The organism is Cognatishimia maritima (assembly GCF_900129685.1).
Lineage (GTDB): Bacteria > Pseudomonadota > Alphaproteobacteria > Rhodobacterales > Rhodobacteraceae > Cognatishimia > Cognatishimia maritima.
In genome coordinates, this window is record NZ_FQWM01000001.1 from 777,059 (window position 1) to 886,790 (window position 109,732).

Here is a 109,732-nt window from a genome sequence, read left to right on the forward strand (position 1 = left end):
GCGGGCGTAGCTCAGGGGTAGAGCATAACCTTGCCAAGGTTAGGGTCGGGCGTTCGAATCGCCTCGCCCGCTCCAAAATGTCAGCAAGTTCCAATCAGTTAAATTTGCAGAGATTTATTTCTTACGCCGTTAATCTCGGACTTACTTTGTTCATGTTCGTATTTCGGCAACTATATAGACTTATAAGTAGTTATATCTTACTTCAGATATAACTCAGTAGAACTTGATAGACACATGGATCCAGTCAGAAACCCCTTTGCACCCGGCGCAGGCTCGCAGCCACCTGAACTTGCCGGGCGAGACGACATCATAAATGATGCAAAAATCGCACTCAAACGCACTTTGATCGGACGGCACGCTCGATCTCAAATGTTGCTAGGACTACGCGGCACCGGCAAAACGGTTCTACTAAATGCAATTGAAAACCAAGCCGAAGAAGAAGGCTATCTAGCCTCAGTCGTAGAAGCACCCGAAGACAAGCCACTTGCAGATCTGCTGTACCCGAGAATGCAACAAGTGCTTCGAAAGCTCTCCCTTGTCGAGAATGCAAAGTCGACAGCATATGAAGCCTTAAAAGCGCTCAGAAGCTTCGCGGGCGCATTCAAAGTGCAAATGGGCGATTTTTCGGTTTCTGTTGATCCTGAGCCTGGAGTGGCCGATAGCGGCAACCTTGAATACGATCTTACGGACATCTTCGTCGCTATTGGTCATGCAGCAAAAGCAGCAGGTAAGGGCTGGTGTCTTCTCATCGACGAAGTCCAGTACCTGAAAGAAGAAGAACTCGCAGCACTAATCGTTGCAATCCACAAAATTGGTCAAAAACAGCTCCCTGTTATATTCCTTGGTGCAGGATTGCCTCAATTAGCTGGGCTATCTGGCGATGCCAAATCATACGCAGAAAGGTTGTTCTCATACCCTAAGGTCGGCGCACTCGACAAAGATGCGGCATCAAAAGCAATCTTGGGACCAATAGAAGACGAAAACGAAGAAATCAGTGAAACTGCACTCGACCAAATTTTACAGATCACAGAAGGGTATCCATATTTCCTTCAAGAGTGGGGCTTTCAAGCTTGGAACACAGCCGATGAATCGCCGATCGCCGCAAGCGATATTGATCAAGCAACAGTGGCTGCTCTCAAAAGACTAGATGACGGCTTCTTTCAAGTTCGATTTGATCGATTAACACCGAAAGAACGCGAATATGTGATTGCCATGGCAGAGCTTGGCAAGGGGCCCTACCGATCATCTGAAGTTGCCGAGAAGCTTGGCGAGGCTCCAAACAAATTGGGTCCGAGAAGAGCTCAGATTATCGCCAAAGGAATGATCTACAGTCCTCAATATGGCGATATTGATTTCACAGTGCCGATGTTCGACGACTACCTCCGCCGTAATTGGGAGCTAACTGACGAATGAAACTTGCCAAGGCAAATTAGTCACCTTGCCCTTTGTCGTAACTCCGACCTCTTCCCCTACGTTCCCTGCCCGCCTATAACGGCGCGGCACAAGCACGAAGGAATGGCCCATGCGTACAGGCAGCGTCAGCCGCAAGACTACGGAAACAGAGATCACAGTTGAGATCAATCTCGACGGGACAGGAAGCTATGACAACCAAACTGGGGTTGGCTTCTTTGACCATATGCTGGATCAACTGTCGCGCCACTCGTTGATTGATTTCAAGATCCGCGCCAAGGGTGACTACCACATTGATGACCACCACACAGTCGAAGACACCGGCATTGCGCTGGGTCAGGCGCTGGTGCAGGCGCTTGGCGATAAGCGCGGCATCAACCGTTACGGCGAATGCCACCTGCCGATGGATGACGCACAAGTGCGCGCCGCGCTGGACCTGTCGGCGCGGCCGTTTCTGGTGTGGAACGTCGATATCCCAACGCAGAAAATTGGCACCTTCGATACTGAGTTGGTGCGTGAATTCTTTACGGCGTTCGCGACGCATGGCGGTATCACGATGCACATCGACCAGTTGCACGGCGTGAACAGCCACCACATTGTGGAAGCGGCCTTCAAGGCCGTGGCGCGGGCGCTGCGGACGGCGGTGGAAACCGACCCGCGTAAGGCAGAGGACATCCCCTCGACCAAGGGCGCTCTTTAGAACTGAGCAGCGAAAAACAAGAAGCCCGGTCTTTGGCCGGGCTTTTTTGTGAGTTCAGGCGGCAATCACTCTGGGTTTTCTGCGCAGGTATACCTCTGCCAGCAACAGATTTGGCACCCAAGCAAGCCACGCAATGGCCACGTAGGCGGTTTCAAAGCCAACGGTCAATTCGCCAAACGGTAGGTACAGGCGCAATGTCACGGCTGCGAGTGTGAGTGCCGCAGAGCGGATCATCCAGCGGCGGTGGGCCGCAATCTGCCGTTTGATCGCAAAGACCACCGCCAGAGCGGTTGTGGCAAGCCAAAGCACCGCCAAAAGAATGAAACCTGCCGCCGCGATTGGCCCCGCCTCGGTCGTCAGCCCCAAGGCAAAGCTGCCGCCCCCTGCCAGTAAAACACTCAGCGCATAAAGCCGCCCGCCCCATCGATGAAGTTTGGGACGCGCGGTGCGCAGCCGCTTGTTGAACTGGAGCGGCAGCAGGATCAAGGCGAGCGGCGCAAACCCGATGTGTAAGTAGAGGCTGACCGGGCGCGCAAGCGCATGGTGCAGCATAAAGGGCATCACCACGCTGATTTCCGCCACCAAAAACCTCAGCGAAACCACGGCGATCAACACGCTCAGTGTCCACAGCAGGATCAACGCCCAGGATGTATCTTTCTTTGACTTCAATTCGGTGCTCTGCATGAGATCTCTCCGCATAAACTTGACAGTGTAAAGTCTAACTTGACACTGTCTAATTAGACCATCTTGACACTGTCAAGTAAAACTTTAACCTAGCCCCATGACTGCAGAGACCAAAACCACCCATCACCACGGCAACCTGAAAGAAGCGCTTGTTAGGGCGGGTATTGATCTGTTGGAGGAAGACGGGCTTGACGGGCTTACGTTGCGCAAATGTGCCGCCCGAGCCGGAGTCTCCCATGCAGCGCCAGCGCACCACTTTGATGGTCTTTCAGGCCTTAAGGTTGCCATAGCGACCGAAGGATTTCGCATATTTTCCAATTATCTGGAGAGCGCAGCCAAGGGTATAGACGCCCCGATTGACAGGTTGCGGGCAGTCTGCCGCGGGTATTTGACGTTCGGCTTGACGCATCCCGGTCTTCTCTCCGTGATCTTCGGCAGTGGTCTGGCGGCGCAGAAGCCCGACAATCGAGAAGGCGACTATGCTTACAACATCCTGCGCAGTGTCTGTGCGCCCTTCATTCCCGAAGGTCAGAACCCGCAAATTATCGAAATTCAGGTCTGGTCACTGATCCACGGCTTTACACTGCTTTATTTGTCCGGCGAATTCGGATGCCCGCCGCCACCCATCGAGGACGGCCCGTTTGACCAGATCATTGCGCTGCTTGATCGCGTTGGAACACTCGGGGCGTGATCCTTCTCTCTTGACCCGAGCGGGATTTCGTTTCAGTTGAAGCGCAAGCGAAAGGACCGAGCATGCTGACAGCGATCATCGACTATGAAAGCGGTAATCTGCACTCTGCAGAGAAGGCGTTTCAACGTATGGCGGCCGAGGTCGACGCAGGCGATGTTGTCGTGACATCTGACGCAGATATTGTTGCCAAAGCGGATCGTCTGGTTCTGCCCGGCGACGGGGCCTTTCCCGCCTGCGCGGCAGAACTACGAGGGCACAAAGGCATCTATGACGCAATGGTCGAGGCGGTGGAACAAAAAGGCCGCCCCTTCCTTGGCATCTGCGTCGGGATGCAGTTGATGGCGACAACGGGCCGCGAATACGAAGACACCGCTGGCCTTAATTGGGTCGGTGGTGACGTTGTGAAGATCACGCCGCAGGACGCCCGTCTAAAGGTCCCACACATGGGCTGGAACGACCTTGTGATCGACCAGCCGCATGCGCTGCTTGACGGGGTAGAGAACGGCCAACACGTCTATTTCGTGCACAGCTATCATTTTCAGGTAAGCAACCCATCAGAGCGGATCGCTCATGTGGATTATGCCGGGGATATCACTGCGATCATTGGGCGTGACACCATGGTAGGCCTGCAGTTTCACCCCGAGAAAAGCCAGCACGTGGGGCTGCGTATGATCGGCAACTTTCTGAAATGGGCTCCCTAAGCGACCGCAATGCCAGCATTGCGCGTGGCGATGGGTGATTCATCAAAAGCTTTGCGATAGGCGCGCGTGAAAGCCTCTGGCGAGCCATAGGCATAGCGCCGCGCCACCGCATCGACCCGGTCGCCCTTTTCCAGATCCTGCCGCGCCAAGGTTAATCGCCATTGTCTCAGGTAGCTCATCGGGGTTTCTCCGACCTGTTCGGCAAACAACTCATTAAAGCGTGACAGTGAAAGCCCTGCCTCGGTGGCCAGGTCCTGATTGGTCCAGACGCGACCTGGATGATCATGCATGGCAACAATCGCGCGGCTAAGGCGCGGGTCGGCTAGGCCTGCAATCAGGCCCGGTTGCGCAGAGCCTCGATTGATCTGATCCCGCAGCAGCCGCACCAGCAACACGTCTCCGAGCCGGTCCAGAACCCAACGCCCACCGCAACGCGGCACTGTGTGTTCTTGTAAGATCACTTGAATAAGCGCTTGCGTTTCCGGGCTGTCGCTGAGGTCAAAATGCACTGTTTCCGGCAAGGCCCGTTGCAGCGGATTAAAGCCTCCTGCCCAATCAACGCGTGCATACCAAAGCTCACTACCGGTTGTCCGATGCATACCGCGCGCCTGCGGGTAAAAACAGACTTCCTTTGGCGCACCGGGGGAGCCGAGCACAATCAAATCCGCCTCTGCGGCTGGCACAGCACGCACTTGGCGGTGAAACCTGTTCATTAGGGTTGTGATGCGATCCATGGCTTCTATTCTGCCTCATTCGCAATGATGGATTTGAGGTGCCAAAGCATATGGGCCTCAGCTTTTTCGGCATTATTATCAGATTTTGAAGAATTATCTAACATTAATTTCGTACATATTGCCTGTGAAAGCAATTTTAACGGAGTTACCCCATGCTCACGCCTCGCCAAAAAACCCCTGATCTGAAGCTGCCATTGGTCGGCGGCGGCACCTTTGATTTAAGTGCTGAGAACAGCGAACGCGGCACCGTTGTGTGTTTCTATCGCGGTCTGCACTGCCCGATCTGCGCCAACTACCTGACCGAACTGGAGCGTCTGGCAGACGATTTCGCCGAGCGCGGCGTAACCATTGTCGCCGTCAGTTCCGATGGCGAAGAGCGCGCGGCGGGCATGGCAGAAAAGATCAAAGCCTCCAAACTGCGTTTCGCCTATGACTTGCCGCTGCAGGAAGCGCGCGACTGGGGCCTCTATATCTCCACTTCGCGCGGCAAAACCTCTATCGGCATCGAAGAACCCGCGCTCTTTAGCGAGCCGGGCCTCTTCATGGTCACACCAGAGCAGACGCTTTACTACGGCGCTGTGCAAACCATGCCGTTTGTGCGTCCGCATTTCAAAGAACTGGTCGCGGCGCTGGATTTTGCCATCGCCAACAGCTACCCGGCACGCGGCGAATACACCGGCGCGGTCTAAGCCCGCTAGACAGATATGATTGCGCGGGGCATATCAGGCCAAAACACCTGAGGTTGCCCCGTGCACGTCCGTCTTGAAAAATTCAACCACACGCGCAAGCAAAAGCGGTACTACGCGTTGCGTGTCAGCCAGACTTTGTTTGGCGATTGGTGTTTGATCCGAGAATGGGGCGTGATTGGCGGCGCGGCGCAGGTCCGGCGTGACTATCTGCCTGAAGGCACAATTGCTGAAGCCGAACTGGAAAGGTTGAAAGCCGCCAAGTTGAAAGGCGGTTACGCCGTGATCCCGGTGCAGATCAGCCTATTCCCTTAGCCTCACCTTCCAAATCCCGATTTCCCCCTGCCCTTGCCCATTCGCGGGCCGCAATCATTGCCATTTACGCGCGGTCATGCATAAGGGCGCAATAGGACCAAAGACCAAAGGAGCCGGCCCATGATCCTCTATCCTGCGATTGACTTGAAAGACGGGCAAGCCGTGCGCCTTTTGCACGGGGACATGGATAAAACCACAGTCTTTAATGACAATCCGGCCGCGCAAGCGTTGGAGTTTGTCAAAGCAGGCTGTGAATGGCTGCATCTTGTTGATCTGAACGGCGCTTTTGCAGGTGAGCCGGTGAATGCCGCGCCCGTCGAAGAAATTCTCAGGCAGACCAAAGTCCCAGCGCAACTCGGCGGTGGTATTCGCGATATGGCGACCATTGCGCGTTGGATCGACAAGGGACTGGCACGTGTGATCCTTGGCACCGTTGCAGTCGAAAACCCTGATCTCGTGCGCGAGGCGGCGAAAGAATTCCCCGGCAAGGTGGCCGTTGGCATCGATGCCCGGAACGGCAAAGTCGCGACCAAAGGCTGGGCCGAAGAAACCGATGTCATGGTGACGGACCTCGCGAAATCCTTTGAAGACGCTGGTGTTGCCGCGATCATCTATACCGACATTCTACGCGATGGCGCGATGAAAGGGCCAAACGTGCAGGCCACGGCTGATCTGGCCAATGCCGTGTCAATACCGGTCATTGCCTCAGGCGGCGTCTCATCGCTTGACGATCTGCACGCCCTGAAATCCTGCGGCGCCAACCTGAACGGCGCCATCTCCGGCCGCGCGCTCTATGATGGGGCCATTGATCTGGCCGAGGCGCTCAAGGTGCTGAAAAGCTGATATCACCTTTGCCCAAATACTCTGGGGTGAGGCGCAGCGCGCCGAGGGGCAAAGCCCCTTCCCCCATTTGCAAAAGAGCGTCATAAGGAACCCATGTTAAAAACCCGCCTGATCCCCTGTCTGGATGTCGCCGACGGCCGCGTGGTCAAAGGTGTGAACTTTGTGGGCCTGCGCGATGCGGGCGACCCGGTGGAAGCCGCGCGCGCCTATGACGCTGCGGGGGCCGATGAAATTTGCTTTCTAGACATCCACGCCACCCATGAAAACCGGGGCACAATGTTTGACATGGTGCGGCGAACGGCCGAACAGTGCTTTGTCCCGCTGACAGTTGGCGGCGGTGTGCGCACCAAAGAAGACGTGCGGGCGCTATTGTTGTCTGGTGCTGACAAGGTGAGTTTTAATTCCGCCGCTGTTGCGCGCCCCGACGTGATTGCCGAAAGCGCCGACCAATTTGGCAGCCAGTGTATTGTCTGCGCGATTGATGCGAAAACTGTGGGCCATGACGAAGACGGTGAGCCGAACAAATGGGGGATTTTCACCCATGGCGGGCGTAAGGCGGCCTTGGATAAAGATGGCAATCCGATTGATGCTGTTGAGTTCGCAAAACTGGTGGCCGCGAAAGGCGCGGGGGAAATCTTGCTGACCAGCATGGACCGGGACGGCACAAAATCAGGCTTCAACCTGCCCCTGACCAAAGCCATTTCTGATGCGGTGAATGTGCCTGTGATTGCTTCTGGCGGCGTTGGTACCCTTGACCACCTTGTCGAAGGCGTGACCAAAGGTGGTGCTTCTGCTGTCCTTGCGGCATCGATTTTTCACTTCGGCGAATTTACCGTGCAAGAAGCCAAAGAGCACATGATCGCCAATGGCATTCCAATGCGGCTGCAGTGAGGGCAAACAGATGAACACGCTAAACGACCTTGCCCAGACCATCGCAGAGCGCGCGAAGGCTGATCCCGATAGCAGCTGGACCGCAAAGCTTTTGGCGAAAGGCCCAGAGAAATGCGCCGAGAAATTCGGCGAAGAGGCTGTGGAAGCCATTATCGAGGCCATTAAGAATGACCGCGACGGGCTGATCAATGAAAGCGCGGATGTGCTGTTTCACCTGCTGGTGATGCTGCAATCCCGGGGCGTGTCCTTGGATGAGGTGCTGGCGGAGCTCGCGCGTCGTCAGGGCATCAGCGGCATCGCCGAAAAGGCCAGCCGCCCCAAGGCCTAGCGCATACGCGCCAAACGCGGAATTTCGATTTTCGGGCAGCGATTCATGATGACCGTCAGACCGGCTCCTTCAGCTTTGGCGGCGGCTTCGTGATCGACCACACCAAGCTGGGTCCAGATGGTCTGCAGCCCCGGCAAGTTGGTCAATGCGTCATCGACCACTTCCGCCAAGGCTTCCGAGCGTCGAAAGACATCGACCATATCAACTTGCTCATCAATATCGGCGAGTGAGGCGCGGATTGTTGTCCCGAATATCTCTTTCCCAGCGTGCCCCGGGTTCACCGGAATGACGTGATACCCCTGCTCATACAGGAACTGCGCCACATAGTGACTGGCGCGCGCCGGGTTCATGGAAAAGCCAACCACAGCGATGGTTTTTGTGCGGTCAAATATTTGGTTCAGCAAACGATCGATGTCTTGGGTCATGTGGCAACACTTGGGTGTTCTGTATGAAATGAAAAGGGCGACTCTACGTCTCAGGGCAACTTCTCGCAATGAAAGCGCAAGAACTGGGTCGTATTCGGGCGCGCTGGGTCGCAATTTGAGATTGAGCATCCCCAGGAGATCAAAAATGGATTTTCGATTCAAGGCGCTTCCCGCAAAGGCCTTCAAACATCTTTTCAAACTTACAGACCAAGAACTTGCGTCCCAAAATGCTAAGCGCTTGACGGTGACAGCCTGCCCTGGCGTGCCCTGTCGCGTCAGTATGAAGGATGCCGAAGTTGGAGAGACGGTCATTCTAATGAATTATGTGCATCTGAATGCAAGCAGTCCCTTTGATGCGAGTCACGCCATATATGTGCGCGAACTTGCTGAGGATTCTGAATTTGGAATCAATGAGGTCCCGGAATTGCTGGCCACTCGTATGATTTCTCTGCGTTTCTTCAATCGTGAGAATATGATGATTGCTGCTGATCTCGTTTCGGGCGAACGGCTTTCCATTCCTTTGTCCGAAGCGTTTGAAAATCCTGAAATTGCCTATGCACATGTGCACTATGCAAAACCCGGTTGCTTTGCGGCATCCGTTCATCGCGTTGAAAGCAATACGTAAAAAAGCGCCCGGTGAAAAGCCGGGCGCAGTGCGGAACGAGGGACAGTGAAGTGAAGGCAAGAGTTCCGGCCCTGCCTTCCTTAGGAGTACATATGGTGAAACTTTCACCTTTCCAGAGCATGTAAGATAATTGTGAACAAATATTGAACCGGCTTACGTTACGTGATCACGCCGTTAGCACGCTGGGCCAATTCTCATCACCGCGCGCGATGAACCCGTCGACGTCTTGCAACCACTTGCGTCGGATCGACTTATTGAAGTTCAAATAAAGTTTGCCGTCGTGGATGGTCCAGGCATCTGCGTCGGTTTTGGCGGTATAGCCATTGGCCACAGCATAGGCGCACCATCCGCCGTATTGCGGCGCAAAGCGGTCTGGGTCCGCAGCGAAGTCAGCAAGGTTTTCGGCGGTGGCGAAATGCCACTCTGCCCCTTTCCAACTGGTGGCAAAGGCTGGGTCACCTTTGATATCCGTTGCATCTTTGAAATAAGCCACCGGATCATAGCCTTTCAGAGCAATACCCTTGGGCGCATAAATTTCAGGCGTATCTGCCAAGGCGGGTGTTGCCATTGCGCCCGCAACAGGCGCTGCGGCGGCAGCAATCAGGAATGTACGACGAGACAGCATAGAAGGCTCCGTTTTGATCAACTGCTTCAAAGGATAATCAAAAAAAGCAGCGCCCAAAGGGGTGGTGACGGATTTGTGAGCCGCCGTCAGCGAATATTTCAATCAAAAATTTCGAAGATATCGTCCAGATCGTCGAAAATTTCTGACAGGAACCCCTTCTTTTTCTTCTTATACTTTTTCTTTGATTTCATCTGCTTGCGAAAGGAAACCGGCGTCTCGTAATGCTGTTTCTTTTCCGGGCGGCGCGATGTCAGGGGCATCTGCTTGATCTCATGCAATGGCGCGCCGCAAGAGCCGCAAGCCAGTTCATGTTGCACGTCGCCTTTTAATTTCAGCGCCGCTCGGGTGCCGCAATAGCAACAAGTCGCAATTTTTGGTCCCATTTCTGCCCTGCCCCGTTAGCTCCCGTTCCCAGCGATATTGACCTCTGTCGCGTGGGTTTCAAGGTTAAGAGACCTTAGGCCCTGGGTCGCGACGCATAAAGCGCCACAGCCGCGGCGTTGGACACGTTCAAACTACCGAACCCGCCTGCGAAATCGATCTTGACCAGCTGGTCCACGGTTTCTTTGGTTTTCTGGCGCAGTCCCGGCCCTTCGGCCCCAAGAACTAAGGCGATTGGGCGGTCAAATTTGCCTTCTAGCGCGGTTTCGATGGTGTCCTCGGCCTCGCCATCTAAGCCCAGAACAATGTAACCCATGCCCTGCAGTTCGACGATGGTATCCGCGAGGTTGCGCATACGCAGATAGGGTTGGCGTTCCAAAGCGCCAGAGGCGGTCTTGGCGAGCGCACCTGTTTCTGGGGCGGAATGGTGGCGCGTGCCAATCACAGCCTGTGCACCAAAAACTTCTGCTGACCGGAGAATTGCGCCGACGTTATGCGGGTCTGTCACACGATCCAGCAGCACCAAACGTGGAGGCCTGTCATCTGACCCAATCGCGCGATCCGTCAGGCTACCCCAGTTCAGAGGTTTCACCTCTAATGCTGCTCCTTGGTGAACGGATTGTTTGTCGATAGGTGGGTTAAATTTACGTGGATCAATAACTTCTGGCGTCATGCCAGACGCCGCAATTGCGTCGTCCAGCTTGTCCGAGGCGTTTTTTGTCACCATCAGCCGCAGCTTTTCCCGCGCCGGGTTCATCAACGCATCGCGCACGGCGTGCAGCCCAAACAGCCAGACCGTTTCAGCGGATGCAGCCTTTTTGGCCTGCTCTTTTTCAACGACCCACTTTGGCTTTTTTGGGGGCTTGCTCATGGTTTTGTGCCTTGCTGCTTAAGGAGCGGTAGCAATGCCGCGAACTTGCCTCATCTGCAAGAGATTTTCTTGTTGACGCCTCCCAATGAGGCCTGTAATCAGCCCCTCACGTTTAGCAGCGATGCCGAACAAGTGGGCGACAGGCCGCAAGGTGTGGCAGGGGACTGTAACTCCCTCGAGGCGACTCACGCCTGGTTCGATTCCAGGGTCGCCCACCATTTTCAGCATCAGGTTACAGCCGGTGCCTGTACGAAAAACGGCTCCTTCGGGGGCCGTTTTTGTTTTTCTTACTAAGACTTAGAAGATTGTAAACGCACAGCTTTTACCGTGTGACGCCAAGGCAATCCCTATTGAATCAACCCCTTTTCACGCGCCAGATCGGCGGCTTCTGCACGGTTTGCAACCTGCATCTTGCGGTACAAAGTCCGCACATGCAGCTTCACAGTCACCTCTGCCAGATCCAGATCACGGGCGATTTCTTTGTTGGATTTGCCTTCGGTCAACCCGCGCAACATCTGGCTTTCACGCTGGGTAAACCCATCCAGTTTCGGTTGTGCTAACATGGCATCTGACAGCAGCTCTGCAGGCACATATTTCTCACCAACGGCCATGAAATTTATGGCGTTGATCAAGGACGTCGCAGAGAGCGTTTTTGGGATAAAACCAGCAGCTCCGATGTTTAGCGCGCGTTTGATAACCGCGCGCGGTGCGCTCCCTGACATCAAGGCGACCGCCTGGCATTTTTCATGGTCTAGCGCTTTTTTTAAGCCTTTTAGCCCATCCATGCCCGGCATTTCATAGTCGAGCAGCACAAGGTCAAACCCCTTCCCACGCCCCATCAGGTGAAGCGCCTCATCAAGGTTTTCCGCGGTACCGATGTCAAACGCACCTTCCGCCGTCAGATAGGTGACCAACGTATCGCGCAATAAATCATGGTCGTCTGCAATCAATACTCGCATCTTTTGATGCCTCAATATTATCTCTCAATATGAGAGTGATCGCAGCGAACTATGGCCAAATTGGGTTATTCGAGGGAAACATAAGAGGCAAATGCAACCTAGGGTTACAAATAAGTCTGTTGTCTTTGAAAATGGCGATCCCTGAAGGACTCGAACCCTCAACCTGCTGATTAGAAGTCAGCTGCTCTATCCAGTTGAGCTAAGGGACCGCACGTGCGCCAAGGTTTCTAACAGGACGTTAGACTTGTCAACGCGAGATACTGTCGACGATGGGCCTAGTGAGTCCAAGGCCCTTTTCGATCGGTTGCAAAGTTTTCACCATAGCCGCCCGCACGAATGTTTGGCTTGCGTTTATGCGGAGACGTGACCGTTGCCTCGATCCCATGTTCTTTGGCGTAGGCCAGCGCAGCGTCTTTGGAAGGGAACTTCAGTTTGACCTGCGACTGCGTGTCATCGGAACCAGTCCACCCCATCAACGGATCAATGTCGCGCGCGCTGGCTTGAGGGAACTCAAGAATCCAGATCTTTGTCTTGGCTTGACCAGAGGTCATGGCGTTACGCGCCGGCTGGTAGATTCGTGCGACCATCGCAATTCTCCTTCGGACTTCCTGCTTTATCTGGGATTTGGGGCCTATCGGCAAGTGGCGAATTGGCCTCGAAGAAGGCCCCGGCGCGGAAACATTCAAAGTTGCAGCCTGCCTTGGAATGTCGTGGGCTAAAGCCTGAAGCAAAGATATCAATGGGCGCCTAACGCAGGCACCTAAGCGAAGTCAAAAACAGCAAAACCCCCGTCAATTGTGCGGGGGTTCGAAGGCATTTCTCTGCAAAGCAAGTCTTGGTTGCCGAACTTCCCACGGGGAGCGAGGGGTATGTGTGGGCGGTCCAGCAACCAAGCGCTGCTTGCAAAGGAACTATATCTTTGCCCTTCACCAATTAGCAACCATATTTGCAACTATCGTTCGCAATGCGGTGCGATTGTTTGCATTAATTTCAATGTAACTAATTTCATTTGCATAAAGATTTCAATATCTGTGGAACCTTCAAACCGTTCTAAAAACAAAGAGTTACCTTAGGTAAAGCGTGTTGTCTGACCAAACGGTCGGCACCACCTGACTGCGACATTCCGCCTCAGCCAAATTTCGCCACCCGTCCTGCCAAAATCTGACAGTTTTCTCTGCATACTTGTAGGTTTGTCAGCGCATCGACTTGCACTTGTGGAATTTCACCTCAAATACTGGGCGACGAAGGGAATCCAGATGAGTGCCGCGCAATCCGATCAAACGCTACCGATGATGCAAACTCTGCCCCACCGCCGTGAAAAGCTGGAGGGGGGCAAGCGCTTTGTGATGCACACAGAGTTTCAACCCGCAGGCGACCAACCCACGGCGATTGCTGAACTGGCCGGCGGCATCAAAGACGGGGAGCGGGATCAGGTCCTGCTTGGGGCGACGGGAACCGGCAAAACCTTTACGATGGCTAAGATCATCGAGGAGACACAGCGCCCGGCGATCATCCTTGCCCCCAACAAAACGCTTGCCGCGCAGCTTTACGGGGAATTCAAAGGCTTCTTTCCCGAGAACTCTGTCGAGTATTTCGTCTCTTTCTATGACTACTACCAACCCGAGGCCTATGTGCCGCGGTCCGACACCTACATCGAAAAAGAAAGCCAGATTAACGAACAGATCGACCGTATGCGCCACTCGGCCACGCGGGCGCTGTTGGAACGCGATGATGTGATTATTGTCGCATCGGTCAGCTGCATCTACGGTATTGGTTCGGTCGAGACTTATTCTGCCATGACGCAGGATCTGCACGTCGGTAAGGACTACGACCAGCGGCAGGTCATGGCTGATCTGGTCGCGCAACAATACCGGCGCAACGACCAAGCCTTTCAACGCGGGTCTTTCCGTGTACGCGGCGATAGCCTTGAGATCTTCCCGGCCCACTTAGAAGACCGCGCTTGGCGGCTCTCGTTCTTTGGCGAAGAACTTGAAAGCATTACGGAATTTGATCCGTTGACCGGGCAAAAGACCGATAATTTCGAAAAGATTCGTGTCTATGCGAACTCGCACTATGTGACGCCGAAACCGACGTTGAATCAGGCCATCGTCAGCATCAAGAAAGAGCTGAAGCAGCGGCTTGATCAACTGGTTGACGAAGGCAAATTGCTCGAAGCGCAGCGGTTGGAACAGCGCACCAATTTCGATCTAGAGATGCTGGAGGCGCAGGGGTTCTGCAACGGGATCGAGAACTACTCGCGCTATCTGACGGGCCGCGCACCGGGCGAGCCGCCCCCCACCCTGTTTGAGTTCATTCCAGACAGCGCGATTGTATTTGCGGATGAAAGCCACGTGTCGGTGCCGCAAATCGGCGGTATGTATCGCGGCGACCATCGGCGCAAGTTTACTCTAGCAGAACATGGCTTCCGCCTGCCATCTTGTATGGACAACCGGCCGCTAAAGTTCGAGGAATGGGACGCGATGCGGCCGCAATCAATCTTTGTGTCGGCCACACCTGCCGCCTGGGAATTGGAACAATCCGGCGGTGTCTTTACTGAACAGGTGATCCGCCCCACCGGTCTTTTGGACCCGGAGGTCGAAATTCGCCCGGTCGAAATGCAGGTCGACGATCTGCTGGACGAAGTGCGCAAAGTCTCGGCCAAAGGTTTCCGCACATTGGTTACAACGTTGACCAAACGCATGGCCGAAGACCTAACCGAATACATGCACGAACAGGGGATCAAAGTCCGCTACATGCACAGCGACATTGACACGCTGGAACGGATCGAAATCCTGCGTGACCTGCGGCTTGGGGCGTTTGACGTGTTGATCGGCATCAACCTGTTGCGCGAAGGTTTGGATATTCCTGAATGTGGGCTGGTCGCAATCTTGGATGCCGATAAAGAGGGCTTTCTGCGGTCCGAAACCTCGCTGGTGCAAACTATCGGGCGCGCCGCGCGGAACGCTGACGGCCGTGTCATTATGTATGCCGACAAAATGACAGGCAGCATGGAGCGCGCGCTGAAAGAGACCAATCGCCGACGCGAAAAGCAAATCGCCTACAACGTCGAACACGGCATCACCCCCGCGACGGTGAAGAAGAACGTCGAAGATGTGCTCGCCGGGCTTTACCAAGGCGACACGGATATGTCGCGGGTCACGGCCAATATCGATAAACCAATGCATGGCGCAAACCTTGAGGCGCACCTCAATGGCCTCAAAGAAGAAATGCGCAAAGCGGCAGAGAACCTGGAATTCGAAGAAGCGGCCCGCCTGCGCGATGAAATCAAACGGCTGGAGGCCGTGGATTTGGCAATTGCAGACGACCCGCTTGCCCGGCAGTCGGCCATTGACGCGGCGGCTGAATCCGCAGTGAAATCTAAGGGGCGTTCTACGGCTGGCAGGCCCGGTCAGCGCGGCGGCAACGTTCGGCGACGCAAATCACGCTAAGAAAACCGAGAAGATAACTGGGATCAAAGGATTTTCTGAGGTTGGGTGTTTGATCGCCCAAAGGCTTTTTGCCGCCTCAGAAGACATTTTCATGCAAAAGTCATGGCAAACTTGATCGATATATCCAACAAAATTAGTTTCACTAATATGAGATGAAAGCGAACTTACCCACAGACAATCAAATCCAAATTGTGAAATAGAAATAATCTGTGGATAGAAAGCAAACAGCCACCCTGAAGCTTCTTTTCCAAAGAAATCTGTATCAGCGCGGCCTGGGAGACCTGTCAAAACCGCCCATTCGGGCCAGCTTTCAAGGCAGGGTGATGACTTAGAACTATTCTGCGGCTAAGATGGTGGCCGATTTAAGGCAGGGCAGACATTCATTTGAAACTTGCGACACGTCTTATCATTGTAGCCCAACTGGCGGCATGGGTCGGCTACATGCTTGTGGTCTACCTCAATCCCGACGACCTTGCCTCTTTGCAATCGCTGGAAAGCTACGTCTTCATCTGTGTGGTTGGCGTGATCTTATGTTTTCTTCCAGCGCTGCGCCTGTCCGCGCGCTACGAAATGCAGCCTTTCGCCTTTTTGCTGGCGATCCTACCGATCTTCACGGTCGCATTTGTTTGGATATACCAACTGCAGTGATCATCGCGCGACATGCACCGCGCAGGTCACATGCCGCACAACCTGTGCCGCTGTGCTGCCAAGGTTAAATTCATGCGGGCCGGGCTTGTGCGATGACATCACCACGCAATCCACGTCCTTGTCTTTGACCCACAACAGAATGACCTTACCCGGATTGCCATAGACAATATCTGCAGACACATTCGGCAGGTCACGCGCCATGTCATTCAGAGATTTTGCGAGCGTAGCCTTCGCCTCATCCTGATAGCCTTCAGGGAAATATGAACGCGCGTATTTCGGCACCGGGGGCATCACGTGCAAAAGGGTGACACGGGCGTCTTCGCAAGCAAGCCGAGAGGCCGCTTTCAGAACTTTTTCAACCCCGTCCTCCTCTTCGAAGGACACAGGCACAAGGATATTTTTATACATTGCCCCTCACCTCTAGCGTTGACGATTTGGCCGAATGCCCCAGCAGATCAGAACGTTTCCTGCACGTCATACATCACCGGCTCAAAGGTCTTGCACAGGGCACTGAACGCGCGGGTGCGCTCGCGCATTTCTGGCGACCGTAGCATGGCAAGGAAATCTTCGCGTTTTTCCCATTGTGCGTAGTTGGCGATCCGTGTCTGCGCATCATTCACGTGCAGCCCTGCAGCAATGAAACCAGGCTGTTTGCTGATAAAGTCGCGGTAGGCCGCATTCAATTCGTCCATCAGGTCCTGACAGGTGCCCGGGGTGACCTCAAATGTGGTGATAACGGTCTGGCGATTCTCGCCTATTTTGATTGTTGGCATCATGCATCCTCCCTGACTTTCCCTCAGCCTAACCTTGCCACAAGCCGCGCGCCATATCTTTTTGGCCTCCTTCGCCGCGCGGTGGGTGCGATCATTAATCCTTTGTTCACCATTATTTACAACACTGGTCCCGCGAGGGGAGCCGATGCGGACCATTTGGATCATCATGTTTCTTTTGGTGCCGATGTCGGCCCTGCCAGGCCCCTGGTTGCGCCCGGATGGGGAAGGATTCATGTCGGTGGACAGCATCGGATCCGTTGGGCGCAATCAGGGTGACCTGTGGCTGTATAATGGCCTATTCTTGGAGTATGGCCTGTCGGATCGGACGACTATTGGCCTAACGGGCGGGATGGATCATCTGGGCGATGGCTCTGTCACGACCTATTTGCGCCGCGCGCTGCCCATCAATCGCGCGGGCTGGATCGCGAGCGGAGACCTTGGGATCGGCACAAGCTTTTCCCTTGATCAAACAACCAGCCAACCCTCTGAACCACATCTGCGTCTTGGGGTTTCCATTGGGCGTGGGGGGCTTTGGGGCAATCCGGGCACATGGTTTGCTTTGGACAGCTATGCGCTGTTTGAGAAACGCGACAAACCGATGGTAAAAGCCGAAGCCACCCTCGGACATCGCACAGACAGCAACTGGCTGTGGATGGTGCAGCTGATTGCCGAAATTCACCAGGACGACGACCCGATCACGACATTCGCGCCCTCTGTTGCCATCCCATTGAAACGAAAGTCTCATTTGCAAATAGGCGCCATGCTCTCGGACGAAGGCGAGGGACGGTTTGGATTGAAAGCCGCCCTGTGGCGCAGCTTTTAGATTTGGCAGACGAGGATGTGATCGCAAGGCCACTTTGTTTTTATGCGATTCTAGGGCATACTATTGTCAGCAGCGTCACGAACAAAAGTTCGGACACCATCAAGAGGCAAGACATGAGAAACCTTATCGCAAGCGCCCTTTTGGCGATGTTGATCCTACCGCTCGGTTCTGTCCAAACAGAAGCTGGGCCTATTTCCAATGCGTGCATCAAATCTGATCGTAAGGGCGCCAGCCGCAGCATGTGCAACTGTTTGCAAAGCGTCGCCAACGGAGAGTTGAACCGAACGGAACAGAAACTGGCGGCCAGCTTTTTCAAAGACCCCCACAAAGCGCAGGTCATTCGCCAATCCGACCGCCGCAGCCATGAACAGTTTTGGTTGCGCTACAAGGAATACGGCCAAACCGCCGCCGCTCTGTGTAATCAGCACAGCTGATCTGACGAAGAACACACTTTGACAGGCCGCAGATGCATTCTGGCGGCCCGTCTGATTTTGTTTGACCCGCAGCGCTTCTAGTTTCACAAAAGACAAATCTAACAGGAGTGCGCCCATGTTACCCAAAGGGGTGACCCTGCGGGGTTTGGAAGTGTTCGAAGCCCTCGCTGTCAGCGGATCGGTGGCCCAGGCCTCTGAAACGACGGGTCTTAGTCAGCCAGCGGTCAGTCAACAGATCCGCAACCTGGAATCCGCCCTAGGCACAACGCTTGTCGACCACGGCAAACGTCCGATGCAGCTGACACGCGCCGGCCGTTCATTTTTGAAACGCGCCCGCGCGGTGCTGTCGGAATTGCGGTTGGCACAATCTGAACTGACCGTGATGGACCTTTCACACATCAGCTCGATGTCGATGGGTATTATTGACGATTTCGACAACGACATGACGCCCCGTTTGGTCACCGCATTGGCAGAAAGCCTGACCAAATGCCGCTTCAAGATGATCACGGCGGGCAGCAACGACATCACCGCGATGATGCGCGCGCGGCGATTGCATATGGGGATCACGGCGACCTCTGGTGAAGTCGTTGATTATGCGATGGAATATCCGCTTATTCGCGATCCATTCATCCTTGTCACGCCTACGACAATTGCCCCGAAAGGCGCGGATGTCGAGCAGGTCATGCGTGATCTACCCTTCGTGAGATACGAACGCGAACAGTTGATCTCTCGCCAGATCGACGCTCACTTGGCCCGCCTGAAACTAACCTTTCCGGAACGGTTTGAAATCGGCAGCAACCTTGCTTTGATGGCATGCGTGTCACGTGGGATCGGCTGGGCGATCACGACACCTTTGGGCTATATGCGCGCCGTGCGGTTCCATGATCAGATCACGCCGCACCCCCTGCCCTTCCCGCATTTCGCGCGCCATATCTCACTGCTCGCCAGCCAGGATTTCGCGGAAAAAGTGCCCCATGACTTGGCGCAGTCTTTCCGCACCATGCTGCAGGACAATATCGTCGCGCCGTGTCTTAGCGCACAGCCATTCCTAGAGGGGGAGTTCAAACTGCTGCCCGAATAAGGCACTCAATCGTTTGCGAATGCGCCTCGCGTATGGCGTTTCCGAGCTCAGCAGATTTGAACCTTTGAAAAGTGCCTAGCTGATCGCAGCCTTCAAGCCTCGTGCGCAATCCTCGATCAAGTCCAGCGCGCCGTCGAAATCGCGGGTGTAATAGGGGTCAGGCACCTCTGACATGCCGCGCTCTGGGGCGTAGTCGGTAAAGCGCCGCACCGGGGTGTTGTTTCCAGACGGACGCAACGCCTCTATGTCTTCGATGTTTGATCCATCCATGCCGATGATTAGATCAAAGCGGTCAAAATCTGCAGCCGTGAACTGCCGCGCCCGAAGATCGCTGAAATCATAGCCACGCCGCTTCGCGGCCTCCTGCATAGGTCCGTAGGGTGGTTTGCCCACATGCCAGCCCGCCGTCCCCGCGCTGTCGGTGTCAACGTCTGACATTTCGCGAAACACGCCTTCAGCCGAAGGGCTGCGACAGATATTCCCCAGACAGACAAACAAGACCTTCATGGCGCGCCCTTCCTATTGCATGATGACCGGGATAGCCCGAGGCGGAACCGCATGGCAAGGAGGCCCCGTGACCAATATCGTGATCCTGACAGGAGCGGGTATTTCCGCGGAAAGCGGGCTTGGCACGTTTCGCGATGCACATGGGCTTTGGGCACAGCACCGGATCGAAGACGTCGCGACCCCCGAAGGCTTTGCGCGCAACCCGCAACTTGTGCACGACTTCTATAATGCGCGCCGAGATCAGGCTGCAAAGGCACAGCCAAATGCCGCGCATTACGCGCTAGCGCAGTTGGAGAAGGATCACGCCGGGCCCGTCCTGATCGTCACGCAAAACGTTGATTCTTTGCATGAAAAGGCGGGCAGCCAGAACGTGATCCATATGCATGGTGCCCTTGACCGCGCGCTTTGTGCGGCCTGTGATCACCGCTGGGTCGCACCCTTGGTGATGTCGCCGAACGACCCGTGCCCACGCTGTGCAAGCCCTGCAACGCGGCCAGACGTCGTGTGGTTCGGTGAAATCCCTTACCAGATGGAGCAGATCGCCGAAGCGCTCTCAACCGCAGATATCTTCGTGTCGATTGGCACGTCGGGTGAGGTCTATCCGGCAGCGAACTTCGTCGCTGAGGCGGACCATTTTGGGGCGCATACGGTTGAATTGAACCTAGAACCCTCCGCAGGAGCATCACGGTTTGCAGAATGCCGATTTGGACCTGCAAGCGACGTGGTGCCAGCTTGGGTCGCTGACACACTGAAAGGGTAAAGGCCGGGTCGCCCCGGCCTTCGGTAACTTAGTGGTGTTTGTGTGTCGCGCTGTGGTCTTCCGCGCGTTCCAGGTCAACTGGGATGGTCAGAGCGATTTCACCAGCATTTTCGAAGACCAGCACAACAGCGACCTCATCGCCATGTTCAAGCGGCCTTGTCAGCCCCATCATCATCACATGGTCGCCCCCTCGCGCCAGCATATGGGTGCCGCCCGCAGGGACTGCATAGCCTTCTTCGACATGCATCATCTTCATCACGCCGTCGCCCATGTCCTTATGGGTGTGTAGCTCTGTTTTTGCGGCAACGTCAGATGTCACGCCAATCAAGCGGTCATCCGTGTCGCCCATATTGTGGATTTCAAAGAAGGCAGCCCCTGCTTTGGCAGCTTTTGAGGCAACGCGCGCATAGGCGTCTTTGACCATGATTTGGCTTTCTGCAAAGGCAGGTGCGGTCAGGGAAAGGGTGGCCACAACGGCCAGAGCGATAGATTTGAAAGACATGGCTTTCTCCGGTGTTGGTGTTTGACTGAAAGGCTTGGGTCAAACAGCCAGCGGCGGCGCGCGTGCCTTGAGCTTCAAAAGCCTTTGGACAGCGACAGAGGTCGCCTCGGCGGTTTTTGGCATGGCAAACTGCGCCTGAGAGACCTCCAGCGGATCACTTTGGTCCGCGATCATGTCCAATGCCAGCAGCGTACACTCCGGGCAATGCTGCTGCGGGGCGGTCGGCTCTCCGTTGGCGTCAACCGCGATCAGAACAGTGGCTTGCCCTGCGCAAAGCTCCATCACACCCACGCTTTGTGGCATGCCTTTTGCCATCGCCGTGCCATAGCCCGTCAGGGTCAACAGCGCGATCAAAAGTGCAGAGATATGAAGCCTGAGCCGTGTCATCACGCGCCATATAGGCCGCATCACCCAGAAATGGAAGGCGACAAAACGCAACAGCCCCACCTGATATCAGGCGGGGCTTGCGTCACTGTCCAGTGAATGAAAGCGCTTGGCTTAGGCTGCTGCAGCCTGTGCTTTTGCGATTTCTTTTTTAACTTTCAGAGCGTTCGCAGACAGCTCTTCGTCCTTCGCTTTTGCGAGGAACGCGTCCAGACCACCACGGTGATCAACGGAACGCAGAGCAGATGCAGAGATACGCAGTTTGACGCCGCGACCCAGAGTTTCGGATTGCAGAGTCACGTCGTTCAGGTTCGGCAGGAAGCGACGCTTGGTTTTGTTGTTGGCGTGGCTGACATTATTGCCAGTCATCGGGCCTTTTCCGGTCAATTCGCAACGGCGCGACATGGGTTCATCCTCGTTTTACGGTCCACGGGGAATGTGACCCCGATAATGCAAAAAGGCGCCGCCGCGGGCAGCACCCAGAAATTCGTTGGGCGTCTTTAGGCCTGAAATGGAGCGGCGTCAAGTGATTCACAGCAATGAATCGCACGCTGCATTGAGGAAAGTTCAATTCCTTTAGATACCTGCCTTAAGGCTTACTTCGTGCGAATATCAAGCGCGTTCAGAACCTTATCGGCAGCGGCTGAGGGCGTGATTTCTTGCGCGGCGACCTGCGCAGCCAATTCTGCGATCTGCGCTTTCGCGTCCCCGGTCTGCAGTTGTGCAAGCACACCCTGTTTCACTTCTTCATGGAACCAGAATTGCGCCTGCGATTCACGACGGCCCTCCCAATGCCCATTTGCGCGCCGCCAGTCCGTCAGCTCACACATTTGCGCCCAGGCATCCGTAAGCCCCTGTTCTTCAAGCGCAGAGACTGTCATCGCCTTTGGGAAACCCTCTGGGTCTTGCGGGCGTTTGCGCAAAAGCCGCAAAGCGCCTAAATAGTCAGCGCAGGTCCGCATGGCGGTGGATTTCAGGTCACCATCTGCTTTGTTGACAAGGATCAGGTCTGCCATCTCCATGATGCCGCGTTTGACGCCCTGCAATTCGTCGCCCCCGGCAGGAGCAAGCAACAGCAAAAACAGGTCCGACATCTCGGCCACCACGGTTTCGCTTTGGCCGACGCCCACGGTTTCAATCAGAACCACGTCAAACCCCGCCGCTTCGCAAAGCGCCACAGCCTCGCGCGTGCGCCGAGCAACGCCGCCAAGATGCGTCTGGCTGGGGGATGGGCGGATAAACGCGTTTTTGTCGCGCGAAAGCCGCTCCATCCGCGTTTTGTCGCCCAAGATCGACCCACCGGACCGCGCAGAAGACGGATCAACGGCCAAGACCGCAACGCGTTTGCCTTGGGCCGTCAGGAAAATGCCAAAGCTTTCAATGAAGGTGGATTTGCCCACCCCAGGCGTGCCCGAAAGGCCAATCCGCAACGCCTGCCTTCCTGCCCCGCGCAGCGCCTCTAACAAGTCCGCTGCCTGCGCACGGTGATCAGCTCGCCCGCTTTCCACAAGCGTGATCGCCCGCGCCAGTGCCCGGCGGTCCTGTTTCAAAATCCTGTCGCGCAGCTCTGCGATGTCCATGCCACGGCCCTATTGCTAATGCTTCTGGGCTGCGTTCATGCCCCGCGCCCTGCCCGGTTGTCTACCCTCTTCCCGACGATTGGCCTATGCCTGTGCGACAATGACGCTGGGTTTACGATGGTGTCTGGGTTTCGCGTGAAGTCTTTGCATCTTTACCCGCCCTTGCGCATTCGGGATAAGGCAGTATGACCACGCTTCCCGTTCAGCTTCCCATCCAAGAGGCTCTGCCAGACCTGATCGCCGCCTTGCGGTCCAAGGGTCGCGCTGTTTTGCAAGCGCCGCCGGGGGCCGGGAAAACGACCGTTGTTCCATTAGCGATGCTGGAGGCGGGTTTGGTGACCGGCAAGATCATCATGCTGGAACCCAGACGACTGGCCGCACGCGCGGCGGCAGAACGCATGGCGGAAACCTTGGTCGAGCCAGTCGGTCAGACAGTCGGCTACCGCGTACGCGGGGATAGCAACACCTCGAAATCCACGCGGATCGAGGTGGTGACCGAGGGCATCCTGACCCGCATGATCCAGTCTGACCCAGAATTGAAAGGCGTTGGCGCGGTCATCTTTGATGAATTCCACGAACGGTCCCTGAATGCGGACTTAGGCCTAGCGCTGTGCCTTGAGATCACTGGCGCACTGCGCGATGACCTGATGCTTGTCGTGATGTCAGCGACGCTGGATGCAGAGCCGGTCGCCGCATTGATGGACAACGCCCCGCTTGTGACGTCCGAAGGGCGCAGTTTTCCTGTGGAGACGCGCTGGCTGGAAAAGCCGCTGCGCAAAGAAGATCGTTTAGAGGAGGCAACTGCCCGGTTGATCGAAACAGCGGTGGCAGAGAGCGAAGGGGGCGTTTTGGTCTTTTTGCCCGGCGAAGCAGAAATCCGGCGCACAGCACAACGATTGAAGCTGCCTGCCGAATGCCAGGTGCACACGCTCTTTGGGGCAATGGATTTCAAAGCACAGCGCGCCGCAATCCAACCAGCCACGCAGGGGCGCAAGGTTGTTCTGTCGACATCAATCGCTGAAACCTCGCTGACCATCCAAGACGTGCGTGTCGTGGTTGACGCAGGCCGCGCGCGGCGAGCGCGGTTTGATCCGGGATCTGGCATGTCGCGGCTTATCACCGAAAAGGTCACCAAGGCAGAGGCAACACAACGCCAAGGCCGCGCGGGCCGCGTGGCCAAAGGTGTTTGCTATCGACTTTGGACGAAAGGCGAAGAAGGCGGCCTGCTGCCCTTCCCGCCTGCGGAAATCGAAGCTGCTGATCTGGCGGGATTGGCGCTGGAATTGGCCGCTTGGGGCGCGACCACTGCTGACCTGCCTTTCCTGACCCAGCCACCTTCTGGAACATTCAGCGAAGCGCAGAACCTACTGCAGATGTTGGGCATACTGGATCAAGATATGCGCATCACCGAACACGGCCAAAGCGTCGCGCGCATGCCGCTGCACCCACGCCTGGCGCATATGCTGGCAATTGCGGGTCGCAAAGCCGCGCCTCTGGCCGCGCTTCTGGCGGCACGCGATCCGCTGGCGCGGTCAGCCCCCGTTGATCTTGCGTTGCGAGCCGAGTCGATTGCCGATCTCAAACGTTTCGAGCAAACGCGCCCCTATCAAGTCAATCGCGGTGCGCTACATACGATCCGAGAGGAAAGCAAACGGCTGGCGCGCCTTGCGCAGGGGCATGGTGATTATTCACTGGCTGAGATGGCAGCGCTGGCCTACCCCGACCGCATCGGGTTGCGCCGCAAAGGAGACGCCGCGCGGTATGTTTTGTCCGGCGGCAAAGGGGCCGTTCTGGATGAGGCCGATCCGATGGCGTCAGAACGCTTGATCGTCGCCACGGATTTGGATGGCAATCCGCGTGAAGCCCGCATCAGGCAGGCCATTGCGATCTCTGAACCCGAAATCCGCGCGCTTTTTGGGGGCCAAATCCAATGGCAAAAGACCTGCCACTGGTCCAAACGCGAAGGTCGCGTAGTTGCGCGCCAGCAAGAGATGTTTGGCGCGCTCGCACTGGACGACCGCCTATGGAAAGACGCCCCACAAGAGGACATCGCCAAGGCCATGCTGGATGGCGTTCGCGAAATGAGATTGTTGCCAAGTCCGGCAGCCAAACGCTTTCTCGCACGCGTTGCTTTGGTACGCGGCGCAGGGCACGATCTGCCCGACCTCAGCGAAGACACCTTGCTTGGCACGCTCGAAGAATGGCTCCTGCCCCATTTGGCTGGCGTGAAGACCGCAGATCAGTGGAAAAAGTTCGACATCCTTGAAGCCTTACGCGCCACGCTGGATTGGCCACAGATGCAACTTGTAGATCGAATTGCACCGGCGCATTTCACAACGCCGCTAAACCGCCAGATTCCGATTGATTATTCCGGCGAACACCCGGAAATCACCCTGCGCCTGCAAGAGATGTTTGGCCAGAAAACCCACCCTACGGTTGGCAACACACCATTAAAGGTCACTCTGCTATCGCCCGCCCAGCGCCCTGTGCAGACCACGATGGACATCCCCGGTTTTTGGGCGAGCAGCTACACCGATGTGCGCAAAGACATGCGTGGACGCTACCCCAAGCACCCCTGGCCCGAAGACCCGACAGAGGCAGATCCAACACTGCGCGTGAAGCGGCGCGGATAAGTTCGGCAGCCGTTTCTCTTTGGTCCCAACACCTTGGGTGTCCGGGGCTAAGCCCCGGCTTAAGTCACCTGGAAAAACGCCGTTACTTACCCAAACACCACCGCATCACAGCTTTTTGGGCGTGCAGGCGGTTTTCGGCCTCATCAAAGATCACCGAATTTGGCCCATCCATGACGGCATTGGTCGCCTCTTCGTCACGGTGCGCAGGCAAGCAGTGCATAAAGAGCGCGTCGGGTTTGGCATGGGCCATCAACTGCTCGTTCACCTGATAGGGGCGCAGTTGATTGTGGCGACGTTCGCGCGCCGATTGCGGGTCATGCATGGAAACCCAAGTGTCCGTCACAACCAGATCCGCACCTTCAACTGCGGCCAACGGGTCGCGCACGATCTCGACATTGCTGCCTTTGGAGCGCGCGAGATCAATGAACTCCTGTTCGGGATCAAGCTGCGGTGGGCCGGTAAAGATCAGATCAAAGCCAAATTGACCCGCCGCATGGGCGAAGCTGGCAAAAACATTATTACCGTCGCCTGACCAAACCACCTTTTTGCCTTTGATCGGACCACGATGTTCTTCGAACGTCAGGATATCCGCCATGATCTGACAGGGGTGGGTGCGGTCGGTCAGACCGTTGATGACCGGCACATCGGAATATTCCGCCAACTCCAGCAGCGTTTGTTCCTCAAATGTGCGGATCATAATCAGATCGACATAACGGCTTAGAACGCGCGCGGTGTCGGCAATGGTTTCGCCATGTCCCAGTTGCATTTCCTTGCCAGACAGCACCATGGTCTGCCCCCCCATTTGACGCACGCCCACGTCAAAAGACACGCGGGTCCGGGTCGAGGGTTTTTCAAAGATCAGCGCCACCATCTGGTCTTTCAGCGGCAGATCGGCATCCAATGTGCCCTTGGATTGGCCAGCACGCGCGTCTTTCATGGCTTTGGCGTTGTCGATAATCGCACGCAGATCCACCGGATCGGTTTTGTGAATATCCAGAAAATGGTTCATTGTGCTTGTCCTTCGAGGGAGTGTTCAACGGCAGTCGCAGCCGCATCGAGCCGCGTCAGGGCCTCGTTGATATCTTCGTCTGTGATGTTCAAAGCCGGGAGCAGGCGAATAACATTGTCCGCCGCCGGAATGGTGATCAGATCGGCATCATATGCAGCCTGCAACACGTTGCCTTGCGGTGCCTTGCATTTCAGCCCCAACATCAACCCAGTCCCGCGCACTGCTTCGAACACGTCAGGATGTGCAGCAACCAGGCCCTCAAGTTTCTGACGTAGCAATCCCGACTTGCGGTTCACCTCTGCCAAAAACGCCGGATCGGCAACGATATCCATCACCGCATTGCCCACGGAACAGGCCAATGGGTTACCGCCGTAGGTCGACCCGTGGGTGCCTGCCACCATACCGCTTGCCGCTTCTTCGGTTGCCAGAACTGCGCCCAGTGGAAAACCCCCGCCGATGCCCTTAGCGACCATCATGATATCGGGCGTGATCCCTGCCCATTCGTGGGCAAACAACTTGCCCGTCCGGCCCACACCACATTGGACCTCGTCCAAGATCAGCAGAACGCCCGCTTCATCACAAATCGCCCGCACCGCGCGCAGGTCGGCGTCTTCCATAGGGCGGATGCCGCCTTCGCCCTGCACAGGTTCCAAGATCACGGCAGCTGTGGTTTCGGTGATCGCCGCCTGCAGCGCATCAAGATCACCCCAAGGCACGTGTTTGAATCCGGGCAATAGAGGACCAAAGCCCTTGGTCATCTTTTCAGAGCCCGCCGCAGCAATGCCTGCAGAACTCCGCCCATGGAACGCACCCTCAAAACCGATGATATCGGTCTTTTCCGGCTGGCCTTTTTCGTACCAATATTTGCGCGCCATTTTCACGGCCAACTCGCAGCTTTCCGTGCCAGAGTTGGTGAAAAACACGGTGTCGGCAAAACTCGCATCCACCAGCTTATCGGCCAATGCCTGCTGTTGTGGGATCTGATACAGGTTAGAGACATGCCAGATCGCATTGGCCTGCGTGGTCAGCGCGTCGACCAAAGCCGGGTGCGCATGACCTAGGACGTTCACCGCGATTCCAGCGCCCATATCAAGAAAACGTCGGCCATCTGCCTCGGTAACCCAGCTGCCTTCGCCTTTGACGAAGTTAAGAGGTGCCCGATTATAAGTCGGCAGAACGGTGGTAATCATGGTCCGGTCCTTGTGGTTAAGCCCAGTTGGAAACAACGGCGTGCAATAGCCGGGCTATCGTGTCAATGAGAGAACTTTGGTTTGCTGCGCATTTGCGCATTTTTTGCAAAATCGATGGGATGATTTCGCAAGATGATGAGTCTCAGGCCTGCAGTCTTGCAGAAAGCTGAGGGTCAGCGTCGGAATCGTCGGATTCGGATATGGCTGGTTTGTGTCATCATAGGGCGCTCTATACGGAGGTTCTTGCGGTCTGAGAAGCTCTTTTTTCATGGAATGCGGCGCGCTGCGCAAAACCGCAGCCACTGCAGGATCGAGAATTCCATCAGATTGAACACCCCCAAACCGAATCTCTGCCTTGTAACTGGCTGTGGGGTGACTAAAATAGGCCCCTGACCGAGATTTATGGAAGCGGACCCTCGTCCAGCCGGGGCGCCGCTTCTTTTGTAAGGAAATAGGCATGTCCTGGACTGACGAGCGCGTAGAGATCCTGAAGAAAATGTGGGGCGAAGGCCAATCCGCAAGCCAGATCGCAAAGGAACTGGGTGGCGTGACCCGCAATGCGGTGATCGGGAAAGTGCACCGTCTGGGCCTTTCCAACCGTGCCGGGTCCGGCGGGGCGAAGGCAGACGCGAAACCTAAAGCAGAGGCCAAACCGAAGCCCGCGCCAAAGCCAAAGGCCGAGCCAAAGGCGAAGCCGATGCCCGAGATGAAGACCGAACCAGCCGTGCCCCCGCGCCCAGCAGGTGCGACCAATCGCAAGGCGATCATCCCAGCTGGCCAACCGCTGCCACCGCAGCCATCAGCGAATGAGATCAGCCCAGAGGCGCTGGCGAAGGTCAACGAAGTTGAGAAGAAAGCCAAGAAGCTGTCTTTGATGGAACTGACCGAACGCACTTGCAAATGGCCTGTCGGTGACCCGGCGACCGAACATTTCTGGTTCTGCGGCCTGCCGGTGCAATCCGGCAAACCTTATTGCGAGGCGCATGTGGGCGTAGCATTCCAGCCCATGTCGTCGCGGCGTGATCGTCGGCGGTAGGAGACACAAACAACTCAATCAAAAAGCCCGGCTTTTGCGCCGGGTTTTTCTTTACCCTCGGCATGCGCTAGACGTCGAACCGCGCTCTTAGGACCTCTGCGCGCTCAAAAAACGTCTCCCGCACTTTGGCGGCAAAGGGATTGGCTGTCTCTATCGCGTTCAATACTGTTGGTGGGTCGTCTTTCACCATTTCGACTGCCCGCGCGATCAGATCGAAACTGGCCGTGGTCATCCGCGTGGGCAGCGGCCCCATGTCACCCATGACCTTGGCAATCAGATGCGTCAGCCCCTGCACCATGGCAGCCTCTCGGTCGTGATCTTCGGGCAAACAGGTGATCACGTTCAGCTTCAGGCGGCGGCGCAGAAATATACCAATCTCGCGCCACGCCTCTCCGCGCACCGGACAGAGCGACAGCTTGTGTCCAGCAATGCCCTCTGCCGCGCTTTGCGGCCCAAACAAGGGATGCGTGCCCACGATCTGCACGTGATCCGGCAGGCATTCGACCATATCTGCAATCGGGGCGAGTTTCACAGAGCCGACATCCACCACCACTGCACCGGGCCGCAGAAACCCTGCAATGTCCTCGCAGATCGTGCGGATTTCAGCGACAGGTACGGCCAGAATGATGACGTCACATTGCGCGGCTTCCGCAAGGCTTACACCGCCGAGAACCGAGATATAGGGATCATGGATGCGCAGAGCCACATGCGGTGCCAGATGCGCCGCGATCAATTGGCCAAAGCCGCCAAATCCAAATAGTCCAACAGTTGTCTTTTCATCAGACATCGCTCGGTCCTTTGTCAGAGCCGCGAGCCGATGCGAAATGTCTTGGAAAGTTGTGTGATCCACCGGCCAGCGGCGGTCACGTCAAAAGCCCCGCCGTTATTTCGGCAGGGGATAATAGGTTACAAAGATGGTTGTCATCCGTGTCATGGCCCGTTTGGTGCCACCCATGGCGGCACCCGTCAAGCCTTAGTTTTTGCCCAGAAGCTTTAGCAGTTGCTTTGCGGCCTCTTCTTCGAGCTTCTTTTTGGCCGCATCTTCAAGGGATTGCCCTTCTTCTGCCTTAACGCCCAATTTGTCCGCCACCGTCTGCTTGGCCTTCTCGCGCAGTTCCTTACGCTCTTCTTTCAGGTTTTGGTTCGCCACGGCTTCAAGGTCTGGCCAAATCTTGGGACCGGCCCACGGCCCTTTGACGCGAACAGGAATGGCCAGGCCAGTGTCGGTTGCATTCTTGATCTGCGGCGTAAACGTGTAGTCAATGGTCTGGGCACCCAGGCCCACGGCCCCTGCCCCCTTGGCCTGCACCTTTGGCAGGTCCATCAGAAGGTCCTCGTTTTTCAACACGCCGTCAGCAATCGTCCATGTGGCAACCATATTGTCAAAAACAGTGGTGCCCCCGGTCGGTGTGCCCCGGAACAGTTTATCAAGATCAATGCCTGAAATCGTGCCAGTCCCGACACTGACCAAACCGTCGCCTTGAAGCGAGTTCATGATGGCATGCAACGACTGCCCCGCCGCCAAAAACCCGATCTGCGCGTCGGCTTTGCCGGTAAAGCGGTCAACCTCGGCAAAATCAGTCAACAGACCTTTCAATTCCATCCCTGAAACATTCAGCTTGCCCCCAACCGACAGCCCGCTGCGGTTGTTGGCCACGAATTGGCCTGTGATCTCTCCATCATAGCCGCTGAGTTGCTGCAAGGTCGCCACGGCGCGCGCATTGTCGACCTCGACAGACAAGCGAGATGCGCCAAAGGAAAGCGTCCCGGTTTCAATCGCATTGGCGCTGATGGCGATGGTGCCGTCAAAAAGACCCAGCGCGCTGACATCAATTGGCGCTTTGGACCATTCACTGCTCCCAGCGTCATCCGCCGCACCCGCGTCCGTGCCGGTGAGCGCCTCCAGATTGATTGTGCCCGCGCGCAAATTGGCTGTCACAACGGGTTTGCCGGACAGATCGACATCTGCATCCAGATCAACGGCATTGCCAAGAGCCGCGACCTTGGCGTTGCGCAGGCTGAACAACATCTCTTTGGTCAAGGTTATGTCGCCAGAAAACTCGGTCGCAGGGGTGCCTTGGGACGGGATGCCAAGTGCGGCAAGGAACCGGTCAGGTTTTGGCAAATCCAATGCAGCGAAGCCCTGCAGCTCTGGCACAATCGAGGCGCGGCCATCAAACGACACGCTGTTCCCGGCCGCTTCGATCTTGGCGATCACGCTGGTGACATCCCCGGCCATCAGCCCATCAAGATCACCGACCGACGCCACCAAAGAGACAGGATCGGACACAGGCGTTGCGGTCACGGTGATCTCCGCGCCTTCGCCGCCCCAATCAAGTGCGGCCGAAACCGCCGACAGCGCCAATCGTTCTTGGCCATTCTCACGGTAGCGGATCGAGGCATCGGTGACGGTCAGCTTCTCAAGAGTGAAACCCGCAACTGCGTCCGTGGCCGCATTGTCGCCGTCAGTTGCCTCTGCACTTTCACCTGGCGGGAAAAGGTCCCAGTTCGCGTGGTTTTCGCTGTCGGTTTCCAAAAGGATGGTCGGGCTGTCCAACTCGATATGTTTGATCTGGATGCCACCGCCCAGCAGGGCCATCATGTCCAAGCCGACCCGCGCGGATTGTGCTTGAAACATTGGGCCATTTTCCGACCAATCCGCATTGCCCAAAGCAACGGCGCCGGTATCAACACCAAGCGTCGGGAAAAAACTAAAAGTCACGTCGCCATCAAAGACCAAGTCACGCCCGGTCTGTGCTTTAACCTGATCCGCAGCAAGGTTTGCGATCTTTTCCCCGGGTAGGACAAAAATCAGACCAACCAGGGTCACAAAAAGAACGACAACAACCGACAACAAAACCTTGAGAAGACGCACGCTGATTTCCTTTCTTGCCCTACATTTCAAGACGTATGCGCTTCGGTTCTATGTCGCAAGACACAGTTTCTGGCGTCCCTTAAATGCAACGGGTTGATCACACCCGCAAAGACCCGCAATGTGCGCCCATGATTATCTTTATTCAGCGGCTCAAGCTGCGCATTCTCTGGAGTTGGCAAGGCTGGTCCGCCGCTTGGCGCGAGGAGTATTCGCTGCGCAGTTGGGTCTGGTCTTACTTGATCTCTGTCTTGTTGGCCTTTTGGTTGCCACTCAGCGTGGCGGAGCGCGCGCTCTTGTTGGCGCTTGGTCTGCTGGTGATTGCAGCAGAATTGTTCAACACAGCGATTGAACGCACCGTTGATCGGATTTCCAAAGAAATGCACCCGCTGTCCGGTGCCGCCAAAGACGCGGCCAGTGCTGCCGTGGCTGTCACCGCTATTGCAGCCGGGCTTGCTTGGGTGGTGATCTTGATCGGCTAAGCGCGCAGGAATGTGATTTGGGCGGCTGTCCAAACATAGATAGGCTGATGGCGCCAAACCGGAGCGCCACATGAAATGCCTACGCCAGATCGCGACCTTAGTAAGCCTTGGCTTTGCCGCCCCAGCAAGCGCTGAGAGCTGCCAAACGCTGGAGGACCTCCACGCGGGGCAAACCGCACGCGAACTGGCTGGGATTGTGCGCGATTGCGTCGCGCAAGAACGCAATGAAAACGCGATAGAAATGTTCTGGGCCTACTCCAACTTTAGCCTGTTTGACCAACAGCGCGTTTGGGACGAAAGCGCCCATGTCGCGGTTCAGGAACTGCATGTTTGGATATTTTCCGGCTATTCCTTTGACACGATCAACGCGTTGAAAGCGGTGATCGCCCGCCTCAGAGAACCAAACAGCGCCTTTCTGGCCGAGACCTGCAAGGCCGTCGCGAAAGCTGGTCCGCCAGATTACCGCCCGACCTATATGATCACACGTGGCCTGATGCCCCGAAAGTCCGACGACGACTGGCTGACCGAAGGATTTGATGCAGACGCCGCATGGCAAAAGGCGCTGGTAGAGATCAATGGCTGCCCAGAGGGGACACTCTAGTCACTAGGGCTCGGCTTTGCCGGGCAATCTATGACATCAGCGGATCAGCCGTCCCCACAGGTCATATTCCCCAGCTTCATCAACCTCAACCGTCACCAAGTCGCCGACAAACAGCCCTTCTGTGCCCTCGTCGATAAAGAGGTTGCCGTCGATTTCTGGCGCGTCAGCCTTGGTTCGACAGGTGGCAATACCGTCCTCGTCGATGTCATCCACGATGACCTGCTGCAGACTGCCAACTTTGGCGGCCAATTTAGCTTCGGAAATGGCCTGCGCCTTTTGCATGAAGCGGTCCCAACGATCCTGTTTGACCTCAGGGACAACATGATCCGGCAGATCATTTGACCGCGCGCCGTCGACGTTTTCGTACTGAAAGCATCCGACCCGGTCGAGTTGCGCTTCATCCATCCAATCCAACAGATGCTGGAATTCAGCCTCTGTTTCGCCGGGGTAGCCAACAATGAAGGTCGAGCGCAGGGTGATGTCGGGGCAAATCTCGCGCCAGCGGGCGATCTCATCCAGCGTCTTTGCCGTATGCGCCGGGCGCGCCATGCGTTTCAGCGTGTCGGGGTGGCTGTGCTGAAACGGAATATCCAAATAGGGCAGGATCAGCCCCTCAGCCATCAGCGGGATCAACTCTCGCACATGCGGATACGGATAAACGTAATGCAGCCGCACCCAAAGATCTCGCCCTGCCCCAAGCTGCCCCAATTCACGCGCGAGATCGGTGATATGGCTGCGCACTTCGCGATCTTTCCAAGGGTGGGTGGAATATTTGCGGTCCAGCCCATAGGCCGAGGTATCTTGGCTGATCACCAAGAGTTCCTTGACGCCCGCATCCACCAGCTTCTCGGCCTCACGCAGCACCGCATGCACCGGGCGGCTTGCGAGCCTGCCGCGCATATCCGGGATGATGCAGAATTTGCACTTGTGATTGCAGCCTTCGGAGATTTTCAAATAGCTGAAATGGCGTGGGGTCAGCTTCACGCCAGAGGACGGCAGCAAATCAACAAATGGGTTCGGCGACGGGGGGACGGCCCCATGCACGGCGTCCAACACCTGTTCGTACTGGTGCGGGCCTGTGACGGCGAGGATTTTGGGGTGATGTTCGCGAATATAGTCAGGCTCCGCGCCCAGACAGCCGGTCACGATCACCTTGCCGTTTTCCTTCAGCGCTTCGCCGATGGCGTCAAGGCTTTCCGCCTTGGCTGAATCCAGGAAACCGCAGGTGTTCACGATCACCGCGTCGGCACCTGTATACTCTGGTGAAATGCCATAGCCCTCTGCCCGCAGCCGCGTCAGGATGCGTTCGCTATCCACCAATGCCTTGGGGCAGCCCAAAGAGACCATGCCAATGGTTGGCTGGCCCTCGCGGAGCGGGTGGCTTGGATCGGAGCTGACCTGCGCGTTGGCAAGGTCCGGGCGGAGGTTTGGCGGATTGCTAGACATGCCCGGCGCTATAGCTTGTTGCGCGGGGTTTGGGAATTGCCGATTTCGCAGATCAGGTTTCGGGATAGGCCGCTGCGCATTGCGCCAATGCGGCACTATTGGCGCGCTCTTCCTGCGCAAGCCGCCGCTTGGCCGAGGCCAATTTGCGCGCTTCTTCTTCCAGATCGATGGCCACGGGCACGGTTTTGGTCTGATGTTCCGTTCTCAGGCACGACTGGACATTGCCGCCACCAGTGCAAAGACCATAGCGCAGGCGTGGCGTCACATCTTCGCGTAGGGCATAGCCGCGCGCGATATTGCCCTCGCTGATCGCAATTGCTTGTTTAAGTTGGGTAATATCCCGATCCACGCGCGCTTCACATTGTTCGCGCGGCGTCGCGCATGCGCCCAAAACAATCAGGGCAGCACCCCATACATATGCATGTCTCATGTCAGTCCTTCCACGACACAGAATGCATCCCCGCCGCAAGCTTAGCGGTTTTTGCCACCGCCTGCCAGTGCGTCGAACTTTCAGACCTTCGCAAACAGCGCTTGGTTCCGACAATACTCATAAGGTTGCTGCAGATCTTCTTCGCTTGGCAAACGCGCGGCGCAATCCTCGGCCTTCGTGCAGGCAGAACAGCGATAGACACCTGCCACCAGTTGATCAGCGGTGATGTCACCGTCGATCACGGCACCTTCCAGCCTTTTTCCCAGTTTTTCCGCCATCATATCAAAGAGATAGACATGTGACTTAAGGGGCGTTTGTGGTGACTTGTCGGTCTTTGGCTTGTTCATCGGCGCACTCCTTCTCCCGGAATGAGCATACGCCAGCACCGCAGAGCAGACCTTGATCTGTATCAAGCGCGGTTTTTGACACCCTCTGACCGCCCTCAGGCGGTCTCCAGATACGCATTCACGCAGTCTTGCACGCGACGAAAGCGATCTCCGCCCAATTTGGTGCCGCCATACCAGCGCGTCACGACGATCAAGTGATCCTGCACCTCGGCCCGTTCCAGCATCCTGACGATCACCATCCCCGCGCCGCTTTCACCGTCATCGCCTTTGATCGGGGTCCCGTCCGACAGGATCGCCGCCCAGGTGTTATGCGTCGCCTTGGCGAACTTCTTGTCTTTTTTCAACAATTTAAGCGCGGCATCAATATCTTCGCGGCTTTGCACCGGACAGCCGGTGACCGCGTATTTACTGCCGCGATCACTGACAACATTTAGGATTTGCCGCATCAAAGCTGCGCCGCTGTGCGCCGGACAGTGTCGATACGTTGCCCGTTTGGCGGGTGGCTTCCGAGGAAGCGATCACCGGGATCGGGAATGCGTTGGAAGAACGCTGCACCGCGGACTGGATCATACCCAGCGGCATGGGTGATGCGTGTGCCCAAAGCGTCGGCTTCCAATTCGTGATCCTTGGAATAAACCCGCGCGCCGACACTCCCCCCAACATCAAGGCCGACATCAACGGCTGTTTCTCCGCCGCCCAGCAAGACGGCCAGACCGCCGCCCACCAAGGCCCCAATGGTTGCGTTTTGCCGCGCCTCGGCAAGGTGGCCTTCGATATGGTGCGCGGCCTCGTGGCCCAGAACAAATGCCAGTTCGTGGTCGTTTTCAAAGTCCTTAAGGATTGCCGCTGTGAAGGTCAGAACCGGGCGACCGTTCGCATCCAGAGATTGGTAGGCATTGGATGGCTTGCGCGGATCACGGTCCAACGTGATCAGGAAATCACAGTTCACACCAGAACGCACACGTTGCCGGCAGGCCTGTTCGGCAATCGGCTCCATATTGGCAACCACCCGACTATAGCGCTGAACCGCAGGGTCATTTGCGCTTAGGGGTGTTGGCGCGCTTGTTGATGTTGGTGCGGTGCCCGTTGTTTCAATACAGCCAGCAACAGCCAGTAGAGCACCAAAGACAGCCAATTGTGTTTGCTTCATCGTGACCTCATTTTTACCGGTAGGGAATATATTTAGGGAGCCGCAGGCAAAACTGCCAGCGCGGTCTCTGGCAACAAACCGCGCAAGTCGGCTTTGCGCACAGCCGCACGACGTTCTGCGGTGGAGGGATGAGAGTTCAGGGCATGATTGCCGGGATCGGGAATGCGATCAAAGAACGCGACGGCGCGCAACGGGTCAAACCCCGCACGGCGCAGGATGATGGCACCCAGCGCATCCGCCTCAAGCTCGTATTCCTGTGCGAAGAGCCGCGCGCCCACAAAGGCCCCGACTTCTCTGGCTTCGCGTACGGTTGGCCCATCTGCCCCCTCGCGGCGGGCCGCCTCTCCGAGTGCGTTGGACGCCTGCACGGAATCCGCTTTCTGGCGCGCTAGATGATTTAGGATGTGATGCGCCGCCTCATGGGCAAGGATCAGTGCCAATTCGTCTTCATTCCGGGTTTCGGCCACAAGATCCGTGGTGATGACCACAAAGGGTCGCCCAAGCGCATCGATCGATTGAAAGGCATTTGCGGTGCCATCTTCGGCCTCGGCCACATAAAGTCGAATGCGGCAGTTTTTGACCACCGCGACTTCAAGGCAAGTGTTCTGCACAACGGGCGCAAGCCGGTTCACAACGTCGCCAAAGCCATCTGCTGGCGGTTCAAGTTCAGTCTGAGGCGACGGAACACCGCAGGCAGAAAGCCCTAAAAATAACAACAGGATACCTGCCCGAACACCAACCATCACCGCTCCTTCCGAAGCAGATTACTGTGATTGCAACATTCACTAAAGTGATAATCGCGGGCGCTTTGTCACATTCTCTGCAAAGCAGCGCGATCTGCGCGCAAAGGCGCGCTTTCTGGCTTGTTCTTTCCGCATCCTGCGCTAGGCTGAAACCATGTTCAGCATCGAGCACGAATTTGACTCCACCGTCGTAACGCTTGTCGATGAAGGCGCAGCCCATCTGCAAGAAGACATTTCCATTAACCTCTTTGAGGACTGCATCACGATAGAGCAGCTCGATCCGCGCACTGAAACGGTGCAAAAGATCACGCTATCGCTGTCGCAGGCCGAAGATTTGGCTGCCGCCTTGGACTTGCCAGAGGGTGTCTACCGGATCGACCGCGACGACAAATAGCTGGGCATTTGTCCTAGAAATCTCCGCTTACTGGTTGAAATTCCTGTGTGTTCAGCAGACATGGGGAACAACCGACAGGAGACCCCGATGCCCGACCGCAATGATGCCGCGCTGGAGTTTTTGCTCAGCCGCCGCTCTCGTCCCGCAAAGACGCTGACCACACCCATTCCGACACAGGCGGACCTCGCCCCTATCTTTGAGGCTGCTCTGCGCACGCCCGACCATGGCAAGTTGGAGCCTTGGCGATTGATCGTCCTGGGGCGTGAGGCTTTGAAGGGCTTGGGCACATTGGCAGGCGAACGCGCAGCAGCGCTAGGTTTGGATGAGGTCCAGACGGAGAAAGGGCGCAACCAGTTTGACACCGGCAATCTGGCGGTTGTTGTCGTTGAAAGCCCGGTCGACAGCCCTAAGGTGCCCGCGATCGAACAAACCTATTCGGCGGGCGCGGTGTGCCTGTCGCTTTTGAATGCGGCGCTTGCTGCCGGTTGGGGAGCCAACTGGCTGACGGGCTGGCCTGCGCATGATCGCGCATTTGTGGAAACGGGCCTTGGCCTAGCGTCCCATGAATCCGTTGTTGGCATCGTGCATATCGGCACAGAGAAATTCGCCCCGCCAGAACGACCACGCCCCAATGTCGAGGAGAAGGTCACATGGCGCTTGGCGTGATCTTCTCGTCCTTTATCAAGGCTGTGAACCAAATGCTGGACCTGCGGTTTCGCAAGGTCTTTTGGCGCGGGATTGGATTGACGCTGGGGCTGCTGTTTGTGGCCTATTTGCTGTTCGTTGGCCTTTTGAACTGGGTTGGCCTGCCAGAGCTTTTGGCAGATTGGTTCGGGGAAAGCGCATGGATTGGTGCCTCTATTGGCATCGGGTCGCTGATCATGATGATGATCGCGTCTGTCTTTCTGATGGTGCCCGTTGCCTCGGCCATCACGTCGATGTTTTTGGATCAGGTCGCTGACGCTGTCGAAGATCGTCATTACCCGACGCTTCCCGCCGCCAAGAATCCCGGCATATTGGAAGGCGTCATCGATACTTTCAGTTTTCTTGGCTTGATGATCATCGCCAACATATTGGCATTGCTGATTTATTTCGGACTTCCGCCACTTGCGCCCTTTGTGTTCTGGGGCTTAAACGGTTTCTTGCTCGGTCGCGAATATTTCACGCTTGTGGCCATGCGCCGCGTTGGACGTAAGGGCGCAAAGGCGCTGCGCCGCGAACATTTTCCTACGATTTGGGCGGCGGGCGTTCTGATGGCGATGCCGCTATCGATCCCGGTGATCAACCTGCTGGTGCCGATCCTAGGGGCCGCGACCTTTACGCATGTCTACCACCGGCTCACGGCGCGCAGCGTAGCATCGCAAAGGTTCGCGGATCACCTTTGATGATGGTTGGGTTATTCTGACCCGACCGGCGGCAAACGGTCCATCCAGTCGAAATCGCGCACTTCGATAATGCCTTGGCTGATGATCCAATAAAGGATCGCCCAGATCACCGCAGCAACACCCGTGGTGATCCACGCCTTTTTCTTGAGGTAGTGATGCTCTGGCGCGCCGGCCTGTGTGCCCGGTACGATTTTCCCGACGTCCCCCTGCGTTTGCAGGCGGATCGGAATGACCACCAGAAATGTCATAAACCAGCAAACGGCGTACAAAACGATCGCAGATGTGATGGACATGGGCGCTCCTAATCAATGACAGACTACCTAAATCGCCAAAGCCGCCCCGACAAGGGCGGCTTCTTTCAATTTAAGGCGAAGACCTGCGGCGAATTAGACCTGCTCTAGCTCAACCAGACAACCGTTGAAGTCCTTCGGATGCAGGAACAACACAGGCTTGCCATGCGCGCCGATTTTCGGCTCTCCGCTGCCCAGAACCCGTGCGCCCGTTGCTTTCAGATGGTCGCGCGCGGCAAGGATATCCTCGACTTCATAGCAGACGTGATGGATGCCGCCCGACGGGTTTTTATCCAGAAATCCTTGGATCGGGCTGTTTTCGCCCAGCGGATACAGCAATTCGATTTTGGTGTTGGGCAGTTCGATGAAAATCACGGTCACGCCGTGATCCGGTTCATCCTGTGGTGCGCCAACGTTTGCGCCCAGCGCGTTGCGGTATTGGTCTGCGGCGGCCTCCAGATCGGGCACGGCAATCGCAACATGGTTCAATTTGCCAATCATTGGCGTCTCCTCAGCGTTTTTAAGTGAGGCTGTTATGGGGGAGGTCACAGCGCCTGACAAGCGACAGGCGGTCGCGGGGTTAACGACATATTAGCTAACTTGCGAATAACGTAGCGTCGCCCCCGCCAAAGCCACCCCCCCCCCCGCGCAGGAGGAGCGCCGATGGACGAATTTTCAGGCCACCTGACAACCCCGACAGCCGATCGGCCCCTGATGGGCATGACGGTTCTGGTTGTCGAAGACAGCCGATATGCAAGCGATGCCCTGCGCTTGATGTGCCTGAAAAGCGGCGCGCGCATTCGACGCGCTGATTGCCTCGCCTCTGCCCACCGGCATTTGCGGGTCTATCGGCCTTCGGTTGCGATTATTGATCTGGGGCTGCCCGATGGCTCTGGCCTTGCGCTGATCCGGGAACTGAACGCAGCCTCACCACGCGTTGAGGCGCTGCTGGCCATGTCCGGCGACGCCCATCTTGGTCCTGCGGCCCGCGCGGCAGGGGCTGATCGGTTCTTGGCAAAACCCCTGATGTCACTCGCAGCGTTTCAGCAAGCGGTTTTAGGGGTTCTGCCGCGCGACAAGCAGCCTGACGTCTTACGAGCCCTGCCGGTCAGCAAGATTGTCCCCGACCATATCGCGTTTCTGGATGACCTCAGCCATGCCGCCGACTTGTTAATTGGCACGCCAGACCGGGCCACGCTGTCCTATGTCGCGCAGTTTCTGTCGGGAGTCGCCCGCAGTGCCGGAGACACAGCCCTGATCCGCTCCACAGATCACCTGCTAAGTGCGCTTTACAAAAACAAGGAGAGTGCACCCCATCTGGCGCTGTTGACCACCCTTCTGTCCGGACATTTGGACAAGCGGGAGGCTGTGTAGCAAGCACGAAAAAAGGGGCCGAAGCCCCCTTTTCCAAATCGTCGATTGCACTGAAATTAATCCTGCGGGATGACACGCAGGCCCAGTTCCATCAGCTGGTCACTGGTTGGGTCGCTTGGCGCGTTCATCATCAGGTCTTCGGCGCGCTGGTTCATCGGGAACATGACCACTTCGCGGATGTTCTGCTGATCTGCTAGCAGCATAACGATACGGTCCACACCTGCAGCACAGCCCGCGTGAGGTGGCGCGCCGTATTGGAAGGCATTCACAAGCGCACCAAAACGTTTGCGCACTTCGTCCTCGCCATATCCCGCGATTTCAAAGGCTTTGAACATGATCTCTGGCTTGTGGTTCCGCACCGCACCAGACACGAGTTCATAGCCATTGCAGGCCAGATCGTACTGAAAACCTTTGACCTCAAGCGGGTCACCCAACAGTGCGTCCATCCCACCTTGCGGCATCGAGAACGGGTTGTGTTCAAAGTCGATCTTGCCGGTTTCTTCGTCCTGTTCGTAGATCGGGAAGTCGACGATCCAAGCGAACGCAAAACGGTCTTTGTCGATCAGGCCAAGTTCTTCGCCAATCACATCACGCGCCTTGCCCGCAACCTTTTCAAAGGACTTCGGTTTGCCGCCAAGGAAGAAGGCCGCATCGCCAACGCCCAGACCAAGTTGTTGACGGATCGCTTCGGTGCGTTCTGGTCCAATGTTTTTGGCAAGTGGACCGGCAGCTTCAATGCCTTCGCCCTGATCGCGCCAGAAGATATACCCCATGCCCGGCAGACCTTCTTGCTGGGCGAACTTATTCATCCGGTCGCAGAACTTACGCGAACCACCCGTTGGCGCCGGGATCGCACGAATTTGGGTGCCTTCTTGTTCCAGCAGCTTCGCAAAGATCGCAAACCCAGACCCCGCGAAATGTTCAGAGACAACCTGCATCTCAATCGGGTTGCGCAGGTCTGGCTTGTCAGTGCCATATTTCAGCGCGGCATCTTTGTAGGAAATCTGCGGCCATTCGTTTGGCGCGTCCACTTTGCGGCCCCCGCCGAATTCTTCGAACACACCCGCCAGAACCGGTGCGATGGTGTCAAAGACGTCCTGCTGTTCGACAAAGCTCATTTCCATGTCGAGCTGGTAGAAGTCGGTCGGGGACCGGTCCGCACGCGGATCTTCGTCACGGAAGCACGGCGCGATTTGGAAATACTTGTCAAAGCCCGCAACCATCATCAGCTGTTTGAACTGCTGCGGGGCTTGTGGCAGGGCATAGAATTTGCCCGGATGCAGACGAGACGGCACGAGGAAGTCGCGCGCGCCTTCCGGCGAAGACGCGGTGATGATCGGCGTTTGGTACTCGCGGAAGTTCAGATCCCACATGCGTTTGCGCATGGACATCACAACGTCAGAGCGCAGCTTCATGTTTTCCTGCATCTGTTCGCGACGCAGGTCCAAGAAGCGGTACTTCAGACGGGTTTCTTCCGGGTATTCCTGATCGCCAAAAACCATCAGCGGCAGTTCTTCGGATGTGCCCAGAACCTCTAGATCACGAATGAAAACTTCGATTTCACCGGTCGGCAGGTTTTTGTTCACAAGGCTTTCGTCACGCGCCAGCACATTGCCGTCGATGCGGATACACCATTCGGAACGCACTTTTTCCAGCGCAGCAAACACCGGGCTGTCGCCATCTGCAATCACCTGGGTCACGCCGTAGTGGTCGCGCAGGTCGATGAACAGAACGCCGCCGTGATCTCGGACGCGGTGGACCCAGCCCGCAAGACGCACGGTCTCACCTACGTTGGATTTGGTCAGCGCGGCGCAGGTGTGGCTGCGGTATGCGTGCATGGAATCTGCCATTCGTCTAGGCCTTTCGTCGGGCATGTCTTAGGGCGCACTAAATGCGCGCAAAATCAGTCTGGAGTGATACACCGTTTGTAGGTCGGGAAGTCAAGCCGGAAGTCACCTTTGTGCCGCCCAGACCCCAGTCAGGACGCTGCCTTTTGAGCCAAATCAAGGCCCCCCATACTGCCTAGGCGGGAAAAACTTTACAAAGCCGCCGTGTTTCTTGCAGAATTTGGTCAGGGAGAGCCAGCATTTCCCGCTGGCGACAGCATGGGGGAAGGTATGTGGACGACCTTATTCCTAAGGATGATGCGCCAGCTGATCAAACGCGGCGCGCTTGAAATCACAATGCCTGACGGATCGGTTGAACGCTTTGGCAGCGGTGACCCGATCCGGATCAAAATGACCGATCCCAGCCTGCCCAGACGTATCGTCCTAAGCCCTGAACTGGCGGTGGGCGAAGGGTATATGGATGGCACGCTGACGATTGAAGATGATGACCTTTATGGGTTCTTAGCGCTTGGGATACGGAACTTTTCGCTGGGCCAAGGACACGGCGTGGAGCGCCACATCAGCCCGTGGTTACGCCGGTTTCAGCAGTTCAATCCGGTGGGGCGTGCCAAAGACAATGTCGCACATCACTATGACCTGTCGGGCAGGCTTTATGACCTCTTTCTGGATCAGGACAAACAATACAGCTGCGCCTATTTCACGGATCCCAACATGTCATTGGAAGCCGCGCAACTGGCCAAGAAACGGCATATCGCCAACAAGCTGTTGATCGAGCCGGATATGCAAGTGCTGGATATAGGCTGTGGTTGGGGCGGAATGGCGCTGACCTTGGCGCAAGAATATGGCGCGCGGGTCACGGGTGTGACCCTCTCAGAAGAACAGCACGCCGTGGCGGTCCAGCGCGTCAAAGACGCGGGGCTAGAAGACCGCATTGATATTCGACTGCAGGATTACCGCGAACTCGATAAGCGATTTGATCGCATAGTGTCTGTGGGCATGTTTGAACATGTGGGCGTGCCGCATTACCGAGAATATTTTGACCATGTCCGCAAGAAGCTGACGAAGAACGGGGTGGCGTTGATCCACACCATCGGCCGTGCCTCTCCGCCCAGCCGGACCAGCCCTTGGGTGAACAAATACATCTTTCCCGGCGGCTATGTCCCCGCCATGTCAGAGGCGCTACAAGCGATTGAAAAAGAGCGGCTATGGGTGACGGATGTTGAGGTTTGGCGTTTGCATTACGCAGAGACGCTGAAACACTGGCATGATCGTTTTATGGCCCACATCGAAGAGGCGCGCGATCTTTATGATGACCGCTTTTGCCGCATGTGGCGGTTTTACCTTGTCGCCAGCGAACTCACATTCCGCCTGCATCGCCAGTGTGTGTTTCAGTTCCAGCTGTCTCGCAAACAGGAAAGCGTGCCCTTGACGCGGGACTACCTTTATCACGAGGCAAGTCAACAGCACCGGGAGGCGGCGCAATAGAGCAATGTCAGACCAGCTTTGCCGGGATCAAGCCACGCAGCGAATTACCGACATGAAGCGCTGTCGCAGAACGCAGCATGTCTTGGGTGACAACCGCCTTAGTCACTTTGCCAGCTTGCAGCAAAGACTGACGTAAAACGCCCGGCAATAGCCCGCAGGAGATAGGCGGCGTGATGCAGCGACCATCGGGCAGTGTGACGAAGATATTTGTGATCGTGCCTTCGCAAATCTCATTGTTTTCGTTGAGGAAAATCAACTCATCAATGCCAGACGGGAGATTGGCGCGGGCGGCATCATAGGTCTGCCGTTGGGTGGTTTTGTGCCTCAGCCAGACATCACTGGACATGAGCTTTTGTTCCGCAATCGCCACGGTCCAAGATGCTGGATTTGGTGCCAAAGGGGCCGATGTAAACTCAAATCCCTCTGCGTCCGCCTCTGCGCCCAAAGTCAGACGACAGCGCAGCGGCACATCGCCCTGCGCTTTCAGGCACGCTTGCGCCGCCGCTGCGTCGAAGCCAAAGCCCAATTGGCGCGCAGAATCTGCCATGCGCGCAAGGTGCATATCCAAACGCGCATAGCCACCTTCCGGCGTCCAGCCAAAGGTTTCGATCAGTCGCGTTCCAACTGGAACGCCGCCGCGTATCGTGCTTTCCACAACGCTTCCTCATATTCAGATGGGCCGGTGCTGTCCCAGACAACGCCGCCGCCCACGTTCAAGGTTGCCTTGCCATCCTCGACCATAAGCGTGCGGATCGCCACATTGAAATCGCTGCGCCCGTCCGGGGCAGCCCAGCCGATGGTGCCGCAATAGATGTCGCGCGCCCATGGTTCGAGGTCATTCAGGATTTCCATCGCTCGCAACTTCGGCGCGCCGGTGATCGATCCGCAAGGGAATAGCGCCGCGAAAATCTCGGCCAGCGTTGCCTCGGGGCGCAGGCGCGCGCGCACGAGAGACACCATCTGATGCACCGTGGCGTAGCTTTCAACTTTGAACAATTCGGGCACATGCACCGAGCCAAGTTCGGCAACACGGCTGATGTCATTGCGCAAAAGGTCAACGATCATCAAGTTCTCGGCGCGGTTCTTTTCATCGGCTTGCAAAAAGGCGACCCGCTTGGCGTCCTCGTCTGGGTCCTGCGAGCGGGGCTGCGTGCCTTTCATGGGGCGGGTTTCAATGACGCCGGTGCTTGTGGTGCGGAAAAACAGTTCAGGCGAGCGGCTGAGGAGATCCGGCAACCCTTCCTGCAAGACCATCGCGCCCTGCCCCACGGGCTGCCGCGTAGACAAGGCAGCATAAAGCGCCTCTGAAGCGCCCTCATAATTTGTGTCCATCGGGAAGGTCAGGTTGGCCTGATAGATATCGCCCGCACCGATGTAGGCGTTCACCTGATCAAAGGCTTGCTGATACCGTGACTGATCCCAACGTGGGACGGGCTGGTCCAGCAGCGCGGAGCCATGCGCCAGCGCTTTAAGACCGGGTGCGCCATAAACCCCGAAACACAACAGCGGCAGGCGTCGTTCCTTGGGCATGCGTCCGTACAATCTGGGTTCAAGAACATAGCCAAGTTCGTAGGTCGCATAGCCCGCAAGCCACTTACCGTCCGCGCGTGCGGCATCCATCGCTGCGAAGGCCACATCGACCTGATCCGGCGTCTGGGCGACAATCATCGTTTCAGGCGCATCAAACCATGTGCCCGCCCCGAGAGGCCCCTGATCAAACCGAATCTGCACGCGCTTGCCTTTCCATCTTGATCCGCCTGATATAGCGTCCCTACAGCGCGCGCGCAGCCCAGAAATCGACAGGAATCACCACTCTGCCGCACAAAGCGGCAAGGCCAGTCGCGTGTGGCTTGTCTGCTTGGCGCAAAGCGATGCGGAATAATCCGCAAATGCACTTGCGCCTTGGCGTTTGATCCGTATAACCCACGACAATTTGCGCACACGGTGGTGCTGCCCACCCATACCCGCCACCAAACCCGAGGTCTGCCATGCCCAAAAGAACCGACATCTCCTCCATCATGATTATCGGCGCTGGTCCTATTGTGATCGGCCAAGCCTGTGAGTTTGACTACTCTGGCGCACAAGCCTGTAAGGCGCTGCGCGAAGAAGGCTACCGGGTTATCCTCGTGAACTCGAACCCGGCCACGATTATGACGGACCCGGGCCTTGCAGACGCAACCTATATTGAACCAATCACCCCAGAAGTTGTGGCTAAGATCATCGAGAAAGAACGCCCCGATGCGCTGCTGCCCACAATGGGCGGTCAAACGGGTCTGAACACATCGCTGGCACTGGAAGAAATGGGTGTGCTGGACAAGTTCGGCGTAGAGATGATCGGCGCAAAGCGTGATGCGATTGAAATGGCAGAAGATCGCAAACTGTTCCGCGAAGCGATGGATCGTTTGGGCATCGAAAACCCACGTGCCTCCATCGTGACAGCGCCGAAGAAAGAGAATGGCGAGGACGATCTGGACGAAGGCGTGCGCCTTGCGTTGGAAGAGTTGGAAGACATCGGCCTGCCCGCGATCATCCGCCCGGCCTTTACCATGGGCGGCACCGGTGGCGGTGTGGCCTATAACCGCGAAGACTACATGCACTTCTGCCGCACAGGCATGGATGCTTCTCCGGTTAACCAGATCCTGATCGATGAAAGCCTGCTGGGTTGGAAAGAATACGAAATGGAAGTGGTCCGCGACAAAGCGGATAACGCGATCATCGTCTGTTCGATCGAAAACGTTGACCCAATGGGTGTGCACACCGGCGACTCGATCACGGTGGCCCCTGCCCTGACGCTGACCGACAAAGAATATCAGATCATGCGGAACCATTCCGTGAATGTTCTGCGCGAAATCGGTGTTGAGACCGGCGGCTCTAACGTTCAGTGGGCCGTGAACCCGGTGGACGGCCGCATGGTGGTGATCGAGATGAACCCACGGGTGTCTCGTTCTTCTGCATTGGCCTCTAAGGCAACCGGTTTCCCAATCGCAAAGATCGCGGCGAAACTGGCGGTGGGCTACACGCTGGATGAATTGGACAACGACATCACCAAGGTGACGCCTGCGTCCTTTGAACCAACCATCGACTATGTCGTCACCAAGATCCCGAAATTCGCGTTTGAGAAATTCCCCGGCTCTGAACCCTATCTGACCACAGCGATGAAATCCGTGGGCGAGGCGATGTCAATCGGACGCACAATCCATGAGTCGATGCAAAAAGCCCTGTGCTCGATGGAGTCTGGTCTGACCGGATTTGACGAAATCGCAATTGAAGGCGCGCCAGAAAAGCCAGCCATCGTGCGCGCGTTGTCAAAACAGACGCCAGACCGTCTGCGGGTGATCGCGCAGGCTATGCGTCACGGTTTGACCAACGAAGAAATCCAAAACGTGACCATGTTTGACCCATGGTTCTTGGACCGCATTCGCGAAATCATCGATGCTGAAGCCGAGGTGCGCAAGAACGGTCTTCCGCTCGAGCCGAAGGGGCTGCGTCACCTGAAAATGCTTGGGTTCTCTGATGCACGTCTGGCCAAACTGACTGGCCGCGACGAAGACAACGTGCGCCGTGCGCGCCTGAACCTTGGCGTGAAAGCTGTGTTCAAACGCATTGACACCTGCGCAGCTGAGTTTGAGGCGCAGACGCCATATATGTACTCGACCTACGAAGAGCCGGTGTTTGACGAAGCCGAATGTGAGGCACGCCCATCAGACCGCAAAAAAGTGGTCATTCTGGGCGGTGGTCCAAACCGGATCGGCCAAGGGATTGAATTTGACTATTGCTGCTGTCACGCCTGCTATGCACTGACGGATGCCGGTTATGAAACCATCATGGTCAACTGTAACCCCGAAACGGTTTCAACCGACTACGACACGTCTGATCGCTTGTATTTTGAGCCGCTAACATTTGAGCACGTCATGGAAATCCTGCGCGTGGAACAGGAAAGCGGCACGTTGCATGGTGTGATTGTTCAATTTGGCGGGCAGACCCCGCTGAAACTTGCAAACGCGCTGGAAGAAGCCGGCATTCCGATTCTCGGCACGACGCCAGACGCGATTGACCTTGCCGAGGACCGTGAACGTTTCCAAGCGCTTGTGAACGAACTCGGATTGAAACAGCCGCACAACGGCATCGCGTCCACCGATGCGCAGGCGCTTGAAATCGCCGAAGAAATCGGCTTCCCGCTGGTGATCCGCCCGTCCTACGTTCTGGGCGGTCGCGCGATGGAAATCGTGCGGGATATGGCGCAGTTGGAGCGCTATATCTCTGAGGCGGTTGTCGTTTCTGGTGACAGCCCGGTTCTGCTGGACAGTTATCTGGATGGCGCAACCGAGCTGGACGTCGACGCGCTGTGTGATGGCGAAAACGTGCATATCGCGGGCATCATGCAGCACATCGAAGAAGCGGGCGTGCACTCTGGTGACTCTGCTTGCTCTTTGCCGCCCTACAGCCTGTCCAAGGACCTGATCGAAGAAATCAAGCGCCAAACCGTCGCTCTTGCAAAAGCGCTGCACGTCAAAGGTCTGATGAATGTTCAGTTCGCCACCAAAGACAACGAGGTTTATCTTATCGAGGTGAACCCGCGCGCATCTCGGACCGTGCCGTTTGTGGCGAAAGCCACCGACAGTGCGATTGCGTCCATCGCAGCGCGTCTGATGGCTGGAGAGCCTCTGTCGAACTTCCCGCTACGTGCCCCTTATCAGGAAGGCACAGACATCAGCCAGCCGCAACCAATCGCAGACCAGATGACCTTGGCCGACCCGAATATGCCTTGGTTCTCCGTCAAAGAGGCCGTGATGCCGTTCAACCGTTTCCCCGGTGTGGATACGATCCTTGGGCCAGAAATGCGCTCGACCGGCGAGGTGATGGGCTGGGATCGCGACTTTGCGACCGCCTTCCTGAAGGCACAGATGGGCGCGGGCATGAAGCTGCCAACGGAAGGCAAGGTCTTTATTTCGATCAAAGATGCGGACAAAACACCACTGATGCTCGAAGCAGCGACCCTCTTGATTGAAATGGGCTTTAGCCTTGTTGCCACAACCGGCACGTCGTCTTGGCTGTCAGAGCAAGGCGTCGCCTGTGAGCGGGTCAACAAAGTCTACGAAGGGCGCCCGAACATCGTCGATCTGTTGAAGAATGACGAGATTGCGCTGGTGATGAACACCACAGAAGGCGCGCAGGCGGTTGAAGACAGCCGCGATATCCGCGCCGTGGCTCTGAACGACCGCATCCCATATTTCACGACGGCTGCGGGATCGCATTCTGCTGCGCTTGCCATCCAAGCACTGCGTAAGGGCGACCTTGAGGTGCGCAGCCTGCAGGGTTTGACAGCCGCCTAAAGGTGGACGCCGAACAGCAGGAATAAAATTGGCACCGGCGCCACTGCAAGCGCCGTTGCCACACAAAACCAAACGGGCGAATACAGCCGGCTCATCCCCGCGAAAAGCGCAATCCCGCCGCCGCCGCCCAGCACCGCATTGCCCGGAATGTTAAATAAGACCGCGATGGCCAGATAGCGGTAGCGCAACAATAGCGGCAGGTAGCGCCCGGGTACGTTTTGGGTCAGGAAACTGCGCCGCTCTGCCCCGGTCATCTCCTCTGCCTGCCGCACAAAGAATGCCGCGCGTTTCAAATGCAGCGCTGTAAAAATCCGTGTCAGCAGCGAGAGCGGCACAAGATGCCCAACCGCAAAGGCCAACCAAAGCGCCGCCACCATGCAGAGGTAGACCAGCACTGCAATGCGCGCGCCGAAGACCATCATCAGGCCAAATCCGATCTCTGCGCCGGGTACAAATGGTATCGCAGAGGTCACAAGGAACAGCCCCGCGACAACCAATGTCATCCAACCAAATGGCCCGCTGTCCTCTCCTGGCACATGCAGCCACATCGGCGAGGCGTTCCCAATCAGGAACCCACCGCCCAGTAGCAGCGCATAAAGCGCGAGTGCTCCAATCCAACGTGTCGACATCGGATGAGCATAGCCACAAAACCCTTAGCGCAAATGATTATTTTCGCGCCCTAGGCGCGCAGCATTGCCAAAGCCACGCCACCCAACACCAAGGCCGTCGCGATTGCCAGTTGCAGCGTCACGACCTCAGAGAGCCACAGTGCCCCGCCCAGCGTTGCGATGACAGGCACGGTCAGCTGTGCAACAGCCGCGCGCGTCGATCCAAGGCGCGGAACAATCGCGTACCACAGCGAATAGCCAAGGCCAGAGGTCACAGCACCCGAGGCAATTGCCAGCCAAACGCCTGAAGCAGAGACCCCGCTCCACTCCACAGGCCAGACCAGCAGGCTTAGCGCGGCCACCGGCGCGGCCAGTATGAAGTTTATGGCTGTGGCCTGCGTGGGGTCTCCTGCGCGTTTGCCGACCAGCGAATAGACACCCCAACCCACGCCTGCCAATAGCATCGCCGCCATGGCAACGACCGGCGTTTTGGCATCCGGTTGCGGCCACAGCATCCAGCACAGCCCAAGGAATGCAATCGCCGTTCCCGCCCATCTGAGTGCCGGGATCGCATCCCTGTCGCGCAGGGCCGCCGCGAACATGGTGATCTGCACCATGCCAAACAACAACAGCGCCCCGACGCCCGACGGCAGTTCAAGATAAGCAAAGGAAAAGCCGAAAAGGTAGACCAGCAACGCGACCACGCCTACGGGTCTGCGCAGCACGGTGAAATCAAAGGACTGGCGCCGAACAAGCACAACGACCGCCAGCATGACCGCTCCAGCCAAAACCCGAACCACGGCAAAGGCAACCGCATCCATATCCCCGTCGACGATGGCCATCCGGTTCAGCACCGAATTGGCGGCGAAAGCGATCATTGTCAGGACTGTCAGCAGAAATAAATGCATCGATAGGCTTTCTTCTTGGTCCAAATACCTTCGCCGAAGGCATTACCACAGCGCAACGAAAAAAGGCCGCGCCAAAATGGCACGACCCTCAGTTCTCACGCGTTTGTGCGGCTGATTACATCATGCCGCCCATGCCGCCCATGCCGCCCATGTCAGGCATTGCAGGTGCGCCGCCGTCTTTCGCTGGCTTGTCAGCAATCATCGCTTCTGTTGTGATCAACAGACCTGCGATGGATGCCGCGTCTTCCAGCGCAGTACGCGCAACTTTTGCAGGGTCGATCACACCGAATGCGAACATGTCGCCATATTCTTCAGTCTGCGCGTTGAAACCAAACGCCAGGTCATCGCTCTCACGGACCTTGCCAGCAACAACTGCACCGTCGACACCAGCATTCTCTGCGATTTGGCGCAGAGGCGCTTCGATTGCCTTAGACACGATCTTGATGCCTGCGTCTTGGTCAGCATTTGCACCTTTCAGGGATGCAAGCGCTTTACCGGCCTGAACCAGCGCAACACCACCACCAACAATCACACCTTCTTGAACCGCAGCGCGGGTCGCGTTCAGTGCATCGTCAACGCGGTCTTTGCGTTCTTTCACTTCAACCTCGGTCATGCCGCCAACGCGGATCACAGCAACACCGCCTGCCAGTTTGGCAACGCGCTCTTGCAGCTTTTCACGGTCGTAGTCAGAGGTGGTTTCTTCGATCTGAGTGCGGATCTGAGCAACACGTGCTTCGATCTCTGCTTTGTTACCAGCACCGTCAACGATGGTTGTTTCGTCTTTGGTGATCTGGATTTTCTTCGCGGTGCCCAGCATGTCCATGGTCACGGACTCAAGTTTCATGCCCAGATCTTCAGAGATCACTTGGCCACCGGTCAGGATCGCGATGTCTTGCAGCATGGCTTTACGACGGTCGCCGAAGCCAGGTGCCTTAACAGCTGCGATTTTCAGACCGCCGCGCAGTTTATTCACAACCAGAGTTGCCAGCGCTTCGCCTTCAACATCTTCTGCGATGATCAGAAGCGGCTTTTGGGACTGGATCACTTGCTCAAGCAGTGGAACCATTGGCTGCAGGGAAGACAGTTTCTTTTCGTGCAGCAGAACCATGCAGTCTTCGAGTTCTGCAATCATCTTGTCTGGGTTGGTCACGAAGTATGGGGACAGGTAGCCGCGGTCAAACTGCATGCCTTCGACAACAACGGTTTCTGTTTCCAGACCTTTGTTTTCTTCAACGGTGATGACGCCTTCGTTGCCAACTTTTTGCATCGCGTCTGCGATCTGCTGACCGATTTCGGCTTCGCCGTTGGCAGAGATGGTACCAACCTGCGCCACTTCTGCAGAGTCTTTTACCGCACGTGCAGAGGCTTTGATGCCTTCAACAACTTTGGCTGTCGCCAGGTCGATGCCGCGCTTCAGGTCCATAGGGTTCAGACCAGCTGCAACCTGCTTCAGGCCTTCTTTGACGATGGCTTGTGCGAGAACGGTCGCGGTGGTGGTGCCGTCGCCCGCTTCGTCGTTGGTACGAGACGCAACTTCTTTCACCATCTGTGCGCCCATGTTTTCGAACTTGTCTTCCAGTTCGATCTCTTTGGCGACAGAGACACCGTCTTTGGTGATGCGTGGTGCGCCGAAGGATTTGTCCAGAACGACGTTACGGCCTTTTGGGCCCAGGGTCACTTTGACGGCGTCCGCCAGTACGTTCACACCGCGCAGCATTTTGTTGCGGGCATCGGTATCAAATTTGACTTCTTTTGCCATTTTGATAGCTCCTAATTTCTATGTTTCGGTGTTGTGTTCAGGGTCTGCGACTTAGGACAGGATGCCCATGATGTCGGACTCTTTCATGATCAGCAGCTCTTCACCCTCGAGGGTGATTTCAGTGCCGGACCATTTGCCGAACAGAACCTTGTCGCCAGCAGACACAGCTGGTGCGATCAACTCGCCGCTGTCTTTGCGTGCGCCTTCGCCGACTGCGATTACTTCGCCTTCAGCTGGTTTTTCTTTTGCGGAATCTGGAATAATCAGGCCGCCTGCTGTTTTCTCTTCGCTTTCAGTGCGACGAACCAACACGCGGTCATGCAGTGGTGTAAATGCCATGGTTAGGTTTCCCTACTTTAGTTTCTCCCTCACTCCGAGCGGAGCGATTAGCACTCCCAATCGGCGAGTGCTAACAGGCGAATAGCTAGGCATGTCAAAGCAGGGAGTCAACAAGCTTAGCAAAATTTTCTGATGGCTTTTTAGGCGCTTTAAGAAGCGACGGCGGCGGGTCGCTTAACAGACTGGATTTGCAAGAGATCAGGATAGCTCAGAACGCCCATGGCGGCGGTCCATTTGAACGAGACCAACTCCTTGTCTGAGGCAATCATCTGATCTTGCCGGGCAAGGTTGGCGATGTGGGCCTGAAACTCCCCCATTTCCTTAACAACCTGTCGCACGGTGTCGGGCAGCATTCGGCGACCCAAAGTTGTGAAAGCAAGATCTTCTTCATTCGCTCTATCGATTGTGTCTAAAACAAACTGCTGGCTGATCCGTTTTACATGGGGATGAAGCGCGCCGAAGGGCCGAAACTTAAACGGCTGCGTCACTTTCAGGCGGATTTGTCCTTCCGGCATCAACTCTGCGAGGCCCATCATTTCCAGCGAGCGGCCATAATGATCGATATCAAGAGGTGTCAGCCCATAGATCTTTGCAATTTCTGGCGCCGGGAAATCTTCACGCAACAGAATGAAGAAATGGAACAACGACGCATCTGCTGCTAGCGCCGCCTCAGTTTCGCGCGGCAAATAGGCAGCGGCGGCTTGCGTGCGCCGTGCACGTTGCAGCACTTCTTCAGGGGGCAACTCCAGCAGGTCACATAGCTCAAACAACCGGGACATCTTGCAATCACGCTGTGCAAACATGCGTTTCACGGAAACCTCTGAAAGGCCAAGCGCCTCTCCGACCATGGCATAGGTCATGCCCCGCGCTCGCAATGTGCGCTTCAAAATTTCAAATGCATCCGCAAGCAATCTGTTTTCCATACCAACACCTGCTATTTCGTATCACTAATTGATACCCAATTCGCTCAATATTGCAATATGGATCAAAAATACCTCCTTTCGAGTAAGAACAACACGAAAGGACATCCCCAATGAAACACTTCGCTATTGCATTCGCCCTGATGGCTTCCACTGCCAACGCATGGGAGATCACCGGGTTTGAACATCCTGAATCCATCGTCGCCGACGCTGCCAACGAGCAGCTTTATGTCTCTAACATTGTTGGTCATCCCGCTGAGGCAGATGGCGTGGGCTATATCAGTCTGGTTTCCTTTGATGGCAAAGTCATCGAACAAAAGTGGTCCACCGGCATGGATGCCCCGAAGGGCATGGCGCTCTTTGGCGATAGCCTTCTGGTCTCTGATCTCACCAAGTTTCATGTCATCGACAGGGCCAGCGGAGAAATCACCCAGACCGTCTCACCCGAGGGCGCGGCATTCCTGAACGACATCACAGCCTCCGGTGATCGCGCGTTTATCTCGGATATGTTTACCGGCGTGATCTACAGCTTTGATGGCAGCGAAGTATCACCGTTCTACTCTGCACCAGGCCTGCCCCACCCAAACGGACTGTGGACCGACGGCGTGACTTTGGTGATCGGCCATTGGGGACCGGGGATGCAGCAAGATTTTTCAACCGAAAAACCGGGCGATTTGATTGCGGTGAACATCGCGACCAAAGAAGCCACTACGATTGTCGCTGAGCTGGGCAATCTTGATGGCGTCGCCAAAACAGCAGAAGGTTTCATCGTAAACGACTGGATCAATGGTAAAATCTTCTCTGTCGTCGACGGTCAGGCCACCGAGGTTCTGCAAATGCCGCAGAGCACAGCAGACATCACGGTTTTGGGCAATACGATCTACATGCCGCATATGTTTGAAAACCGCATCAGCACGGCAACACTTGAAACTGTGTCTAACTAAGACTGGTTTCTGGCGAGTCCCTCGGGGCTCGCCGCATAGACACCACGCTCAACTTTGTTGAACCAGCCATAATGGTTGTCGCGCATAATTGCGGTGGCTGAAGGCGCGCCAGCGCCCTTGGCCACATCAGCGCCTCGGCTTGCACCATGCTCTATGACAAAGGACAAACACCGTTCTGCTTCCTGCTGATAGCCGGTGACGATTTTGCCGTTGGTGCCACCGAGGTTAGGGTCGCCTACCCTACGGCTGAACTCTTTCAGCAAGGCACCCTTGCGGGGCTTTGACTTACGCGGGCGAAACTCGGCCGGATCGGCATGCACGTGGACGGTTTGATCGACCAAATTGACCGAGATCACGCCTATGCCAAGCCGCTTGCACAGACCCACATTGGCTTTGAAAGACCGCCAGGCGGATTTGCCTTTCCAGCGCGGCACGGCGACATAAACCCAGTCGGACAAGCGCTGACGCGCGACTGCTTGCTGCAGCAGTGTCAGGGAAAAGCCGGTTTTTAACTCGACAATCACGGGGTCCTCATCCGCGCGGCAGGCCACAACATCCGCAGCCCCCACTTCGGCTTTGACCACAAACCCCTGCCCCTCAAGCCAGGCCTTCACCGGACCATATAACTCGGTTTCTTTCATGCTCTGCACCTTGCCCCAAAGCCCTGCCCGGCATCAAGGCCGGACAGGGCCACGTGTTACCGCCCGCCGGTGCGACCGGGGAAAAGCATCGGTTTCCCACGTCTCGCGCGTTGCGAGGATCGACCTTTCCAATTGTCGCTCGGTTGCGGTTTTTTGGGGGATGTCACAGCCGGCTTCTTGGGCACAATAAGACCGGCGCTGCGCTTACGCGCAGGTTTCTTGGATTTGGGCATAGACCCCTCCTGAATTTTATGGAAATGGGCTGCGCTTGGCACAGCAATGACGCGCCCGAAGGCACTAGCCAGACTTGTCCATTGTCAGGATGCTCCTCTGAAAAGGTGCGGCGTTCTCACGCCAGAAAATGCGAGCGGTTAAGCTACTTTGTCCATCGTCAGGGTCTCCTTTTCAGCCCGCCCAGCCTATCCACCCGGATCAAACAGGTCAACACGCCCTTGTAGGTGTCCGCACATCCTTCACCTTTGCAAAAATGCTCTGGGGTGAATGCGCAAGGCGCAGAGGGGCAAAGCCCCTGCCAGCCTGTCATCAAAGCCGATCCTGCCGTTCTTGCCCAATCCGCCGCAGCATACTGCCCAAATCTAGCAGCTGTTTCTGCAAAGGATTTGTTCTGCGCCACACCATGCCTATCGTCCGCTTGGGCGGGGCACTTTCAAATCGCGACAAGGACACGGATGTCCCGCGCTGTTCTAATGTGATGGCCATTTCCGGGATCAGCGTCAGACCAAGCCCGGCATCCACCATCTGCACCAACGTCGACAAGGATGAGCCTTCCATCAAAAGACTCGGATCGGATTGCTTGATCTCGCAAAATTCCAGCGCCTGATCGCGGAAGCAATGCCCTTCTTCCAACAAAAGCAGCTTCATCTCCTGCAATTTACTCGGGCTTGGTACGGGTTTATGGGCGTCCTGCCCCGCGCGCACGAGCACAAATTCCTCGTCAAACAGCGCAAACTCTCGGAACGCGGGTTCAGAGACCGGTAAAGCGGCAACAATAAAATCAAGCCGCGAGTGGCGCAGATCATCAAGCAGAGATTGCGTCACGGCTTCGCGCGGGCGCAATTCAAGATCGGGCAGTTCTTCGGAAAGCCCGCGAATGATGGCTGGCAAAAGATAGGGCGCAACGGTGGGGATGATCCCCATGCGCAAACGCCCCTTTAAAGGGCCTTCTGATAAGCGCGCCAGATCGCCCATTGCCTCGACATCCGCCAGTACCTTTTGGGCACGCTCCAAAAATTCCTCCCCCAAGGTGGTCAGGCGAATTTTGCGCGCAGAGCGTTCCACCAAAGGCGCGCCAAGCATGGCCTCCAACTCTTTGATCTGCACCGACAGCGCTGGTTGCGAAATCGAACAGGCCTCTGCCGCGCGGCCAAAATGCCCATGCCGCGCAAGGGCGTCAAAATAGCGGAAATGTTTGAGGGTCAGATTAATCATTAATTTTAATTATCAAAGATAAAGTTTTTTTCAATTGGAGATTATCAAATTGCCCGGCTAGCCTGAACGCATTCAATCACCCCCTTTTTGTAGGAGAGACAAAATGGACGGCAATTCTTCTCAAGGTCTCGGCGGATGCCCAGTCAATCACGGCGGCAATACTTCCTTGGACAAGCCCGTTACCAAATGGTGGCCCAAGTCCCTGAACCTTGGCATTTTGCATCAGCATGGTGCGCGCACCAATCCGATGGATGCGGAGTACAATCACCGCGAGGCTGTTAAGGGACTCGATTTTGAGGGGGTGAAGGCTGACGTCAAAGCGCTTTTGACGAAAAACCAAGACTGGTGGCCCGCAGACTGGGGGTATTATGGCGGGCTGATGGTTCGGTTGGCGTGGCACTCTGCCGGGTCCTACCGCATGCAAGACGGTCGCGGTGGCGCGGGCCATGGCAATATTCGTTTTGCGCCGCTCAATTCCTGGCCTGACAATGCGAGCCTCGACAAAGCGCGTCGTCTGTTGTGGCCCGTGAAAAAGAAATACGGCAATGCGTTGTCTTGGGCTGACCTGATCATTCTAGCAGGCAATATGGGGTATGAGGCCGCTGGCCTGAAAACCTTTGGTTTTGGCTTTGGTCGCGAAGACATTTGGGGGCCAGAGACGGACGTCTATTGGGGGTCAGAAAACGAATGGCTGGCCCCATCCGAAAATCGCTACGATGACTTGGATGATGCCTCCACGCTGGAAAACCCGCTGTCTGCGGTGCACATGGGCCTGATCTATGTGAACCCCGAAGGCGTGAACGGCAAACCCGACCCGGCCCGCACCGCTTTGCATGTTCGTGAAACCTTCGCCCGCATGGCGATGAATGACGAAGAAACCGCAGCGCTGACCTGCGGCGGCCATACAATCGGTAAAGCCCACGGTGCTTTGGCTGGCGACAATATCGGTGCGGAGCCCGAAGGCGCTGCAATCGAAGAACAAGGTTTTGGATGGGCGAACCCTGATCAGGGTGGCACGGCGTCAAAGTCCTTTACCTCGGGCATTGAAGGCGCATGGACCAAAGAACCGACAAAGTTTGATATGGGTTATTTTGACTATCTCTTTGGATGGGAATGGGAGCTCGCAAAATCCCCGGCTGGCGCGTGGCAATGGCAGCCCGTCGATATGCCTGACAGCGAAAAGCCAACAAATGCGGGCGACAGCCGCACACCGCAAAGCCCGATTATGACGGACGCGGATATGGCGATGAAGGTCGACCCGATCTACAATGCGATTTGCCAAAAATTCATGGCGGACCCGGAATATTTCAAAGACACTTTCGCCCGCGCCTGGTTCAAACTGACCCACCGCGATATGGGACCTCGGGCCAACTACATCGGACCAGATGTCCCTGCAGAAGACCTCATCTGGCAGGACCCGATCCCAGCGGGACCAACCGGTTATAACGTCGCTGCGCTGAAAGCGAAGATTGCCGACAGCGGCCTGACGTCGGCCGAGTTGATCGCCACCGCTTGGGACAGCGCGCGCACCTTCCGGGGTTCTGACAATCGTGGGGGTGCCAACGGGGCACGCATCCGCCTTGCACCGCAAAAGGATTGGCCGGGCAACGAACCTGCGCGGCTGGCCAAGGTTCTGGGCGTTCTGGAACCGCTGGCTGCTGAGGCCGGTGCATCCATCGCGGATTCCATCGTTCTGGGCGGCAATGTCGGTTTGGAGATGGCCATCAAAGCGGGCGGCCACGCGGTTGAGGTGCCGTTCACGCCGGGCCGCGGGGATGCGGATGACAGCATGACCGATGCCGAAAGTTTCGACGTGCTGCAACCTGTCGCAGACGGCTTCCGCAACTGGCAGAAAGAGGCCTATGCCGTCTCCGCCGAGGAAATGCTGCTGGATCGCGCGCAGCTGATGGGGCTGACGGCGGCAGAAATGACCGTTCTTTTGGGCGGTATGCGCGGCCTTGGCACCAACCATGGCGGCAGCAAGCTGGGCGTCTTTACTGATCGCGAAGGCGCTTTGACCACGGACTTCTTTGTCAACCTGACTGACATGGCCAACAGTTGGCACCCGGTCGATGGCGGCACCTATGAAATCCGCGACCGGAAAACCGGCGACGTGAAATGGACCGCCACCAGCGCTGATTTGGTCTTTGGGTCAAACTCAATCCTGCGCGCCTATGCAGAGGTCTATGCTCAAGACGACAACCACGAGAAATTCGTAAAAGATTTCGTCGCAGCCTGGACCAAGGTTATGGAGTCAGATCGGTTCGATTTGCTGGCGTAACAGCGCCCAACGTCACCAGATTGGCCCGGCGCATGGCGGCGGGCCTTTCTTTGTGTGGCACTGCGAAAACCTGTCACGTGACATTGCGTTTGGCCCCGCCTATAAGGCGCTCAAATTTGCATCCCTGCGAGGAAAATCAACATGACGACTCTGGTTTTTGGCCACAAATCCCCCGACACAGATTCCACAGGCTCCCCCATCATCTGGGCCTGGTACCTGAACGAAATCAAAGGCGAGAAAGCCGAGGCCGTTCTGCTGGGCGAGCCAAATACCGAAGCCGCTTTTGTTGTCGAAAAATGGGGCTGTCCAAAACCGCGCATCGTGACTGATTTTGAAGCAGGCCAAGCCGCTGTGATTGTAGACACCAACAATCCAGCCGAACTGCCTGCAAATGTGAATGAACTGGACGTTCAAGCCATCATCGATCACCACAAGCTGGTTGGCGGCCTGGAAACCAAAGGCCCGATTGACATCACCATCCGTCCATTGGCTTGCACCGCAACCATCATGCACGACCTGATGGGGGATGATGCTGCGAAAATGCCTGACTGGGTCAAAGGCCTGACCCTGTCTTGCATCCTGTCTGACACGCTGGAATTCCGCTCCCCGACCACAACCGATCACGACAAGGCGCTGGCCGAAGAACTGGCCAGAGAGTTGAACCTTGATCTGTCTGCCTACGCGTCTGAAATGTTTGAAGCGAAGTCCGACATCTCTGCGTTTTCTGACGCAGAACTGATCCGCATGGATTCGAAGGAATACGAAGTCGACGGCACCAAGTTCCGCGTTTCTGTTCTGGAAACCACCGCACCGAAACTGGTTCTGGACCGCAAAGACAGCCTGATGGCGTCTTTCAAAGAGGTCGAGGCCGAAGATGGCGTTGATCAGATTCTGCTGTTTGTCGTGGACATCCTGAACGAAGAGGCGACGCTGTTTGTGCCAAACGATCTGGTGAAAACGGTCGCCGCGAAATCGTTTGAAGCAGACGCAACCGGTGACCTTCTGGACCTGCCCGGCATCATGAGCCGCAAGAAACAGATCATCCCGAACCTGAAGGTTTGAAATCGCTGATCTGAAATGAATTGGGCGCTCTGTTTTGAGCGCCCATTTTTTAATTAGTCTGCGTTCGCGTTCTTGTTTTTGGCGCCAATACCGCCATGCACCGTTTCAAGCTGGTCCGCAAATCCCGGATCACCGTCCGCAGGGTCAGCGTCTGATTGCCCCGGCACATTTCCGATTCCGTGGATGTTTCCACCGTTGGATCCATTACCGTTGTTACCGTTTGGGTTGGCATTATTGTTATCTCCTGCCCCATTTCCAACTTTGTCGTGGATATTGGGGTGAAGCGTATCGGCGGGTGTGTCGGATGCGTTGGCCGCAAATGATGTCGGCGCGGCGAACATCAGGGCGACTGTGGCAGCAGTCAAAAATCTCATTCGAGTATATCCATATTTTGGGTTTCGCAGATGCGCTTTAAGAGCATCTCAATTGAGTTATGTTATTTTGGCGCTATTGCGCTCAGAATGTGGTAAAGTCAGGGCAAGGCTTTGACCGAAAAAATTGGCATCGCGCTTTCATTACAATTGAGAGAGTGCAATAGGTTTGCCAACGCTATCTTTGCTGACCGGAATGAGCATGACACAAATTATCGAAAACCTCTCTGACATTTCTGATCGCTATGACGCCCTGTTCGTCGACCTTTGGGGATGTATGCACAATGGTGTCAAAGCCTTCCCAAGTGCGGTCAAGGCCATGCAGGACTACCGCGCGCGTGGGGGTATTGTGGTGCTGGTGACCAACTCGCCCAAACCACGTGCCGGCGTGGCAGAGCAGCTTGTCGGCTTTGGCGTTCCAACCGATGCCTATGACACAATTGCGACTTCGGGCGATTCCGCCCGATCAGCAATGTTTCGCGGTGTTGTGGGCGAAAAGGTGTTTTTCATGGGCGAATGGACCCGCGATGAAGGTTTCTTTGAACCTCTCAACCTGCTTGAGAACCCGATTGATATCCAACGTGTCCCCTTGTCTGAGGCCGAGGGGATCGTCTGCTGCGGCCCGTTCGATCCAATGGCCGACCCCTCGATCAACCGCGCCGATTTTCTCTATGCCAAGACCAAAGGCATGAAACTTCTTTGCGCGAACCCTGATATTGTGGTGGACCGTGGCGAAGTGCGCGAATGGTGCGCGGGTGCGCTTGCGAAGCTCTATACCGAGATGGGCGGAGAAAGCCTTTATTTCGGCAAACCCCACCCGCCGATCTATGATTTGGCCCGTCGCCGTCTGGCTGAATTGGGCAAAGACATCCCTGACAGCCGGATTTTGGCCATCGGCGATGGTGTCCTGACCGACATCAAAGGCGCCATGGGAGAAGACATCGATTCCCTTTTTATTTCGGGCGGTCTTGCAGCCAGTGAGACAAAAACATCGGTCCAGCCAGACGCAGAAGCGCTAAATATTTATCTGGAAACAGAAAAATCGAATCCGACATATACGATAGGTCATTTGCGCTGACGTAAATAAGTCTTGATTTTCTGCAGTTGCAAAGTAATAAAGTTGCTCAAAGGCGCGTAGTCGCGCCCGATTTATTACTGGCCCGTCTGGGCGGAGGGTGACATGTTGGATAATTTGCCACGCGGAACGATCTGCATCGAAGATATCGAGATGGGCATGGTGCGCTATGTGCAGAAGGTTGTGACCGACGCTGATATCGAGAAATTCTCGGAGGTATCAACAGACCGCAACCCGGTGCATCTGGATGATGACTACGCGCAGGACACGATCTTTGAAGGCCGTATCGCCCACGGCATGCTGACCGCTGGCTTGGTCTCTGCCGTGATCGGAGAGCAACTGCCGGGTCATGGCACGATCTACATGAGCCAGTCGCTGAAATTCCTCGCCCCCGTGCGCCCCGGCGATCTGGTGCGCGCCGAGGTCGAGGTGACCGGGATTGAAATCGACCGGCGCCGGGTCAAGCTGGATTGCCGCTGCATGGTGGATGGCAAGAAGGTTCTGATCGGCGAAGCCATGGTGATGGCCCCGTCGCGCAAGTTCGACTAATCACGCTGAATTAGCGCGGCTAGGTGCTTGCATGCCTGCACATGCGGCGCTAACCCTGCGCCATGCGGATTATTCGAGATTATCAATTCGTCACCCCAGAAGACCGAGGCGCAAGCGCTGCCATCGGTAACTTCGACGGTGTGCACATCGGGCATCAATCCGTCATCGAACTGGCGCGCAAAGCGGCCCCCGGCGCACCGCTGGGTGTGATGACATTTGAACCCCATCCGCGAGAGTATTTTGCACCCGATGCCCCACCCTTTCGGCTGGTTAGCGCGGCCACGCGCGCGCATCGGCTGCGCAAGCTTGGGATAGAGCGCCTGTATGAACTTCCTTTCAACACCGCGCTTGCGGGGCTGGAACCACGCGCCTTTGCTGAACAAGTGATTGTCAAAGGCCTGGGTCTGCGCCACGTCGTGGTCGGAGCGGATTTCTGTTTCGGCAAAGGCCGCGCTGGAACGGCCGATGACCTGCGCCGATTTGGCGAAGAACTCGGGTTCGGCGTGACCATCGCACCTTTGGTGACCGGCGGAGATGGGCAGGTGTCCTCTACCAATATCCGCCTCGCCCTGTCCGAAGGCCGACCGCGGGATGCGGCTGCTATGCTCGGCCACTGGCACCGGATCGACGGCCCGGTGATTGGTGGCGAACAACGCGGGCGAGAGTTGGGATTCCCAACTGCCAATATGTCGATCGAAGGGCTGCACCCGCCGAAATTCGGCGTTTATGCGGTGCTGGTCGACGTGCTGGAAGGCCCGCACGCGGGCACCTATCATGGCGCGGCATCCATCGGTGTGCGCCCGATGTTTGGAGAAAACCGGCCCAACATTGAAACCTATCTGTTTGATTTTTCAGGCGACCTATACGGAACCGCGTTGTCTGTCGGTCTGGTGGATTACCTGCGACCGGAACAGAGGTTCGACGGGCTGGAGGCTTTGGTCGCGCAGATGACGGAAGACTGTGCAACCGCTCGCACGATCTTGGATCAGCTATGAGCAAAGATCCCATCGACCGTACCGGACTGAAGCGCCGCTTTTGGGAGAAAAAGCCGCTGACAGAGCTGTCCGAACAAGAGTGGGAAGCGCTGTGTGATGGCTGTGGCAAGTGCTGCCTGAACAAACTGGAAGATGAAGACACCGGAGAGGTCGCCCTGACCCGTGTTGCCTGTCGGCTGCTAGACGATAGCACCTGCCGCTGCGCGCAATATGACATTCGGCACCACTTTATCCCCGAATGCATCGTTCTAAAGCCCGACAATCTGGATACCCACGCCTATTGGATGCCCCAGACCTGCGCCTATCGGCTGTTGTGGGAGGGCAAGCCGCTTTATGACTGGCACCCTTTGATTTCCGGCACTGCCGAGAGTGTGCATGAGGCGGGCGTATCCGTGCGCGATATGACGGTTTCTGAATTTGAGACCCCCATCGAAGAATGGGAAGACCACATCATCGAGGAACCGATTTGATGCATTTTGCCTCAGACAATGCCGGAATTGCGCACCCCACAGTGATACAGGCCATTGTTGAGGCAAATGAAGGCTACGCGCTTGGTTACGGGCAGGATGACCTTACCAAAGCGGCGGTTGCACAGGTCCGCGCCGCATTTGAGGCCCCAGAGGCAGCTGTTTATTTCCTCCCTACCGGCACCGCTGCGAATGCGCTGGCATTGGCCTGTTTGACGCGCCCTTATGAAACGATTTTCTGCGCTCCAATGGCCCATATCCAAGAGGACGAATGCGGCGCGCCAGAGTTCTTTTCGGGCGCAAAGCTGACCCTTGTCGGCACCGAGGACAAAATCACGCCCAAGGCACTGCGCGCCGCTATTGACCAGTGCGTAACACGAGGGTTTCAAGGTGTGCGCCCCGGTGCCCTGTCACTGTCGCAGGTCACTGAATTCGGTCAGGTCTATACGCTGGACGAAATCCGCGCCTTGACCGAAATCGCACATAAGGCCGGAATTCCGACCCATATGGATGGCGCGCGCTTTGCACATGCTTGCGTCGCGTTGGGTGTCAGCGCCGCCGAGATGAGTAGGCAGTCGGGCATTGATGCGGTCAGTTTTGGGGCGACCAAGAACGGCTGTCTTGGCGTTGAGGCGATGGTGCTTTTTGATCCCGCGCGCGCTGACGAGCTTGAAGCGCGGCGCAAACGTGGCGGGCATCTATTGTCCAAGCAACGCTTTCTTTCGGCACAAATGCTGGCCTATTTGATTGACGACCTGTGGCTGACCCTTGCGTCTCAGGCGAACGTAAAAGCTGCCGCACTGGCAAAACAGCTCTCTGAGATAGATGGCGTTAGCCTCGCCTACCCGTGTGAGGCCAATATGATCTTTGCGCACTTCTCCCGGCCCAAATGGGACACCATCAAAGTCAGTGGTGCAAAGGTCACTTTGGTCAGCGAAGAAAGTGACCAAGTGATGCTGCGTCTGGTGTGTGATTGGGCGTTGCCAGAAGACGACATAGAGCGATTTCTGAAGCTGCTCCGCTGATCACCCGCGCCAGAACTGCGGTGTCAGCATGGCGTAAACCGCGAGCAATTCCAAACGCCCCACCAGCATTCCAATCGCCAGTAGCCATTTTGCCGTGTCATTCAGCGGTGCGAAGTTTCCGGCGGGACCAATGATATCCCCCAACCCCGGCCCAATATTGGCAATCGCAGCGGCTGCGCCAGAAAGCGATGTGACAAAGTCCAAGCCCGTCAAACCAAGCAAAACGGCAAGGACGCCAAGGGTCACGATGAAGAACACGAAGAACACCATGACTGAATTCAAAACATCCTCAGACACCGCGCGGCCATTGTAGCGCGGGGTAAAGATGCCGCTGGGGGTATGAATTTTCAGGATTTGTACCCGGATGGCGGAGAACAGCAATTGATAGCGGAAGATCTTGATGGAGCAGGCCGTTGACCCCGCGCAGCCACCGATCAGGCCGATGAAGAAAAACAACGACACTAGGAAGCCGCCCCACAGCATATAGTCTGCACTGGCGTAGCCGGTTCCGGTTGTCAGCGATGTAACATTAAACAAAGCCTTTCGAAAGGCCGCTTCGGGGTTCTGTGTTTCGGTGAGCGACAACACCAGAGACACAACAACCACAAGGACAAAGATCGTGGCAAAGAATGTCAAAATTTGTCGGTCTTTGAACAAAGGTTGCGCGGATCCATTCACCAGCTGCACGTAACGAACAAAGGGGAGTGCGGCCAATAGCATGAACGACGCCCCGGCATATTCTGCAGCCCCTGTGAAGGCGCCGAATGAAGCGTCGTAATTGGCAAATCCCCCGGTTGCGATGGTCGTGAACGCGTGCACGACAGCATCAAACGGCTCCATCCCAACCATGAGGTAGACGAGGAAACAGAGGAATGTCAGCGCGACATAGATCGTTGAGACCTGCCCCGAGATTTCGGTCGCCCGGGGAAGGATTTTACCAAAGGTATCAAAGCCTTCTGAGCGGAATATCTGCATCCCGCCAACGCGCAGTTCGGGCAGGAACACCATCGCCACAACGATGATACCAATCCCGCCAAGCCATTGCAGAATGCCGCGCCAGAGCAGGATGCCCTTGGGCAAGGTCTCTAGCCCGGAGAACACCGTCGATCCGGTTGTCGTCAGCCCCGACATGGCCTCGAAAAACGCGTCCACGACACGCGCCTCTGTCGCGCCCAGAATGAAGGGCAAGGCCCCAAACAGCGGCAACGCCAGCCAGACACCTGTGGTCAGAACAAAGGTCTGATGCAGGGTCAGCCCAGGGCGATTGCCGTCCTGACAGGACAAGGCCACCAAGCCGCCGGTCAGGAAGGTAAACAGCGCGCTTTCCAGAAACGCGGGCCAGTGACCATTGCCGTCGATCATATCGACCACCATCGGGATCAACATGGTTAGCCCAAGCATGGCCACCATCAGGCCAATCACATATCCGACAGGTCTTAGATCAAACATTGGTTGCAGGGTTGGCTTGCTGCGCGCGCACTGTCAAGCGATTGAACGCCTAGAAGGCTTCGGCAAAGAGGCGCAGCGCCTCTGTTCGGCTTTGGGTTTCGCGCTCAAGGCAGGTGGAATAGATCAAAGGTTGCATAGAGCCGCCGCGAAACAGCAGGCTTTCGACCTCGCAGGCTTTGTCGCGATAGGTAATCCAAGCCCGTTGGGCATCGCGCAAAAGCGTCTCCGCAGCGATGTCGCCCTCGGCAAGATATTCATCCATCGCCTGTGCAGCGCTAACGGCCTGCTGGTAAGCGTCGTTTAGTGCGTGATCCGCCTGCAAGTAAGACTGATGTGCACAGCGGTTCATGGCGTGCTGGGTGAAAGCATTTTCGCAATCGACATCCTCTGCCGCCAAAGGCGCAGCGAACATCAAAAGAACAGCGACCAGCAAAGGCCCGCCCTGCCCCCTAGCCAACATGAAACAGCGTTGTGAACAGCTTAGGATCAATCGAGCCGCTGACAAAGGTGTCGCCCTCCGTCAGGATCGACACGGCGTCATGGCTGTGCAGGCTTTCTTGATGGCTGGCAATCACGCGGAAATCGCCGATACGCTCATCCTGCTGCAATTCCCGGCAGAAAAGCCGCGCCGCGTCTTCGACGAAAATCGGGTTGGCCGCGTTGAGTTCGGCAAACGCCTGTTCGTCTTCGCGTTTCACCATCACTTGCGTTTCGGTTGGGACAGCCCGACGGGCCATTTCGATCAGGTCTTCAAACCACAGTCGCTGAAGGCTTTTGGTCACGACTGATATCCGCGCGACGGAGCGTTGGGAATGTGGTGTGGCCAGTTGCCCCCGAGCCTGACGCGCGTGTTCGGACAGTTCAAGAGAACATGGGCATGTGGACGAATAGACATAGTCCAGATGCATGATCTTCAAGGGCTGCCCGCCGGTTTCCACCTTTTCCATCGCGAGATCGTAATATTGATATCCTTCAAGCCCCGACCGCAAAGATGGGATTTTCATCGGATAACGAAAGCGCATTTGGATGCGGGCATCAAAGCTGCCGAGGTCCGCCTTGTAATCGGCCAATGCGTGTTCCAGCACCTCGAAGCTAAATGTTTTTTCGGCATGCTTATAGAAAGACCGCATAATGCGGCTCATATTGATGCCTTTTTTGTCCTCTTCCAGACTGACAGTGCCGGTGACCGAGGTCTCAAGCGTCACGTCGCCGCCCTCTCGGGTGCGATAGGTGATGGGCAGACGGAAATTGGAAATGCCGACGTGCTGAATCTGCTTCTTCGCGCCTTTGATCAGGCTGGTCGGACCGTTCTGCAGATCAGGCAAGGTCGCCTTATAGGCTTCGTCGGCCACAAAATCATCGGGATATGACCGCTTTAGGTCAGGGTAGTTGGACACTTCTTGACCGGGAATGAGCCGCGCGACGGCCGGGTCCAGCTCTGCAATTTCGGTGGGGCTGGCCGCTTTGGCCCAAGCGCGCAATTTCTCAAGCGCTTCCAGAGCGTCTTCTTTTGTCATCGGCGTATCGGCCTTCGACGACTGGATATTCATAGGCGTTCCCTTTTCGCGACCTACTGCTCATTACCTTACAGCTTTAGATCGCGAAATACCAATTGCACTGCTTTTGAAGCCAAAGGCGACACAATCGCGAATTACGACTGTGACGCCTCTAGGGCGCTCAAAACATCAGCAAGCAAATCTTCCGCATCTTCGAGGCCAACAGAAAAGCGGATCAGACCTTCGGTGATACCCAGATCTTGCTTTTGTTCATCGCTCAGACGCTGGTGTGTGGTGGTCGCCGGATGGGTCGCAATGGATTTCGCATCACCCAGATTGTTGGAGATCACCGGTATTTGCAGCGCGTTCAGGAATTTGAAAGCCGCGCCTTTGCCGCCTTTGATGTCCAGCGAAAAAACTGTGCCGCCATGGCCGCCAAGCTGTGTTTGAACCAACGCGTTCTGCGCATGGGTTTTCAAACCCGGGTAGAGCGTGCGCAAAAGCGCTGCGTGCCCATTGACCTTCTCGGCGATTTTCAGAGCGCTTTCCGCCTGTGCACGCACCCTCAGGTCGATGGTTTCAAGCCCCTTCAGCATGACCCACGCGTTAAATGGCGAAAGAGAGCCGCCGGTGTGTTTCATGTAGGTCTCAAGCGGTCCCCGGATATAGTCTTTTTTCCCGATCACCACGCCGCCCAACGCACGGCCCTGCCCGTCGATGTGTTTCGTGGCAGAGTACACAACGACATCCGCCCCCTGCTCGATTGCCTTTGAGAACACAGGGGTCGAGAAGACATTGTCCACAACAACCATCGCACCCACGGAATGGGCAATTTCGGACACGCCGGCGATGTCGATGACTTCCAGCGTCGGGTTGGACATGGATTCAAAGAAACAGACCTTGGTGTTGTCGCGCACTGCCGCGCGCCATTCGTCAAGGTTCGGGCCGTCGACAAAGGTGACCTCTACGCCCAACTTCATCAGGATGTTTTCCAGAATGTGCAGACAGGAACCAAAGAGGGCTTTGGCCGAAACCACATGGTCACCGGCTTGAACCAGAGACATCAGCGCCCCGTTGACCGCCGCCATGCCAGACGCTGTTGCAAACGCGTCCTCTGCGCCTTCCAAAAGCGCGATCCGCTGTTCGAACATGGAAACTGTTGGATTGCCGTAGCGTGCATAGATGAACTCATCCGGGCCGGATTCAATGAATCGCGCCTCAGCTTGTTCGGCGTTTTCATAGACAAACCCTTGGGTCAGAAAAATCGCTTCGCTGACCTCATTATACTGGCTGCGGCGAATGCCGCCATGCACGAGCTTGGTCCGGTTTTTCCAGTCGTTCATCGTCTTCTCCTTAGTGCCCGGGTCCCTGCCCGGCGCAACAAAAAACCCCCACACGGCCAAGCGTAAGGGGGTCCTTCCGTCCTGACCTCTTTAGCGGAATTCGGGTTTCAGCCTGAAACCACGTGGCCCGCAATCCGGTTACAAATCGCCACGGATCGGATGTAACGCTGCGTCAAAGTCTGGTCAATAGACTTTGCGGCAAAGCGCGTTCAATTCGCGCCGCAACTTTGGGTATCAAACGTCCTCGCCGCTGTCCTCCAGCGCGTATTTGGACAGCACCCCGGCTTGCGTCATAAAGAATAGGAATACCGCCGCCGTCAGACCGAAGGTTTTGAAATAGACCCAAGTGTCCGTGCTCTGCGTGCGCCAAATGACTTCATTCAAAATAGCCAACGACAGGAAGAACGCGGTCAAGCGCTGCGTCAGCTTCATCCATCCCTCGTCCTGCAGGGGCAGAACCTCTTCCATGACGTATTTCAAATAGCTTTGCCCACGCAACAGGCCAAAGCCCAGCAGCCCCCCAAACAGCAGGTAGATCATCGTCGGCTTCATCTTGAAAAACCGATCATCATTCAGCCAAACCGATAGACCGCCAAAAACGGTGACAAGTATGACTGTCGCAACCTGCATCTTGGACAGATGACCGGTGAGGCGCCAAAGGATGAATGTCGTCAGCGCAATAAGCGGCACAAAGGCAGCCGTGACCACGATGAACCCATCATAGGCCGTGCCGCCGATTGTAAAGCTTTGATCACGTAGCTTTAGATAGCCCGCGAAAAAGAGAATGATTGGCCCCAGTTCAAGCGCCATTTTCAGCATGGGATTGATTTGCTTTCCAGCCATTGGGCGCTCCTTAGTTGGTCTCAGTTGCATCGGCCGCGAACCACAGAAAACCCAGCCCAATGATTGGCGTCAACATGAACGCCAATAGCAGCCAGGGCCACCTTCTTCGACCTTTTGCAGGGGCCATTCTCCAAATTAGTCGAAACATCTCAATGTTTACCCACCAAAACAACAGGATAACCAAGAGGAAGGCAAAGTCTATGAATCTGAGTTGCTCTAATAATGTCAAATCTGCTCCTTAACGGGGACGTCTTGGCCTCGGACACAATACAGTTAATTCAAATGCCAACCGCACACCCAGGATGCTGAAGAACCTCAGGTTTTTTCTACTCCAGTCAACGCCTGTGCAAAGTCGTGCGGATCAAACGGCGCGAGGTCGTCGATCTTTTCGCCAACGCCAATCGCGTGGATCGGCAAGCCGAATTTATCCGCCAAAGCAACAAGCACACCACCCTTTGCGGTGCCGTCGAGTTTGGTCATCACCAGCCCGGAAACATCCGCGAGTTTTTGGAACGTTTCGACCTGGCTGAGGGCGTTCTGGCCGGTGGTCGCGTCAAGCACAAGCAAAGTGTTATGCGGCGCGGTTTCGTCTTTTTTGCGGATCACACGCACAATCTTGGCGAGCTCCTCCATCAGGTCCTGCCGGTTCTGCAAACGCCCTGCTGTGTCGATCATCAAAAGGTCAGCGCCCATCTCTTGCGCTTTGGTCATGGCGTCAAAGGCCAAAGATGCGGGGTCTGACCCTTCGGGAGCCGTCAAGACAGGGACGCCCGCGCGGTCGCCCCAGACCTGAAGCTGTTCAACTGCGGCGGCGCGGAAGGTGTCGCCTGCGGCGATGACAACGGATTTACCTGCATCTTTGAACTGGCTCGCCAATTTGCCGATGGTCGTGGTCTTGCCAGAGCCATTCACGCCAACGACCAGAACCACTTGCGGGGTCTGCGGATAAAGCGGCAGGGGTTTGGCCACGGTTTCCATGATCCGGGCGACTTCATCTGACAGGATCTGTTTGATTTCTTCGGTCGAGACTTTTTTGCCAAACCGCCCCTCGGCGATATTGGCCGTCACACGCAACGCGGTATCCACACCCATGTCCGACGCGATCAGCAACTCTTCGAGTTGCTCAAGCATATCGTCATCCAGCGTGCGTTTGATCACGGGCTTCGCGGGCTGGCGACCCGTCAGTCGCCCAAGAAGGCTTGGCTTTTCAACCGGTTTCTCAGGCACCTTTGGCGCGGCTGCGGTCGGTTCAACGCGCGGTTCGGGCTCAATCGCCGCCGGAGCAACCTCAGCAGCGGGTGGTTCCGGCGATGGCGGCGCTTGCGGAGTTTCGGTCTTTTCAGATGCTTCGGCAGGCGCTTCGCTTTGCGTTTCCGAAATCTCTTCTCCACCGTCTTCCACAATCGCATCCAGCCCCTCTTCGAGGCGCGATGAGGATTTGAACAAGCGGTCTTTGAGTTTTGAGAGAAACGCCATGTGGCCTCCGGGAATTGCCGTCCCACTCAGTTAATGTGGATTAGGGCAATTGAAAAGGCCGCGCATCGGGTGACACGCGGCCTTTTGGCAAATCTATGGGGCGCGGCTTAGATTTCGTCCGCGAAGTGCTTGATCGTCAGTCGGATCGGGTTCGGCGCCGCCTGTCCAAGACCACAGATCGACGCGTCAACCATGGTTTGTGACAATTCTTCCAACAGGCCCGTGTCCCATTTGTCTTGCGACATCAGTTTTACGGCCTTCTCACAGCCCACACGACACGGGGTGCACTGGCCGCAGCTTTCGTCCTCAAAGAACTTCAGCATATTGATCGCGGCCTGTTTGGCGCTGTCTTTTTCTGAAAGAACCACAACGGCTGCAGAGCCAATGAAGGTGCCATGCGGCTGCAACGTGTCAAAGTCCAGCGGGATGTCGTTCATGCTGGCCGGCAGCAAGCCAGAAGACGGGCCGCCCGGCTGATAGGCTTTGAAGCTGTGGCCATCCAGCATCCCGCCAGAGGCTTCGATGATATCATCAATTGTGGAACCAGCTGGCAGCAGATGCACGCCCGGATTTTTCACACGACCCGACACGGAATAAGAGCGCAGACCAATGCGACCGTTCTTTTCAACCGAGTTCAAGCATTCCGGCCCTTCGCGATTGATCTTACAGACCCAATAAAGTGTCTCGACGTTGTGCACCAAGGTTGGGCGACCAAAGATGCCTACCTGCGCCACAAATGGCGGGCGGTGGCGCGGCTCTCCGCGTTTGCCTTCGATGGATTCGATCATCGCGCTTTCTTCGCCGCAAATATAGGCCCCGGCCCCGCGACGCAGGTCGATATAGCCCGGCTCGACAATACCCGCATCCTCAAGCGCCTTGATTTCACGGCGCAGGATTTCCAGAACCGCCGGATATTCGTCGCGCATATAGATAAAGGCTTTCTCGGCCTCGACCGCCCAGGCGGCGATCAGCATGCCTTCAAGGAAGACATGCGGCGTGCGTTCCAGATAGTAACGGTCTTTGAAAGTGCCCGGTTCGCCTTCGTCGCCATTCACGGCCAGATAGCGCGGGCCTTCGTTCATGCGCACAAAGCCCCATTTCTTGCCAGACGGGAAACCCGCGCCGCCAAGACCCCGAAGGCCTGCATCCAGAACCTTGTTCTGCACGGCTTCCCAGTCACCGTTCTGGCGCAGTTCTTTCAGCGCCGCATAGCCACCTTCGGCCTCATAGGTTGCGAATGTTTCATAGTCAGGAACATGCGCGTGGGTATCATCCGCAGCAATCGCCGCCTGCACCTTTTCAGGTGTCGCATGGTCAATGTGGTTGTGCCCGATCTCAAGCACCGGCGCGGTATCACAGCGGCCCATACAGGGCGCACGCACAACACGCACTTCTGCCGGATCAAACCCGTCTTCGAGCGCTTTCTGAAGCTGTTCGGCCCCGGCCAATTCACACGACAGACTATCACAAACACGGATGGTCAGCGCAGGAGGCGGGGTTTCATCCTCACGCACAACGTCGAAATGGGCGTAGAAACTGGCAACTTCGTACACCTCGGCCTGACCGACACGCATGATTTCTGCCAGCGCACGGATGTGGCGCGCGGCCAAATGCCCATAGTGATCTTGGATCAAGTGCAGGAATTCGATCAGCATGTCCCGAGACACGTCGCGCCCCGCAATCAACGCGTTGACCTCGTCCAGTGCGACATCGTCGACCTGACGGCCTTTGGGGGTATGGCGGCCTTTGCCCTTACCGGACTTCCAAACGCCTTTTTTGATTTGCTGAGTCATTTTTATTCCTGGCTGAAAAGCTGCCTTAATCGTAACGATGTAACATGGTAAAAAAGAGGTCAAAAACGACATTCACACGACAAGTTGCGCGCAAAACACCTGAGGAGCAACACTGAGACGTCTCAAATTTTCCTAAATTTGACGGCAGTACCCGATGGGAAATCCGCGCAGGTCAGGAGGCGATCAATGCTGTGGTTTAATTTGGCAACGGCTGTACCGGTTCTATTGTTGACGCTCGCTGGTTTTCTCGGTGGCGTTTGGGCGATTTTGGCCGTTGCTTACCTGACGATCTTTGTCTTCACGATGGATCGATTGATCAAAGGGGCTGCCGCACGCAAGAACTCAGACGGGGAGTTTCCGGCGGGTGTTGAACTGTCTGTTTTCCTTGGGTTTTCGCATATTTTCCTGATGACCGTTGCGGTTCTGGCACTTTCCGGAAAAACCGGGCTGGCGCTTTGGGAGAGGGCGGCTTGCCTGATTTTGTTTGGTCAGTACTTCGGGCAGGTGTCCAATGCCAACGCACATGAATTGATACACAAAGGCAATCGCTGGTTACGCCGCTTAGGTGTCGCCGTTTACACGACGCTGATGTTTGGCCACCACGCCTCGGCCCATGTCAAAGTGCACCATGTTTTTGCCGCCAGCCATCGCGACCCGAATTCGGCCTATATGGGCGAAAGCGTTTATCATTTCTGGCCGCGCGCTTGGTTTGGGTCTTTCGTCAAAGGGCTTGAGGCAGAGACTAAAGACCGTGCGCGCGCGAAAACCCCGCGTCCTCAGTGGACACACCCCTATTGGGGCTATCTTTTTGGGTCAAGCGTGACGCTTGTGGTGGCCTTTTTGCTGGCAGGCTGGATGGGTATCGCAGCGCTGCTAAGTGTTTGTCTTTACGCCACGCTGCAGCACCTCGCCAGCGATTACATCCAGCACTATGGATTGCGCCGCCGCCTGCTGGAAAACGGCAAATTTGAACCCGTTGGCCCAAAGCACAGTTGGAATGCGCCCCATACGTTTTCATCGGCTATGATGCTAAATGTACCGCGCCATTCAGACCACCACATGAATCCCCGCCGCAATTACACCGAATTGCGCTTGGACGAAGACGATGTGCCGATGTTGCCACGTTCACTGCCTGTGATGGGGATTATTTCCCTTTGTCCGCCACTTTGGCGCGCGATGATGGATCATCGTGTTCTGGAAGTGACCGGGCAAGTGCCGCCAGACTCCGACCCCGCAGCGGAGGCCCAGACCGCTTAGAACAGGCTGCCTTGGTCCGGTGGTGTTTGCTTGGTTTTTGGTGCTTTCTTCGCTGGCTTTGATGCTGGTTTCACTTCGCGGCCCCCTGCCACGGCATGTCGTCCATCTGCGAATTGGATCGCCAATTCACTTGCCTGCGCAGCTTCCTTGGTGCTGGTCACGACCTCATCGCCGTCCCAGACCACCGCATAGCCGCGCTCCAATGTTGCTTCGTAACCCAGCGTCTGGCGCAGGCGCTCCAACCCGTCAAGCTTGGTCGACCAAGCCTTGATCTGCGCCTCCGCGGAAGATTTGAAGCGATGAGTTACAGATGTCACTTTGTCTGACTTCCGCTCGATATCGCGCTTGATGGGTGTCACCGAAAGGCGGTCAGCGCGGCGTCCAAATTCGCTGCGTTTGCCGTCTATCATGCGCCGCAGGTTGTTCGGGCGCAGACCAGCGGCTTTGTCGGTCAGCCGCAGGCGGCGTGTGTCCACCGCAGCACGCAAAGCGCGCGGCAGCGCATCCGACGCTCGGTCAAGGCGCTGCCGTGGAGTGTCTAGCAAAGTCTCGGCCTTTGGCATTGCGCGTGTGAGATCACGCAGCCTTTGGCCACGTTGCGATACACCTTGTTCTAACGCGCGTGTCATCCGTGCGCCCTGCTCATCCACCCAAGCCAGCATCTCCAGACGCACGGGCACTGCAAGTTCTGCGGCTGCCGTGGGTGTCGGCGCGCGCCGGTCAGAGGCAAAATCAATCAGGGTTGTGTCAGTCTCGTGCCCGACCGCAGAAATCAGCGGAATTTCGGATGCCGCTGCCGCGCGGACAACGCTTTCCTCGTTAAAGCCCCAGAGGTCTTCGACAGAGCCACCCCCACGCGCGACGATAATCAAGTCGGGGCGTGGCAAGGCCCCACCCGGTGACAGCTTGTTAAAGCCTTCGATACCGCGCGCGACTTCTGGCGCGCATTTCTCCCCCTGAACCGCAACCGGCCAGATCAACACTTTACGCGGAAAGCGATCCCGAAGACGGTGCAGAATATCGCGGATGACCGCGCCGGACGGAGAGGTCACAACCCCAATCACCTCGGGCAGCATCGGCAATGGCTTCTTTCGCGCCGGGTCAAACAGACCTTCTGCCGACAGTTGCGCCTTGCGCTTTTCTAGCATCGCCATCAACGCACCAACACCTGCGGGCTTCATGTCTTCGATAACGATCTGATATTTTGACTGCCCGCCAAAGGTGGTGATCCGCCCGGTGGCGACAACTTCCATGCCTTCCTCGGGGCGCATGGGCAGTTTGGAGGCAACGCCTTTCCACATCACCCCGGCGATCACGGATTTGTCGTCTTTCAGGTCCAGATACACATGGCCCGAGCGCGGAAAGCTGACGCGCCCAATCTCGGCCCGGATTCGCACGTGGCCAAAATTGCCTTCGATGACTTTCTTAATGGCTCCAGAAAGTTCCGAAACTGAAAATTCCGGGGCGTTTTCGCCTTCTCTTGGATCGTCAAACAGTTCAGACATCCTGCCTCGCTTGATTGCTGGTTGCGCACAGACTAGAACGCCCCAAACAGAAGGCCAAGTCGATAGGCCAAACGAATACGCCATGTGGAAGGGCACCTGATGAACATTCTTATTCTCGGCAGCGGCGGACGTGAACATGCGCTGACTTGGGCAGTGAAACAAAACCCGAAATGTGACCGTCTGATTGTGGCCCCTGGCAACGCTGGCATTGCGCAGATCGCCGAATGTGCCACGCTGGATATCGTGGATGGTGGTGCTGTTGCGGCCTTTGCTGAAGAGAATGCCATCGACTTTGTGATCATCGGCCCCGAAGCGCCATTGGCCAAAGGTGTGGCGGACCGACTGCGCGATGCGGGGTTCTTGGTGTTTGGCCCGTCGGAAGGCGCGGCGCGGCTTGAGGCGTCTAAGTCCTTCACCAAGGAAATCTGCGACGCGGCCAAGGCACCAACAGCGGGCTATGGGCATTTCACAGATGCTGAAGCTGCCAAGGCGCATATCCGCAAAAACGGCGCGCCTATTGTGGTGAAAGCCGACGGTCTGGCCGCAGGCAAAGGCGTGATTGTGGCCATGGAAGAACAGGAAGCGCTTGATGCCATCGACGATATGTTCGGCGGAGCCTTTGGCGGCGCGGGTGCCGAGGTTGTCATCGAAGAATTCATGGAAGGCGAAGAAGCCTCTTTGTTTGTGTTGGTTGACGGCGAAGAAGTTCTGTCCATCGGCACAGCGCAGGACCACAAGCGCGTGGGAGAAGGCGACACCGGGCCAAATACCGGCGGCATGGGGGCCTATTCGCCTGCGCCGGTACTTTCCGCCGAGATTGAAGCCAAGGCCATGTCGGAAATCGTCAAGCCGACGATGGCCGAAATGGCGAAACGCGGCGTGCCGTTCCAAGGCGTGCTTTACGCGGGGCTGATGATCAAAGACGGCCAGCCGCGTTTGGTGGAATATAACGTGCGTTTTGGTGACCCGGAATGTCAGGTTTTGATGATGCGCCTTGGTGCACAGGCTTTGGACCTGATGCAGGCCGCCGCAGAAGGTCGGCTAAGCGAAGCGCAAGTGAACTGGGCTAATGATCACGCGATGACAGTCGTTATGGCCGCAAATGGGTATCCGGGAGCTTACAAAAAGGGCACAGAAATCAAAGGGCTGGACGCGATTGCCGATGACAGCATGAACGTTGTCTTTCATGCGGGCACCAAGGCCGAAGGTGAGAAAGTGCTTGCGACTGGCGGACGCGTGCTGAACGTAACCGCACGCGGCGCAAGCCTGCAAGAAGCCCGCGACCGGGCCTATGCGATGGTCGACGCTGTCGATTGGCCCGGTGGGTTTTATCGCCGCGACATCGGCTGGCGCGCGCTTTGATTTAAGCGCGGTGTCTCAGGAAAGAGGGGCGCTGCCCCTCGCCCTGCGGGCTCCCCCCGGAGTATTTTCACAAAGGTGAATGGGTCAGCGACAGGCCAATGCCGCTGCAAAGCTTTTCGGGCCTGCAAATGACGCGATGTCTTTGGCGACGGCTGAACTGCCATCAAACGTGACCGCAACAATGGTCTGCCAATTGGCCGTGGCGACAACCATTTCCGGCCCGTCGCCGCAGTCGCGGATGCCGCCAGAGATGAAGTCTTCGCCAATCCGGTGGTTTGTCACACCGTCTAGCTTTGCGACTTCGGTGAGGGTGCCCTTTTCAAATCGCCAAATACGAAGGGTTTTGGCGAGATGTGGCCGGTCAACATAGGCGATTTCAATTCGCCCGTCGCCGTCAAGATCTGCGGCCCCAACCGGGGCCAGCCAGCGGAACTTGCGCCCGATGAAGGGCGTCGCTGCGATCAGGCCGGTTTCATCATAAATCGCCAAACGTCCACCTTGGGTCTGGCTACTTTCGACAACGATAACCTCAAAATCGCCGTCCAGATCGATGTCAGCAAGGCGCGGAGCGAGGTCTTCGAAAACGCGGCTTTCGGGTAGAACAACGCGCAGTCGCTTGCCGCTTTCCAGCCGCAGCTCAAGCGCGCCCCATTCGATGTCGTCTCCAAGAACGGCGTGGGCATAGCGTGTGGTTGGGTCGGTAAACTTGGCTGACGTGATGTCGGCACCAGCGGCCATCGGCGACAACAACGCCACCCCAATCGCCAAAGTCGGCAATGCGCTGCGCAAAACTCGTTTCAGCAAGCGGTCCAGAAGACGCCGCGCCCCGGTCTGCGCCACAGGCACCATCAGATTTGTTTTTCCGGCATAAAGACTTTCAGACCATCCAATGCGTCGGTCACCTTGATCTGGCAGGTCAAGCGCGAGCGGGTCGGATCAGGCTCATAGGCAAAGTCCAGCATGTCTTCTTCCATATCATCGCGCGCGCCGAGCTTCTCAACCCAATCCGCATCCACGTAGACGTGGCAGGTCGAGCAAGCACATGCCCCACCGCAATCGGCTTCGATGCCCGGAATATTGTTGTCGCGCGCACCTTCCATCACGGTCAGTCCGCTGGCCACCTCAACAGTATGTTCAGTGCCGCCGAATTCGACATAGGTGATCTTTGCCATTCTTCTCGTCATCCCTTGCAAAAGTTGCACGTTACCTAATGTCGCCTCCTCTGGCTGACCAGCCCCCAATTGCAAGTTTTTGGTCACAGTTGCGATAGGTCCAATGCGCAAAATGCGTCCGGAATTACGACAATGATGATCACTTCCCATTGCACCAGCGTCCCGGGCTTTGCGACTGGGCCGAAACAAGCTATCACTGCAAAAACGCCCGAGAGGCCGAGCATGAAAGTTAACCCCCTCTTGATCTCGCTGATTGCGCTCTCCCTTGGCGCTTGCGCTGCTGGTGATCAATTTCGTGGCGGCGTCGATGCGCTGCGCGAACCTGAGGTAATTCAGGGTGCGGGACAACGGCCACCGGGTGCCTCGCCGGGGACGTGCTGGGGCAAAGCGGTATCGCCCGCTGTGGTGGAGACCGTCACCGAACAGATCTTGCTACAACCTGCCGAGGTCACAACCGACGGGCGGGTCCTGCAGCCCGCGATTTACAAAACCGAAACCGTGCAGCGGATTGTCAAAGAACGCCGCGAGACTTGGTTTGAAGCACCCTGCCAGGCCCAGCTGACATCAGAATTTATTTCGTCCGTACAGCGCGCACTGGCCGTGCGCAGCATTTATCGTGGGCGCATTACAGGGATCATGGACAGCCGAACCCGCGCTGCGATACGGCGCTATCAAGAGCCGCAAGGGCTGAACAGCGGTATCCTCGCGCTTGAGACCGCGCGCCAATTGGGACTGATCGCGGTTGCGCGCGACGCAGAATAACCCCACAAAAAAGGGCGCCGGAGCGCCCTTTTCTTTTTGGTGATCATGTTGATGCCTTGGGTCTATTCATCAATCCCAAGGGCCACAAACCGAGGTTCTCCGCCGCGATGCACAAGTAGAAGAATGGATTTGCGCCCCGCTTCTTTTGCGTCTGCGATCTGTTGCTCCAAATCGCTAATCGACAGCACTTCTTGTTGGCTTGCCTCCACGATCAGGTCACCCTGACGCAGCCCTTTTTCAAAGGCTTTCGAGGTCTCATCGACATTGGCAATCACAAGACCGGTCGCATCCGCATCTAGACCCAACTCATCGCGCAAAGCGCTGGTGACAGGGGTGACGGTGAGTCCAAGAATGTCTTTCTCGTTTGGTTCATCACTATTGCCTTCGGATGACGCAGGCACGGCCGTTTCAGCGTCTTCGCGACGACCCAAAGTGACCTTAAGCGTCTGGGTCTTTCCGTCCCGCAGAACCACAACGCGCACGGCTTTGCCGACCTCGGTGTTGCCGACGGTCCGGACCAATCCACGGACATCTTCGACCTCTTGGCCGTCAAATGTCAGGATGACATCATTCGCCTCGATTCCAGCCTCTTTGGCAGGGCCTTCCGGCACATTGGTGACAATCGCACCATTGGTGTTTTCAAGCCCTTCGATGGCTTCGACCATGTCTTCAGAGATGTTCTGAATTTGAACGCCCAACCAACCACGGCGGGTCTCGCCGAAATCACGCAGCTGATCGACAACGCGGGTGACGACGTTTGATGCCATCGAAAACCCGATGCCGATGGAACCACCGTTCGGCGACAAGATCGCAGTGTTCACACCCACAACTTCGCCATCCATGTTGAACAGCGGACCGCCAGAATTGCCTCGGTTGATGGCGGCGTCGGTCTGAATGTAATCATCATAGGTGCCCGAAAGCGCGCGGTTGCGGGCCGAGACGATCCCTGCTGACACAGAGAACCCCTGCCCCAGCGGGTTGCCAACGGCAAGCACCCAATCGCCAACACGCGCCGTGTCGCTATCGCCAAAGCTGACGAAAGGAAGCGGCGTTTCACTTTCGACCTTCAACAGCGCGATATCCGTATTCGGGTCTTTGCCAACCACCGTCGCGGGCAGTTCTTCTCCGGTGAAGAACTCGACAAGGATTTCGTCTGCGCCATCAATCACGTGGTTGTTGGTGACAACATAGCCGTCTTCTGAAATCACGAAGCCCGAACCAAGTGCCGAACTACGACGCGGGCGTGGCCCATCGCCTTCGCGGTCTTGGAATTCACGGAAAAAATCCTCAAATGGGCTCCCTTCTGGGACGACCCCACGCGGGCCAGTACGGCTCGCGACAACCGTCGAAGTGGTGATATTTACCACGGACGGGCTGACCTGATCAGCCAGGTCGGCAAAACTATCAGGTCGCGCCTGCGCGACCAATGTCTGCACCATCAGTGCGACAATCGTAAAAAACGACAGCCACATTGCTTTGGCGAGACCTAGCTGTGGCATTGGAACGGAAACAGCCTTTGGTTTCACTCCCTAAACTCCTTTGATCTGGTTTCCAGCACGCCTGCCCCCAATGCAGGCTCTGTTGCTTAACATAGGGCGCTTTTTCAGACCCACAACATCTTGCTTGTGCCTTCAATGGCTTGTGAACAATCCGTGAGAGAGAAACGGCCTGTTTCCAAATGACCACTGACGCCGCCTAATTTTTGTGCAGGCTGAGATTAATTGAAAATCCGTTCATTTACATACGGTTAAAAAATCGAGCACGCCGTTCTCAAAACCTATATCTGGACCGTATCTTTTGCTTCCATTCCGTGAAATGGTTCTTTTGATATATAAAAACCATTGTCAGAACACATCCGATTGACAAGTATCAAAGCAATACAACCGATATCGGAGATAAAATTACACGTTTCAAATTTATAGGCGGGCAACATTATGCATAAATGGTTCACCCAAAAGCTGAACGAGATGATTGGATTGGCGCATTACTGCCAGTTTCCAATTCTCAAAGCGCATTTCATCCTGACGCAAAAGGCCGTTGATGAAATGTATGGCAAATCCAACCCAGAAGATGATTGCCTCAAACAGATCTTACCGCTGCTGATCAGCCATTCCGAGAGCCGTGGCGACGATGATGTTCGTGCGCATCTGGAAGAAGCATTGGCTGCCGCGGAACAGAAAAGTGGGAATGTGGTTTCTATCAATTTCAGCGCATCCGCTTTGCCACAGACACAGTTTGGCAACAAGCGCTGACATTAATTCAAGACCTGTGCTGCCAGCACCAGCACCACGCCAAGTGACACCGCGATCCCTCCGATGGATCGTTTTTGGGTCACCGTAAGCTGAGCCAACATTTTCAGCACATCTTCGATACGCGAAGGGGCCAGCGCGAACGCCAGCCCCTCAACAATCAGTACAAGCCCGAAGGCCCAAAGAACAGTCGCGATCATTGCGCCCCGCGGTCGGACTTCAAATAGTTGAAGAACTCGCTATCAGGCGACATGACCATAGTCGAATTGTTCTCGAGCAATGAATTGCGGTAGGCCGCGAGCGAACGATAGAATTCAAAGAATTCCTGATCAGCACCATAGGCCTCTGCAAAAACCGAGTTTCTGTTGGCGTCCGCTTCACCTCGGATGATCTCTGACTGACGGCGCGCGTCCGAGACAAGCTCGACAACGGTACGATCCGCCTGCGCACGAATTCGCTGCGCGGCCTCTTGACCACGTGCGCGTTCATCGGTTGCTTCACGTTCACGTTCCGCGCGCATACGCGCGAAGGTGGCGTCCAGGTTTTCGCGCGGCAAGTCGGTGCGTTTCAGGCGCACGTCGATGACTTCCAAACCAAGACCGCGCGCTTCGGTGATTGCACCATTGCGAATGCGCAGCATCAAAGCGGCACGGTCGGTGCTAAGGATGTCGTTTGAGGCCACAGAACCCAGAATTTCCCGCGTCTGAGACCGCAAGATCGAGTCCAAACGACGACCTGCAACAGCAATCGCCTGATCCCCCGCAGCACCGGTCGCCTGACGGAACTGGTTCACGTCAGAAATGCGGTAGCGTGCGAAAGCATCAACAACCAAACGGCGATCGTCCAGCGGCGTTACTTCGATCGGATCAAGATCCCGGCTTAGGATACGATCATCATAGCGTGCCACATCCTGAATCAGCGGAATTTTGAACGCCAGACCCGGATCTTCTTTGACAGAGACAACCCGACCAAACTGCAGAACAAGAACTTGTTCACGTTCATCAACGATGAATATCGAGGACAGCGCCACAACAGCTGCGACGACGAGAGCAACTAGCAAACCCATTGCACGTGTCATTGGTTTGTCCCCTTTCTCAGTTCATTGATCGGCAGGTACGGTACGACGCCTTGGCCGCCAGATTGTTCATCAATGATGATCTTATCCACACGACCAAGCACTTCTTCCATGGTTTCCAGATACAGGCGTTTGCGTGTTACCTCTGGGGCTTTCCGATATTCTTCCAAAACAGCCTTAAACCGGCTTGCTTCACCTTCGGCTTGGTTCACAACCTGAGCACGGTAGGCTTCGGCTTCTTCCAGTGTCTGCGCAGCTTCACCGCGCGCACCCGCCAAACGGGCATTTGCGTAAGCGTCCGCTTCTTTCTGAGTCCGGTCACGCTCTTGCTCGGCGGCCTGAACATCACGGAATGCGTCGATCACCTGCGTGGGTGGGTCGGCTTTGTCAAAGTTCACACGCACGATGTTCACACCAGAATCATAGCTATCAAGCGTCAGCTGGATCAAATCTTTCAGACGTTCGGCAATCGATGCACGGTCCCGGTTCAGGATCGGCGCCAGATCAGATTGCGCGATGATCTCACGCATAGCTGATTCTGATACGGCGCGGATCGACAATTCAGCGTCGCGCAGGTTGAACAGAAATTTGTCTGGCGCGTTGATGTTCCAAACAACTTGGAAATCGATGTCGACGATATTCTCATCCCCGGTCAACATCAGCCCCGCATCAGAGCCACGCGCACCCACACCAATGTCTTCGGTCTGTTCGCGTGTCACCTGAATGACCTCGGCCGTGATAAATGGCCATGGCGCAAAGTTTAGACCGGGATCGCCGATCGAGGAGAATTCACCCAGAAACAGCTCTACAGACTGTTCTTCGGGCTTCACGGTGTAAAAGCTTGCCATGCCCCAAAGCACAACCGCTGCTACCACCCCCAAGCCGATGGTGCCTTTGCCAAAGCTTGGACCTGATCCGCCAGGTCCGCCGCGACCGCCGCCAGAGCGTCCGCCGCCTTTGCCGCCCATCAGGACGCGCAATTGGTCTTGGCCCTTTTTCATCAGGTCATCGATGTCAGGAATCTGCGGGCCGTCGTCCTGTGGGCGTCGGCCTCCGCCATTATTGCCGCGGTTGTCATCTCCGCCGCCTTTGTTTCCGCCGCCGCCCCAAGGGCCGCCATTGTTACCTGCCATAAAGGTATTTCCCCTTCCGTAATACACTTACGCACCACACTAACCTGTGTGGTGCGTAAAGAAAATCAACCCGTGCGGGTCGGTGTTTTCATTGTCACCAATTCTTCGGACATGGTCGGGTGTACCGCCACGGTCCGGTCGAAATCTTCTTTGGTCGCACCCATCTTCACGGCAATGCCTGCAAGCTGGATCATTTCACCTGCGCCCGGTGCCACGATGTGGCAGCCCAGAACCTTGCGTGTGGCTTGGCTGACAATCAGTTTCATCAACACACGCTCGGACCGGCCTGCAAAGGATTGCTGCATCGGCTTGAACGAAGTCGCATAGACTTCAATCGGTTCCTGCTCGCGCGCGTCTTCTTCTGAAAGACCAATGGTGCCCATCTCAGGTTGCGTGAAAATCGCTGTCGGGATCAACTCGTGATCCGGGCTTGTCGGATTGCCCTTAAAGACGGTTTCGACAAAGGCCATCCCTTCGCGGATCGCGACCGGCGTCAAGTTCGCACGGTCTGTCACATCGCCAATGGCATAGACCGATGGCACAGCCGTTTGGCTGTATTGATCGACGACAATCTCACCCTTGCGACCCAGTTCAATGCCAAGCGCCTCGAGTCCTAGACCATCAGAATTCGGTGCCCGCCCAGTTGCAAACATGACCTGATCGAACAGCTTTTCATCGCCATTTGTCGCCTTGACCCAAATCTTGTCGCCCTCTTTGCGCATCTCAAGGATGTTGGTGCCCAGATGTAGATCTACGCCGCGCTGGCACATTTCCTCAGACACCAAACCACGCGCCTCATCGTCAAAGCCGCGCAGGATTTGTGCACCGCGATAATACTGCGTCGTTTGCACACACATGCCATTCATAATGCCCGCGAATTCACAGGCGATATAGCCGCCACCGATGATCAGAATGCTTTCTGGCAGTTTTTCCAGATGGAACATCTCGTTCGAAGTGATCGCAAGTTCGATGCCCGGCATGTCGGGCAGGCTTGGACGGCCACCCGTCGCGATCAGGATATGTTTCGCGGTTTTCTTGGTGCCATCGGCAAGCTCTACCGTGTGCGCATCTGCCAGCATCGCGCGCTGGTCGAATGTTTCAACGCCGTTGTTGCCAAGGATGTTGCGGTAGACGCCTTCAAGCCGATCAAGTTCGGCATGCATTTTAGATTTGAACTTGTCCCAATCAAAAGCGCCGGGTTGAATGTCCCAGCCGTAGGACTGCGCATCTTCGACCATGCCGGAATATTCGCTGGCAAAGACCATCAGTTTCTTGGGCACGCAACCCCGGATCACACAGGTGCCGCCGTAACGGTCTTCTTCGGCCAAAGCGACCTTCGCGCCACCCTGCGCAGCGACACGTGCAGCTCTTACACCACCGGAGCCACCGCCGATGACAAACAAATCGTAGTCAAAACTCATGATATTCCTCAATCAGACAGGTCAGAGAATAGGTTCTCGCTTTCTACAAATTCGAGCATGTTCTCTTCTATTGTGCCTGCATTTATGTCACGCACCTGCGTCTTTCCATCCCCATAGCCAATCACAACCGTGTCACATATGTCTATGAAAAGACCGTTTTCCACAACACCGGGCATCTGGTTCAGGATCATCGCCATCTGGCGCGGGTTGCCGATGCGTTTCAGATGCAGGTCCAGAATGTGGTTGCCTTCATCCGTCACAAAAGGCCGCTCACCGTTCATCCGCAGCGAGGCCGAGCGTCCCATGACATCCATTGCCGCCAAGGTTTCTTCAATCAGCGCCTGCGTGGTTTGCCAGCCAAAAGGGATCACCTCTACGGGCAAGGGAAAGGCACCCAAGGTGTCGACCTCTTTGCTGGCGTCTGTGATGACGATCATCTGGTCCGAGGCCGTCGCGACAATCTTTTCCTGCAGCAAGGCACCGCCGCCGCCTTTGATCAGGTTCAGTTCGGCATCAAATTCGTCGGCCCCGTCGATGGTGATATCCAGCCATTTCGCCTGATCAAGGCTCACCACTTCAATGCCGACATCCCGCGCAAGCTCTGCTGTTCGGGTCGAGGTCGGCACGCCGCGAATGCGCAGCCCCTCTTCGCGCACCATTTCACCAAGGCAACGCACCATCCACGCGGCTGTTGATCCAGTGCCAAGCCCCACGCGCATGCCGTCTTCAACATATTCCACCGCTTTCTTGGCGGCGACGAACTTGGCCTTGTCTATGGGCGACAGTTCCGTGGGCATGGCGCACTCCGTGATCTCGTTGGCATGGTTATAGGCAAGTTCTCTGACCCGCGCGAGGGGCATTTGCCGCTTGGGCGTCAACTTTGGTCGGGAATACGCACAAACTCTGAAAGACTGTATTGTAAGCTTGAGTGCGCATCACATGTTTCCTATAGGAAACCAACGATTCACTTCGCGGAAGGGCCGCCCGGTATGTTTCTCTCGGTGTTTGACATGTTCAAAGTGGGTGTTGGCCCCTCATCGTCACATACGATGGGGCCAATGGTGGCCGCAGCACGGTTTTTGGACCTGATGCGCACAAGCCCATTTGAATTTCATGGGTTAAAGGCCAGCCTGCATGGCTCGCTTGCTTTTACGGGCGTTGGCCACGCAACGGATCGCGCGACTGTGCTAGGGTTGGCAGGCTTTTTGCCCGAAACCTATGAGCACGAGAAGGCTGAGACCGCTTTGGCCGATATTCGCGACAATAAAACTGTGTCGCCTGACGGCTTGCCAACCTTGGTCTTTGACCCACGCGAAGACCTACGCTTTGACTTTGGCCCTGCCCTGCCCGGCCACGCCAACGGCATGATCCTGATGGCCACGGACAAACAGGGCGATGTGATCCTGCAAGAAACCTATTATTCCATCGGCGGCGGCTTTGTTGTCACCGCAGATGAATTGGCAGCCGGCAAAGACACAGACGAAGGCGATCCGGTGCCCTACCCGTTCAAGTCTGCCGCCGAGATGCTTGAAATGGCAGAACGGTCCGGCAAGTCCATAGCTGACATGAAGCGTGCCAACGAACATGCACGCGGCGGGCCAGACAATTTGAACAAAGGCTGCAAACGCCTTTGGGAAGTGATGAATGATTGCATCCAGCGGGGCTTGGATAATGATGGCACGCTGCCTGGCGGATTAAACGTGCGACGTCGCGCCAAAGCGATCCATGATAGCCTTATGGCAGAACGCGGCATGAACCTTGCCCCACCCCATACCATCAACGACTGGATCAGCGCCTACGCGATGGCCGTCAATGAAGAGAACGCCGCGGGTGGTCAGGTTGTCACTGCGCCCACCAATGGGGCGGCTGGCGTCCTGCCCGCTGTCATCCGCTATTGGCTGGACCACGTGCCCGGCGCGAGCACCTCTCGTATCGACGAGTTCCTGCTGACTGCGGCAGCGATTGGCGGGCTTGTGAAGTTCAACGCGTCGATCTCCGGCGCCGAAGCCGGGTGTCAGGCCGAGGTTGGCTCTGCTGCTGCAATGGCTGCGGCGGGTCTTTGTGCCGTGATGGGCGGCACGCCAGAGCAAGTGGAGAATGCAGCGGAGATCGCCTTAGAGCATCACCTTGGCATGACCTGCGACCCGATCAAGGGCCTTGTGCAGGTGCCTTGCATCGAACGGAACGGATTGGGCGCGATCAAAGCTGTCTCTGCGGCAAGCCTTTCTTTGCGTGGCGACGGCAAACACCTTGTGCCGCTGGATTCAGTCATAGAAACCATGCGTCAGACCGGCGCGGACATGCATGAGAAATATAAAGAGACCTCTCTTGGGGGGCTGGCGGTCAACGTCCCGAACTGCTGAGGCTCATTCGGCAATCGCGGCAAAGACGCAGGGATCACTGACAAACAGCGGCGGCTTGGAACACAACCCGCTGGCCACGCGATAAGCGCTTAGAACACGTGGCACATAGTTCATTGTTTCGGCGAAGGGCGGCACGCCGCCATATTCAGCGACCGCGCCCTCGCCTGCGTTATATCCGGCCAAGGCTAAGATCGGATCGCCGTTGTAGCGTTTCAGCAGAACGTCAAGGAAAGCCACCCCGCCCTTAATGTTGTCGGCAGGCGCATATGGGTCCGCCACTGAGAAGCGATCAGATGTGACCGGCATCAATTGCATCAGGCCGACCGCCCCGGTCCGGCTGATCGCGGCAGCGTTGCCCGCCGATTCAGCATAGATCACCGCCAAGACCAAGGCAGGCGAAACATCTGTGTTCAACGTCGCCAGCAAAATGTCCCGCCCATAACGTTTCGCGATATCCTGCACGGGTTGCATTCTTGGCGGTACAAGCTGGCCTGTGCCTTCAGGCGTCGACAAAACTTCTAACGCGTCCTGTATGCGCCCCGGGCCTGTCTCTTTCGACTGCGGGTGGATCGTGGTCCAGAACCAATCATAAAGCGAAACTGGCTTTGTAGTGGAATCGACAGCCGCGCCGTCTAGCGTGGGCGCCGTCAAAGCTGCCGTCGTGGTCGACTTTGGCAAGGGTGGCGGCACCGCAGGGTTTGCGCGTTCTTCGATCTGAACGGTAATGCGCTTAGCCGCGCCAGCTTTGGGGGGCTTGATCCGTTTCGCCGAAAAATCAGGAAACGGCGACGGCGACTCGGCAAAAGCACCCGACGCGCTCAGCATCAAAGCGGCGCAAAGGGCACCTGTGAGTCGTTTCATCTTCACGCGGAACTGCTCCGACCTGTGTTTTTCAGCCATTCTTGCAAGAAAACGCCGCCAGAGCCAGAGAATCCGGCTTCACCCACGGTAAAATACAGCGAATTTGGCACAACTCGACGGTCAAAAACGCCCGTTTTTCGAGGCAATCTCAAAAGCCATGAAGAAAAAGTTAAAATAAATGTTCCAATTTTTCAGTGCGTTATGTGAATTTCACCCAGAAAATCTGCCCCGCTCAAAAACGCACGATTCACGCCCAATTCGTGCCCCAATCAGACGGCTATATAGGCTCATACCAAGTCGGGAAGAGGCCAAAGAGAGAGATGGTCGTTGAAGGCTCGATACGGTCGAAACTGAAATTTCTGAGATCCTTTGGAGGGACACACTATGATCAAGTTCATCAAAAACTTCCGTAAAGACGAAAACGGCGCAGTAACAGTTGACTGGGTTGTTCTGACCGCAGCCGTTGTTGGCCTTGCAGTTGCAGCTTATTCTACAATCGAGACAGAGACTGCAACTCTGGCGAACAACATTGGCGCGACCATCGCAGTCGCCGACACAACTGGTGCAGCTGGTGCAACAGGTGTTGCAGGCGAATAATCGGCTGACCTAGCTGAGTTCAATAAGGGCGGCCTAATATTGGCCGCCTTTTTATTTACCGGTCACTGGCACAACGCTGAGTGTATTCCGAGTTTAATTTGTGGCGCGACGTTTTTCGCAAGTCCCGCCAGCGGAGGTAGAAAATGAGAAATTATCTGAAAACCTTCATGCGCGACGAAAACGGCGCAGTCACCGTAGATTGGGTCGTACTAACTGCCGTCGTGGTGGGGATGGCTGTTGCTGTTCACACATTGATCGAGACCGAAACTGGCACTCTAGCGAACAACATTGGCGCAACAATCGCAGCACATGATACGACCGCCGCGGCTGGCGCAACCGGTGTCGCTGGCGAATAGTACGTCTCACGAAATCGAGATGAATGTGCATAGCAATTGACCGACAGTCGATAATGCTGCCGAAATCTATGACTTAATTCTAAGCAGTTTGCATGCGATCGCCACGAAACAATCAGCGTCAAACCCTGAATTCGCCATATTCACTGTAGAAACTAGGCGAAGACAACGGCCCCGGGCCAACGAGTAGACAAAAGGATACGAAACGATGCGTGGTATTTTTGCAGTAGTGCTGTTGGTTGGCGTTGGCCTTGCCGGCATCGCGGTTCACATGGCACAAAACTATGTCCAGAAGTATCAATCGGCGCTGGCGCAGGAACGCGAAGCGCGAACACCACCCATTGAACTTGTAGAAATTTACGCGGCGACTGCGCAAATGGGCTACGGCGACCCGCTGGACCCAGAGATGGTGAAATTGGTCAAATGGCCGAAAGAGTCCTTGCCAAACGGCTACTACATGGATGAGAGCGTCCTTTTCCCGGACCACGCAAACCGTCCACGAAGCGTTATTCGCCCATTGGAGATCGGTGAGCCCATTTTGCAGGTGAAAATCACCAAACCGGGCGAAGACGCAGGCCTGACCTCACAGCTGGAGCGCGGCACTCGTGCGTTCGCTATTCGTGTCGATGTTGCCAGTGGTGTGTCCGGCTTTTTGCGCCCTGGTGACCGTGTAGACGTATACTGGACGGGTTCAATCAAGGGTGGCGGCTCTGAAAGCTCACGCGACTTTACCAAATTGATCCAACCCGGCGTGCGCCTCATTGCGATTGACCAGCAAGCGCAGGTCGAAGGCGTAAGCGGCAACGTTGCCCGCACAGTTACCGTCGCCGTTAAGCCAGAACAGGTTGCGGCACTGGCGCAGGCACAGAATTCAGGTCGCCTGTCTCTGGCCCTCGTTGGTGCCAAAGATGACACGGTGGCGGAAGCGATTGAAGTCGATCAAATCAAGCTACTGGGTATCGAGCGCGAAGAGAAGAAAGTCGCCGTGGTCAAAGAAGAGAAAAAGGTTTGTACGATCCGCACCCGCCGCGGTGCAGAAGTGGTCGCCATCCCAATTCCATGCTCAAACTAAGCGCTTTCAAATGCTTAGCCATGCGCCCCATCTCTGGGGCGCATTTCGTGTGTCAGGGACTGTTGCCCCTGCCCCACATGCAAAACGGCAGCGAAGCCATTGATTCTTGCAAAAAAATGCGAATTGGCGCACATTGATGCCAATAAGGGCAATTAGACCCATTAATTGAGGCGTGATCGGAGAGGCAGGTCACATGACATACCGGAACTTTATCAAGGCGGCTCTGCTGGGGATGTCCGTCGCAATTACTCCCATAATCAGCAGCCAAGTGGCGGCTGAATCAATCCGTGTTGTACGGAACGGAACCAACTCGCTGTTGACCGTGCCTATGAACCGGGCCGTGGTGGTCGAGAGCGAAACACCCTTTGCGGAACTCAGCATCGCCAACCCGGCGATCGCAGATATTTCGACGCTTTCTGATCGTACGATCTATGTCCTGGGCAAATCGCCTGGGACCACAACGTTGACAATTTTGGACGCAGCAGGCCAGTTGATCACAAATGTGAACGTTCGTGTTGCAGCCGACATCAGCGAATTCAAAGAGCGTTTGCAGCAAATTCTACCGAACGAAAAGATCGATGTACGCACCGCAAATGACGGTATCGTTTTGTCTGGCACAGCCAGCAGCACGCAGAAAATGCAACGCGCGCTGGACTTGGCGGAGCGCTACGCCCCGGAACGGGTATCAAACCTGATGACGGTCGGCGGAGTCCAGCAAGTCATGCTGAAAGTCCGCTTTGCCGAAATGGAGCGCACGGTATCCAAAGCGCTCGGTGCTTCTTTGAATGGTACGATCGACGGAAATGGTGTCAGCACAGGCACTTACCTCGCACCGGGGAACGCTGAAGCATTGGCAGAAGGCGACCCGATCACCCTTAGTTCCGGCGCACAGGGTACATTCCAATTTGGCATCAATGCGGGCGTCGTGCAGTTGAACGCCCTGCTTGAAGCGCTAGAGACCCGCGGCATGGTTCGCTCCCTTGCGGAACCAAACCTGATTGCCCTATCCGGTCAGCAGGCGACCTTCCACGCAGGCGGTGAATACCCTGTGCCGGTCGCACAGGACGAAGGGACCACAACGATTGAGTTCAAACCCTTCGGTGTCAGCCTACAGTTTGTACCGCGTGTTGTGGATGGTGACCTGATTAACTTGGAGCTGAACACCGAGGTTTCCTCCCTAGACACCGCGAATGGCTACAATGACGGCACCTTCAACATCGCTGCGTTCTCGACACGGAATGCGTCCACAACCGTGGAACTTCGCGACGGCGAAAGCTTTGCAATTGCAGGCCTTTTGGAAGATGATTTCCAAGACTTGAACTCGCAAGTTCCATGGCTTGGGGACATCCCAGTGCTTGGTGCCCTCTTCCGCAGCGCTGACTATCGGCGTTCGCAATCAGAGTTGGTGATCGTCATCACTGCGCATTTGGTCACACCGACACGCGGCGAAGCGATTGCCCTACCAACTGATCGCGTGAAGCCGCCATCTGAGAAAGACCTGTTCCTGTTCGGCCAGATTTCCAGCGGCAGCCGCCCCACCAAAGGTGCAGCCGGCGAAGTGGCGAAGCAAGATTTTGACGGCTCTTACGGCTATGTTCTGGACTAAGGGAGACAGGCAGATGAAAAAAGCACTTCTCGCGACAGTCGCCATGGTCGGTCTTACCGCCTGTGAAAATCCAAATCAGACGTTCCCGTCTTTCTTTCAGGAAGCCGGTGCAGTAACCGATGCCCATGGTGCTTTCGGAGCTGCAACAGCCAACAACATCGCGATCCAAAACGGGGACAAGAGCTATACTATAAGCCTTGCGACGCGTTTTGCGGACGAAGTTGAAAGCACAGTCACTTTTGCGTTCAATTCGTCGGTTCTGGATGACACTGCCCGAGCAACGCTGCGGCAACAAGCGACCTGGATCAGCCAATTCCCGGAAGTCCGGTTCCGCGTCTACGGTCACACGGATGCCGTTGGCTCTCAAGCCTATAACAAACGCCTTGGCCTGCGCCGCGCACAGGCGGCTGTGGCCTATCTGGTCAGCCAAGGCATCAGCCGGAACCGCCTTGAAGCCGTTGTTTCTTTCGGCGAAACGCAGCCGCTGATTGTGACGCAAGGCAAAGAGCGCCGCAATCGCCGCACAGTGACCGAGGTTTCGGGCTTTGTCGAAGGCCACCCCAACCTTCTGGACGGAAAATACGCGCAGGTGATCTATCGCGAATACATTGCGAGCGCTGTACCAATCCCAACAGCTGCGGTTCCGTCGAGTTCCGAAGGCGAATAAGCCAGAAACCTGAAAAAATTAACGAAAATGGCCCGTTCTTCGGGCCTTTTCTTTGTCTGCCATCACGGTTTCATTGTTCCCAATATGGCAATAACAACCCGTCTGCCTTTCAAAAGTCTCACGATACCGCACAATTACGATCTTTTGGCCCAAATCTTGCCCCGTTTGGAGATCAGAAAAGTTCCAACGGGATGAGTGTGCTTGACGCGAGTCGAGCATCCGCCGCCCCAGTAACAACTGGTGACGACGGAACCGTCTAAGGAAGTAGGGCAATGACGAGTAGTGAAACGAAAATTTCTGATCCGAACGCGATCCTGGCCTGTACGGTCTGCCGCGACGTTCAGAATTTTGACCTATTGATTGTCGATATGGAAGAAGTCATGGGCGAACAATGGGGCGACCTTGGCTTTGAAGACGTTCTTCAGTTTTTCGAACAGCCAGAGGCAGACACGCTTGAGTTCATTGCTTTGGCCATTGATGACCTCGACGAAGACGGCCCAGAAATCCTTAAGAAAATTGTCATTGCGGCCAAGGAAAAGGGCATCAAAACGCTCTTGATTGCCGAAGATGTCACCCCGTCATTGCTGCACCAGCTTCTGCGCATGGGCGCTGACGAATTTATCCCCTACCCGCCCCCATCGGGAGAATTGCTACAAGTGGTTGAAACTATGCGTGCTGAACCAGAAGAACCTGCGCGTCTGCCTGTTCCAGATCCAGCGACCCAACCTGCCGAAGCAGGAACGGTATCGCTTAATGCTTCGGCGCCACGCCGCCATGGTGTGATCATTGCCGCACATGGATTGGCGGGCGGCACCGGAACCACAACGCTTGCTGTGAACTTGGCCTGGGAACTGGCGACCGTCACAAAAGAAAAATCGCCATCGGTTTGCCTGTTGGATTTCGACCTTCAATTCGGATCGACCAGCACCTTCCTAGATTTGCCGCGGCGCGATGCGGTGTTTGAATTGCTGTCTGATACCGACAGCATGGACAGCGAAAGCTTTGGCCAGGCGCTGCAAAAATTTGAGGACAAGCTAAGCGTTCTGACCTCACCGCCTGATATGTTGCCGCTGGATCTGATCTCCTCAGAAGATATCGAGCGCGTGCTGGAAATGGCCAGCCATCACTTTGACTTTGTGGTTGTCGACATGCCGAACACTGTCGTGCAATGGACCGAAACGGTGCTGAACAAAGCGCATGTTTATTTTGCGACACTCGAGATCGACATGCGTTCCGCCCAGAATGCGATGCGGATGAAGCGCGCACTGCAGGCCGAGGACCTTCCCTTTGACAAGCTGCGCTATGTGCTGAACCGCGCACCGAAATTCACCGATCTTTCGGGCAAATCACGCGTAAAACGCATGGCGGAAAGCCTTGGCATTTCGATTGATGTGATGCTGCCTGACGGCGGTCGCCCAGTCATGCAGGCCAGCGACCACGGTCAGCCACTTGGTTTGCTGGCATCCAAGAACCCACTCCGCAAAGAGATCGCGAAACTCGCGAAATCCATCTTCGAACTCGATGAAGACAACATTCAAGCTGCCTGAGGACATCCTTTATGTTTAGCAGATATAAGAAAGATGCACCGGCCAAAGCGGTCAAAGCCGCCCCAAAGGCAGAGGTCTCAAAAGCGCCCGAACCGATGGTTGAGTCTGTCGATGCACTGGCTGCGGCAGAACGTGCCGTCTTGCGCAAGCCGATGCCTGCCGCCAAGGCGCAGGCAGCATCCAGCGACAAAGATCGCAAACGCAAGGAGCGTTTGGGTGAGATCAAGCTGGAGCTGCACCGCGAACTGCTGGATAACCTGAACCTCGCCGCGTTGGAAAAAGCCACGGAAAACGATCTCCGCAATGAGATCAATGCCATTTCCACAGAGGTATTGCAGGAACGGTCCATCGTTCTGAACCGCCAAGAACGTTCGACGCTGTTTCAGGAACTCTACAACGAAGTTACGGGCCTTGGCCCCCTGGAAACCTTGCTGCAAGATGATGACGTCAACGACATTCTCGTGAACGGTCCGCAACAGATCTTTGTGGAACGTGCTGGTAAGCTCGAACTGACAGACATCACATTCAAAGACGAAAAACACCTTCTACGGATCATCGACAAGATCGTGTCGGCTGTAGGTCGCCGCGTCGATGAATCAAACCCCTATGTGGACGCCCGCTTGGCGGATGGCTCTCGTTTCAACGCGATGGTGCCACCGATTGCTGTTGACGGCTCACTGGTCTCCATTCGGAAATTTAAGAAAGACAAGCTGGGTATCGATGACCTCGTAAACTTCGGTGCGTTCTCCGAGGAGATGGCCGCCTATTTGCAAGCTGCGGTCGCAACGCGCCTAAACTTGATTGTGTCTGGCGGTACAGGTTCTGGTAAGACAACCACACTGAACGCGCTTTCGTCCTTTATCGACAACTCCGAACGCATCCTGACAATCGAGGATACGGCGGAATTGCAACTTCAGCAGACCCACGTGGGTCGTATGGAAAGCCGCCCTGCAAACGTGGAAGGCAAAGGCGCAGTCTCCCCGCGCGACTGTTTGAAAAACGCCCTGCGTATGCGGCCTGACCGTATCATCGTGGGTGAGACCCGCGGCGAAGAGGTCATCGACATGCTTCAGGCGATGAACACCGGTCACGATGGCTCGATGACAACCATCCACGCGAACTCTGCCCGCGATGGTGTCAGCCGTCTGGAGAACATGATTGCCATGGCCGGGATCGAAATGCCGATCAAAGCCGTGCGTTCGCAGATTTCTTCGGCTGTGAACCTGATTGTGCAGGCCTCGCGTCTGCAAGATGGCTCCCGTCGCATGACGTCCATCACCGAAATCACCGGCATGGAAGGGGACGTGATTTCCATGCAAGAAATCTTCCGCTTCCAGCGCACCGGCCTGACGCCTGACAACAAAATCCTCGGGCATTTCACAGCCACCGGCGTGCGCAGCCACTTCTCTGAACGTTTCCGCATGTGGGGCTACGACTTGCCTGCGCATATCTATGAACCAAACGCAGGATAAGTCCGATGCCCATTAGCCCAGAACTTATGATTTATGGCCTGATTTTTGTAGGCGTGCTCGTCCTTGTTGAGGGCGCCTATCTGACGGTCTTTGGCAAATCCATCAGCCTGAACAACAAGGTCAGCCGCCGGCTTGAGATGCTCGACAAAGGCGCGGCCCGGCAGGACGTGCTAGAGCAGTTGCGCAAAGAGATGGCGCAGCACGCGCAGTCCAAGTCGATCCCACTTTATTCTATGCTGGCCGACAAGGCGCAGCGGGCGGCCATCGCCTTTAGCCCGCGCCAGTTGATCATGGTTATGATCGCACTGAGCGGGATTTCCTTCTTGGGCCTTTCGATCGGCACGCAGGCTGGTCTTGTGACAAACCTAGTAATGTCCATCGGGATTGGCGTTGGTGGTGTCTATACTTGGATCAGCATGAAAGCTGGCAAGCGTATTGCTCTGTTGGAAGAACAGCTGCCAGACGCCATTGAATTGATGGTGCGCAGCCTGCGCGTCGGTCACCCGTTTTCTTCGGCCATTCAAATCGTTGCCAAGGAAAGCCCTGACCCGCTGTCGACTGAATTCGGCATCATCGCGGACGAATGCGCCTATGGTCGCGACGTTGGTGAAGCTCTGAAAGACATGGCAGAGCGTCTGGACATGCAGGACATGCGTTTCCTTGCGGTTGCCGTCACAATCCAGCAGCAGTCTGGTGGTAACCTTGCCGAGATTCTTGCCGGTCTGTCCCGCGTGATCCGCGCGCGTTTCCGCCTGTTCCGCCGCGTCAAAGCCATCACGGCAGAGGCGAAATGGTCAGGTAAATTCCTGTCCGGTTTCCCGGTCGCCGCGCTGATTTTCATTAACGTCAGCGACCCCAATTACTACGACGAAGTTAAGGATCACCCTTGGTTCATCATGGGCTGTATCGCCGTAGGCCTGTTCCTTGCCGCGAACCTGATCGTGATGCGCATTCTCACCAACATCAAAGTGTAAGGACGCTCCTATGCCCCTATTTGATATGCTCTCCCAAATTCTGACAAATGCCCTCGGACCGTTCGGCCCGGTGATCGCAGTGGGTGGTTTGGGCGTCGTGGTGGTCCTGCTGGCCGTCGCCATGATGATGCGAGAAAAGAATGACCCAATGGCCAAACTTGGCAATGTCGGTCGAGAAGGCACAGTTGAAAAAACCAAGGGCGACGCCAAGAAAGACAAGCTGCGCCGCGCGTCTAGCAATGAAAAGCTTGAGAAGTACAAGGGTTTCCTAGAACCCAAAAGCGCTGAAGACCTGTCTTCGATGCAGTTGAAGCTGATGCAAGCGGGCTATCAATCCCGCGACGCTGTGCGGGCTTTCTACCTTGCACAGGTGGCATTTGGGATTGTCGGGCTGATCGTTGGCCTTTCTTATTTCATCTTCGCGCTCGGACCAGAAAATGCGACCACGCAGCAGACAGTGATGTGGGTGCTTGGACCAGGCGCGGCTGGCTACTTCCTGCCAAAATACTGGATCACCCGCCGGGTTGAGACGCGCAAAGAAGAAATCATCAATGGCTTTCCTGACAGCTTGGACATGATGCTCGTCTGCGTGGAAGCCGGGCAGTCGCTTGATCAATCCATCATCCGCGTCGCCAAGGAGTTGCGCGCAAGCTACCCTTCTCTGGCAGACGAATACGAAATCGTTGCGCATGAGATGAAAGCCGGTAAAGACAAATCCACCGTGCTGAGCGATATGGGAGAGCGTTGCGGTGTGTCAGATGTGTCAAGCTTTGTCACGGTGATGAACCAATCGACCACCTTTGGTACACCGATTGCGGATGCGCTACGGGTCTATTCGGCTGAAATGCGCGACAAACGCGTGATGCGCGCCGAAGAGGCCGCAAACAAGTTGCCAACCAAGATGACCCTTGCCACTATGATGCTGACGGTTCCGCCGCTTCTGCTGATTTTGGTGTCGCCGTCTGTCGTGAATATTACACAGATTTCGCAGTAGGCCCGGTGACAGCTAAACGAAAACGACTTCCCAAGGTCTTCTTGATCTTAGGTTTTGCATTGGCCGCCTGTTCAACGGGCGGCCTCGGCACATCCACGGATAGCCCATTTGCGCCTAGCATAGATGCACGAAAAGAAGCTGTAGATCAAACACTTGTCGGCCACCGACTAATGGACGCCGGAGAATACGAACTCGCGCTTGAAGCTTACACACGTGTCGCTGCCAAAGAGGGGCTGACCGCTGATGTGCTTGCAAATATTGGCAGTGCGAACTTGAAACTCGGCCGTCTTGGTCAGTCCGAAGACAACTTCCGCGACGCTATAGAGCAGGACGAAACGCGCCCTGAAATCTGGAACAATCTGGGGATCGTTCTACTTGAGGCAGGCCAGACAGCTGAGGCGGTACAGCTCCTTCGCAAAGCCTATGCGCTGGACAATGGCGAAAGTGACGCAATCCGCGACAATCTGCGCTTGGCTCTCGCAAAAATGGAAAATCCCGCTTATGATGGCCCGCAATTAGAAGAAGAATTCAAATTGGTGCGCCGGGGCAGCAATGACTACTTGCTCCAGAAGACACCGTAGAGTCGAGCAGTAAGAGGACGCAGAAAATGCGCCAATCTATCCTATTGGGCCTTACGTTAAGTGCAGCGGTCGCCGTTGCTGGCTGTCAAAAAGCCGGGGACGCCGAAGTTGATCGAGCTTTGGAATCCGTCAACGCCATTGACGGCGCGGACCTGTCAGACCTGATGTTGACGGTCGCTGATCCCAACGAGGGCGTCACCTACTTCCAGCGCACACTTGCTGAGAACCCTGACCGCATCGACCTTCAGCGCGGATTGGCGATCTCTTATGTGCGCGCCAAACGCTACACCGAGGCCGTGGGCGCCTGGGGCAAAGTCGTGAAGCACCCAGAAAGCACGCTGGATGACCAGGTTGATCTGGCCGACGCCCAGATCCGTACCGGCGATTGGGAAAAAGCAAACGCGACACTGGATGCAATCCCACCGACGCATGAGACCTTCAAACGCTACCGTCTTGAGGCGGTCGTTGCTGACTCTGCGAAAGAGTGGAAAAAGGCCGACAGTTTCTATGAAATCGCTGTTGGATTGACGACCCGTCCGGCAGGTGTCTTGAACAATTGGGGTTATTCGAAACTGACCCGTGGCGACTTTACCGAGGCAGAGCGTTTGTTCACCGATGCCATCCGTCAGGATGCGGGTCTGTTCACCGCCAAAAACAACCTTGTCCTCGCCCGTGGCGCACAGCGCAACTACACTCTGCCCGTTGTTCCTATGGAACAGACCGAGCGCGCGCAGCTTTTGCACACCTTAGCGCTTTCGGCGATCAAACAGGGTGATGTAGAGATCGGCAAAGCGCTTTTGCGTGAGGCGATTGATACCCATCCGCAGCACTTTGAATCCGCTGTCCGCAGCCTTCGGGCGCTGGAAGCCGCCTAATGCTGCAGATCACCTCGGCTGAGGCGCTGTGGTTCCTGCCTTTTGTCGCGCCCATTTGTTTTTATGTCGCCTGGACCGACATGAAGATGATGAAGATCACCAATCAGGCGGTTGTGGCGCTGGCCTTGGTATTCGTAGTCATTGGCCCTTTCGCCTTCTCGTTGGAGACCTATATCTGGCGCTATCTGCACCTGATCGTGGCGCTGCTTTTGGGCATTGTCTTAAATGCCGGTGGGGTAATGGGCGCAGGCGACGCCAAGTTCGCGGCTGCGGCTGCGCCCTTTGTGGCCCTTGGCGATCTTAGCCGTCTGGCGATCATTTTTGCCGCTGTCCTTCTGGCCGCGTGGGTGACCCATAGGATTGCCAAACACAGCCCACTGCGCAACCTTGTACCCCATTGGGAAAGTTGGACCAAAACCAAGGAATTTCCAATGGGTTTTGCACTTGGCGGTACTTTGGCGGCCTATCTTTTGATCGGCGCATTCGCCTGATCAGACGCTAGATTACGCCCCTCAATACACTCTCAACTTCCATCTAAACGCCCCATTCCTGCCACCTTCCTCAGCGAGATTGGCGGTGGATTATTATGTACGACATCAAGGGCTTTGCCATGAATATGCCAATGGACACGTCTGCAACCACCGTGATTGCACCCCCTGCCCCTAAGCGGCTTGAGGATATGAAGCTCCCTATTGTCATGATGCGGGACATCCTGCTGAAAACCATGTTCCGCAAAAATGTCGACATGGTCAGCGATGTGGCGCAGGCGATCTGCCTACCACGCGCGGTCACGCAAGAACTGATCGATATGGCGCGCGAGCAAAAGTTCCTTGAGGCCACCGGCACGCTGAACGCCAACAGCGGCAATGAAATGGGTTATCAACTGACCGACGCGGGCAAAGTGCGTGCGCAGGATGCCTTGGCGCAGTCGGAATACTATGGCGCAATGCCCGTGCCTCTGCCCGTCTACTCCGAACAGATCAAACGCCAGTCGATCCGCAATATCCAAATTTCGCGTCAACAACTGCTCGATGCCATGGGGCACCTGATCCTGCCGGACGCTTTGCTGGATCACCTTGGACCAGCTGTTTCTGCAGGTCGCTCTATCCTGATGTACGGCCCTCCAGGCAATGGTAAATCTTCGATCTCTAACGGTATCCGCGACGCAATGGGCGATAAGGTCTATGTACCACGTGCGATCGAATATGCAGGTCAGGTGATTACGGTCTATGACCCGATTGTGCATTCCAAAGCCGAGGCCGAGGTTGACGACCCCAACAGTCTGCGCCGCCGCCGTGGTTTTGACACCCGCTATGTGCGCTGTGACCGGCCAACCGTCATTACCGGTGGTGAACTGACGCTGGATATGCTGGACCTTGTCTACAACCCAACCGCACGCACCTATCAGGCACCTTTGCAGCTGAAGGCCGCCGGCGGCATCTTTATTGTCGACGACTTGGGTCGCCAGCAAGAACCGCCGCAATCCTTGGTCAACCGCTGGATTGTGCCTTTGGAAGAAAGCCGCGACATTCTCGCGCTGCAATCCGGCGAAAAGTTTGAAACACCCTTTGATACGCTGGTTATCTTTTCCACGAACTTCCACCCGAACGAGATCTTTGACCAAGCGGCGCTGCGTCGGATCTTTTTCAAGATCAAAATTGACGGCCCCTGCCAAGAGGACTTCCTTAAGATCTTCGCCCTCGTCGCGCGCAAGAAGGGCATGCCGCTGGACGAAACTGCGCTGGTGCATTTGCTCAAGACCAAATACCCGACGATTGACAACATCTACGCGAACTATCAGCCGGTGTTCCTGATTGATCAGATGATCTCGATTTGCGAATTTGAAGGCATTCCTTATCAGATGACGCCTGACCTGATTGATCGCGCTTGGGCCAATATGTTCGTCAAGGATGAGCACATCGTGAAATAGTCCCTTGGCATGGCGTTGCAACCCAACGCTTTTTCCGCCAATAGGGTGCGATGACCTCGCATTTCAAAGCCCTCTCCGTCCATCTGTTGACCGCAACCGGTGCCGTTTTCGCCATGCTGGCCATGTTGGCCGCCGTGGATGGAAAATGGAGCCTGATGTTCCTTTGGCTGGTGGTGGCCTTTGCCGTGGATGGCATCGATGGCCCCTTGGCGCGGCGGTATAATGTTAAGAAACATGCGGCAGAGTTTGACGGGGTACTGCTTGATCTGATCATCGACTACCTGACTTATGTCTTCATCCCCGCCTTTGCCCTGTTCAAATCCGGGTTGATGGACGGCTGGACCGGCTGGTTCGCGATTATCATCATCACTTTTGCCTCGGCCATGTATTTTGCTGACACGAGGATGAAGACCAAGGACAATTCCTTCTCCGGGTTTCCCGGCTGCTGGAACATGGTCGTCATCGTGATCTTTGCGCTAGAGCCGACCTTTTGGGTCAGCCTCGCGCTTGTAACAACACTCGCGATTGCGATGTTCCTGCCTCTACGCTTTGTACACCCGGTGCGTACAGAGCGTTGGCGCGTCGTGTCATTGCCCATGGCATTGGCTTGGACATTTTTTGCGGGCTGGGCTGCTTGGGTCGATTTCCACCCAGACAGCTGGGCGCATTGGGGGCTGGTTGTGACCTCGATCTATCTGGTCCTTGTCGGGGTCATCCAACAGGTGCTGCCCGAAAAAGCCTAGATCAAAAGGCCGCCTGCGCCTTCGTGGCGCAACAAGGCGACTTTGGTTTCTACCCCACCAGCGCCCGAGAACCCGGTGAGCTTGCCCCCTGCCCCCATGACGCGGTGGCAGGGGATGATGATCGGGATCGGGTTGCCACCACAGGCCCCACCGACCGGCTGCGCTGCGACACCTAGGGTTTTCGCGATGTCGCCATAGGTGCAGGTTTCGCCAATCGGGATCTTTTGCATCTCTGCACAGACTGCCTGTTGAAACTCTGATCCTTTGACCCTCAGCGGCAGGTCAAACGCCTTAAGCTCTCCGGCGAAATAGGCCGCGAGTTGCGTGATGGCCTGATCCAGAACAGCGGTATGTGCGGATTCTGTCTCGGCCCAATGCAAACGCGTGATCGCACCGTCTTCTTCAAAGAGCGTCAGCGCGCCAACAGGGCTATGGTAGCAGGCACTCAGCACGGCATTTCCGATCCATCATTTCTAAACCACGACAACCCTGGGCACTGAAACAGATTTTCAGGTGATCGCCAAGCGCTGCGGTTCTCCCGCGAATCAGCAGAAACCCAGTTTTAACCTTGTTATGGTAAATTCTCGCCGAGGCAGTAGATCAAAAAGGAGAATACCTTTGATCGGATTGATGAATGGGCTGGCGCACGGGCACGCCAATCGGCCAAACCCACACCCCCAAGTCGCGAGACTGGACGCTGACAAGGACGGCACCCTAAGCCTAGAAGAGCTTGAGGGCACCAAGCTTGGCAAATTTATTAGCGACAACCTTGAAGCGATTGATGGTCCTGAAGGGGACGGTGTCATCACCAAAGACGAATTTCGCGCATTCAAAACAGGTGGCACTACCGCAACTTCTGGCGAAAGCAGCTACAGCCTGACTGTGACGATTGTGACGGTAGTGATGGAACTGGACGAAATCGACGGCGCAGAAGGTGAAGTACCTGTCGACGAGGTCGCGCCTCCGGTCGAAGACGTTGAGGCCGCGCCAAGCGAAGAGCCTGCGCCATTGATTGATACGACAGAGGGTGAGGCTGCGATTGAGATCATGGATTCAATCTTGGACTCGATGGAAGAAGCCAGCGAAACGCCAGAAGAGCCTGAATTGATCTAAGACTGGATCAACCCTGACATGACAAAGGCGCCCTGATTTCAGAGCGCCTTTTCTTTTCTATCTGCCTGTGTTTAGCCCAGTGCTTCGTTGCAACGCCCACATGTCGCCGCATGAGCGTGCTGACCGACGTCCGGCAGGATTTTCCAGCAGCGCTGACATTTCTCACCGTCTGCCTTTTCAAAGACCACGCCAACGCCCTCTGCTTCCGGCAGGCGGAAGGCCTCTGCCGGGCTTGGGGTGTTGGTCAATTGGATGCCAGACGTGATGCAGATGTCATCAAAGGCCACCGTTTTCAGCGCCTCAAGCGTATCGGCATCACGCACGTGAACAACCGGTGCCGCCTCTAGCGACGCGCCAATCACCTTGTCGGTCCGCTGCACTTCAAGCGCGGCAGTCACGACACGGCGAACAGAACGCACCTTGGACCATTTGGCGGCCAAAGGCTCATCCAACCAATCGGCGGGCGTGTCTGGCATATCCATCAGGTGCACAGAGCTACCCTCTTCTGGGAAGCGCTCGAGCCAGACGTCTTCCATGGTAAAGACCAAGATCGGCGCAAGCCATGTGGTCAGGCGGTGGAACAGAATGTCCATGACTGTGCGAGCGGAGCGGCGGCGCAATGTGTCACCGTCGCAATAAAGCGCGTCTTTGCGGATGTCGAAATAGAAGGCCGACAGATCCACCGTGGCAAAGTTGAAGATGGCCGAAAAGACACCCTGGAAATCATATGCTTTGTAGCCAGAGCGCACTTTGTGGTCGAGTTCAGCCAGACGATGCAGCACCCAGCGTTCCAGTTCCGGCATATCCGTAGGCGCAACCCTGTCTTCTTCGGTGAAGTTGCCCAGCGCGCCCAACATATAGCGCATGGTATTGCGCAGGCGGCGATAGCTGTCGGCAACGCCTTTCAGGATTTCAGGCCCAATCCGTTGGTCGGCCATATAATCCGTCTGCGCCACCCAAAGCCGTAGGATATCCGCACCGTATTGTTTGACGATGGCCTCAGGCACAATGGTGTTGCCCAAGGATTTGGACATCTTGTTGCCCTTCTCATCCAACGTGAAGCCATGCGTCACAACATTGCGGTACGGCGCGCGGCCTGCGGTGCCGACCGATTGCAACAGAGAGCTGTGGAACCAACCGCGGTGCTGGTCGGTGCCTTCCATATAGACGTCAGCAATTCCATCCTCGGTGCCGTCTTCACGGTCGCGCAGCACAAAGGCGTGCGTGGAGCCAGAGTCAAACCAAACGTCTAGAACGTCATAGACCTGATCGTAGTCGGCTGGGTTGGCGATGCCGTCCAGAACCTTTTCTTTGAAGCCGTCCGAGTACCAAACGTCAGCGCCGTGCTCTTCGAACGCGGCTTTGATGCGGGCGTTCAGCTCGTCATTGCGCAGCAGGAAATCTGCATCTGTCGGCAGCGTGTCTTTCTTAGTGAAACAGGTCAGCGGCACACCCCAAGCGCGTTGGCGCGACAATACCCAATCCGGGCGTGTTTCCATCATGGAGTAAAGACGGTTGCGGCCAGTCTGCGGATGCCATTTCACTTCTTGGTCGATGGCTGTCAGCGCACGTTGACGGATGGTTTTGCCCAGCGCGTCCTGTCCGTCCCCAACTTCTTTGTCGACAGAGGCAAACCACTGCGGCGTATTGCGGAAGATGACAGGCGCTTTGGACCGCCAAGAATGCGGATAGCTGTGTTTCACACGGCCACGGGCGATGATGCCACCGGCTTCGACCAGTTTCGCGATCACGGCGTTGTTGGCTTTGCCCTCTTTGCCCTTGCGGTCAAAGACCTGCAGGCCAGCAAAGAACGGGACATGTGGCAGGAATTCAGATTCCTCGCCCACATTGTGGGTCATACGGTCGATCCAGTTGCGCGCCACGAAGCATTCGTAGTCGTCCTGACCGTGGCTTGGCGCGGTGTGCACGAAACCAGTCCCGGCATCGTCGGTCACGTGGTCGCCGTCGATCATCGGAACATCATAATCCCAGAAGCCGTCAGCGCCTTCCATGCCATTGAACGGGTGTTTGCACAGCGCGCCATCCAGTTCAGAGCCAGCCACATCACGCACACGGGTGAACGCAGTCACACGGGACTTTTGCAGCACGTCTTCGGCAAGCGTATCGGCCAAAAGGTACAGATCACCTTCAGAGGTCCAGCTTTCTTCTTCGGTCGCGTCCACGCGGTAAAGGCCGTAGGCGATCTTTGGGTTGTAAGCGACCGCCTTGTTAGACGGGATCGTCCAAGGAGTGGTTGTCCAGATCACAACGCGGGCATCCAGCAGGTCTTCGGCGACGTCAGCCTCGCCTTCGCCGCCTAGGAAGGTGATCTCAAACGGCACCCATATCGTGTGGCTTTGGTGATCGTGGTATTCGATCTCTGCTTCAGCCAGCGCGGTCTTTTCAACCGGTGACCACATCACGGGCTTGGAGCCCTGATATAGCGTGCCGTTCATCAGGAATTTCATAAACTCATCCGCGATGACCGCCTCGGCGTGGTAGTCCATCGTCAGATAGGGCTTTTCCCAGTTCCCGGTGATGCCCAGACGTTTGAATTCTTCCCGTTGGATATTCACCCAATTGTCGGCAAAGGCACGGCATTCTTTGCGGAATTCGACCACATCAACCGCGTCTTTGTCTTTGCCCTTCTGGCGGTATTGCTCTTCGATCTTCCATTCGATGGGCAGACCGTGGCAATCCCAGCCGGGCACGTAACGCGCGTCAAATCCCATCATCTGATGAGAGCGCACAATCATATCCTTGATGGTCTTGTTCAGCCCGTGCCCAATGTGCAGATGGCCATTCGCATAGGGAGGGCCATCGTGCAGGGTGAAGGGCTTGCGCCCTGCCTTTTCACGCAGGCGATCATATATGCCGATCTCTTCCCAGCGTTTCAGCCATTCGGGTTCTCGTTTCGGCAAACCTGCCCGCATCGGAAAATCGGTTTTCGGCAGGTTCAGCGTGTCTTTGTATTCAGGTGTGTCGGCGCACATTTGTGGCGTCCTTCAGTCGTCAGATCAAGGAATGGATTGAGGATCGGCGCGGTATCCCATACGCCTTGTCCCGGCGGCTCGATAGCTTAGAGCGCCGGGCATGTAATTCGAATAATGATCGCCAGTACACGGGTCATAGCCGCGTTATAGGCCTGTGTCTTAGCGGGGTAAAGCCGCAAACACGTCGCATTGCATATCCGGCAAATATCGTCTTGATGGCCCATGCGAACAGAGTATTGGACACCTATCAAAGGAGCGGCGAATGGCCCATCCCATGCAACTGTTTGAGATCAGCGCGGATGAGATCGACCGGGTGGTTGCCAAATTCTATGCGCGCATTCGGCAGCACCCTGAACTTGGCCCTGTTTTTGCCGCCCATATCAAGGCGGGCGACTGGCCTGCGCATGAGGCCAAGATCGCTTCGTTCTGGCGCAACGGCATTCTGAAAGAGCGCTCTTATTCCGGCAACCCGATGCAAAAACATCTCATGGCCGGCAATGTTGCACCAGCACATTTTGCCCAGTGGCTAGCTCTCTTTGATGAGGTTCTGCAGGATGAGCTAGCCCCCGAAACAGCGCGCGCGTTTTCGGCGCTGGCGCATCGGATCGGACGTGGTTTGAAACTGGGGCTGGAGCAGATCCAGCGTCCTGCGGATCAGCCCCCTATTCTGCGTTAGAGCTAAACACACCGGTCAGCGCCCATTTGACAAGTTTGCGCACCGATGGGCGGGTTTGTCGTGTGAAAGCCAGTGGGCGGCAGACTTCCATCGCGGCGATGCCCACCCGCGCGGTGAGCGCCCCATTGACCATGCCCTCGCCGAACCGGCGACTGATCTTGCCGAGCATGGAGCCACCTGCAATGGAGCTAAGCAGGTCATCCCCCACCGCAACAGCGCCAGTCGCCACCAGATGCGCCATCACAGCGCGGGTCAGACGCCAACTGCCAAGCGTACCGGACCGCCCGGCATAGACCTCGGCAATGCGGCGGATCATGCGAATATTGGCCACCAAAGCTGTCACCACATCAGCCAGCGCCAAAGGCACCAAGGCTGTAACAGTCGCCACCTGCCGAGCGGCCTGTTCAACCTCTTTGCGGGCGGCGGCATCCAGCGGTGCCATCAATTCTTGCTCTGCCAGCGCAAACACAGCCTCGGCATCGAAAGTGTCATTCAAACCTTCTGCCAGACGCTCCCGGCCCCAAGCGGTTTCGGGTCTTGCGGCATAAAGCGCCATCAAATCCCGCGCGACTTTGCGCGCAGCCTCAAGGTTTTCATCAGCCAACGCACTATCGGCGGCCCGATGCAGGCTATCGACCTTGCGCAACCGGCGAAACGCCATGAGTTCGCGAACAACAATGACAACAGAAACTATCGCCAGGCCCGCAAGCAGCGCCGAAAACCCCAGCCCCACAAGGGGATATTGTGCCAAAAGCGACTGCAAAAAATTCCACGCAGAGACGGAGACAATCGCCGTTACCACGCTAAGCAGCAGGCCCCAGAACCAGCGGCTCAACGTCGAAGAGCGCCGCGCACCCAACGTCAACACCTGTTGCATTGTCTGCCCTGTCGCCTGCGGGAGCGGATCGTCGGGCAACTCTGGCGCGTCTTGAACCGAGGGCGCGGGCGTGTCGAGTTCGATCAAAACCGGTTTGTTTTTTGGTGTCTCGGACCTCATAGCGCCCCCCTTTCCCAGCGATAACGGATGTCGGGCTCTTGCCGATCATTTTGCCACCCCGATGATCGCGCGATTTCGCGGAACCCTTCACGCAGATAAAACCGTTGTGCGCCCGCGTTTGACTGCGCGGTGCAAAGTTCCAACGCCACTTCCTGCATCTGCGCATCTCGCAACAGGTGATGTCCGATGTGCTGCCCGCGATTGTCACGCGCCACATATAGCGCATGGATATATTGCTGATCCCGCGCCAGAAATCCAAGGATGTGCCCCGAATTGACGGCCACTTTCACCCATCCCCGCCGGACCATCATATCGCAATAGGATCGGGTCGATTGCCAAAAGCGCAGCCGCGACAGCCAAGGCTGATGCCCTTGAGAAGCGGTAAGAATGTCGCGTGTTTCGTCGACATCGGAGGCCACCGCAGGTCTGATCTGCAGGATCATAGCCGGTCTCCGATCAGAAATTGTGCGGCACGATCCAGCCGGATGTGGGGCGGTCCGAAACCGGGTTTCAGGCTGAGTTTTGCCGGCGCAAAGGCCATGAATTGATAATCATCTTGCAACCACGAAGTGGCTCCGGACTTGGCCGCACTCAGGATATGGTTGGGATCATCCGGCAATTCCCCCGGATAGAACGCGGCCTGTTTACCGCCATCAAGCAGAGTGCCGCGTACGCAGTCCAGCGACCGTCCGTCGTGATCCATCGTTTCCTCAACCGTCGTGCGCAAAGAAGCGAGCGCTAAAGACCGCGTCCTTGCTCCGGCAAATTGCGCCCGATCCCGCGCGTCGCGTGTCAGCGCCTCCATAATAGCGGTCAGTTTACCGTGTTGGCGGTGGTGCAGATGATCCGCTTTGGTTGCCGCGAACAGAATACGTTCAACGCGTTTGCCCAGCAGTAGCCGGTTGAGAAAGGCATTTTTGCCCGGTCTGAACGCTGTCAGGATGTCTGTCATGGCCTGCCGCATATCTGCAACCGCTTGCGGACCGCGATGGATAGCGCCCAAAGCATCCACCAGCACAACCTGACGGTCGATCCGAGAAAAATGATCCTGAAAGAAGGGTTTCACCACCTTCGCCTTATAGGCCTCAAATCGTCGCGCCATTTCTCGTTGCAACGACTTGCGCGGGGCCTGTTCAGCGGCGGGCAAAGGCGCGAAAGTCAGGACAGGGGAGCCTGCCAGATCACCCGGCAACAGAAACCGTCCGGGCGTGCAGTCATAATATCCCGCGTCTCGGGCAGCATGAAGATAGTCGGTGAACCGCTGTGCCAAATGCTGCGCTTGCGGTTCTTCCAGTATGGCCGAGCCGTCTACGCCTGCAATCGTATCCAGATAACCCGCACCTTCAGCGCGCGTAACCAGACGGTCCAGCACTTCTGCGCTCCATTGCTCGTAACTTTTGTCGAGCAATGCGAGGTCCAACAGCCATTCGCCCGGATAATCAACAATATCCAGATGCACCGTGCGCGGCTTTTGAAAGCCTGCCAGCAACCCCGCTGGCTGCACTTTTAGCGATAGGCGCAATTCACTGACCGCGCGCGTGCTTTCGGGCCAATGCGGATCCGGTCCCAACAAAGCAGCGCGGTGGTTTTCATAGTCAAAGCGAGGTACGGTCACATCAGGCTGGGGCTGCAAATAGGACCCCAAGACGCGCCCTTCGGCAATGGCGGCGACCTGTGACATCCGCCTGCGATCCAAAAGGTTGGCAACCAACGATGTGATGAACACGGTTTTGCCCGACCGTGCCAACCCCGTCACACCAATGCGGATGACAGGTTCAAACAGGGCTTCAGATAGGCCGTCGCCCACCGCCTCTACGCGGCGTGACACTTCGTTGGCCAAGTCGGTAATGATCACATCTGCCCCTTTCGTTCTTGGTGTCAAATATGCAGCAAGGGCCGTGGTTTCCATAGGGGCGTTCTGCGAAATGCGCAGGAAAAAGCCAAGCGGAGGCCTTGGTTAGCCGTTGAATCGGCCCCAATCAGGCGCTATGGCGAGGCATGCGGATTGCTTTGAAAGTCGAATATCACGGCGCGCCCTTTGCCGGGTGGCAGCGTCAGGCAGATCAGCCTTCGGTGCAAGGCGCGATTGAGGCCGCTTTGGCGAAACTCGAACCCGGTCCACACACCATTGCCGCCGCCGGACGCACTGATGCCGGGGTGCATGGGCTTGCCCAAGTGGCGCATTGCGATTTGCAAAAGGACTGGTCGCCTTTTCGACTGTCCGAGGCGCTAAATTACCACCTAAAGCCTGATCCGGTGTCGATCATTGATGCCGCCGTTGTAGACGACGACTGGCACGCCCGGTTTTCAGCCATGGAACGGTGCTACCTTTTCCGCATTCTCATGCGCCGCGCCCCGGCGACCCATCAAGCGGGTCTTGTTTGGCAGATCAACCATCGGCTTGACGTTGACGCGATGCAAAAGGGTGCGGATTACCTTCTGGGCAACCACGATTTCACCACTTTCCGCTCGTCCATTTGCCAGGCGGCCAGCCCTCAGAAAACGCTTGATGAACTAAGGGTAGAGTGGGTTGAGATGCCCTGGGGGCCAGAGGTTCATTTCCACGTTCGTGCCCGGTCCTTCCTACACAATCAGGTCCGCAGTTTCGTTGGCACATTGGAACGCGTGGGTGCGGGTGCTTGGGCGCCAGAAGACGTTCGCGACGCACTATTGGCCAAGGACCGCGCAGCTTGCGGCCCGGTTTGCCCGCCACAGGGTCTTTACCTTGCGGG

At 56.2% G+C, this 109,732-nt stretch carries 117 protein-coding genes and 3 tRNA genes (1 of these 120 only partly in view); 58 read left to right on the forward strand and 62 right to left on the reverse strand.

The annotated features are described in order from the left end of the window. The 3 genes from BUA39_RS04025 (at nucleotide 1) to hisB (ending at nucleotide 2,110) form a co-directional block, all read left to right on the forward strand. Nucleotides 1–75: transfer RNA gene (locus BUA39_RS04025), tRNA-Gly, on the forward strand. A 159-nt stretch (nucleotides 76–234) separates the two neighbouring features. Next, entirely contained in the window at nucleotides 235–1,413 is a 1,179-nt protein-coding gene (locus BUA39_RS04030; RefSeq protein ID WP_072791202.1) for an ATP-binding protein, read from the forward strand. Nucleotides 1,414–1,522: 109 nt separating this feature from the next. After that, nucleotides 1,523–2,110, forward strand: a complete 588-nt coding sequence (hisB, locus tag BUA39_RS04035) for an imidazoleglycerol-phosphate dehydratase HisB (RefSeq protein WP_072791204.1) — start codon at nucleotides 1,523–1,525, stop codon at nucleotides 2,108–2,110. Between the two features lie 54 nt (nucleotides 2,111–2,164). Here hisB and BUA39_RS04040 read toward each other — a convergent pair whose 3' ends face one another. Then, entirely contained in the window at nucleotides 2,165–2,794 is a 630-nt protein-coding gene (locus BUA39_RS04040; protein WP_072791206.1) for a DUF2306 domain-containing protein, read from the reverse strand. 97 nt (nucleotides 2,795–2,891) lie between these two features. Between BUA39_RS04040 and BUA39_RS04045 the strand changes: the two genes are divergently transcribed. Both BUA39_RS04045 and hisH read left to right on the forward strand, forming a co-directional pair. Then, nucleotides 2,892–3,485 carry a TetR/AcrR family transcriptional regulator gene (locus BUA39_RS04045; RefSeq protein ID WP_072791208.1) on the forward strand — a complete coding sequence of 198 codons (594 nt, stop codon included), beginning with the start codon at nucleotides 2,892–2,894 and terminating at the stop codon, nucleotides 3,483–3,485. Nucleotides 3,486–3,547: 62 nt separating this feature from the next. Then, the gene (hisH, locus tag BUA39_RS04050; RefSeq protein ID WP_072791210.1) at nucleotides 3,548–4,186 is read left to right on the forward strand and encodes an imidazole glycerol phosphate synthase subunit HisH; all 639 of its coding nucleotides are present in this window, start codon (nucleotides 3,548–3,550) and stop codon (nucleotides 4,184–4,186) included. On the opposite strand, the gene BUA39_RS04055 is transcribed toward hisH, so the two are convergent. Continuing rightward, nucleotides 4,183–4,920 carry a helix-turn-helix transcriptional regulator gene (locus BUA39_RS04055; protein WP_072791211.1) on the reverse strand — a complete coding sequence of 246 codons (738 nt, stop codon included), beginning with the start codon at nucleotides 4,918–4,920 and terminating at the stop codon, nucleotides 4,183–4,185. The genes hisH and BUA39_RS04055 overlap by 4 nt on opposite strands. 152 nt (nucleotides 4,921–5,072) lie before the next feature. On the opposite strand from BUA39_RS04055, the gene BUA39_RS04060 reads away from it, so the two are divergent. The 5 genes from BUA39_RS04060 to BUA39_RS04080 all read left to right on the forward strand — a co-directional run bounded on the left by BUA39_RS04060 (nucleotide 5,073) and on the right by BUA39_RS04080 (nucleotide 7,983). Then, a complete protein-coding gene (locus BUA39_RS04060; RefSeq protein WP_072791213.1) occupies nucleotides 5,073–5,609 on the forward strand; it encodes a peroxiredoxin-like family protein in 537 nt (178 codons plus the stop codon). Nucleotides 5,610–5,669: 60 nt separating this feature from the next. Continuing rightward, nucleotides 5,670–5,921, forward strand: a complete 252-nt coding sequence (locus tag BUA39_RS04065; protein WP_072791215.1) for a WGR domain-containing protein — start codon at nucleotides 5,670–5,672, stop codon at nucleotides 5,919–5,921. Nucleotides 5,922–6,041: 120 nt separating this feature from the next. Continuing rightward, entirely contained in the window at nucleotides 6,042–6,764 is a 723-nt protein-coding gene (gene hisA, locus BUA39_RS04070; RefSeq protein ID WP_072791216.1) for a 1-(5-phosphoribosyl)-5-[(5-phosphoribosylamino)methylideneamino]imidazole-4-carboxamide isomerase, read from the forward strand. Between the two features lie 93 nt (nucleotides 6,765–6,857). Further along, the gene (hisF, locus tag BUA39_RS04075; RefSeq protein ID WP_072791218.1) at nucleotides 6,858–7,655 is read left to right on the forward strand and encodes an imidazole glycerol phosphate synthase subunit HisF; all 798 of its coding nucleotides are present in this window, start codon (nucleotides 6,858–6,860) and stop codon (nucleotides 7,653–7,655) included. A 10-nt stretch (nucleotides 7,656–7,665) separates the two neighbouring features. After that, on the forward strand, nucleotides 7,666–7,983 hold the full coding sequence (locus tag BUA39_RS04080) for a phosphoribosyl-ATP diphosphatase (RefSeq protein WP_072791220.1): 318 nt from the start codon (nucleotides 7,666–7,668) through the stop codon (nucleotides 7,981–7,983). Here the strand turns inward: BUA39_RS04080 and BUA39_RS04085 are convergent. Further along, the gene (locus BUA39_RS04085) at nucleotides 7,980–8,408 is read right to left on the reverse strand and encodes a CoA-binding protein (protein ID WP_072791221.1); all 429 of its coding nucleotides are present in this window, start codon (nucleotides 8,406–8,408) and stop codon (nucleotides 7,980–7,982) included. The genes BUA39_RS04080 and BUA39_RS04085 overlap by 4 nt on opposite strands. 145 nt (nucleotides 8,409–8,553) lie before the next feature. Between BUA39_RS04085 and BUA39_RS04090 the strand changes: the two genes are divergently transcribed. Then, nucleotides 8,554–9,033 carry a DUF1203 domain-containing protein gene (locus BUA39_RS04090; RefSeq protein ID WP_072791223.1) on the forward strand — a complete coding sequence of 160 codons (480 nt, stop codon included), beginning with the start codon at nucleotides 8,554–8,556 and terminating at the stop codon, nucleotides 9,031–9,033. Between the two features lie 166 nt (nucleotides 9,034–9,199). On the opposite strand, the gene BUA39_RS04095 is transcribed toward BUA39_RS04090, so the two are convergent. The 3 genes from BUA39_RS04095 to rlmB all read right to left on the reverse strand — a co-directional run bounded on the left by BUA39_RS04095 (nucleotide 9,200) and on the right by rlmB (nucleotide 10,910). Next, the gene (locus BUA39_RS04095; RefSeq protein WP_072791727.1) at nucleotides 9,200–9,658 is read right to left on the reverse strand and encodes a YHS domain-containing (seleno)protein; all 459 of its coding nucleotides are present in this window, start codon (nucleotides 9,656–9,658) and stop codon (nucleotides 9,200–9,202) included. Nucleotides 9,659–9,756: 98 nt separating this feature from the next. Continuing rightward, complete coding sequence (locus tag BUA39_RS17055; protein WP_341349525.1) at nucleotides 9,757–9,918, reverse strand: hypothetical protein; 162 nt, start codon at nucleotides 9,916–9,918, stop codon at nucleotides 9,757–9,759. A 197-nt stretch (nucleotides 9,919–10,115) separates the two neighbouring features. Next, nucleotides 10,116–10,910, reverse strand: coding sequence for a 23S rRNA (guanosine(2251)-2'-O)-methyltransferase RlmB (gene rlmB / locus BUA39_RS04105; RefSeq protein WP_072791227.1), 795 nt, complete (start codon nucleotides 10,908–10,910; stop codon nucleotides 10,116–10,118). Between the two features lie 134 nt (nucleotides 10,911–11,044). On the opposite strand from rlmB, the gene BUA39_RS16770 reads away from it, so the two are divergent. Continuing rightward, a tRNA-Tyr gene (locus tag BUA39_RS16770) sits at nucleotides 11,045–11,128 on the forward strand. Between the two features lie 129 nt (nucleotides 11,129–11,257). Here BUA39_RS16770 and BUA39_RS04115 read toward each other — a convergent pair. The 3 genes from BUA39_RS04115 to BUA39_RS04125 form a co-directional block, all read right to left on the reverse strand. Continuing rightward, nucleotides 11,258–11,869 (reverse strand): response regulator transcription factor, encoded by a 612-nt coding sequence (locus tag BUA39_RS04115; RefSeq protein WP_072791230.1) that lies wholly within the window; start codon nucleotides 11,867–11,869, stop codon nucleotides 11,258–11,260. A gap of 132 nt (nucleotides 11,870–12,001) precedes the next feature. Next, a tRNA-Arg gene (locus tag BUA39_RS04120) sits at nucleotides 12,002–12,078 on the reverse strand. Between the two features lie 66 nt (nucleotides 12,079–12,144). Continuing rightward, nucleotides 12,145–12,456, reverse strand: coding sequence for an ETC complex I subunit (locus BUA39_RS04125; protein ID WP_072791232.1), 312 nt, complete (start codon nucleotides 12,454–12,456; stop codon nucleotides 12,145–12,147). Nucleotides 12,457–13,125: 669 nt separating this feature from the next. On the opposite strand from BUA39_RS04125, the gene uvrB reads away from it, so the two are divergent. Next, complete coding sequence (uvrB, locus tag BUA39_RS04130) at nucleotides 13,126–15,318, forward strand: excinuclease ABC subunit UvrB (RefSeq protein WP_072791233.1); 2,193 nt, start codon at nucleotides 13,126–13,128, stop codon at nucleotides 15,316–15,318. Here uvrB and BUA39_RS04135 read toward each other — a convergent pair. Next, nucleotides 15,310–15,606, reverse strand: coding sequence for a hypothetical protein (locus tag BUA39_RS04135; protein WP_072791235.1), 297 nt, complete (start codon nucleotides 15,604–15,606; stop codon nucleotides 15,310–15,312). The genes uvrB and BUA39_RS04135 overlap by 9 nt on opposite strands. 96 nt (nucleotides 15,607–15,702) lie before the next feature. On the opposite strand from BUA39_RS04135, the gene BUA39_RS04140 reads away from it, so the two are divergent. Further along, entirely contained in the window at nucleotides 15,703–15,966 is a 264-nt protein-coding gene (locus BUA39_RS04140) for a hypothetical protein (protein WP_072791237.1), read from the forward strand. Here BUA39_RS04140 and BUA39_RS04145 read toward each other — a convergent pair whose 3' ends face one another. Both BUA39_RS04145 and BUA39_RS04150 read right to left on the reverse strand, forming a co-directional pair. After that, entirely contained in the window at nucleotides 15,967–16,374 is a 408-nt protein-coding gene (locus BUA39_RS04145; RefSeq protein WP_072791238.1) for a universal stress protein, read from the reverse strand. It abuts the gene before it with no gap. 47 nt (nucleotides 16,375–16,421) lie between these two features. Next, nucleotides 16,422–16,739, reverse strand: coding sequence for an antibiotic biosynthesis monooxygenase family protein (locus BUA39_RS04150; RefSeq protein WP_072791729.1), 318 nt, complete (start codon nucleotides 16,737–16,739; stop codon nucleotides 16,422–16,424). Between the two features lie 145 nt (nucleotides 16,740–16,884). On the opposite strand from BUA39_RS04150, the gene BUA39_RS04155 reads away from it, so the two are divergent. The 3 genes from BUA39_RS04155 (at nucleotide 16,885) to BUA39_RS04165 (ending at nucleotide 19,077) form a co-directional block, all read left to right on the forward strand. Continuing rightward, nucleotides 16,885–17,562, forward strand: a complete 678-nt coding sequence (locus tag BUA39_RS04155) for a hypothetical protein (protein ID WP_072791240.1) — start codon at nucleotides 16,885–16,887, stop codon at nucleotides 17,560–17,562. 113 nt (nucleotides 17,563–17,675) lie between these two features. Next, the gene (locus BUA39_RS04160; protein ID WP_072791730.1) at nucleotides 17,676–17,996 is read left to right on the forward strand and encodes a hypothetical protein; all 321 of its coding nucleotides are present in this window, start codon (nucleotides 17,676–17,678) and stop codon (nucleotides 17,994–17,996) included. Between the two features lie 115 nt (nucleotides 17,997–18,111). Then, nucleotides 18,112–19,077 (forward strand): LysR family transcriptional regulator, encoded by a 966-nt coding sequence (locus BUA39_RS04165; RefSeq protein WP_072791241.1) that lies wholly within the window; start codon nucleotides 18,112–18,114, stop codon nucleotides 19,075–19,077. A 75-nt stretch (nucleotides 19,078–19,152) separates the two neighbouring features. Here the strand turns inward: BUA39_RS04165 and BUA39_RS04170 are convergent, their stop codons facing one another. After that, nucleotides 19,153–19,584: a low molecular weight protein-tyrosine-phosphatase gene (locus tag BUA39_RS04170; protein WP_072791243.1), complete on the reverse strand. Its 432-nt coding sequence runs from the start codon at nucleotides 19,582–19,584 to the stop codon at nucleotides 19,153–19,155. Nucleotides 19,585–19,651: 67 nt separating this feature from the next. On the opposite strand from BUA39_RS04170, the gene BUA39_RS04175 reads away from it, so the two are divergent. Then, nucleotides 19,652–20,344, forward strand: a complete 693-nt coding sequence (locus tag BUA39_RS04175; RefSeq protein WP_110721819.1) for an NAD-dependent deacylase — start codon at nucleotides 19,652–19,654, stop codon at nucleotides 20,342–20,344. A 28-nt stretch (nucleotides 20,345–20,372) separates the two neighbouring features. Here BUA39_RS04175 and BUA39_RS04180 read toward each other — a convergent pair whose 3' ends face one another. From BUA39_RS04180 to meaB, 4 genes are all read right to left on the reverse strand, one after another. Continuing rightward, nucleotides 20,373–20,846 (reverse strand): copper chaperone PCu(A)C, encoded by a 474-nt coding sequence (locus BUA39_RS04180; protein WP_072791245.1) that lies wholly within the window; start codon nucleotides 20,844–20,846, stop codon nucleotides 20,373–20,375. 39 nt (nucleotides 20,847–20,885) lie between these two features. After that, nucleotides 20,886–21,284 carry a hypothetical protein gene (locus BUA39_RS04185; protein WP_165610478.1) on the reverse strand — a complete coding sequence of 133 codons (399 nt, stop codon included), beginning with the start codon at nucleotides 21,282–21,284 and terminating at the stop codon, nucleotides 20,886–20,888. A 60-nt stretch (nucleotides 21,285–21,344) separates the two neighbouring features. Beyond that, nucleotides 21,345–21,635: a 50S ribosomal protein L28 gene (rpmB, locus tag BUA39_RS04190; RefSeq protein WP_072791248.1), complete on the reverse strand. Its 291-nt coding sequence runs from the start codon at nucleotides 21,633–21,635 to the stop codon at nucleotides 21,345–21,347. Nucleotides 21,636–21,826: 191 nt separating this feature from the next. Continuing rightward, on the reverse strand, nucleotides 21,827–22,810 hold the full coding sequence (meaB, locus tag BUA39_RS04195; protein WP_072791250.1) for a methylmalonyl Co-A mutase-associated GTPase MeaB: 984 nt from the start codon (nucleotides 22,808–22,810) through the stop codon (nucleotides 21,827–21,829). A gap of 185 nt (nucleotides 22,811–22,995) precedes the next feature. On the opposite strand from meaB, the gene hrpB reads away from it, so the two are divergent. Next, nucleotides 22,996–25,443 carry an ATP-dependent helicase HrpB gene (gene hrpB, locus BUA39_RS04200; protein ID WP_072791251.1) on the forward strand — a complete coding sequence of 816 codons (2,448 nt, stop codon included), beginning with the start codon at nucleotides 22,996–22,998 and terminating at the stop codon, nucleotides 25,441–25,443. Between the two features lie 82 nt (nucleotides 25,444–25,525). On the opposite strand, the gene argF is transcribed toward hrpB, so the two are convergent. Both argF and BUA39_RS04210 read right to left on the reverse strand, forming a co-directional pair. Beyond that, a complete protein-coding gene (argF, locus tag BUA39_RS04205) occupies nucleotides 25,526–26,452 on the reverse strand; it encodes an ornithine carbamoyltransferase (protein ID WP_072791253.1) in 927 nt (308 codons plus the stop codon). Beyond that, complete coding sequence (locus BUA39_RS04210; protein WP_072791255.1) at nucleotides 26,449–27,642, reverse strand: aspartate aminotransferase family protein; 1,194 nt, start codon at nucleotides 27,640–27,642, stop codon at nucleotides 26,449–26,451. The genes argF and BUA39_RS04210 overlap by 4 nt, the downstream gene beginning before the upstream one ends. A 457-nt stretch (nucleotides 27,643–28,099) precedes the next feature. Between BUA39_RS04210 and BUA39_RS04215 the strand changes: the two genes are divergently transcribed. Continuing rightward, entirely contained in the window at nucleotides 28,100–28,678 is a 579-nt protein-coding gene (locus BUA39_RS04215; RefSeq protein WP_072791257.1) for a GcrA family cell cycle regulator, read from the forward strand. A gap of 67 nt (nucleotides 28,679–28,745) precedes the next feature. Here the strand turns inward: BUA39_RS04215 and BUA39_RS04220 are convergent, their stop codons facing one another. Together BUA39_RS04220 and BUA39_RS04225 are read right to left on the reverse strand one after the other, a co-directional pair. Beyond that, on the reverse strand, nucleotides 28,746–29,465 hold the full coding sequence (locus BUA39_RS04220; protein ID WP_072791259.1) for a prephenate dehydrogenase/arogenate dehydrogenase family protein: 720 nt from the start codon (nucleotides 29,463–29,465) through the stop codon (nucleotides 28,746–28,748). Nucleotides 29,466–29,651: 186 nt separating this feature from the next. Further along, nucleotides 29,652–31,553 carry an AsmA family protein gene (locus BUA39_RS04225; protein WP_072791261.1) on the reverse strand — a complete coding sequence of 634 codons (1,902 nt, stop codon included), beginning with the start codon at nucleotides 31,551–31,553 and terminating at the stop codon, nucleotides 29,652–29,654. Nucleotides 31,554–31,636: 83 nt separating this feature from the next. Here BUA39_RS04225 and BUA39_RS04230 point away from each other — a divergent pair, with 83 nt between their 5' ends. Next, on the forward strand, nucleotides 31,637–32,032 hold the full coding sequence (locus tag BUA39_RS04230) for a diacylglycerol kinase (protein ID WP_242648531.1): 396 nt from the start codon (nucleotides 31,637–31,639) through the stop codon (nucleotides 32,030–32,032). Nucleotides 32,033–32,102: 70 nt separating this feature from the next. Then, entirely contained in the window at nucleotides 32,103–32,633 is a 531-nt protein-coding gene (locus BUA39_RS04235; protein ID WP_072791263.1) for a hypothetical protein, read from the forward strand. Nucleotides 32,634–32,669: 36 nt separating this feature from the next. On the opposite strand, the gene rimO is transcribed toward BUA39_RS04235, so the two are convergent. The 6 genes from rimO to BUA39_RS04265 all read right to left on the reverse strand — a co-directional run bounded on the left by rimO (nucleotide 32,670) and on the right by BUA39_RS04265 (nucleotide 36,749). Further along, complete coding sequence (gene rimO / locus BUA39_RS04240; protein ID WP_072791265.1) at nucleotides 32,670–34,079, reverse strand: 30S ribosomal protein S12 methylthiotransferase RimO; 1,410 nt, start codon at nucleotides 34,077–34,079, stop codon at nucleotides 32,670–32,672. Nucleotides 34,080–34,131: 52 nt separating this feature from the next. After that, the gene (locus BUA39_RS04245) at nucleotides 34,132–34,509 is read right to left on the reverse strand and encodes a hypothetical protein (RefSeq protein ID WP_072791267.1); all 378 of its coding nucleotides are present in this window, start codon (nucleotides 34,507–34,509) and stop codon (nucleotides 34,132–34,134) included. An 80-nt stretch (nucleotides 34,510–34,589) separates the two neighbouring features. After that, nucleotides 34,590–34,856: a DUF6455 family protein gene (locus BUA39_RS04250; RefSeq protein ID WP_072791269.1), complete on the reverse strand. Its 267-nt coding sequence runs from the start codon at nucleotides 34,854–34,856 to the stop codon at nucleotides 34,590–34,592. Nucleotides 34,857–34,951: 95 nt separating this feature from the next. Beyond that, entirely contained in the window at nucleotides 34,952–35,302 is a 351-nt protein-coding gene (locus BUA39_RS04255) for a YigZ family protein (RefSeq protein ID WP_072791271.1), read from the reverse strand. Continuing rightward, nucleotides 35,302–36,006, reverse strand: coding sequence for a M48 family metalloprotease (locus BUA39_RS04260; RefSeq protein WP_072791273.1), 705 nt, complete (start codon nucleotides 36,004–36,006; stop codon nucleotides 35,302–35,304). The genes BUA39_RS04255 and BUA39_RS04260 overlap by 1 nt, the downstream gene beginning before the upstream one ends. Before the next feature lie 32 nt (nucleotides 36,007–36,038). Next, complete coding sequence (locus BUA39_RS04265; RefSeq protein ID WP_072791274.1) at nucleotides 36,039–36,749, reverse strand: M48 family metallopeptidase; 711 nt, start codon at nucleotides 36,747–36,749, stop codon at nucleotides 36,039–36,041. Nucleotides 36,750–36,903: 154 nt separating this feature from the next. Here BUA39_RS04265 and BUA39_RS04270 point away from each other — a divergent pair, with 154 nt between their 5' ends. The 3 genes from BUA39_RS04270 (at nucleotide 36,904) to BUA39_RS04280 (ending at nucleotide 38,528) form a co-directional block, all read left to right on the forward strand. Beyond that, nucleotides 36,904–37,143, forward strand: a complete 240-nt coding sequence (locus tag BUA39_RS04270) for a hypothetical protein (RefSeq protein WP_072791277.1) — start codon at nucleotides 36,904–36,906, stop codon at nucleotides 37,141–37,143. 87 nt (nucleotides 37,144–37,230) lie between these two features. After that, the gene (locus BUA39_RS04275; RefSeq protein ID WP_072791279.1) at nucleotides 37,231–37,809 is read left to right on the forward strand and encodes a nitroreductase family protein; all 579 of its coding nucleotides are present in this window, start codon (nucleotides 37,231–37,233) and stop codon (nucleotides 37,807–37,809) included. Further along, complete coding sequence (locus BUA39_RS04280; RefSeq protein WP_207546191.1) at nucleotides 37,794–38,528, forward strand: EI24 domain-containing protein; 735 nt, start codon at nucleotides 37,794–37,796, stop codon at nucleotides 38,526–38,528. Before BUA39_RS04275 ends, BUA39_RS04280 begins: the two co-directional genes overlap by 16 nt. An 11-nt stretch (nucleotides 38,529–38,539) precedes the next feature. Here the strand turns inward: BUA39_RS04280 and BUA39_RS04285 are convergent, their stop codons facing one another. Together BUA39_RS04285 and mce are read right to left on the reverse strand one after the other, a co-directional pair. After that, a complete protein-coding gene (locus BUA39_RS04285; protein WP_072791281.1) occupies nucleotides 38,540–38,821 on the reverse strand; it encodes a DUF1467 family protein in 282 nt (93 codons plus the stop codon). Nucleotides 38,822–38,914: 93 nt separating this feature from the next. Next, nucleotides 38,915–39,319 (reverse strand): methylmalonyl-CoA epimerase, encoded by a 405-nt coding sequence (mce, locus tag BUA39_RS04290; protein WP_072791283.1) that lies wholly within the window; start codon nucleotides 39,317–39,319, stop codon nucleotides 38,915–38,917. A gap of 162 nt (nucleotides 39,320–39,481) precedes the next feature. Here mce and BUA39_RS04295 point away from each other — a divergent pair, with 162 nt between their 5' ends. Next, a complete protein-coding gene (locus BUA39_RS04295) occupies nucleotides 39,482–40,192 on the forward strand; it encodes a response regulator (RefSeq protein WP_072791285.1) in 711 nt (236 codons plus the stop codon). A gap of 56 nt (nucleotides 40,193–40,248) precedes the next feature. Here BUA39_RS04295 and aspS read toward each other — a convergent pair whose 3' ends face one another. Next, nucleotides 40,249–42,030, reverse strand: coding sequence for an aspartate--tRNA ligase (gene aspS / locus BUA39_RS04300; RefSeq protein ID WP_072791287.1), 1,782 nt, complete (start codon nucleotides 42,028–42,030; stop codon nucleotides 40,249–40,251). Between the two features lie 279 nt (nucleotides 42,031–42,309). Here aspS and BUA39_RS04305 point away from each other — a divergent pair, with 279 nt between their 5' ends. Beyond that, the gene (locus tag BUA39_RS04305) at nucleotides 42,310–43,524 is read left to right on the forward strand and encodes an SAM-dependent methyltransferase (RefSeq protein ID WP_072791737.1); all 1,215 of its coding nucleotides are present in this window, start codon (nucleotides 42,310–42,312) and stop codon (nucleotides 43,522–43,524) included. A 7-nt stretch (nucleotides 43,525–43,531) separates the two neighbouring features. Here the strand turns inward: BUA39_RS04305 and BUA39_RS04310 are convergent, their stop codons facing one another. Beyond that, the gene (locus tag BUA39_RS04310) at nucleotides 43,532–44,179 is read right to left on the reverse strand and encodes an aminotransferase class IV family protein (RefSeq protein ID WP_072791288.1); all 648 of its coding nucleotides are present in this window, start codon (nucleotides 44,177–44,179) and stop codon (nucleotides 43,532–43,534) included. After that, nucleotides 44,134–45,255: an aminodeoxychorismate synthase component I gene (locus BUA39_RS04315; RefSeq protein WP_072791290.1), complete on the reverse strand. Its 1,122-nt coding sequence runs from the start codon at nucleotides 45,253–45,255 to the stop codon at nucleotides 44,134–44,136. The genes BUA39_RS04310 and BUA39_RS04315 overlap by 46 nt, the downstream gene beginning before the upstream one ends. A gap of 257 nt (nucleotides 45,256–45,512) precedes the next feature. On the opposite strand from BUA39_RS04315, the gene carB reads away from it, so the two are divergent. Continuing rightward, nucleotides 45,513–48,857, forward strand: a complete 3,345-nt coding sequence (carB, locus tag BUA39_RS04325; RefSeq protein ID WP_072791294.1) for a carbamoyl-phosphate synthase large subunit — start codon at nucleotides 45,513–45,515, stop codon at nucleotides 48,855–48,857. Here carB and BUA39_RS04330 read toward each other — a convergent pair. From BUA39_RS04330 to BUA39_RS04350, 5 genes are all read right to left on the reverse strand, one after another. After that, the gene (locus BUA39_RS04330; RefSeq protein WP_072791296.1) at nucleotides 48,854–49,486 is read right to left on the reverse strand and encodes a hypothetical protein; all 633 of its coding nucleotides are present in this window, start codon (nucleotides 49,484–49,486) and stop codon (nucleotides 48,854–48,856) included. The genes carB and BUA39_RS04330 overlap by 4 nt on opposite strands. Before the next feature lie 50 nt (nucleotides 49,487–49,536). Continuing rightward, complete coding sequence (locus BUA39_RS04335; protein ID WP_072791738.1) at nucleotides 49,537–50,373, reverse strand: DMT family transporter; 837 nt, start codon at nucleotides 50,371–50,373, stop codon at nucleotides 49,537–49,539. Between the two features lie 115 nt (nucleotides 50,374–50,488). Continuing rightward, complete coding sequence (gene groL, locus BUA39_RS04340) at nucleotides 50,489–52,132, reverse strand: chaperonin GroEL (protein ID WP_072791298.1); 1,644 nt, start codon at nucleotides 52,130–52,132, stop codon at nucleotides 50,489–50,491. A gap of 51 nt (nucleotides 52,133–52,183) precedes the next feature. Further along, nucleotides 52,184–52,471 carry a co-chaperone GroES gene (locus BUA39_RS04345; RefSeq protein ID WP_072791300.1) on the reverse strand — a complete coding sequence of 96 codons (288 nt, stop codon included), beginning with the start codon at nucleotides 52,469–52,471 and terminating at the stop codon, nucleotides 52,184–52,186. A 149-nt stretch (nucleotides 52,472–52,620) separates the two neighbouring features. After that, on the reverse strand, nucleotides 52,621–53,394 hold the full coding sequence (locus tag BUA39_RS04350) for a helix-turn-helix domain-containing protein (protein ID WP_072791302.1): 774 nt from the start codon (nucleotides 53,392–53,394) through the stop codon (nucleotides 52,621–52,623). A 110-nt stretch (nucleotides 53,395–53,504) separates the two neighbouring features. On the opposite strand from BUA39_RS04350, the gene BUA39_RS04355 reads away from it, so the two are divergent. Further along, complete coding sequence (locus BUA39_RS04355; protein ID WP_072791304.1) at nucleotides 53,505–54,335, forward strand: SMP-30/gluconolactonase/LRE family protein; 831 nt, start codon at nucleotides 53,505–53,507, stop codon at nucleotides 54,333–54,335. Here BUA39_RS04355 and BUA39_RS04360 read toward each other — a convergent pair. Together BUA39_RS04360 and BUA39_RS04365 are read right to left on the reverse strand one after the other, a co-directional pair. After that, entirely contained in the window at nucleotides 54,332–54,976 is a 645-nt protein-coding gene (locus BUA39_RS04360) for a DUF2161 domain-containing phosphodiesterase (RefSeq protein ID WP_072791305.1), read from the reverse strand. The two genes, BUA39_RS04355 and BUA39_RS04360, sit on opposite strands and share 4 nt — an antisense overlap. Nucleotides 54,977–55,519: 543 nt before the next feature. After that, complete coding sequence (locus BUA39_RS04365; protein ID WP_072791308.1) at nucleotides 55,520–56,425, reverse strand: hydrogen peroxide-inducible genes activator; 906 nt, start codon at nucleotides 56,423–56,425, stop codon at nucleotides 55,520–55,522. A gap of 103 nt (nucleotides 56,426–56,528) precedes the next feature. Here BUA39_RS04365 and katG point away from each other — a divergent pair, with 103 nt between their 5' ends. Together katG and BUA39_RS04375 are read left to right on the forward strand one after the other, a co-directional pair. Beyond that, nucleotides 56,529–58,706, forward strand: a complete 2,178-nt coding sequence (gene katG / locus BUA39_RS04370; protein ID WP_072791310.1) for a catalase/peroxidase HPI — start codon at nucleotides 56,529–56,531, stop codon at nucleotides 58,704–58,706. 141 nt (nucleotides 58,707–58,847) lie between these two features. Further along, nucleotides 58,848–59,768, forward strand: coding sequence for a manganese-dependent inorganic pyrophosphatase (locus BUA39_RS04375; protein ID WP_072791312.1), 921 nt, complete (start codon nucleotides 58,848–58,850; stop codon nucleotides 59,766–59,768). Between the two features lie 53 nt (nucleotides 59,769–59,821). On the opposite strand, the gene BUA39_RS04380 is transcribed toward BUA39_RS04375, so the two are convergent. Then, a complete protein-coding gene (locus tag BUA39_RS04380; RefSeq protein WP_072791313.1) occupies nucleotides 59,822–60,142 on the reverse strand; it encodes a hypothetical protein in 321 nt (106 codons plus the stop codon). A 199-nt stretch (nucleotides 60,143–60,341) separates the two neighbouring features. Here BUA39_RS04380 and BUA39_RS04385 point away from each other — a divergent pair, with 199 nt between their 5' ends. The 5 genes from BUA39_RS04385 (at nucleotide 60,342) to BUA39_RS04405 (ending at nucleotide 64,250) form a co-directional block, all read left to right on the forward strand. Beyond that, a complete protein-coding gene (locus BUA39_RS04385) occupies nucleotides 60,342–61,217 on the forward strand; it encodes an HAD family hydrolase (protein ID WP_072791740.1) in 876 nt (291 codons plus the stop codon). A 102-nt stretch (nucleotides 61,218–61,319) separates the two neighbouring features. Then, on the forward strand, nucleotides 61,320–61,763 hold the full coding sequence (locus BUA39_RS04390; protein ID WP_072791315.1) for a MaoC family dehydratase: 444 nt from the start codon (nucleotides 61,320–61,322) through the stop codon (nucleotides 61,761–61,763). A 62-nt stretch (nucleotides 61,764–61,825) separates the two neighbouring features. Continuing rightward, nucleotides 61,826–62,758 carry a bifunctional riboflavin kinase/FAD synthetase gene (locus tag BUA39_RS04395; RefSeq protein WP_072791317.1) on the forward strand — a complete coding sequence of 311 codons (933 nt, stop codon included), beginning with the start codon at nucleotides 61,826–61,828 and terminating at the stop codon, nucleotides 62,756–62,758. After that, complete coding sequence (locus BUA39_RS04400) at nucleotides 62,755–63,228, forward strand: YcgN family cysteine cluster protein (protein WP_072791318.1); 474 nt, start codon at nucleotides 62,755–62,757, stop codon at nucleotides 63,226–63,228. The genes BUA39_RS04395 and BUA39_RS04400 overlap by 4 nt, the downstream gene beginning before the upstream one ends. Then, on the forward strand, nucleotides 63,228–64,250 hold the full coding sequence (locus tag BUA39_RS04405; protein ID WP_072791320.1) for a threonine aldolase family protein: 1,023 nt from the start codon (nucleotides 63,228–63,230) through the stop codon (nucleotides 64,248–64,250). Before BUA39_RS04400 ends, BUA39_RS04405 begins: the two co-directional genes overlap by 1 nt. Here the strand turns inward: BUA39_RS04405 and BUA39_RS04410 are convergent, their stop codons facing one another. The 7 genes from BUA39_RS04410 to BUA39_RS04445 all read right to left on the reverse strand — a co-directional run bounded on the left by BUA39_RS04410 (nucleotide 64,251) and on the right by BUA39_RS04445 (nucleotide 72,650). After that, nucleotides 64,251–65,699, reverse strand: a complete 1,449-nt coding sequence (locus tag BUA39_RS04410) for a TrkH family potassium uptake protein (RefSeq protein WP_072791322.1) — start codon at nucleotides 65,697–65,699, stop codon at nucleotides 64,251–64,253. 49 nt (nucleotides 65,700–65,748) lie between these two features. Then, on the reverse strand, nucleotides 65,749–66,132 hold the full coding sequence (locus tag BUA39_RS04415; protein WP_165610479.1) for a lysozyme inhibitor LprI family protein: 384 nt from the start codon (nucleotides 66,130–66,132) through the stop codon (nucleotides 65,749–65,751). A 16-nt stretch (nucleotides 66,133–66,148) separates the two neighbouring features. Further along, nucleotides 66,149–67,249 (reverse strand): GTP cyclohydrolase FolE2, encoded by a 1,101-nt coding sequence (gene folE2 / locus BUA39_RS04420; RefSeq protein WP_072791325.1) that lies wholly within the window; start codon nucleotides 67,247–67,249, stop codon nucleotides 66,149–66,151. Nucleotides 67,250–67,350: 101 nt separating this feature from the next. After that, nucleotides 67,351–68,538: an O-succinylhomoserine sulfhydrylase gene (metZ, locus tag BUA39_RS04425; RefSeq protein WP_072791327.1), complete on the reverse strand. Its 1,188-nt coding sequence runs from the start codon at nucleotides 68,536–68,538 to the stop codon at nucleotides 67,351–67,353. A gap of 234 nt (nucleotides 68,539–68,772) precedes the next feature. Further along, entirely contained in the window at nucleotides 68,773–69,381 is a 609-nt protein-coding gene (locus tag BUA39_RS04430; protein WP_072791328.1) for an inner membrane-spanning protein YciB, read from the reverse strand. A 315-nt stretch (nucleotides 69,382–69,696) separates the two neighbouring features. Next, a complete protein-coding gene (ftsY, locus tag BUA39_RS04440) occupies nucleotides 69,697–70,857 on the reverse strand; it encodes a signal recognition particle-docking protein FtsY (RefSeq protein WP_072791331.1) in 1,161 nt (386 codons plus the stop codon). 107 nt (nucleotides 70,858–70,964) lie between these two features. Further along, nucleotides 70,965–72,650 (reverse strand): NAD(P)H-dependent oxidoreductase subunit E, encoded by a 1,686-nt coding sequence (locus BUA39_RS04445; RefSeq protein WP_072791333.1) that lies wholly within the window; start codon nucleotides 72,648–72,650, stop codon nucleotides 70,965–70,967. 186 nt (nucleotides 72,651–72,836) lie between these two features. On the opposite strand from BUA39_RS04445, the gene BUA39_RS04450 reads away from it, so the two are divergent. Next, complete coding sequence (locus BUA39_RS04450) at nucleotides 72,837–73,907, forward strand: alkane 1-monooxygenase (RefSeq protein ID WP_072791334.1); 1,071 nt, start codon at nucleotides 72,837–72,839, stop codon at nucleotides 73,905–73,907. Here the strand turns inward: BUA39_RS04450 and xseA are convergent. After that, nucleotides 73,904–75,412: an exodeoxyribonuclease VII large subunit gene (gene xseA, locus BUA39_RS04455; protein ID WP_072791336.1), complete on the reverse strand. Its 1,509-nt coding sequence runs from the start codon at nucleotides 75,410–75,412 to the stop codon at nucleotides 73,904–73,906. The two genes, BUA39_RS04450 and xseA, sit on opposite strands and share 4 nt — an antisense overlap. A 99-nt stretch (nucleotides 75,413–75,511) precedes the next feature. Here xseA and purD point away from each other — a divergent pair, with 99 nt between their 5' ends. Then, nucleotides 75,512–76,774 carry a phosphoribosylamine--glycine ligase gene (gene purD / locus BUA39_RS04460; protein WP_072791338.1) on the forward strand — a complete coding sequence of 421 codons (1,263 nt, stop codon included), beginning with the start codon at nucleotides 75,512–75,514 and terminating at the stop codon, nucleotides 76,772–76,774. 84 nt (nucleotides 76,775–76,858) lie between these two features. Here purD and BUA39_RS04465 read toward each other — a convergent pair whose 3' ends face one another. Together BUA39_RS04465 and BUA39_RS04470 are read right to left on the reverse strand one after the other, a co-directional pair. After that, a complete protein-coding gene (locus BUA39_RS04465; RefSeq protein WP_072791339.1) occupies nucleotides 76,859–77,623 on the reverse strand; it encodes an FG-GAP repeat domain-containing protein in 765 nt (254 codons plus the stop codon). Continuing rightward, entirely contained in the window at nucleotides 77,623–77,946 is a 324-nt protein-coding gene (locus BUA39_RS04470) for a 2Fe-2S iron-sulfur cluster-binding protein (protein WP_072791341.1), read from the reverse strand. The genes BUA39_RS04465 and BUA39_RS04470 overlap by 1 nt, the downstream gene beginning before the upstream one ends. Nucleotides 77,947–78,168: 222 nt before the next feature. On the opposite strand from BUA39_RS04470, the gene BUA39_RS04475 reads away from it, so the two are divergent. Beyond that, a complete protein-coding gene (locus tag BUA39_RS04475; RefSeq protein WP_072791342.1) occupies nucleotides 78,169–78,708 on the forward strand; it encodes a peptidoglycan-binding domain-containing protein in 540 nt (179 codons plus the stop codon). A 62-nt stretch (nucleotides 78,709–78,770) separates the two neighbouring features. Here the strand turns inward: BUA39_RS04475 and BUA39_RS04480 are convergent, their stop codons facing one another. Further along, nucleotides 78,771–80,180, reverse strand: a complete 1,410-nt coding sequence (locus BUA39_RS04480) for a Do family serine endopeptidase (protein WP_423219928.1) — start codon at nucleotides 80,178–80,180, stop codon at nucleotides 78,771–78,773. A gap of 462 nt (nucleotides 80,181–80,642) precedes the next feature. On the opposite strand from BUA39_RS04480, the gene BUA39_RS04485 reads away from it, so the two are divergent. After that, entirely contained in the window at nucleotides 80,643–80,960 is a 318-nt protein-coding gene (locus BUA39_RS04485; protein ID WP_072791346.1) for a hypothetical protein, read from the forward strand. A gap of 2 nt (nucleotides 80,961–80,962) precedes the next feature. On the opposite strand, the gene BUA39_RS04490 is transcribed toward BUA39_RS04485, so the two are convergent. The 5 genes from BUA39_RS04490 to rpiA form a co-directional block, all read right to left on the reverse strand. Continuing rightward, entirely contained in the window at nucleotides 80,963–81,157 is a 195-nt protein-coding gene (locus BUA39_RS04490; protein WP_072791347.1) for a DUF2065 domain-containing protein, read from the reverse strand. Beyond that, entirely contained in the window at nucleotides 81,154–82,035 is an 882-nt protein-coding gene (hflC, locus tag BUA39_RS04495; protein WP_072791349.1) for a protease modulator HflC, read from the reverse strand. Before hflC ends, BUA39_RS04490 begins: the two co-directional genes overlap by 4 nt. Continuing rightward, nucleotides 82,032–83,165, reverse strand: coding sequence for an FtsH protease activity modulator HflK (gene hflK / locus BUA39_RS04500; RefSeq protein ID WP_072791350.1), 1,134 nt, complete (start codon nucleotides 83,163–83,165; stop codon nucleotides 82,032–82,034). Before hflK ends, hflC begins: the two co-directional genes overlap by 4 nt. Before the next feature lie 65 nt (nucleotides 83,166–83,230). After that, nucleotides 83,231–84,586 (reverse strand): glutathione-disulfide reductase, encoded by a 1,356-nt coding sequence (gene gor / locus BUA39_RS04505; RefSeq protein ID WP_072791352.1) that lies wholly within the window; start codon nucleotides 84,584–84,586, stop codon nucleotides 83,231–83,233. An 8-nt stretch (nucleotides 84,587–84,594) separates the two neighbouring features. Next, the gene (rpiA, locus tag BUA39_RS04510) at nucleotides 84,595–85,383 is read right to left on the reverse strand and encodes a ribose-5-phosphate isomerase RpiA (protein ID WP_072791742.1); all 789 of its coding nucleotides are present in this window, start codon (nucleotides 85,381–85,383) and stop codon (nucleotides 84,595–84,597) included. Between the two features lie 192 nt (nucleotides 85,384–85,575). On the opposite strand from rpiA, the gene BUA39_RS04515 reads away from it, so the two are divergent. After that, the gene (locus BUA39_RS04515; protein ID WP_072791354.1) at nucleotides 85,576–86,949 is read left to right on the forward strand and encodes an L-serine ammonia-lyase; all 1,374 of its coding nucleotides are present in this window, start codon (nucleotides 85,576–85,578) and stop codon (nucleotides 86,947–86,949) included. 3 nt (nucleotides 86,950–86,952) lie between these two features. Here BUA39_RS04515 and BUA39_RS04520 read toward each other — a convergent pair whose 3' ends face one another. Then, on the reverse strand, nucleotides 86,953–87,810 hold the full coding sequence (locus tag BUA39_RS04520; protein ID WP_072791355.1) for a lytic transglycosylase domain-containing protein: 858 nt from the start codon (nucleotides 87,808–87,810) through the stop codon (nucleotides 86,953–86,955). 384 nt (nucleotides 87,811–88,194) lie between these two features. Here BUA39_RS04520 and BUA39_RS04525 point away from each other — a divergent pair, with 384 nt between their 5' ends. From BUA39_RS04525 to BUA39_RS04590, 14 genes are all read left to right on the forward strand, one after another. After that, nucleotides 88,195–88,407 carry a hypothetical protein gene (locus BUA39_RS04525; protein ID WP_072791357.1) on the forward strand — a complete coding sequence of 71 codons (213 nt, stop codon included), beginning with the start codon at nucleotides 88,195–88,197 and terminating at the stop codon, nucleotides 88,405–88,407. A 143-nt stretch (nucleotides 88,408–88,550) separates the two neighbouring features. Beyond that, nucleotides 88,551–88,763: a hypothetical protein gene (locus BUA39_RS04530; RefSeq protein ID WP_072791358.1), complete on the forward strand. Its 213-nt coding sequence runs from the start codon at nucleotides 88,551–88,553 to the stop codon at nucleotides 88,761–88,763. A gap of 205 nt (nucleotides 88,764–88,968) precedes the next feature. Next, nucleotides 88,969–89,832, forward strand: a complete 864-nt coding sequence (gene cpaB, locus BUA39_RS04535; RefSeq protein ID WP_072791360.1) for a Flp pilus assembly protein CpaB — start codon at nucleotides 88,969–88,971, stop codon at nucleotides 89,830–89,832. Nucleotides 89,833–90,025: 193 nt separating this feature from the next. Next, nucleotides 90,026–91,438, forward strand: coding sequence for a type II and III secretion system protein family protein (locus BUA39_RS04540; RefSeq protein ID WP_072791362.1), 1,413 nt, complete (start codon nucleotides 90,026–90,028; stop codon nucleotides 91,436–91,438). 13 nt (nucleotides 91,439–91,451) lie between these two features. Then, a complete protein-coding gene (locus BUA39_RS04545; protein WP_110721807.1) occupies nucleotides 91,452–92,105 on the forward strand; it encodes an OmpA family protein in 654 nt (217 codons plus the stop codon). Between the two features lie 272 nt (nucleotides 92,106–92,377). Beyond that, nucleotides 92,378–93,652, forward strand: a complete 1,275-nt coding sequence (locus BUA39_RS04550) for a CpaE/TadZ family protein (RefSeq protein ID WP_072791365.1) — start codon at nucleotides 92,378–92,380, stop codon at nucleotides 93,650–93,652. An 11-nt stretch (nucleotides 93,653–93,663) separates the two neighbouring features. Then, nucleotides 93,664–95,124, forward strand: coding sequence for a TadA family conjugal transfer-associated ATPase (locus BUA39_RS04555; RefSeq protein ID WP_072791367.1), 1,461 nt, complete (start codon nucleotides 93,664–93,666; stop codon nucleotides 95,122–95,124). Nucleotides 95,125–95,129: 5 nt separating this feature from the next. Continuing rightward, nucleotides 95,130–96,098, forward strand: coding sequence for a type II secretion system F family protein (locus BUA39_RS04560; RefSeq protein WP_072791368.1), 969 nt, complete (start codon nucleotides 95,130–95,132; stop codon nucleotides 96,096–96,098). Between the two features lie 10 nt (nucleotides 96,099–96,108). Continuing rightward, on the forward strand, nucleotides 96,109–97,092 hold the full coding sequence (locus tag BUA39_RS04565) for a type II secretion system F family protein (protein WP_072791370.1): 984 nt from the start codon (nucleotides 96,109–96,111) through the stop codon (nucleotides 97,090–97,092). 5 nt (nucleotides 97,093–97,097) lie between these two features. Then, nucleotides 97,098–97,673 carry a tetratricopeptide repeat protein gene (locus BUA39_RS04570; protein WP_072791371.1) on the forward strand — a complete coding sequence of 192 codons (576 nt, stop codon included), beginning with the start codon at nucleotides 97,098–97,100 and terminating at the stop codon, nucleotides 97,671–97,673. A 26-nt stretch (nucleotides 97,674–97,699) separates the two neighbouring features. Continuing rightward, nucleotides 97,700–98,548 carry a tetratricopeptide repeat protein gene (locus BUA39_RS04575; RefSeq protein ID WP_072791373.1) on the forward strand — a complete coding sequence of 283 codons (849 nt, stop codon included), beginning with the start codon at nucleotides 97,700–97,702 and terminating at the stop codon, nucleotides 98,546–98,548. Next, nucleotides 98,548–99,039, forward strand: a complete 492-nt coding sequence (locus BUA39_RS04580) for a prepilin peptidase (RefSeq protein ID WP_207546192.1) — start codon at nucleotides 98,548–98,550, stop codon at nucleotides 99,037–99,039. The genes BUA39_RS04575 and BUA39_RS04580 overlap by 1 nt, the downstream gene beginning before the upstream one ends. Before the next feature lie 125 nt (nucleotides 99,040–99,164). Further along, nucleotides 99,165–100,478, forward strand: coding sequence for an ATPase (locus BUA39_RS04585; RefSeq protein ID WP_072791745.1), 1,314 nt, complete (start codon nucleotides 99,165–99,167; stop codon nucleotides 100,476–100,478). Nucleotides 100,479–100,528: 50 nt separating this feature from the next. Continuing rightward, nucleotides 100,529–101,221, forward strand: coding sequence for a CDP-alcohol phosphatidyltransferase family protein (locus BUA39_RS04590; protein WP_072791375.1), 693 nt, complete (start codon nucleotides 100,529–100,531; stop codon nucleotides 101,219–101,221). On the opposite strand, the gene BUA39_RS04595 is transcribed toward BUA39_RS04590, so the two are convergent. Then, nucleotides 101,218–101,673 carry a methylated-DNA--[protein]-cysteine S-methyltransferase gene (locus BUA39_RS04595; protein ID WP_072791376.1) on the reverse strand — a complete coding sequence of 152 codons (456 nt, stop codon included), beginning with the start codon at nucleotides 101,671–101,673 and terminating at the stop codon, nucleotides 101,218–101,220. The two genes, BUA39_RS04590 and BUA39_RS04595, sit on opposite strands and share 4 nt — an antisense overlap. A gap of 166 nt (nucleotides 101,674–101,839) precedes the next feature. Here BUA39_RS04595 and BUA39_RS04600 point away from each other — a divergent pair, with 166 nt between their 5' ends. Beyond that, nucleotides 101,840–102,334, forward strand: a complete 495-nt coding sequence (locus BUA39_RS04600; RefSeq protein ID WP_072791378.1) for an EF-hand domain-containing protein — start codon at nucleotides 101,840–101,842, stop codon at nucleotides 102,332–102,334. A gap of 71 nt (nucleotides 102,335–102,405) precedes the next feature. Here BUA39_RS04600 and ileS read toward each other — a convergent pair whose 3' ends face one another. After that, nucleotides 102,406–105,327: an isoleucine--tRNA ligase gene (gene ileS / locus BUA39_RS04605; RefSeq protein ID WP_072791379.1), complete on the reverse strand. Its 2,922-nt coding sequence runs from the start codon at nucleotides 105,325–105,327 to the stop codon at nucleotides 102,406–102,408. A gap of 262 nt (nucleotides 105,328–105,589) precedes the next feature. On the opposite strand from ileS, the gene BUA39_RS04610 reads away from it, so the two are divergent. Beyond that, a complete protein-coding gene (locus BUA39_RS04610; RefSeq protein WP_072791381.1) occupies nucleotides 105,590–106,003 on the forward strand; it encodes a group III truncated hemoglobin in 414 nt (137 codons plus the stop codon). Here BUA39_RS04610 and BUA39_RS04615 read toward each other — a convergent pair. Genes BUA39_RS04615 through BUA39_RS04625 form a run of 3 tightly spaced genes read right to left on the reverse strand, consistent with a single transcriptional unit; the run spans nucleotide 105,990 to nucleotide 108,855 of the window. Next, a complete protein-coding gene (locus tag BUA39_RS04615; RefSeq protein WP_072791383.1) occupies nucleotides 105,990–107,000 on the reverse strand; it encodes a YcjF family protein in 1,011 nt (336 codons plus the stop codon). The two genes, BUA39_RS04610 and BUA39_RS04615, sit on opposite strands and share 14 nt — an antisense overlap. Further along, nucleotides 106,997–107,443, reverse strand: a complete 447-nt coding sequence (locus tag BUA39_RS04620) for a GNAT family N-acetyltransferase (RefSeq protein WP_072791385.1) — start codon at nucleotides 107,441–107,443, stop codon at nucleotides 106,997–106,999. Before BUA39_RS04620 ends, BUA39_RS04615 begins: the two co-directional genes overlap by 4 nt. Continuing rightward, entirely contained in the window at nucleotides 107,440–108,855 is a 1,416-nt protein-coding gene (locus tag BUA39_RS04625) for a YcjX family GTP-binding protein (protein ID WP_072791746.1), read from the reverse strand. The genes BUA39_RS04620 and BUA39_RS04625 overlap by 4 nt, the downstream gene beginning before the upstream one ends. A gap of 143 nt (nucleotides 108,856–108,998) precedes the next feature. On the opposite strand from BUA39_RS04625, the gene truA reads away from it, so the two are divergent. After that, nucleotides 108,999–109,732, forward strand: partial view of a tRNA pseudouridine(38-40) synthase TruA gene (truA, locus tag BUA39_RS04630; RefSeq protein WP_072791387.1) — the 5' portion only. Its footprint extends 40 nt past the window's final position; the window shows 734 of its 774 coding nt (coding positions 1–734); it begins with the start codon at nucleotides 108,999–109,001; its stop codon lies off the right edge, out of view.

Excerpts from the sequence above, each read along its gene's own strand:
- BUA39_RS04030 (WP_072791202.1), top strand. The coding sequence starts at position 235 with ATGGATCCAGTCAGAAACCCCTTTGCACCCGGCGCAGGCTCGCAGCCA.
- hisB (WP_072791204.1), top strand. The coding sequence starts at position 1,523 with ATGCGTACAGGCAGCGTCAGCCGCAAGACTACGGAAACAGAGATCACA.
- BUA39_RS04040 (WP_072791206.1), bottom strand. The coding sequence starts at position 2,794 with ATGCAGAGCACCGAATTGAAGTCAAAGAAAGATACATCCTGGGCGTTG.
- BUA39_RS04045 (WP_072791208.1), top strand. The coding sequence starts at position 2,892 with ATGACTGCAGAGACCAAAACCACCCATCACCACGGCAACCTGAAAGAA.
- hisH (WP_072791210.1), top strand. The coding sequence starts at position 3,548 with ATGCTGACAGCGATCATCGACTATGAAAGCGGTAATCTGCACTCTGCA.
- BUA39_RS04055 (WP_072791211.1), bottom strand. The coding sequence starts at position 4,920 with ATGGATCGCATCACAACCCTAATGAACAGGTTTCACCGCCAAGTGCGT.
- BUA39_RS04060 (WP_072791213.1), top strand. The coding sequence starts at position 5,073 with ATGCTCACGCCTCGCCAAAAAACCCCTGATCTGAAGCTGCCATTGGTC.
- hisA (WP_072791216.1), top strand. The coding sequence starts at position 6,042 with ATGATCCTCTATCCTGCGATTGACTTGAAAGACGGGCAAGCCGTGCGC.
- hisF (WP_072791218.1), top strand. The coding sequence starts at position 6,858 with ATGTTAAAAACCCGCCTGATCCCCTGTCTGGATGTCGCCGACGGCCGC.
- BUA39_RS04080 (WP_072791220.1), top strand. The coding sequence starts at position 7,666 with ATGAACACGCTAAACGACCTTGCCCAGACCATCGCAGAGCGCGCGAAG.
- BUA39_RS04085 (WP_072791221.1), bottom strand. The coding sequence starts at position 8,408 with ATGACCCAAGACATCGATCGTTTGCTGAACCAAATATTTGACCGCACA.
- BUA39_RS04090 (WP_072791223.1), top strand. The coding sequence starts at position 8,554 with ATGGATTTTCGATTCAAGGCGCTTCCCGCAAAGGCCTTCAAACATCTT.
- BUA39_RS04095 (WP_072791727.1), bottom strand. The coding sequence starts at position 9,658 with ATGCTGTCTCGTCGTACATTCCTGATTGCTGCCGCCGCAGCGCCTGTT.
- BUA39_RS17055 (WP_341349525.1), bottom strand. The coding sequence starts at position 9,918 with ATGCCCCTGACATCGCGCCGCCCGGAAAAGAAACAGCATTACGAGACG.
- rlmB (WP_072791227.1), bottom strand. The coding sequence starts at position 10,910 with ATGAGCAAGCCCCCAAAAAAGCCAAAGTGGGTCGTTGAAAAAGAGCAG.
- BUA39_RS04115 (WP_072791230.1), bottom strand. The coding sequence starts at position 11,869 with ATGCGAGTATTGATTGCAGACGACCATGATTTATTGCGCGATACGTTG.
- BUA39_RS04125 (WP_072791232.1), bottom strand. The coding sequence starts at position 12,456 with ATGGTCGCACGAATCTACCAGCCGGCGCGTAACGCCATGACCTCTGGT.
- uvrB (WP_072791233.1), top strand. The coding sequence starts at position 13,126 with ATGAGTGCCGCGCAATCCGATCAAACGCTACCGATGATGCAAACTCTG.
- BUA39_RS04145 (WP_072791238.1), bottom strand. The coding sequence starts at position 16,374 with ATGTATAAAAATATCCTTGTGCCTGTGTCCTTCGAAGAGGAGGACGGG.
- BUA39_RS04150 (WP_072791729.1), bottom strand. The coding sequence starts at position 16,739 with ATGCCAACAATCAAAATAGGCGAGAATCGCCAGACCGTTATCACCACA.
- BUA39_RS04155 (WP_072791240.1), top strand. The coding sequence starts at position 16,885 with ATGCGGACCATTTGGATCATCATGTTTCTTTTGGTGCCGATGTCGGCC.
- BUA39_RS04160 (WP_072791730.1), top strand. The coding sequence starts at position 17,676 with ATGAGAAACCTTATCGCAAGCGCCCTTTTGGCGATGTTGATCCTACCG.
- BUA39_RS04165 (WP_072791241.1), top strand. The coding sequence starts at position 18,112 with ATGTTACCCAAAGGGGTGACCCTGCGGGGTTTGGAAGTGTTCGAAGCC.
- BUA39_RS04170 (WP_072791243.1), bottom strand. The coding sequence starts at position 19,584 with ATGAAGGTCTTGTTTGTCTGTCTGGGGAATATCTGTCGCAGCCCTTCG.
- BUA39_RS04180 (WP_072791245.1), bottom strand. The coding sequence starts at position 20,846 with ATGTCTTTCAAATCTATCGCTCTGGCCGTTGTGGCCACCCTTTCCCTG.
- rpmB (WP_072791248.1), bottom strand. The coding sequence starts at position 21,635 with ATGTCGCGCCGTTGCGAATTGACCGGAAAAGGCCCGATGACTGGCAAT.
- meaB (WP_072791250.1), bottom strand. The coding sequence starts at position 22,810 with ATGGACATCGCAGAGCTGCGCGACAGGATTTTGAAACAGGACCGCCGG.
- hrpB (WP_072791251.1), top strand. The coding sequence starts at position 22,996 with ATGACCACGCTTCCCGTTCAGCTTCCCATCCAAGAGGCTCTGCCAGAC.
- argF (WP_072791253.1), bottom strand. The coding sequence starts at position 26,452 with ATGAACCATTTTCTGGATATTCACAAAACCGATCCGGTGGATCTGCGT.
- BUA39_RS04210 (WP_072791255.1), bottom strand. The coding sequence starts at position 27,642 with ATGATTACCACCGTTCTGCCGACTTATAATCGGGCACCTCTTAACTTC.
- BUA39_RS04215 (WP_072791257.1), top strand. The coding sequence starts at position 28,100 with ATGTCCTGGACTGACGAGCGCGTAGAGATCCTGAAGAAAATGTGGGGC.
- BUA39_RS04220 (WP_072791259.1), bottom strand. The coding sequence starts at position 29,465 with ATGTCTGATGAAAAGACAACTGTTGGACTATTTGGATTTGGCGGCTTT.
- BUA39_RS04230 (WP_242648531.1), top strand. The coding sequence starts at position 31,637 with ATGCAACGGGTTGATCACACCCGCAAAGACCCGCAATGTGCGCCCATG.
- BUA39_RS04235 (WP_072791263.1), top strand. The coding sequence starts at position 32,103 with ATGAAATGCCTACGCCAGATCGCGACCTTAGTAAGCCTTGGCTTTGCC.
- rimO (WP_072791265.1), bottom strand. The coding sequence starts at position 34,079 with ATGTCTAGCAATCCGCCAAACCTCCGCCCGGACCTTGCCAACGCGCAG.
- BUA39_RS04245 (WP_072791267.1), bottom strand. The coding sequence starts at position 34,509 with ATGAGACATGCATATGTATGGGGTGCTGCCCTGATTGTTTTGGGCGCA.
- BUA39_RS04250 (WP_072791269.1), bottom strand. The coding sequence starts at position 34,856 with ATGAACAAGCCAAAGACCGACAAGTCACCACAAACGCCCCTTAAGTCA.
- BUA39_RS04255 (WP_072791271.1), bottom strand. The coding sequence starts at position 35,302 with ATGCGGCAAATCCTAAATGTTGTCAGTGATCGCGGCAGTAAATACGCG.
- BUA39_RS04260 (WP_072791273.1), bottom strand. The coding sequence starts at position 36,006 with ATGAAGCAAACACAATTGGCTGTCTTTGGTGCTCTACTGGCTGTTGCT.
- BUA39_RS04265 (WP_072791274.1), bottom strand. The coding sequence starts at position 36,749 with ATGGTTGGTGTTCGGGCAGGTATCCTGTTGTTATTTTTAGGGCTTTCT.
- BUA39_RS04270 (WP_072791277.1), top strand. The coding sequence starts at position 36,904 with ATGTTCAGCATCGAGCACGAATTTGACTCCACCGTCGTAACGCTTGTC.
- BUA39_RS04275 (WP_072791279.1), top strand. The coding sequence starts at position 37,231 with ATGCCCGACCGCAATGATGCCGCGCTGGAGTTTTTGCTCAGCCGCCGC.
- BUA39_RS04280 (WP_207546191.1), top strand. The coding sequence starts at position 37,794 with ATGGCGCTTGGCGTGATCTTCTCGTCCTTTATCAAGGCTGTGAACCAA.
- BUA39_RS04285 (WP_072791281.1), bottom strand. The coding sequence starts at position 38,821 with ATGTCCATCACATCTGCGATCGTTTTGTACGCCGTTTGCTGGTTTATG.
- mce (WP_072791283.1), bottom strand. The coding sequence starts at position 39,319 with ATGATTGGCAAATTGAACCATGTTGCGATTGCCGTGCCCGATCTGGAG.
- BUA39_RS04295 (WP_072791285.1), top strand. The coding sequence starts at position 39,482 with ATGGACGAATTTTCAGGCCACCTGACAACCCCGACAGCCGATCGGCCC.
- aspS (WP_072791287.1), bottom strand. The coding sequence starts at position 42,030 with ATGCACGCATACCGCAGCCACACCTGCGCCGCGCTGACCAAATCCAAC.
- BUA39_RS04305 (WP_072791737.1), top strand. The coding sequence starts at position 42,310 with ATGTGGACGACCTTATTCCTAAGGATGATGCGCCAGCTGATCAAACGC.
- carB (WP_072791294.1), top strand. The coding sequence starts at position 45,513 with ATGCCCAAAAGAACCGACATCTCCTCCATCATGATTATCGGCGCTGGT.
- BUA39_RS04330 (WP_072791296.1), bottom strand. The coding sequence starts at position 49,486 with ATGTCGACACGTTGGATTGGAGCACTCGCGCTTTATGCGCTGCTACTG.
- BUA39_RS04335 (WP_072791738.1), bottom strand. The coding sequence starts at position 50,373 with ATGCATTTATTTCTGCTGACAGTCCTGACAATGATCGCTTTCGCCGCC.
- groL (WP_072791298.1), bottom strand. The coding sequence starts at position 52,132 with ATGGCAAAAGAAGTCAAATTTGATACCGATGCCCGCAACAAAATGCTG.
- BUA39_RS04345 (WP_072791300.1), bottom strand. The coding sequence starts at position 52,471 with ATGGCATTTACACCACTGCATGACCGCGTGTTGGTTCGTCGCACTGAA.
- BUA39_RS04350 (WP_072791302.1), bottom strand. The coding sequence starts at position 53,394 with ATGGAAAACAGATTGCTTGCGGATGCATTTGAAATTTTGAAGCGCACA.
- BUA39_RS04355 (WP_072791304.1), top strand. The coding sequence starts at position 53,505 with ATGAAACACTTCGCTATTGCATTCGCCCTGATGGCTTCCACTGCCAAC.
- BUA39_RS04360 (WP_072791305.1), bottom strand. The coding sequence starts at position 54,976 with ATGAAAGAAACCGAGTTATATGGTCCGGTGAAGGCCTGGCTTGAGGGG.
- BUA39_RS04365 (WP_072791308.1), bottom strand. The coding sequence starts at position 56,425 with ATGATTAATCTGACCCTCAAACATTTCCGCTATTTTGACGCCCTTGCG.
- katG (WP_072791310.1), top strand. The coding sequence starts at position 56,529 with ATGGACGGCAATTCTTCTCAAGGTCTCGGCGGATGCCCAGTCAATCAC.
- BUA39_RS04375 (WP_072791312.1), top strand. The coding sequence starts at position 58,848 with ATGACGACTCTGGTTTTTGGCCACAAATCCCCCGACACAGATTCCACA.
- BUA39_RS04380 (WP_072791313.1), bottom strand. The coding sequence starts at position 60,142 with ATGAGATTTTTGACTGCTGCCACAGTCGCCCTGATGTTCGCCGCGCCG.
- BUA39_RS04385 (WP_072791740.1), top strand. The coding sequence starts at position 60,342 with ATGACACAAATTATCGAAAACCTCTCTGACATTTCTGATCGCTATGAC.
- BUA39_RS04390 (WP_072791315.1), top strand. The coding sequence starts at position 61,320 with ATGTTGGATAATTTGCCACGCGGAACGATCTGCATCGAAGATATCGAG.
- BUA39_RS04395 (WP_072791317.1), top strand. The coding sequence starts at position 61,826 with ATGCGGATTATTCGAGATTATCAATTCGTCACCCCAGAAGACCGAGGC.
- BUA39_RS04400 (WP_072791318.1), top strand. The coding sequence starts at position 62,755 with ATGAGCAAAGATCCCATCGACCGTACCGGACTGAAGCGCCGCTTTTGG.
- BUA39_RS04405 (WP_072791320.1), top strand. The coding sequence starts at position 63,228 with ATGCATTTTGCCTCAGACAATGCCGGAATTGCGCACCCCACAGTGATA.
- BUA39_RS04410 (WP_072791322.1), bottom strand. The coding sequence starts at position 65,699 with ATGTTTGATCTAAGACCTGTCGGATATGTGATTGGCCTGATGGTGGCC.
- folE2 (WP_072791325.1), bottom strand. The coding sequence starts at position 67,249 with ATGAATATCCAGTCGTCGAAGGCCGATACGCCGATGACAAAAGAAGAC.
- metZ (WP_072791327.1), bottom strand. The coding sequence starts at position 68,538 with ATGAACGACTGGAAAAACCGGACCAAGCTCGTGCATGGCGGCATTCGC.
- BUA39_RS04430 (WP_072791328.1), bottom strand. The coding sequence starts at position 69,381 with ATGGCTGGAAAGCAAATCAATCCCATGCTGAAAATGGCGCTTGAACTG.
- ftsY (WP_072791331.1), bottom strand. The coding sequence starts at position 70,857 with ATGGCGTTTCTCTCAAAACTCAAAGACCGCTTGTTCAAATCCTCATCG.
- BUA39_RS04445 (WP_072791333.1), bottom strand. The coding sequence starts at position 72,650 with ATGACTCAGCAAATCAAAAAAGGCGTTTGGAAGTCCGGTAAGGGCAAA.
- BUA39_RS04450 (WP_072791334.1), top strand. The coding sequence starts at position 72,837 with ATGCTGTGGTTTAATTTGGCAACGGCTGTACCGGTTCTATTGTTGACG.
- xseA (WP_072791336.1), bottom strand. The coding sequence starts at position 75,412 with ATGTCTGAACTGTTTGACGATCCAAGAGAAGGCGAAAACGCCCCGGAA.
- purD (WP_072791338.1), top strand. The coding sequence starts at position 75,512 with ATGAACATTCTTATTCTCGGCAGCGGCGGACGTGAACATGCGCTGACT.
- BUA39_RS04465 (WP_072791339.1), bottom strand. The coding sequence starts at position 77,623 with ATGGTGCCTGTGGCGCAGACCGGGGCGCGGCGTCTTCTGGACCGCTTG.
- BUA39_RS04470 (WP_072791341.1), bottom strand. The coding sequence starts at position 77,946 with ATGGCAAAGATCACCTATGTCGAATTCGGCGGCACTGAACATACTGTT.
- BUA39_RS04475 (WP_072791342.1), top strand. The coding sequence starts at position 78,169 with ATGAAAGTTAACCCCCTCTTGATCTCGCTGATTGCGCTCTCCCTTGGC.
- BUA39_RS04480 (WP_423219928.1), bottom strand. The coding sequence starts at position 80,180 with ATGTGGCTGTCGTTTTTTACGATTGTCGCACTGATGGTGCAGACATTG.
- BUA39_RS04485 (WP_072791346.1), top strand. The coding sequence starts at position 80,643 with ATGCATAAATGGTTCACCCAAAAGCTGAACGAGATGATTGGATTGGCG.
- BUA39_RS04490 (WP_072791347.1), bottom strand. The coding sequence starts at position 81,157 with ATGATCGCGACTGTTCTTTGGGCCTTCGGGCTTGTACTGATTGTTGAG.
- hflC (WP_072791349.1), bottom strand. The coding sequence starts at position 82,035 with ATGACACGTGCAATGGGTTTGCTAGTTGCTCTCGTCGTCGCAGCTGTT.
- hflK (WP_072791350.1), bottom strand. The coding sequence starts at position 83,165 with ATGGCAGGTAACAATGGCGGCCCTTGGGGCGGCGGCGGAAACAAAGGC.
- gor (WP_072791352.1), bottom strand. The coding sequence starts at position 84,586 with ATGAGTTTTGACTACGATTTGTTTGTCATCGGCGGTGGCTCCGGTGGT.
- rpiA (WP_072791742.1), bottom strand. The coding sequence starts at position 85,383 with ATGCCCACGGAACTGTCGCCCATAGACAAGGCCAAGTTCGTCGCCGCC.
- BUA39_RS04515 (WP_072791354.1), top strand. The coding sequence starts at position 85,576 with ATGTTTCTCTCGGTGTTTGACATGTTCAAAGTGGGTGTTGGCCCCTCA.
- BUA39_RS04520 (WP_072791355.1), bottom strand. The coding sequence starts at position 87,810 with ATGAAACGACTCACAGGTGCCCTTTGCGCCGCTTTGATGCTGAGCGCG.
- BUA39_RS04525 (WP_072791357.1), top strand. The coding sequence starts at position 88,195 with ATGATCAAGTTCATCAAAAACTTCCGTAAAGACGAAAACGGCGCAGTA.
- BUA39_RS04530 (WP_072791358.1), top strand. The coding sequence starts at position 88,551 with ATGAGAAATTATCTGAAAACCTTCATGCGCGACGAAAACGGCGCAGTC.
- cpaB (WP_072791360.1), top strand. The coding sequence starts at position 88,969 with ATGCGTGGTATTTTTGCAGTAGTGCTGTTGGTTGGCGTTGGCCTTGCC.
- BUA39_RS04540 (WP_072791362.1), top strand. The coding sequence starts at position 90,026 with ATGACATACCGGAACTTTATCAAGGCGGCTCTGCTGGGGATGTCCGTC.
- BUA39_RS04545 (WP_110721807.1), top strand. The coding sequence starts at position 91,452 with ATGAAAAAAGCACTTCTCGCGACAGTCGCCATGGTCGGTCTTACCGCC.
- BUA39_RS04550 (WP_072791365.1), top strand. The coding sequence starts at position 92,378 with ATGACGAGTAGTGAAACGAAAATTTCTGATCCGAACGCGATCCTGGCC.
- BUA39_RS04555 (WP_072791367.1), top strand. The coding sequence starts at position 93,664 with ATGTTTAGCAGATATAAGAAAGATGCACCGGCCAAAGCGGTCAAAGCC.
- BUA39_RS04560 (WP_072791368.1), top strand. The coding sequence starts at position 95,130 with ATGCCCATTAGCCCAGAACTTATGATTTATGGCCTGATTTTTGTAGGC.
- BUA39_RS04565 (WP_072791370.1), top strand. The coding sequence starts at position 96,109 with ATGCCCCTATTTGATATGCTCTCCCAAATTCTGACAAATGCCCTCGGA.
- BUA39_RS04575 (WP_072791373.1), top strand. The coding sequence starts at position 97,700 with ATGCGCCAATCTATCCTATTGGGCCTTACGTTAAGTGCAGCGGTCGCC.
- BUA39_RS04580 (WP_207546192.1), top strand. The coding sequence starts at position 98,548 with ATGCTGCAGATCACCTCGGCTGAGGCGCTGTGGTTCCTGCCTTTTGTC.
- BUA39_RS04585 (WP_072791745.1), top strand. The coding sequence starts at position 99,165 with ATGCCAATGGACACGTCTGCAACCACCGTGATTGCACCCCCTGCCCCT.
- BUA39_RS04590 (WP_072791375.1), top strand. The coding sequence starts at position 100,529 with ATGACCTCGCATTTCAAAGCCCTCTCCGTCCATCTGTTGACCGCAACC.
- ileS (WP_072791379.1), bottom strand. The coding sequence starts at position 105,327 with ATGTGCGCCGACACACCTGAATACAAAGACACGCTGAACCTGCCGAAA.
- BUA39_RS04610 (WP_072791381.1), top strand. The coding sequence starts at position 105,590 with ATGGCCCATCCCATGCAACTGTTTGAGATCAGCGCGGATGAGATCGAC.
- BUA39_RS04615 (WP_072791383.1), bottom strand. The coding sequence starts at position 107,000 with ATGAGGTCCGAGACACCAAAAAACAAACCGGTTTTGATCGAACTCGAC.
- BUA39_RS04620 (WP_072791385.1), bottom strand. The coding sequence starts at position 107,443 with ATGATCCTGCAGATCAGACCTGCGGTGGCCTCCGATGTCGACGAAACA.